86 protein-coding genes (1 of these 86 only partly in view) are annotated in these 92233 nt (G+C 67.2%); 39 read left to right on the top strand and 47 right to left on the bottom strand.

The features are described from left to right. Positions 1 to 211: 211 nt before the first annotated feature. From A2790_RS24120 to A2790_RS24100, 5 genes are all read left to right on the top strand, one after another. Positions 212 to 3265: a sigma factor-like helix-turn-helix DNA-binding protein gene (locus A2790_RS24120; protein WP_293397695.1), complete on the top strand. Its 3054-nt coding sequence runs from the start codon at positions 212 to 214 to the stop codon at positions 3263 to 3265. Continuing rightward, positions 3262 to 5214 carry a DEAD/DEAH box helicase family protein gene (locus A2790_RS24115; RefSeq protein WP_293397693.1) on the top strand — a complete coding sequence of 651 codons (1953 nt, stop codon included), beginning with the start codon at positions 3262 to 3264 and terminating at the stop codon, positions 5212 to 5214. The genes A2790_RS24120 and A2790_RS24115 overlap by 4 nt, the downstream gene beginning before the upstream one ends. Then, positions 5207 to 5398 (top strand): CxC ATPase DNA modification system associated small protein, encoded by a 192-nt coding sequence (locus tag A2790_RS24110; RefSeq protein ID WP_293397691.1) that lies wholly within the window; start codon positions 5207 to 5209, stop codon positions 5396 to 5398. Before A2790_RS24115 ends, A2790_RS24110 begins: the two co-directional genes overlap by 8 nt. A 247-nt stretch (positions 5399 to 5645) precedes the next feature. Beyond that, positions 5646 to 7397 carry a hypothetical protein gene (locus A2790_RS24105; protein ID WP_293397689.1) on the top strand — a complete coding sequence of 584 codons (1752 nt, stop codon included), beginning with the start codon at positions 5646 to 5648 and terminating at the stop codon, positions 7395 to 7397. After that, complete coding sequence (locus A2790_RS24100; RefSeq protein ID WP_293397687.1) at positions 7375 to 7848, top strand: hypothetical protein; 474 nt, start codon at positions 7375 to 7377, stop codon at positions 7846 to 7848. Before A2790_RS24105 ends, A2790_RS24100 begins: the two co-directional genes overlap by 23 nt. 781 nt (positions 7849 to 8629) lie before the next feature. Here A2790_RS24100 and A2790_RS24095 read toward each other — a convergent pair. The 4 genes from A2790_RS24095 to A2790_RS24080 all read right to left on the bottom strand — a co-directional run bounded on the left by A2790_RS24095 (position 8630) and on the right by A2790_RS24080 (position 11268). After that, a complete protein-coding gene (locus A2790_RS24095; protein ID WP_293397685.1) occupies positions 8630 to 8824 on the bottom strand; it encodes a hypothetical protein in 195 nt (64 codons plus the stop codon). A gap of 188 nt (positions 8825 to 9012) precedes the next feature. Continuing rightward, positions 9013 to 9270 carry a hypothetical protein gene (locus tag A2790_RS24090; RefSeq protein WP_293397683.1) on the bottom strand — a complete coding sequence of 86 codons (258 nt, stop codon included), beginning with the start codon at positions 9268 to 9270 and terminating at the stop codon, positions 9013 to 9015. Next, a complete protein-coding gene (locus A2790_RS24085; RefSeq protein ID WP_293397681.1) occupies positions 9267 to 9440 on the bottom strand; it encodes a hypothetical protein in 174 nt (57 codons plus the stop codon). The genes A2790_RS24090 and A2790_RS24085 overlap by 4 nt, the downstream gene beginning before the upstream one ends. Positions 9441 to 9999: 559 nt before the next feature. Then, positions 10000 to 11268, bottom strand: coding sequence for a hypothetical protein (locus tag A2790_RS24080; RefSeq protein ID WP_293397679.1), 1269 nt, complete (start codon positions 11266 to 11268; stop codon positions 10000 to 10002). Between the two features lie 220 nt (positions 11269 to 11488). Between A2790_RS24080 and A2790_RS24075 the strand changes: the two genes are divergently transcribed. Beyond that, positions 11489 to 12430: a hypothetical protein gene (locus tag A2790_RS24075; protein WP_293397677.1), complete on the top strand. Its 942-nt coding sequence runs from the start codon at positions 11489 to 11491 to the stop codon at positions 12428 to 12430. A gap of 123 nt (positions 12431 to 12553) precedes the next feature. On the opposite strand, the gene A2790_RS24070 is transcribed toward A2790_RS24075, so the two are convergent. Then, a complete protein-coding gene (locus A2790_RS24070; RefSeq protein WP_293397675.1) occupies positions 12554 to 12862 on the bottom strand; it encodes a DUF736 domain-containing protein in 309 nt (102 codons plus the stop codon). A 600-nt stretch (positions 12863 to 13462) separates the two neighbouring features. Between A2790_RS24070 and A2790_RS24065 the strand changes: the two genes are divergently transcribed. The 6 genes from A2790_RS24065 to A2790_RS24040 all read left to right on the top strand — a co-directional run bounded on the left by A2790_RS24065 (position 13463) and on the right by A2790_RS24040 (position 18565). Beyond that, positions 13463 to 13777: a DUF736 domain-containing protein gene (locus A2790_RS24065; RefSeq protein WP_293397673.1), complete on the top strand. Its 315-nt coding sequence runs from the start codon at positions 13463 to 13465 to the stop codon at positions 13775 to 13777. Between the two features lie 171 nt (positions 13778 to 13948). After that, complete coding sequence (locus A2790_RS24060; protein WP_293397671.1) at positions 13949 to 14440, top strand: hypothetical protein; 492 nt, start codon at positions 13949 to 13951, stop codon at positions 14438 to 14440. Then, positions 14437 to 17631, top strand: a complete 3195-nt coding sequence (locus A2790_RS24055; protein ID WP_293397669.1) for an error-prone DNA polymerase — start codon at positions 14437 to 14439, stop codon at positions 17629 to 17631. Before A2790_RS24060 ends, A2790_RS24055 begins: the two co-directional genes overlap by 4 nt. A 14-nt stretch (positions 17632 to 17645) precedes the next feature. Beyond that, a complete protein-coding gene (locus tag A2790_RS24050; RefSeq protein WP_293397667.1) occupies positions 17646 to 17843 on the top strand; it encodes a hypothetical protein in 198 nt (65 codons plus the stop codon). 8 nt (positions 17844 to 17851) lie between these two features. Then, entirely contained in the window at positions 17852 to 18157 is a 306-nt protein-coding gene (locus tag A2790_RS24045) for a hypothetical protein (RefSeq protein WP_293397665.1), read from the top strand. A gap of 54 nt (positions 18158 to 18211) precedes the next feature. Continuing rightward, a complete protein-coding gene (locus tag A2790_RS24040) occupies positions 18212 to 18565 on the top strand; it encodes a hypothetical protein (protein WP_293397662.1) in 354 nt (117 codons plus the stop codon). A gap of 19 nt (positions 18566 to 18584) precedes the next feature. On the opposite strand, the gene A2790_RS24035 is transcribed toward A2790_RS24040, so the two are convergent. After that, positions 18585 to 18905, bottom strand: coding sequence for a hypothetical protein (locus tag A2790_RS24035; RefSeq protein ID WP_293397659.1), 321 nt, complete (start codon positions 18903 to 18905; stop codon positions 18585 to 18587). Further along, positions 18895 to 19869, bottom strand: a complete 975-nt coding sequence (gene ligD, locus A2790_RS24030) for a non-homologous end-joining DNA ligase (protein ID WP_293397656.1) — start codon at positions 19867 to 19869, stop codon at positions 18895 to 18897. The genes A2790_RS24035 and ligD overlap by 11 nt, the downstream gene beginning before the upstream one ends. A 59-nt stretch (positions 19870 to 19928) precedes the next feature. Between ligD and A2790_RS24025 the strand changes: the two genes are divergently transcribed. Then, positions 19929 to 20165, top strand: a complete 237-nt coding sequence (locus A2790_RS24025) for a hypothetical protein (protein ID WP_293397653.1) — start codon at positions 19929 to 19931, stop codon at positions 20163 to 20165. 10 nt (positions 20166 to 20175) lie between these two features. On the opposite strand, the gene A2790_RS24020 is transcribed toward A2790_RS24025, so the two are convergent. From A2790_RS24020 to A2790_RS24010, 3 genes are read right to left on the bottom strand one after another with little or no spacing between them, the layout of a single operon-like run. Further along, positions 20176 to 20355, bottom strand: coding sequence for a hypothetical protein (locus A2790_RS24020; RefSeq protein ID WP_293397650.1), 180 nt, complete (start codon positions 20353 to 20355; stop codon positions 20176 to 20178). A 48-nt stretch (positions 20356 to 20403) separates the two neighbouring features. Next, the gene (locus A2790_RS24015; RefSeq protein WP_293397647.1) at positions 20404 to 20613 is read right to left on the bottom strand and encodes a hypothetical protein; all 210 of its coding nucleotides are present in this window, start codon (positions 20611 to 20613) and stop codon (positions 20404 to 20406) included. Between the two features lies 1 nt (position 20614). Next, entirely contained in the window at positions 20615 to 21349 is a 735-nt protein-coding gene (locus A2790_RS24010) for an SOS response-associated peptidase (RefSeq protein ID WP_293397644.1), read from the bottom strand. Between the two features lie 242 nt (positions 21350 to 21591). Here A2790_RS24010 and mobC point away from each other — a divergent pair, with 242 nt between their 5' ends. From mobC to A2790_RS23995, 3 genes are all read left to right on the top strand, one after another. Then, on the top strand, positions 21592 to 22107 hold the full coding sequence (mobC, locus tag A2790_RS24005; RefSeq protein ID WP_293397866.1) for a plasmid mobilization relaxosome protein MobC: 516 nt from the start codon (positions 21592 to 21594) through the stop codon (positions 22105 to 22107). Beyond that, positions 22104 to 23114, top strand: a complete 1011-nt coding sequence (locus A2790_RS24000) for a relaxase/mobilization nuclease domain-containing protein (RefSeq protein WP_293397641.1) — start codon at positions 22104 to 22106, stop codon at positions 23112 to 23114. The genes mobC and A2790_RS24000 overlap by 4 nt, the downstream gene beginning before the upstream one ends. 130 nt (positions 23115 to 23244) lie before the next feature. Further along, positions 23245 to 24579, top strand: coding sequence for an anti-phage deoxyguanosine triphosphatase (locus A2790_RS23995; protein ID WP_293397638.1), 1335 nt, complete (start codon positions 23245 to 23247; stop codon positions 24577 to 24579). A gap of 22 nt (positions 24580 to 24601) precedes the next feature. On the opposite strand, the gene A2790_RS23990 is transcribed toward A2790_RS23995, so the two are convergent. Continuing rightward, entirely contained in the window at positions 24602 to 25321 is a 720-nt protein-coding gene (locus A2790_RS23990; RefSeq protein ID WP_293397635.1) for a DNA polymerase III subunit epsilon, read from the bottom strand. A gap of 144 nt (positions 25322 to 25465) precedes the next feature. Here A2790_RS23990 and dinB point away from each other — a divergent pair, with 144 nt between their 5' ends. Both dinB and A2790_RS23980 read left to right on the top strand, forming a co-directional pair. Next, a complete protein-coding gene (gene dinB / locus A2790_RS23985) occupies positions 25466 to 26557 on the top strand; it encodes a DNA polymerase IV (RefSeq protein WP_293397632.1) in 1092 nt (363 codons plus the stop codon). After that, positions 26554 to 27465 carry a 3'-5' exonuclease gene (locus tag A2790_RS23980; RefSeq protein WP_293397629.1) on the top strand — a complete coding sequence of 304 codons (912 nt, stop codon included), beginning with the start codon at positions 26554 to 26556 and terminating at the stop codon, positions 27463 to 27465. The genes dinB and A2790_RS23980 overlap by 4 nt, the downstream gene beginning before the upstream one ends. An 80-nt stretch (positions 27466 to 27545) precedes the next feature. Here the strand turns inward: A2790_RS23980 and A2790_RS23975 are convergent, their stop codons facing one another. The 15 genes from A2790_RS23975 to A2790_RS23910 all read right to left on the bottom strand — a co-directional run bounded on the left by A2790_RS23975 (position 27546) and on the right by A2790_RS23910 (position 40016). Continuing rightward, positions 27546 to 27755, bottom strand: coding sequence for a hypothetical protein (locus A2790_RS23975; protein ID WP_293397626.1), 210 nt, complete (start codon positions 27753 to 27755; stop codon positions 27546 to 27548). Between the two features lie 141 nt (positions 27756 to 27896). Further along, positions 27897 to 28271: a MarR family transcriptional regulator gene (locus A2790_RS23970; protein WP_293397623.1), complete on the bottom strand. Its 375-nt coding sequence runs from the start codon at positions 28269 to 28271 to the stop codon at positions 27897 to 27899. An 85-nt stretch (positions 28272 to 28356) separates the two neighbouring features. Continuing rightward, positions 28357 to 28941, bottom strand: a complete 585-nt coding sequence (locus A2790_RS23965; protein ID WP_293397620.1) for an LPD7 domain-containing protein — start codon at positions 28939 to 28941, stop codon at positions 28357 to 28359. Further along, positions 28934 to 30787 carry a type IV secretory system conjugative DNA transfer family protein gene (locus A2790_RS23960; RefSeq protein WP_293397617.1) on the bottom strand — a complete coding sequence of 618 codons (1854 nt, stop codon included), beginning with the start codon at positions 30785 to 30787 and terminating at the stop codon, positions 28934 to 28936. The genes A2790_RS23965 and A2790_RS23960 overlap by 8 nt, the downstream gene beginning before the upstream one ends. Beyond that, on the bottom strand, positions 30753 to 31754 hold the full coding sequence (virB11, locus tag A2790_RS23955; RefSeq protein ID WP_293397614.1) for a P-type DNA transfer ATPase VirB11: 1002 nt from the start codon (positions 31752 to 31754) through the stop codon (positions 30753 to 30755). The genes A2790_RS23960 and virB11 overlap by 35 nt, the downstream gene beginning before the upstream one ends. Next, complete coding sequence (gene virB10 / locus A2790_RS23950) at positions 31751 to 32851, bottom strand: type IV secretion system protein VirB10 (protein WP_293397611.1); 1101 nt, start codon at positions 32849 to 32851, stop codon at positions 31751 to 31753. Before virB10 ends, virB11 begins: the two co-directional genes overlap by 4 nt. Beyond that, the gene (locus A2790_RS23945) at positions 32848 to 33705 is read right to left on the bottom strand and encodes a TrbG/VirB9 family P-type conjugative transfer protein (RefSeq protein ID WP_293397607.1); all 858 of its coding nucleotides are present in this window, start codon (positions 33703 to 33705) and stop codon (positions 32848 to 32850) included. The genes virB10 and A2790_RS23945 overlap by 4 nt, the downstream gene beginning before the upstream one ends. Next, a complete protein-coding gene (locus A2790_RS23940) occupies positions 33702 to 34382 on the bottom strand; it encodes a VirB8/TrbF family protein (RefSeq protein WP_293397604.1) in 681 nt (226 codons plus the stop codon). The genes A2790_RS23945 and A2790_RS23940 overlap by 4 nt, the downstream gene beginning before the upstream one ends. A gap of 175 nt (positions 34383 to 34557) precedes the next feature. Then, positions 34558 to 35496 (bottom strand): type IV secretion system protein, encoded by a 939-nt coding sequence (locus A2790_RS23935; RefSeq protein ID WP_293397601.1) that lies wholly within the window; start codon positions 35494 to 35496, stop codon positions 34558 to 34560. Then, entirely contained in the window at positions 35496 to 35702 is a 207-nt protein-coding gene (locus A2790_RS24490; RefSeq protein WP_363081676.1) for an EexN family lipoprotein, read from the bottom strand. Before A2790_RS24490 ends, A2790_RS23935 begins: the two co-directional genes overlap by 1 nt. Positions 35703 to 35710: 8 nt before the next feature. Further along, a complete protein-coding gene (locus A2790_RS23930) occupies positions 35711 to 36412 on the bottom strand; it encodes a type IV secretion system protein (RefSeq protein WP_293397598.1) in 702 nt (233 codons plus the stop codon). After that, positions 36409 to 38793 carry a VirB4 family type IV secretion/conjugal transfer ATPase gene (locus tag A2790_RS23925; RefSeq protein ID WP_293397595.1) on the bottom strand — a complete coding sequence of 795 codons (2385 nt, stop codon included), beginning with the start codon at positions 38791 to 38793 and terminating at the stop codon, positions 36409 to 36411. The genes A2790_RS23930 and A2790_RS23925 overlap by 4 nt, the downstream gene beginning before the upstream one ends. Beyond that, complete coding sequence (locus A2790_RS23920; protein ID WP_293397592.1) at positions 38786 to 39088, bottom strand: type IV secretion system protein VirB3; 303 nt, start codon at positions 39086 to 39088, stop codon at positions 38786 to 38788. The genes A2790_RS23925 and A2790_RS23920 overlap by 8 nt, the downstream gene beginning before the upstream one ends. 26 nt (positions 39089 to 39114) lie before the next feature. Next, complete coding sequence (locus A2790_RS23915; RefSeq protein ID WP_293397589.1) at positions 39115 to 39423, bottom strand: TrbC/VirB2 family protein; 309 nt, start codon at positions 39421 to 39423, stop codon at positions 39115 to 39117. Then, positions 39420 to 40016: a lytic transglycosylase domain-containing protein gene (locus A2790_RS23910; protein ID WP_293397586.1), complete on the bottom strand. Its 597-nt coding sequence runs from the start codon at positions 40014 to 40016 to the stop codon at positions 39420 to 39422. The genes A2790_RS23915 and A2790_RS23910 overlap by 4 nt, the downstream gene beginning before the upstream one ends. 268 nt (positions 40017 to 40284) lie before the next feature. Here A2790_RS23910 and A2790_RS23905 point away from each other — a divergent pair, with 268 nt between their 5' ends. Next, positions 40285 to 40536 carry a helix-turn-helix transcriptional regulator gene (locus A2790_RS23905; protein ID WP_293397583.1) on the top strand — a complete coding sequence of 84 codons (252 nt, stop codon included), beginning with the start codon at positions 40285 to 40287 and terminating at the stop codon, positions 40534 to 40536. On the opposite strand, the gene A2790_RS23900 is transcribed toward A2790_RS23905, so the two are convergent. Continuing rightward, positions 40533 to 41027 (bottom strand): helix-turn-helix transcriptional regulator, encoded by a 495-nt coding sequence (locus A2790_RS23900; protein WP_293397580.1) that lies wholly within the window; start codon positions 41025 to 41027, stop codon positions 40533 to 40535. The two genes, A2790_RS23905 and A2790_RS23900, sit on opposite strands and share 4 nt — an antisense overlap. 156 nt (positions 41028 to 41183) lie before the next feature. Then, positions 41184 to 41387 carry a helix-turn-helix domain-containing protein gene (locus tag A2790_RS23895; RefSeq protein ID WP_293397863.1) on the bottom strand — a complete coding sequence of 68 codons (204 nt, stop codon included), beginning with the start codon at positions 41385 to 41387 and terminating at the stop codon, positions 41184 to 41186. A 170-nt stretch (positions 41388 to 41557) separates the two neighbouring features. On the opposite strand from A2790_RS23895, the gene A2790_RS24485 reads away from it, so the two are divergent. Genes A2790_RS24485 through A2790_RS23880 form a run of 4 tightly spaced genes read left to right on the top strand, consistent with a single transcriptional unit; the run spans position 41558 to position 45326 of the window. Beyond that, entirely contained in the window at positions 41558 to 41860 is a 303-nt protein-coding gene (locus A2790_RS24485; protein WP_363081643.1) for a helix-turn-helix transcriptional regulator, read from the top strand. 39 nt (positions 41861 to 41899) lie between these two features. Further along, positions 41900 to 43492, top strand: a complete 1593-nt coding sequence (locus A2790_RS23890) for a recombinase family protein (protein ID WP_293397577.1) — start codon at positions 41900 to 41902, stop codon at positions 43490 to 43492. Continuing rightward, entirely contained in the window at positions 43492 to 44382 is an 891-nt protein-coding gene (locus A2790_RS23885) for a plasmid partitioning protein RepB C-terminal domain-containing protein (RefSeq protein ID WP_293397574.1), read from the top strand. The genes A2790_RS23890 and A2790_RS23885 overlap by 1 nt, the downstream gene beginning before the upstream one ends. A 53-nt stretch (positions 44383 to 44435) precedes the next feature. After that, positions 44436 to 45326, top strand: coding sequence for a plasmid partitioning protein RepB C-terminal domain-containing protein (locus A2790_RS23880; protein ID WP_293397571.1), 891 nt, complete (start codon positions 44436 to 44438; stop codon positions 45324 to 45326). A gap of 35 nt (positions 45327 to 45361) precedes the next feature. Here the strand turns inward: A2790_RS23880 and A2790_RS23875 are convergent, their stop codons facing one another. Next, on the bottom strand, positions 45362 to 46579 hold the full coding sequence (locus tag A2790_RS23875) for a M12 family metallo-peptidase (protein ID WP_293397568.1): 1218 nt from the start codon (positions 46577 to 46579) through the stop codon (positions 45362 to 45364). A 131-nt stretch (positions 46580 to 46710) separates the two neighbouring features. Here A2790_RS23875 and A2790_RS23870 point away from each other — a divergent pair, with 131 nt between their 5' ends. The 4 genes from A2790_RS23870 to A2790_RS23855 all read left to right on the top strand — a co-directional run bounded on the left by A2790_RS23870 (position 46711) and on the right by A2790_RS23855 (position 60879). Beyond that, positions 46711 to 54531, top strand: a complete 7821-nt coding sequence (locus A2790_RS23870) for a hypothetical protein (protein ID WP_293397565.1) — start codon at positions 46711 to 46713, stop codon at positions 54529 to 54531. Continuing rightward, positions 54528 to 59411: a hypothetical protein gene (locus A2790_RS23865; protein ID WP_293397562.1), complete on the top strand. Its 4884-nt coding sequence runs from the start codon at positions 54528 to 54530 to the stop codon at positions 59409 to 59411. The genes A2790_RS23870 and A2790_RS23865 overlap by 4 nt, the downstream gene beginning before the upstream one ends. Positions 59412 to 59464: 53 nt before the next feature. Next, a complete protein-coding gene (locus A2790_RS23860) occupies positions 59465 to 59929 on the top strand; it encodes a hypothetical protein (protein WP_293397559.1) in 465 nt (154 codons plus the stop codon). 74 nt (positions 59930 to 60003) lie between these two features. Further along, positions 60004 to 60879, top strand: a complete 876-nt coding sequence (locus tag A2790_RS23855; protein WP_293397556.1) for a hypothetical protein — start codon at positions 60004 to 60006, stop codon at positions 60877 to 60879. Between the two features lie 417 nt (positions 60880 to 61296). Here A2790_RS23855 and A2790_RS23850 read toward each other — a convergent pair whose 3' ends face one another. Further along, positions 61297 to 61650, bottom strand: a complete 354-nt coding sequence (locus A2790_RS23850) for a hypothetical protein (protein WP_293397553.1) — start codon at positions 61648 to 61650, stop codon at positions 61297 to 61299. Between the two features lie 388 nt (positions 61651 to 62038). On the opposite strand from A2790_RS23850, the gene A2790_RS23845 reads away from it, so the two are divergent. Next, positions 62039 to 62920 (top strand): hypothetical protein, encoded by an 882-nt coding sequence (locus A2790_RS23845; RefSeq protein ID WP_293397550.1) that lies wholly within the window; start codon positions 62039 to 62041, stop codon positions 62918 to 62920. Between the two features lie 66 nt (positions 62921 to 62986). Next, positions 62987 to 63709: an alanyl-tRNA editing protein gene (locus A2790_RS23840; protein WP_293397547.1), complete on the top strand. Its 723-nt coding sequence runs from the start codon at positions 62987 to 62989 to the stop codon at positions 63707 to 63709. A 58-nt stretch (positions 63710 to 63767) separates the two neighbouring features. Here A2790_RS23840 and A2790_RS23835 read toward each other — a convergent pair whose 3' ends face one another. From A2790_RS23835 to A2790_RS23815, 5 genes are all read right to left on the bottom strand, one after another. Further along, positions 63768 to 65240, bottom strand: coding sequence for an Nramp family divalent metal transporter (locus tag A2790_RS23835; protein WP_293397544.1), 1473 nt, complete (start codon positions 65238 to 65240; stop codon positions 63768 to 63770). Further along, complete coding sequence (locus A2790_RS23830; RefSeq protein WP_293397541.1) at positions 65224 to 66582, bottom strand: radical SAM protein; 1359 nt, start codon at positions 66580 to 66582, stop codon at positions 65224 to 65226. The genes A2790_RS23835 and A2790_RS23830 overlap by 17 nt, the downstream gene beginning before the upstream one ends. Positions 66583 to 66661: 79 nt before the next feature. After that, a complete protein-coding gene (locus A2790_RS23825; RefSeq protein WP_293397538.1) occupies positions 66662 to 68080 on the bottom strand; it encodes a hypothetical protein in 1419 nt (472 codons plus the stop codon). Between the two features lie 28 nt (positions 68081 to 68108). After that, positions 68109 to 69401: a hypothetical protein gene (locus A2790_RS23820; protein ID WP_293397451.1), complete on the bottom strand. Its 1293-nt coding sequence runs from the start codon at positions 69399 to 69401 to the stop codon at positions 68109 to 68111. Between the two features lie 492 nt (positions 69402 to 69893). Further along, positions 69894 to 70592, bottom strand: a complete 699-nt coding sequence (locus A2790_RS23815; RefSeq protein ID WP_293397448.1) for an SDR family NAD(P)-dependent oxidoreductase — start codon at positions 70590 to 70592, stop codon at positions 69894 to 69896. Between the two features lie 34 nt (positions 70593 to 70626). On the opposite strand from A2790_RS23815, the gene A2790_RS23810 reads away from it, so the two are divergent. Continuing rightward, positions 70627 to 71994, top strand: a complete 1368-nt coding sequence (locus A2790_RS23810) for a deoxyribodipyrimidine photo-lyase (protein WP_293397445.1) — start codon at positions 70627 to 70629, stop codon at positions 71992 to 71994. 5 nt (positions 71995 to 71999) lie between these two features. On the opposite strand, the gene A2790_RS23805 is transcribed toward A2790_RS23810, so the two are convergent. Continuing rightward, the gene (locus A2790_RS23805) at positions 72000 to 72488 is read right to left on the bottom strand and encodes an Lrp/AsnC family transcriptional regulator (protein WP_293397442.1); all 489 of its coding nucleotides are present in this window, start codon (positions 72486 to 72488) and stop codon (positions 72000 to 72002) included. 134 nt (positions 72489 to 72622) lie between these two features. On the opposite strand from A2790_RS23805, the gene alr reads away from it, so the two are divergent. Together alr and A2790_RS23795 are read left to right on the top strand one after the other, a co-directional pair. Then, positions 72623 to 73762 (top strand): alanine racemase, encoded by a 1140-nt coding sequence (alr, locus tag A2790_RS23800; RefSeq protein WP_293397439.1) that lies wholly within the window; start codon positions 72623 to 72625, stop codon positions 73760 to 73762. Beyond that, on the top strand, positions 73759 to 75015 hold the full coding sequence (locus A2790_RS23795) for a D-amino acid dehydrogenase (protein WP_293397436.1): 1257 nt from the start codon (positions 73759 to 73761) through the stop codon (positions 75013 to 75015). Before alr ends, A2790_RS23795 begins: the two co-directional genes overlap by 4 nt. Positions 75016 to 75214: 199 nt before the next feature. Here A2790_RS23795 and A2790_RS23790 read toward each other — a convergent pair whose 3' ends face one another. From A2790_RS23790 to A2790_RS23775, 4 genes are all read right to left on the bottom strand, one after another. Next, positions 75215 to 75610, bottom strand: coding sequence for a hypothetical protein (locus tag A2790_RS23790; RefSeq protein WP_293397432.1), 396 nt, complete (start codon positions 75608 to 75610; stop codon positions 75215 to 75217). 90 nt (positions 75611 to 75700) lie between these two features. Beyond that, entirely contained in the window at positions 75701 to 76069 is a 369-nt protein-coding gene (gene folB / locus A2790_RS23785; RefSeq protein ID WP_293397429.1) for a dihydroneopterin aldolase, read from the bottom strand. Then, positions 76066 to 76797 carry an SDR family oxidoreductase gene (locus A2790_RS23780; RefSeq protein ID WP_068876164.1) on the bottom strand — a complete coding sequence of 244 codons (732 nt, stop codon included), beginning with the start codon at positions 76795 to 76797 and terminating at the stop codon, positions 76066 to 76068. The genes folB and A2790_RS23780 overlap by 4 nt, the downstream gene beginning before the upstream one ends. A 13-nt stretch (positions 76798 to 76810) precedes the next feature. Next, on the bottom strand, positions 76811 to 77029 hold the full coding sequence (locus A2790_RS23775) for a hypothetical protein (protein WP_293397426.1): 219 nt from the start codon (positions 77027 to 77029) through the stop codon (positions 76811 to 76813). Positions 77030 to 77102: 73 nt separating this feature from the next. Between A2790_RS23775 and A2790_RS23770 the strand changes: the two genes are divergently transcribed. Continuing rightward, complete coding sequence (locus A2790_RS23770) at positions 77103 to 78545, top strand: aldehyde dehydrogenase family protein (RefSeq protein WP_068876163.1); 1443 nt, start codon at positions 77103 to 77105, stop codon at positions 78543 to 78545. 69 nt (positions 78546 to 78614) lie between these two features. On the opposite strand, the gene A2790_RS23765 is transcribed toward A2790_RS23770, so the two are convergent. The 3 genes from A2790_RS23765 to nhaA (A2790_RS23755) form a co-directional block, all read right to left on the bottom strand. Continuing rightward, positions 78615 to 80858, bottom strand: a complete 2244-nt coding sequence (locus tag A2790_RS23765) for a molybdopterin cofactor-binding domain-containing protein (protein ID WP_293397421.1) — start codon at positions 80856 to 80858, stop codon at positions 78615 to 78617. After that, a complete protein-coding gene (locus A2790_RS23760; protein WP_293397418.1) occupies positions 80855 to 81316 on the bottom strand; it encodes a (2Fe-2S)-binding protein in 462 nt (153 codons plus the stop codon). Before A2790_RS23760 ends, A2790_RS23765 begins: the two co-directional genes overlap by 4 nt. A 67-nt stretch (positions 81317 to 81383) precedes the next feature. Continuing rightward, positions 81384 to 82574, bottom strand: coding sequence for a Na+/H+ antiporter NhaA (gene nhaA / locus A2790_RS23755; protein WP_293397415.1), 1191 nt, complete (start codon positions 82572 to 82574; stop codon positions 81384 to 81386). 96 nt (positions 82575 to 82670) lie between these two features. Between nhaA (A2790_RS23755) and A2790_RS23750 the strand changes: the two genes are divergently transcribed. The 4 genes from A2790_RS23750 to A2790_RS23735 all read left to right on the top strand — a co-directional run bounded on the left by A2790_RS23750 (position 82671) and on the right by A2790_RS23735 (position 86952). Continuing rightward, a complete protein-coding gene (locus tag A2790_RS23750) occupies positions 82671 to 83240 on the top strand; it encodes a carboxymuconolactone decarboxylase family protein (protein WP_293397412.1) in 570 nt (189 codons plus the stop codon). A 1-nt stretch (position 83241) separates the two neighbouring features. After that, positions 83242 to 84042, top strand: a complete 801-nt coding sequence (locus A2790_RS23745) for an SDR family NAD(P)-dependent oxidoreductase (RefSeq protein ID WP_293397410.1) — start codon at positions 83242 to 83244, stop codon at positions 84040 to 84042. Positions 84043 to 84089: 47 nt separating this feature from the next. Further along, positions 84090 to 85337 (top strand): Na+/H+ antiporter NhaA, encoded by a 1248-nt coding sequence (nhaA, locus tag A2790_RS23740; RefSeq protein WP_293397407.1) that lies wholly within the window; start codon positions 84090 to 84092, stop codon positions 85335 to 85337. A 151-nt stretch (positions 85338 to 85488) separates the two neighbouring features. Then, positions 85489 to 86952: a protein adenylyltransferase SelO gene (locus A2790_RS23735; protein ID WP_293397404.1), complete on the top strand. Its 1464-nt coding sequence runs from the start codon at positions 85489 to 85491 to the stop codon at positions 86950 to 86952. Here the strand turns inward: A2790_RS23735 and A2790_RS23730 are convergent. The 3 genes from A2790_RS23730 to A2790_RS23720 are packed head-to-tail and all read right to left on the bottom strand — an operon-like array spanning position 86897 to position 89247. After that, positions 86897 to 87787, bottom strand: coding sequence for a DMT family transporter (locus A2790_RS23730; protein ID WP_293397401.1), 891 nt, complete (start codon positions 87785 to 87787; stop codon positions 86897 to 86899). The two genes, A2790_RS23735 and A2790_RS23730, sit on opposite strands and share 56 nt — an antisense overlap. Beyond that, the gene (gluQRS, locus tag A2790_RS23725) at positions 87780 to 88607 is read right to left on the bottom strand and encodes a tRNA glutamyl-Q(34) synthetase GluQRS (protein ID WP_293397398.1); all 828 of its coding nucleotides are present in this window, start codon (positions 88605 to 88607) and stop codon (positions 87780 to 87782) included. The genes A2790_RS23730 and gluQRS overlap by 8 nt, the downstream gene beginning before the upstream one ends. Positions 88608 to 88617: 10 nt before the next feature. Further along, complete coding sequence (locus A2790_RS23720; RefSeq protein ID WP_293397395.1) at positions 88618 to 89247, bottom strand: TetR/AcrR family transcriptional regulator; 630 nt, start codon at positions 89245 to 89247, stop codon at positions 88618 to 88620. Positions 89248 to 90323: 1076 nt separating this feature from the next. Between A2790_RS23720 and A2790_RS23715 the strand changes: the two genes are divergently transcribed. Then, complete coding sequence (locus tag A2790_RS23715; protein WP_068876152.1) at positions 90324 to 90884, top strand: HNH endonuclease; 561 nt, start codon at positions 90324 to 90326, stop codon at positions 90882 to 90884. A 22-nt stretch (positions 90885 to 90906) separates the two neighbouring features. Here A2790_RS23715 and A2790_RS23710 read toward each other — a convergent pair whose 3' ends face one another. Beyond that, entirely contained in the window at positions 90907 to 91443 is a 537-nt protein-coding gene (locus A2790_RS23710; RefSeq protein ID WP_293397391.1) for a PEPxxWA-CTERM sorting domain-containing protein, read from the bottom strand. A 382-nt stretch (positions 91444 to 91825) separates the two neighbouring features. Between A2790_RS23710 and A2790_RS23705 the strand changes: the two genes are divergently transcribed. Then, on the top strand, positions 91826 to 92233 hold the 5' portion of the coding sequence (locus tag A2790_RS23705; protein ID WP_293397860.1) for an ATP-dependent DNA helicase. Its footprint extends 2397 nt past the window's final position; only the first 408 of its 2805 coding nucleotides appear in the window; its start codon is at positions 91826 to 91828; the stop codon falls past the right edge of the window.

The raw sequence follows: 92233 nt of genomic DNA, 5'->3' as shown, positions 1-92233 counted from the left end.
AGCCGAAGCCGAAGCCGAAGCCGAAGCCGAAGCCGAAGCCGAAGCCGAAGCCGAAGGCACCGAAGCCGAAGCCGACGGCGCAGCTGCGGTCCATCCGGAGGCGTCAGAAGCGGCGAGCGACACTGAAGCTTCGGGCCCGAGGTCACCGCCCTGCCAGCCCATCCCTGCGACGGATGCGGGGGAGGACACGTCGCCGGCGGATGCGGTTCCGGTGGACGAGGGCGAGCCGCTCGATCTGGGATCGGAGCCGGACGATCCGCTGATCTTCGATCTGGTGACCCGCAACGCCACAACCGTGCGGCTCAGCAATGCGATCATCGCCGCGCGTGGCCGCGGCGACCTGCCGCTGAACCGCCTTTCCACCTACCTCGACGCTGGAGACGAAGCGCCCGAGGTTATGCGCAGGCGCGTCCCGAATCTCGGCGCGCGGTCCGTGGCGGAGCTCGACGCGCTGCTGCGCCGGGCGCATCAGCAGTTGGCGGCCGAGCCGCGTTCGACGCGACCTCTCGAGCGGCTGGATCTGCGCGCCGCCCTGGCGAGCTGCGCCGGCGCCCAACCGTGCCGAGAGAGCCTGGCTGAGGCAGGCCTGCCGCTACGGCTGTGGAACGCGCTTGGCCGACTTGATCTGCTCGCTCTTCCGGTCTGCGAACTCCTCCTGCGCTACGTACGGTTGGAGCCGACGTTGCTGCAGCTGCCCAACGTTGGTCGGACCTCCTTTCGAGAGGGCCGGCGCGTTTTGGGCGAGCACCTGCAGCGCCGGCTTGTCGCTCGCGGCATGACCCGCGCGCTCGCGGACGAGGCGGAGGCGGTGGTCCTCGACAACTGGGATCCTGACCCGCGCACATGCGCCCTCTTGGAAGCGTCGCTCGCGCAGCTCCGCCTCCTGCCGGAGGCCACCGAGGCCACCGAGGCCACCGAGGCCAGCGATGACGCATCGTCCAGCCTGAGCGTCGATGAGGTGCGCGAGGCGCTCGCCGCGGGCTTCGCCGCAGTAACGACTGGAACTGCATTGACCGCGCAGCGGCCGCCGGCGCGATTCCTCGGCCAGCTCGAAGCGCTCGGATATCTCGATCGCCCGCTTCAGCGGCTGATGCTCGAGTATCCTGAGGCCTTGGTCGCGATGCAGCGGCGGGGAAACTTTGGAGCAACCTCGTCGCGCCTTGCGACGACGATCATGCGCGAGATCCTGCGTCTCGAGCTTTCCTCTCGCGGTTTCGAGCCGCGAGAGATCGAAGTCGCGCAGCTGGTGCTGCTTGAGAACGCCCCTCCCGCCTCCGATGACTTCCGCGCCCTTTGTCGCCGGGTGGCGCAGATTCGCACGGCTGTGGCGGGCGCCGTCACCGAAGAACCGCGTGCCGAGGTCGCCTCGGAGCCTGCTGAAGCGCTCCTGCCAAGGCTTCTAGCCAGCCTGGCCGACCGTGAGCGCGACGTTCTCGAGCGCCGCTACGGGCTGTACGCGGCGCCGCTGACGCTCGAGGAGGTGGGCGTCATATACGGCCTCACCCGCGAGCGGATCCGGCAGATCGAGAAGAAGGCGCTGGGCCGGCTGCGCCAGGTGGCGCCGAAGCGGCTGAGGGCTTGCTGCCAGGAACACGGCGCCGCGGCTTGGGCCGCTTTGTCGGGCGGGGAGCCCTTTGTCCTGGTCTCCGAGGCCGCGCCCGCTGACCGCCGAGTGTCGCCGTGGATGCTCCTGGCCATGGAAGCCTGCGGGCTGACGGTCCCAGCGTGGCTGGACGTCTTCGCAGACCGCAGAAGCGGTTATTGGCTCCCACGCGGGACGCCGCACGAGGCCCTTGAGGCCGCGGCGGAGCGCTTGGACGCGCGGCTTGCCAGCCAGCCTCGGCCATGCGCCATCGCTCAGCTGGCGGGCGAGGATGACGAAGCTCTCGTCCGCGCCGCGCTTCGGCTGCGGGGCTGGCGGCTGTTCGGCGACTACGTGATGCCGCAAGGCGCAGGACCGCGGCTGCGCCGGGCGGCGAGACTACACAGTCTGCTGGGTCAACTGGGGCTCACCGGCATTCCAGAGCTGATGACCGAGTATCGGGCTCGGGCCGCTGACGACCCTTGCGGCGCGCGCGATGCGGAAATCGTCATGCAGAGCTGCCGGCACCTTTTCATCGAGGCGACCGAGGGATGCTGGGCCGCGATCGGTCTCAGCGGGGAGACCCCCGTGGTCGCCGCGCAGGGCACGGACCGCGACGAGGAGGATGACGAACCCGACGGCGGCCGCGAGGCCGCCGATGCGGAGGAAACGCGGACCGATGGGACGATCGCTTCGGCCCTGGAAAGCGAGTTGCGGGAGGCGGGGCCTCTACGTATCTCTGAACTGCAGGAGCGTGCGCCGGGGTTCTTGCCGCCGGGCCGCAGCATCAACAGCCTTGGTCCGATCCTCCTGACGAACAAGGACCGCTTCGCCCGTCCGCTTCCTGGCTTTTACGCGCTGCCGGATCAGATCCCGCGACCCGCGCAACTCTTGGCGCGCGCCCCAACCTTCATGCTGAACGAGGACCAAGTCCGCTACTACGTCCTCGGCCGCCGGGCTGGCGAACCGCGTGAGAGCTTTCCCTTGTGGTCGGTGGAGGCGGAGTGCGCCTGGGCGCCCTGGGTGCGCAGGCATGCCGAATCCGTCCTGTTGGAGTCTTTTCTGCATGTGGCCGAGCCCGACGCCTGGCCGGCCAGTGTGGCGGACCAGGCCGATTGGAAGGCTCTGAAGGCCGAGCGCGGCCGGTTTGGCCTAGCCTCGCCGCCGATCACCGACGGCGTCGAGCGGCCGGACCTCGACAAGCTGCTGGCCGCGTGCCTGCATGCTCGGCGCCATGGCGGACTGGGCTGGATCAGCGCCAACCGCATTCTTTGGCGCCGGATCACGGAGTTTGCTGCGGCGGGGATGCTCGCGATGATGGTGGCCGTCGAACTGTTGGAACCGGCCGACGACTGGCAGGCGCCGCATCACCCGGGCCCCGCCTTGGAGGATTGGATCGCGCAGCTGGAAGCTACCCTCGCCCGCACCGGGAAGCTCGAGTGGTCGTCACCGGTCGGGGAGGCGCTGCTCTCGGCGGCGCGCGTGTCCGACCTCGGATGGGCTGACCAGGTCTTTGTCACCCGCCTCTTCGGCCGCGTCGCCCCAGTGCGCGAGCCCGCCAAGCCGGAGGACCCGCTGGCGCAGCTCTTGGCGGAGCGTGAACGGGCCCGCCAAACGTCCGAGTTCGAGGCCAGACTGCGCGCCGCGGTGGCCCGGCCCGACGATGAGGACCCCGAGGCGTGACGCCGCCCGTCCCTGACCTCAAGGCGCACTACCGCAGCCGGCGAAGCAGCAGCCTCGCGAACGACTTCTTCGCGCCGTGCCTCAAGGTGGCGACGGCGTACCGCCGTGCGGCGGGATATTTCTCGAGTATGGCCCTGGTCACTTGGGCCGAAGCCCTGCCGCGGCTGGTCGGCGAACGGTCGCTGACGATCCAGTTGATCGCCTGTCCCGAGCTCAGTCGTGCGGACATCGCGGTGCTTCGCGAGACGATCGACGACGGCAAGCGCGCGGCCTATCGCGAGATGCTCGTCGAGCGGATGCTGGAGGAGGTGATCGCCTTCGCCGACGATCCCGGCGACACGGGCCTGCGCGCGAGGATCCTGGCCTGGCTGCTCGCCAACGATCGGCTGGAAATTCGTTTCGCATTCGCCGGTCACGTCGATGAGCCGGGGATCTTCCACGAAAAGATCGGCGTCTTCGACTTTCCCGACGGCTCGAAGGTGGCCTTCACCGGGTCGGCCAATGAAACCTTGGGCGGGCACAAGCGGAACTACGAGTCCATCGACGTCTATCGCAGCTGGGTGGCCGGCGACGCCGACCGGGTGGCCATCAAAGCCGAACAGTTCGACGAGGCCTGGCGCGGCGAGGCGGAGGGTCTGGAAGTGTCTCGACCGTCGCAGGCTCTGATCGCGCGGCTGAAAGCCAAGGCGCCAGAACGGCTACCGAAGCCGAAGCCACTGCCCCGTCCTGACGGAGCTGAAGATCCCCGCTGGCGCCACCAGACCGAGGCCGTGACGAAGTTCCTGGAGGCGCGCGCCGGCGTGCTGGAGATGGCGACGGGCACGGGGAAGACCCGCACCACCTTGAAAATTCTCGAGCGGCTCATCGATGAGGGTCAGATCCAGGGCGCGATCGTGTCCATGGACGGCACGGACCTGCTCGACCAGTGGTCCCAGGAGCTCGACGCCTGGATGCTGAAATCGGACCGGCGGTGGCTGATCTACCGCCACTTCGAGCGCCACCGCGAGCTTGGAAAATTTGCGCTCGATCCCGAACGCGCAATCCTGGTCATCTCCCGCGGCCAACTGAGCAAGGTGCTGGATCGCCTGCCCGCGCCACAACGCAAGTCGATGATCATCGTGCATGACGAGGTTCACGGCCTTGGGGTGCCGAGCCTGGTCGCGACGCTGAAGGGCGAGCATCCGAAATTCGGCTGGCGGCTTGGCCTCAGCGCCACGCCGGACCGCGCGTATGACGACGCTGGCAACGATTTCCTGCGCGAGGAGATCGGTGACACGCTCTTCCGCTTTCCGCTGGAAGAGGCGATCCGGCGCGGGGTGCTGAGCGGGTTCGACTATGTGCCCTTGGAGTATGAGCTGACGGATGGTGACCGCGAGCGGCTCAAGGCCGTCTATTCGCGAGAAGCGCGGCGCAAGGCTGAGGGCTCGCCGATGTCCAAGGAAGAAGTCTGGACAGAGCTCTCGAAGGTCTACAAGACCGCCGAGCAGAAGCCCGACGTCTTCCGCGCCTTTCTGAAGTCCCGCCCGGACATCATGAAGAACACGATTATCTTCGTGGAGACCAAGGAGTACGGCAACGCGCTGCTCGAGACCTTCCACGACTACACCACCCGCTATCGCACCTATTATGCAGAGGATGATCGCGATCACCTGGTGCAGTTTGCGCGCGGGGAGATCGATTGCCTCATCACCTGCCACCGAATTTCCCAGGGCATCGACATCCAGGCGCTCGAAAACGTCGTGCTGTTCGCCTCGGCTCGGGCGAAACTGGAGACGATCCAGCGGATTGGCCGCTGCCTGCGAGCGGACCCGTCCAATCCGGACAAGCGCGCGCGGGTCATCGATTTTGTACGACCGGCGAGCCCGGGGGACCGCTTCCCCAATGCGGACCAGGAGCGCTGTGCGTGGCTGACGGAGTTGTCGAAGGTGAGGCGAGAAGCCGATGCTTGATCCAGCGCTCGTAGAGGCCCTCCAGGCGGTGGTCGCTGAGGAAGGGCAGCCGCCGCAGGTGGCGCAACGGCTGATCGCCTGGCTGAACCAGACCAGCACGAGCGAGCCCACGCGGGACGAGAACACCCACTTCCTCAAGAACGTGCATGATGCCCTGAGCGTGAAGGTGGCCGATGCGAATTGATCTGGCCGGCTGGACCAGTTCGGGCCTGCGCTGTCCCGACGTGGAGATCAACCTGCGCAAGCCGGACGGCGGAGTGCCGAAGGTGGCGCTGATCCAAATGCCCAACGGCACCGGCAAGACCACGACCCTGGATCTCCTGAACGCAACCTTGAGCGGGGCGGCCCAGCACTGGTCGGCCGAGCGGGTGAAAGGTTTCCGCCGGCGGGATGATCCAACCCCGTCGGGGGCATTCAAGGTGACGCTGCTCTTGGACGGCAAGCCGTTCTCGATCGAGTTGGTCTTGGACTACGAGACGGGTCAGACGAGCTACAAGACCACCAATCCTGGTAGCGGCGGGGTGGTGCCGAAGCACCATGTGCCGCCCCAGATCCATCGGTTCCTGACCGAGCAGTTTCTGAGTCTGTTCATATTCGACGGCGAGCTTGCGAGCCGTCTCCTGGATCCGCGCAAGACCGAGGCGGACCGAGCGGTGGACGCCCTCTGCCAGCTCTATCTCTTGGACGCGGTCTCGGATTTCACCGGCGACTACTGGGAGCGGGCAACCAAGAACCAGACTGCCAAGACCTCGACCGGTCTGACCAAGGCCCAGGATACGCTCACCCAACTCCGGAAGCGTGAAAAGACCCTTCAGAGCGGCTTGGCCGACGCCAAGGCGAAGCTTGGCAAGCTCGGCAGCGAGATGGAGGACCTCGAGCAGAAAATCAAAGATCACGTCGGTCGGGTCGCCGCCGTGCGAGAGCAGTTCATCGCCGCCGAAAAGGACCTGATTACCTCCAAGGGGGGCGTCGATACGGCGAGCACGGCCTTGATGGCCGCCATGCGACTGCCGCACGCCCTGCACCCGAAACTCGCCGAGGACCTGGAGGCGCTACGGGACAATCTCGACCGCTTGAAGCTGCCTGAGAACACCTCGGCGCAGTTCTTCGAGGAGCTTGTCCGCGAGAAGCTGTGCATCTGCGGGCGCCCGATGGATCACGAGGCGCAAGACCACATCAAGACCGAAGCGAAGCGGTACCTCGACTCCGAGGACGCCGGGATCATCAATGCGTTGAAGCGCGACATCGAAACGTTGGCGGCCAAGCCGGAAGAGGAAGGCGCCGGGCATGTCCGCGTCACCAACCTCGCCAAATCTCTGGGGAAGGCGGCGCGCGAAGAGGTGGACGCCGCCGGACGCGTGCGGGCGTTGAAGCAGCAGCTGATCGACGGTGGCGACACCGAGCTCGAGGCTTGGGAAGCGCGGCTGGACGCCGCCACCGGGGAATACGTGAACTGTGAGGCTCTCATCGCCGAGATCGAGGGCCCGGGGGAGCCCGATACGCCCGACGACCAGCTGCGCTCGGTGAGCCAGATCCAGAAGCGCATCAAGGAAGTCGCGGGCCGGATCGCCGACATCACGCAAACCGTGCGCCTGAAGGCCCAGACCGAAATCATCCAGTCGATCCTGTCGAAGGCGGCGCATCGCGCCCGTACTCAGATCAAGGCGGAGCTGCTGGCCCAATCCAATGCACGTCTGCAGACCATCCTGGTCAATGACCCGCTGCAGATCGAACGCATCGACGGCGCGTTGCGGCTCCAAGGTCAGGATGAAGCCAGCAAGGGCCAGACGCTGTCGGTGGGCTACACCTTCCTGATGGAGGTGCTCCACCGCGGCAACAACGACTTCCCGCTGATCGTGGACAGCCCGGCCAACCAGATCGACGAGGGCGTGCGGCGCCGGGTGGGCCGCCTGATTCCAGAGCTCTGCAGCCAGTTCGTGGGTTTCACGATCAACACCGAGCGAGCCGGCTTCGTCGAGACGCTGGAGACCGCGGCCGAAGATGTCGCCTTCATCACCCTGTTCCGCAAGACCGAGGGCACCGCCCGATTGATGAAGAACCTGCCGCCTGGCCGTTTCGTTGAGACGAGCAACGCGATGCTGGTGACCGACCGCGACTATTTCTATCGCTTCGACGTCAAGGAAGAAGAGGAGGGCGCCGGTGTCGTTCAGGCTGCGCACTGACGCCGAGAAGTGGTTCGCTGAGCTTGACGGCCGCGAGCCGATCAAGACGAAGTTCGACCTCTACTACTTCTGCGCAATGGCGGGCTTGGCAAGCGGCCGGGCGACGGATGCGGCCAAGCTCGGCCTCGCGACCCGGGAGATGGTCGACTACTTCGTCGAGGACTATCGCCCGGCGCAACGTTTGATGATCGGACTGTTGGTGATTGCGGAGCTACGCCGCAACGGCATCGGGTTCGAAGAGAAGGCCGCAGTGCGCGATGTCTTCAAGCGCCTGGTATCGCCGAATAGCCCGAGCAACCTGACCGAAGAAGGTTTTAGGGCGCTGAACGGCTATGCGAGCGGCGGTTACGAGTTCTTGGCCGAGCAGCGCGAGACCAAGCCGGCCAGTGTTGACGAGTTCCTACGTGACTACCTGCTGCTGATCGACGAGGCGACACAGGTTGCCGCCTAAGCGCCGTTCAGGCCTGCTGCGCCGAGCCAGGGTGCGCGACCCGGTTTACGCGACTGCGGGACGCCGCGCTGGCCGCGGATCGTTAGCCTCTGCGGTTGATAGAACGTCGCGCTACGGCCCCCGCGGTCGTGTCTGGGCGACCGCTTCGGCTCTTCAATGCGCCAGCAGCAATACAAAAGGCGGCCTGCGGAGGTCCGCAGGCCGCCTCGCTATGAGCACCTAGGCGATCACACGTCGCGGTTTAACGCTTGTGCTTGGTTGGGTCGACCAATCGGTAACCCTGGCCCGGTTCACGCGTCGGCGGCAGGGGCTTGCCCCGCGTGGACGTGACCTCTGTTCCGGTGCCTCCCCCACGCGGTCCAACGCGCTCGTATTGGCCCGAACGCGGCGCGGGGGTGCCCGGCTTCAGCGGTGGTTTAGACATAGCTCACTACTCCGGCGGGACTTGAATGACCCCTGGGTACCGGGCTATGCGTCCGTTGCGAGTGCACGACACAGCGCGGCCATCACTGCAGGCCCGCGGCTGCCGTGACGAGGAGGCGGCCCCACTCAGGGCCGCCTTTTTCGTCTACAGCCCCTCACCGCGTCAGTAAATCCGAAAATATCCAACACGCCTCTACCGTCCATTATACATTAGATTGAAGTATAGTCAAGATAATGCAGTACTTGTGCCCGTTATCTACAGTCTGCGTAATTCGCGCAGCGATCCGGTATTGCATGGCTTCCCCGAGACGTCGCTGAAGGTCTTAAGCTGAGGCTGACAGCATCACCGTTCCGGAGGTCAGTGCTTCGGCGAACGCGGGTCCAGATCACGGGTCTCCAGCGCCCGCCGGCCCCGGTAGGCGGCCAGCTTAGACTTCAGCTCAAGTGGATGGCCTTCGAAAAGGCCGAGTAGATGCAATTTTTCCGATTTTCTTCGGCGGGCCGACGGGTTGGATGGCGACAGGCCGCGGTCGCGGCGATCGCTCAGCGTCATGCGTCGACGCCTGCCGCGCCGCAACTGCTCGTCTAGGCGAAACTCCGCCGAGCAAATCCTCGATTCGGCGCACGCGGGCATCGGCAAAGCTGGTTGTCGGCTTTTACCATCGCTGAAAAGGTCTGTTTGTTGCTGGTGGCGGTCGTCAGCGCCCGCTTGCTGTTCGAAGGGTGCAGATCGAGTCTTGATCACACTTTCGCGGGCGCGGGCCGCGGCTCGGGCAGGCAGCGCCCGCAGGCGTTCACGGTGCGCGCTCCAAGGGTCTTTCGCTCCTCGTCGGCGACCTGCCAAGCCTTGGCCAGGCTGAGCCCGGTGTGCAGGCGGGGCAGCTGCCAGTTGTCAAAGCGGGCGGTAATCGTCTTGCCCCATGCGCGGCAGCCGTCACGGTGGAGCGTCACCCGCCGAGACGCCGGCATGGCGTAGACAGTGTAGGCCTTCGGGATCATCGCCAACGGTCGGTCGCGGCCGCGCCGGCATTGTGCGCCGCCGCGGCCTGCCAGACATCGTGGATGGCGCTGTAGATCGATGGGCCGCGGATCGACGGGCTTGGCGTCGCCGGCTTCGGCCGGAAGCGGCTGATCAACGGAAGCGCGGCGCGGTCTCTAAGAATGGACATAGGGCGATTTTTCCGAACCTGGACTGAACGCGATGGACCATAGCCGTTGGACCGTGACGAGCGGCTTAACCGATCGCGGAGCAGCCGTGGTATGAGCAAGGATGCCAATCGTCGCCCTCATCGTGCTCGCGTTTCTGCTCCTCTCTTCCGTGCTGTGGATTGGCGGGCTTGTTTGGGCGGTCGCCGTTCCGGTCGTCATCGGCGGGGGGGTTGTTGTCGGCGCCATCGCCTGGTGCGTCTGGTGGTGCTTGGACCCCAAAGGCGCAGGCGAAGCTTTTCGGGAAGCGGAGCGAGCTCAGGCGCGGCGGAAGCAGCAGGGGATGTCCGGCCCGCCGCCCAGGTCGCGGGGGCGCCGGTGACTGGGCGCGTCGCTGGAGGGTCAGCAAGCCCGCCTCTCACCGACACAAGATCCTATGCGCGGTGCGTACCGCTGTGTGGGCGACCCGGGTGCGTCAATCCTCAAACCTCCCGGGCCGAACTGCTTCGTGGGCGATGACGCTCGGATCAGAACGCCGATGTCATGGCGGCGGGCCGACGCCTGAAGGTGTGTGCAGCCGCGCTACCGGAGCCTCGATCCGCGTCCGGCAAGAGCGCCGGAAACCATCGCCCTGATCTCGGCCGAAGGGGGTGGCGCACGCCCGTAGGCCTCGGCAAAGCCATTCACCGTCTCCGTCAGCAATTCGACGAAGGCATTGACGTCCCACACCCTGCGCGCCTGTGAGACCTGCACGCGATCAATCAGGGCATCGCTACGCTCGTAATTGAACTGACCGTTCCATTCGCTGCCAAGCAGGCCCCCGGCGCCAACTTCGATCCGGACCAAACCGCTTGCACCAAATTCACGCAGAAGGCACATGCCGGCGCCGAGAAAGCTGGTGATGTCCGCGACGCAGGCAGGCAAGAAGAACTTGCCGTCCTCTAGGCGCAACGTGTCGAAGGACCACAGTTCACCCGTCGCTTTGAACCACTGCACGGCCGTCCAAATCGTTGTGCGGGCCCCATCGGGCGGCACGGCGTAGCGTAACGCCCCGTCTCCGTTGAGGCCGCCATCGCCGCTGCTCGTAGGTCCCAGCGGCCTGAGATCACCTGAGCCATGTTCATGGACCTGGAGCGCAGTCGGTGGGGGCCGATCAAAGCGCTCGGGAATGATCCGAGCATAGAGTCGGCGCCCTTCCGTGGGGATGACCGAAGTCTGGCCGCCGCCGCCGTGGAACGGCCCATGAGACAACGACGCGCCGACATTGAACCACACGGCGGGGTCGTTCGCGCGGCTGGGGCGACCGGCGGGTCCGGGATCGCTAGCCTGGGCGGCTAACCAGGCTTTCAACGACGCCCGCAAGGCCTCAGCGAACTCGTCAGCGAGCCCCGACGTCGCGGCTTCAATGGCGTCATCGTCAGCCCCCTTGGACAGGCTGTAAAAGATCACCGCGCGGCGATGACGAATATCGAAGGGGAGCTTTTCGGGTTTGGTGGGGCCGTAGGATTTGTTGGCGACCAGGATGATCGGCTCGTGACCGAGGTGCGCAAAGGCCCAGCCTAACTCGATCAGGACATTGGGGTTGGCCAGTTCACGACCGCTGTCGGACTTGCCGACCGTGGTGATGTCACCGACGAAGGCCCCGGCCTCCTTAATCTTGGCCAGAATGGTCGCGACGATGTCGGCCATCCCGGCCGCGCCTTTCGTGTCGTGATCTAGCTCAGGCCCTTCGCTCGGCTCAAGCTCGAGGTCAGTGCTGAGTTCTGCCAGGGCGCGGGTCAGCGCCGCTTGAATTACATCCCGACAGACTTTCGCGGGGCGGTCGCTCTGCCAGGACCAAAAGACCTTCATGGATGAGCCCTGCCTCAGTTGGGGGCGGAAACGACGGGTTCGTTGGAGCCGAGATTAAGCAAAGACGGTGACGCTGGGTTGCCGTTCGATGCCCCCGCTGGTGATGCCTGAGCCAGCGCGCCAACGATAGCGGCGTGCGATCTGTTTGTCGCCTTTAGGTTGTGCGTCGGCTTGTCACGCGCAATGTCCTGGTTCAACCTTCGCTATGATCCCAAGTCACTTGACTCCTAGTCTCGCGAGCGCCGCCGATACCGCCATCAAACAGGTGCTGCTGACGGGTGCGACGTCGGTGGGACAAAAGAAGCCCACCGGAGAGGTGGGCTTCGTCGCCGCCTTTGTCCTGGATGGTGTCACTGAGATCGCTAAAGCCTGGAAGCCGTTGCTTCGTCCGCATGGTCTTTCGGTGAAGATGAGCGGCGTCTTCTGCCACCAGACGCCGCGGGTCACCTTCTCCTACAAGAGGGGCGCTAAGAAGAGCTGTGAACTCGCCGACCTGCTGGTGGTGGTCGACGACCTGACGTCGGAAGAGCCCACCAGACGGTGGGCCGTGTTAATCCAAGCCAAGATGTCGAAAGTCGGAGGCGGGCAGACGCTGTCAAGCGCCGGCGACCTCGTCCAGCTTGACCTCCTGACCAATTGGCCAAGCTTTACGCTGCCGTTGGGCTTCCAACAGACCCCGCGGGATTTCTCAACCTGCTCCTATGCCGGCGCCGCCGTCGACTGTGGCCGCTACGGCCTGATTCACCCGCAGCCCAGTCCGGATTGGCGCCAGCAGGCACCGGCGTCGTCGATGCCCACTGGGGGCGCCGAGCTGGGGACCTTCCTGGCGCGTATGGCCGAAGGGCGCGTTGGCTATGGCCGCGAAGCCACCGGACGCGGTGACGACTGGTCATTGACCGTCGATGAACTGTTGACGGTCACCGGCGCCTTGGCCTTCAAATATTCGGCGGGCCTCGCCGGGACGCATCCCCGTCTTAACAACAAGGTCGCCCTCGTCATCACGCCAGCGGATGGTGCAAGCCCTCAACCATGGACGTGGGGGAGGTGGGCCGCTGAGCGGCCTCCAAGCGGCGGGCGACCGGACGTTCCACCCGACGGTCCTGGCGGGCAGGGGATCAGTTTCGTCCACATCGGGATTACGCGCTACTCGGGCGAAGCGTGATTGATGACCTTGCGAAGGCCGTCACGATGCTTGGCGCGCCTCCGTGAAAACTACAGTTCCACCTCCTGGCACCTGAGCCAGAGTTCGGTGCGACCCCGGCGTGGCCGGGGCCGCGGGCGGCCGTCACGGGCGGCTGCGTCGTGACCAGCGAAGTTCGAAGCCGGTTTCCGTTTGCGCCAGGAGGGCGTTGATCGGCGTCGGGAAGCTGGGGTCGTCGAGGCGGACGGACAGGCTGTCCGGCTTGTCTGGCCGGGTGACGGTCCAGGCGGCGCCCACCTCTAGGGAGCCCGCGAACACCCGGTAGCTGGGGCCCTTGGCGCCGGTCTGCGCCACGGGGCGGATCTCCACCGTCTTCAGGCTGAGGCTGAGGGTGCGGATGGCGCCGCGAAAGCCGCCGTCCGGGGTCTTCGAGAACGTGCCGATCGTGATCATGGAAGGTCTCCTCTTGCGTCGGGCCGCGCCAGCCGCGGTCCCGATGGGCGGTGCTTGAGGACGGGACCCGAGGGCGGACCGCAGCCTTGGCCCGCAGCGGCGCGGAGGACGGCGGAGCCGTTGCGGTTCGGCCGGTCTCGGCCGGGCTAGAGCCTGGAGGGGCTGCGTCTGGCGTGTCCGGCGCGGTGGGGTTCCGGGCCGTCGCGGTGGGGTGGCTCGGCGACGTGGGCGTCTCGGGCGGTTGGGGTCCCTTCGCGGCCCTCGTCGGAACCTACGGCGTGGGTGAGGATCCTGCTCGCGATGTGGCGGGCGGTCTTCTCTGGTTCGGCGTCGGTTCGCTGGCATCTCCGGTGGGATCAGACCGCCACCCGCGGCCTCTCCTGGCCTGAGAGGGTCAAGGTCCGTTTCACCCCGCAACGGAGGCTTCGGCTTTCTTCCCCTGCGCTGACGCGCATTCCTCGCGAGGCAAGAAAGCCGGCGCTTTCCGCCGTCCTACGCTGACGCTGCGGGCCTTCGGCTGCGGCGCGACCCTGAAGACCTCGACTCCGGCTCGCCATCGAGGCCGCGGCAGGCGCGACCCGAAACCCAAGGAGACTTCCCATGGCGACCATCGGCACCTTCACCAAGAGCGAAGACGGCTCCTATGCGGGCGCGATCAAGACCCTCAACCTGAACGTCAAGCAGGCCCAGCTGCGGCCGGCCCCGAAGGAGAGCGACAACGCGCCGGACTTCCGGATCTTCGCCGGCGGCACCGAGTTCGGGGCGGCATGGAAGCGGACCGCGAGGGACACGGGTCGCGACTACCTCTCGGTCAAGCTCGACGATCCCAGCTTCCCGGCGCCCATCTACGCCAACCTGGTGGATGCGGAGGAAGGCTACAGCCTGGTCTGGTCCCGGGGCCGCACCAACGCCTGAAACCCGAGGCAGCGGCGGCTCCGAAGAGGAGCCGCCGCTTCCGAGAATCTGAAGTTCGGCGAGTCCGAGGCGGTGAGATCGGACTCGCCAAGTCCTTCATGTTCTGCTTTTGTTCGATCCCATGGAGACTTGGGATCGGGTGACGGCGGCCACTTGGCCGGGCGATGGCGCATGGCTCGTCGCGTGGGGGCGCTGATGGTGCAGCGAACCTATCAGGGGCTGGGTTCGCCCGAGGCGGCGGCGCGCGACTTCGAAGCCCTGCGGCCCTACGTGCGCGCCTTGTGGGGGCTGCAGGCGGCCGTGGGCGCGTTCACGCGCGACGGCAGCGCCTTGGACATCGCCGTCGACAGCCTGCAGACCGCCGCCTTCCATTTCACGCGGCGGCCGCGGTTCTATGAGCCGCGCGACCCGCTGCCCGACGCCCGCGACCTGCGCGACCGCGCGGTGGTCGCCGGCGCCTTCGAGGCGCTGCGGCCGTACGCAGCCGCGTTGCGGCATCTGCAGTCGCGATGCCGGCCGTTCGGCCGCGACTGGCTGGCGCTGGATGTCGCCGTGAAGGGGCTGGAAACGACGGCGTTTCACTTCACGGGCGTCGCGCACTTTTACGGCAGCCGCGGCGATAGCGCAGGCCCGGTGCGCCCGCCGGACGGGGCCACGCCATGACCCGCTATGCCGAACTGCAGGCGTGCTCGAACTTTTCGTTCCTGCGCGGCGCCTCTCACCCCGGCGAGCTCGTGATCGGGGCCGCCGCTTTAGGCCTCGAGGCGGTCGGGGTCTGCGACCGCAACACCCTGGCGGGCGTGGTGCGGGCGTGGTCGCAGGCCCGCACCCTGCGCGAGGAGAACGGTCAGGCGATCCGCGCGCTCACGGGGTGTCGGCTGGTGTTCGCTGACGAGACGCCGGAGCTCCTGGTCTACCCCACCGACCGGGAGGCCTATGGCCGGCTCACCCGGCTGCTGACGGTGGGACAGCTGCGCTCGAAGAAGGGCGAGTGTCGCCTCCTCTGGGAGGACTTCCGCGACGCGGCGGCCGGGCAGCTGACGGTGGTCGTGCCGCCGGACCGGTTGGACCACGGCTTTGCGCACCGGCTGCGCCAGGTCCGCGGGCTCGGGCCCGACGTCTGGCTGGCCGGCGCCCGCCGCTACGGGGCGCGCGACCTGCATCGCCTGGCGCAGCTGGAGCATCTCGGGCGCGACGCGGGGACGCCGCTCGTGGCGGTGAATGACGTGCTCTATCACGGCCCGGAGCGACGGCTGCTCCAGGACGTCCTCACCTGCATCCGCGAGGGCCGGACCGTGCACACGGCCGGCCTGCTCCTTCAGGCCAACGCCGAGCGCCACCTGAAAGGGCCCGACGAGATGGCGCGGCTGTTCTCGCGCTTCCCCGGCGCGGTGGAGCGGAGCCTCGAGATCGCCGGGCGCATCGGCTTTGACCTTGGCGAGCTGAAGTATGAGTACCCTGACGAGCCGGTGGCGCCGGGCAAGACAGCGATCCAGCATCTTCGCGACCTGGCCTGGGAGGGCGCGGCGTGGCGGTTCCCCGGGGGTGTTTCGGAGAAGGTGCGCGCGACGATCGAGAAGGAGCTCGACCTCATCGAGCGCCTGAACTTCCCGAACTACTTCCTGACGGTCCACGACATCGTGCGCTGGGCGCGGAGCGAGGGCATCCTCTGTCAGGGCCGCGGGTCGGCCGCCAACTCCTGCGTCTGCTTCTGTCTGGGCGTGACGGCGGTCGATCCCACCAAGCCCGACCAAGACCTGCTGTTCTCCCGCTTCATCTCTGAAAGTCGCGGTGAGCCACCCGACATCGACGTCGACTTCGAGCACGAGCGGCGCGAGGAGGTGATGCAGTACATCTACCGTCGCTATGGCCGCGAGCGCGCGGCCATCGTGGCGACGGTGATCCACTACCGCCCGCGAATGGCGATCCGTGAGGTGGGTAAGGCGCTGGGGCTGACGGAGGACATCACAGCTGCGCTCGCGAACACCGTCTGGGGCAGCTACGGCGATGAGATCCCCGACGGTCATATCCTCCAGGCGGGACTGGACCCGCAGGCGCCGGAGATCGTGCGGGCCACGACCCTGGCGCAGCAGCTCCTGGGATTTCCGCGGCACCTCTCGCAGCACGTGGGGGGCTATGTGCTGACCAAGCGCCGGTTGGACGAGACGGTGCCGATCGGCAACGCCGCCATGCCGGACCGGACCTTCATCGAATGGGACAAGGACGACATCGACGCCCTTGGGCTGATGAAGGTGGACGTCCTGGCGCTGGGCATGCTGACGGCTCTGAAAGAGTGCCTGACGACGTTGGGCCTGGAGGACATCGCCGACATCCCGCAGGAGGAGCCCGGCGTCTACGATATGCTCTGCAAGGCCGACTCCGTGGGCGTCTTCCAGGTCGAGAGTCGAGCCCAGATGTCGATGCTGCCGCGGATGAAGCCGCGGCGCTTCTACGATCTCGTCATCGAGGTCGCGATCGTCCGGCCCGGCCCGATCCAGGGGGACATGGTGCACCCCTATCTGCGGCGGCGCGAGGGGACGGATCCGGTCGAATATCCCTCACCGCATCCCGATCATGGGCCGGCCAATGAACTTGAAGCGATCCTCGGCAAGACCCTGGGTGTGCCGCTCTTTCAGGAGCAGGCGATGCGGATCGCGATCGAGGCGGCAAAGTTCTCCGAGAACGACGCCGACGGCCTGCGCCGGTCGATGGCGACCTTCCGGCACTACGGCAGTGTGGGCGTCTACGGCGCACGGTTCGTCGAGGGACTGACCTCGCGCGGATACCCCGAGGAGTTCGCGCTCCGCTGCTTCCATCAGATCGAGGGATTTGGCTCCTACGGCTTTCCGGAAAGCCACGCGATCAGCTTTGCGCTGCTCGTCTATGCCTCGGCCTGGGTGAAGTGGAAGCATCCGGACGTCTTCCTGATGTCGCTGCTCAACGCCCAGCCGATGGGGTTCTACCAACCCTCGCAGCTCGTCCGGGACGCGCAGGCCCATGGTGTCGAGGTGCGTCCGCCCGATGTGGCGTTCAGCGGCTGGAACACGCGCCTGGAGCCGCCTGACGACCCGCGTACGCCGTATCGGCCGGTGCGGCTGGGGCTCCGGCTCATCAACGGCTTCAAGAAGGCGGAGGCCGAAACTCTGGTCGCCGCACGGGGCGGCGGCCTGGCGATGACCCCGCTGGATCTGGCCCGCGGCGGGGGCGTGTCGCGACGTGGGCTCGAACTGCTGGCGGAAGCCGACGCCTTCCGCAGCCAGGGGCTGGACCGGCGCCAGGCGCTCTGGGCTGTGAAAGGTCTTTCCGGCGAATGGGACGCAGAGGCCAAGGCGCCGCTGCTGCTGCGCCAGCGGCAGCGTGAAGAGCAGGTTGAGCTGCCCTTCATGTCAGACAGCCAGCAGGTCGCGGAGGACTACCGGACCACGAGCTTGTCTCTGAAAGGGCATCCGGTGGTCTTCTTCCGCGAGTCCCTGGCCGGCCGGGGCGTGGCGCCCTGTTCGGCGCTCGCCCAGGCGCGCGACCGACGGCGCATGAGCGTTGCGGGGCTGGTCACCGTCCGGCAGCGGCCGGGCACCGCCAAGGGCGTGGTGTTCATGACCCTGGAGGATGAGACCGGCATCGCCAATGTCGTGGTCTGGAAAGACACCTTCGAGAAACATCGACGGACGGTCATGAGCGCCGCCTTCCTCGTCGTGCACGGCCAGGTCCAGCGCGCAGGCGACGTCATCCACCTGGTGAGCGCCGACTTTGAGGACCTGACCGGCCGGCTTGCGGAGCTGCGGGAGGACCAGCGCGCGATTGCCGCGCGGACGCGCGTGGACGGCCAGCTGATCCGCAGCCGCGACTTCCACTAGGCGCGGCCATGACGATGTTCCAGAACCTGCATCGGTCGATGACGGCGAGCCAGACCCTGAAGGTTCAGTGCGATGTCTGTCGTCATCTTGGCGCGTTCTCGGCGGCGGAGGCGAAGAAGGTGTTCGGTTCAGACGCGACGCCGATGGAGATCCGCCGCCGCGTCACCTGCAAGGTCTGCCGCGCCGCCGGCCGCGCGCGCATTTGGATCTGAGCCGCCCCGTGGCCTCCAGCCTGAAGCCGCCGCCGAAGGCCGCCCTGCAGCGGTTTCATGCGGGTCAGGTCGGAGACGATACCGTGGAGACCTATCTGGCGAAGGGCTGGTCCGTGGGGATTTGCTGCAAGGCCTGTGAGCGTCTGGTCGAATGGACGCCGCCCGAGCTCGCGGCGCGCTTTGAAGGCCGAGAAGGGCTTCGCATTGCGGACCTGGTCCCGCGGCTGACCTGCAAGGGTGAGGACGGCTGCGGGTCCAATGAGGTCACGGTCTTCCCGCACCTCTACGACGGAGACTGGCGCTGGGCGCCGTGACAGGCCCTTGCAAGCCGGCGGCGTGCGGACAAAGCTCCACCGCAGGGGGACCTCATGAAGTTCACATTTGCCGTGGCGCTCGGGGCGCTTCTCGTACTCGCCAGCGGTGGGTCGCCCGCGCAGGCGCAATCGTGCCCGGTCGGCTCCTACCCGTGGACGGATTCCTGGGGCAACAAGATCTGCAAGCGCCACGGCGATGGCGGGACCGCGAGCGTGGAAACGCGGTCGGGCCAAGCCTGCCCGGTCGGGTCTCACCCCTGGGTGGACAATTGGGGCAACAAGGTCTGCCGGGAGCAGGGTTCGGGTTCCAAGCCCACAACCGACTACTACGACATCAGCAAGGGCTGCCCGACGGGGACCCACCCGTGGACCGACGAGTGGGGCAACAAGGTCTGCAAGAAGTTCTAGGCGGCGGAGCCTTCCCCGCTTAGCTGCTGGAGGCGACGGTCTCGGCGTAGCAGGTGTTGCGTACCAGACGGCGGTTCAGATCGGGCGCGCCGTCGTCCCACCACACCGGCCCGCGCTCGCCGAGTGCGACCTTTGCGGCATGAACTTGAGTGCGCGCTTGCCGCAGCGCCGTTGCGTCCTCCGCCAGGGTCGCGGCGCGCACCGCGCGGCGAGCCGCCATCAGATCGCGGGTGAGACGGTCACGCACGTCCGCAGCCAGGTTGGGATTGCTTGCGCGCCAGAGCCGCCCATCGACGATGATGTAGCGCCCGTCCGGCGTCCGCAGCGGGCTAGATGACATCGGTGGGCTGCTCGCGGACCACCTCGTGGGCTGGCTTGTCGTCTCGCAGGCCGCGGAAGCTCGCGTGGCGGATCTTGCCGCTGGCGGTCCATTCCCGAAACTCGGCGCGCGCGACGAGTTCTGGCTGCACCCAGTGCACATGGCTCCGCGGTGGGCTGCCAGCTTTGAAAGGATTGGTCGGGCTGCCCAGAGCTTCCAGACGCTTGCGCAGATCCGGCGCGGCGGAGAAGCCGCGCTCGAGGGTGCCCACGTAAGTGAGGCCCTTTGGGCCATACACGCCTACCAACACGCCTTTGAAGTGTCGTCCCTCCTCCTGCTCGTAGCCGCCGATCACGAACTCCTGGCCTTGGATGCAGAGGGACTTCACCCAGGCGTCAGACCGGCCCGCGGCGTAGCGACTGTCGCGGCGCTTCGAGACGACGCCCTCCAAGCCGATCCGGCAGGCGGAAGTCTTGAGGGCCAGGCCGCCGGTGTCGAAGGTGTCGACCAGCCGAACGCGTTCGGACGTTGCCGGGTCCAGGTAGGTCTGGAGCATGTCTTTGCGATCGCGCAGGGCGAAGGGGCGCAGGTCGTCCTGGTCGCGCCAGAGGATGTCGAAGACAAAGTACACGAGCGGGGCGGTCGCGCCGCGGCCCATCGCTGAGCGCAGGCCGGAGAAGGTCGGCTGGCCGTCCGGGTTCAGAAAGCACACCTCGCCATCAAGGATGCCGTCGCCCAGCGGGGAGAGCTCCGCGGCAATCTCAGGAAGCTTGTCCGTCCAGTCGTGTCCGCGCCGGGTGAAGAGCGTGACGGCGCCGTTGGCGATGCGCGCCTGGAAGCGGTAGCCGTCGAACTTGATCTCGTGGAGCCAGTGGTCGCCGGTCGGCGGCGCGGGCACGACCTTCGGATGCAGCAGCTCCAGGAAGCCTGGCAGCGGCTGCGGGACGTACTGGCGTCGGGACGGGGCGAGCTGCGCGCGGGCCACGGGAACCTCGAACGGGGAAGAGGACTCCCTGAGTCCGACCGCGCGTGAGGAGTTCCGTCATGGCTGCAAACGACAACACCCGCGAGGCGCTGGAGACGGCGCTCGCCAACCTCGTCCACCAGGTGGACATCGGCGACTACCGCGACGCCAAGGGGCATGACCTGCACAACAACCTGGCCTTCCTGCAGGCGCAGGAACTCGTCGACCGCTACGGCCTCACGCACGAGAAGATCTGCTGGGCTCTCGACGAGTGCAACGGCGACCTGCGCCAGGCGGCGGAAAAGCTCGCCGCCTGACAGCTGGGCGTCAGTGTTGGCGGTCGCCGCGATCTCCCTGCCCAGGCTTGGCGGGGGTCTTGGAATGCTGGCGTTGGTCGGCGGCCGAGGACTTGCCAACGTTCACCTGGTCGCTCGTGAAGTGGCCTTGGTCGTCACGCCGAACGTAGCGCTTGTCCGACCCGGTATCGATGGTCTCGCGTTTGGACATGGGAACCTCCTGGGCCGGTGGAATCCGCGGACCCAGCCGAGGTTCCACCTACCGGTCGGGCCCGATCCCGCAGTCGAGATCGGCGACCGCCGGCGTGGCGCCATCCGCCAGCGCCTCGCGCAGGCACGCAGACTCTTGGGCCTTGTCGCGCCAGGCCACGGCCAGGCCGGCGCACATCAGCGCGAGGAGCACACAAGCGAGGGCGAGGAGACGCACGGTCCAGCGCGGCGTCAGCTGAGGTAGGGACGGCGGGCTCATCTCAGGTCGGGATGACCTCGTCCTCCTTCGTGCCGTGGCCTACGATCTGCAGCGTGCCGTCGGGCAGCGGCTGCTGCAGACGCCGAACCTCGGCCCAGGGCGCATCGCTGAGCCACAGGTCACAGGCGGCCGGGTCGGTCAGGATCACGGGCATCGCCTTGTCGTGGTGCTGCGCGACTTCGGCGTTGGCTTCGGTGGTGAGGAACCCGAAGACCTCGCAGTCTTCCCACCCGGTCTTGATCTTCCGCACGCAGCCGTGCGCCGTCCAGACGCCGGCGAAGAATGCCAACGGCCGAGATGGGGCGAGGGCGTACCAGACCTGCTTGAAGGTGCCGCCGACCTGGTCGGGTTCGCTGAAGGACGTGAGCGGAACGAGGCAGCGGTGGGCGGGCTCGAGCCAGGCCTGCCAATGACGGCTCGAGGTGTTCCGGATGTTCGTGACGCCCTTGTCCGGCTCCATCTTCAGGAGCTCGTTGAAGTCAAAGCTGGCGCCCTTGGCGCGCAGCTTGTCGGCTCGCTTCTTCGCTGCCTCGAACTGCAAGTTTTGCGGCGTCGGCATGCCCCATCGCATGTCTCGCATCTCGCGCGCGCCCGCGGCGTCGCGCACGATCACGGGAGCCGCATAGTCGGGGTAGACCCCCGACATCGGGGGTTGGTTGTTGTTGCGGTCGGTCATGGCGCGGGCGATCGCGGCGACTTCGGCGCGTGCGCGCATCATGGCGTAGAGGTTGCACATCGGCCGAGCTTAGCGGCCGGCGTTGCGGCCGCCGAGGCCCTTTGGCAGGCGCTTGTCTTTCGACGTCGCCTTGGCCCGGTTGGGGCGCGCCCCCTTTATCGCTCATGGGGGCGCGGCGGGTCGTTCGCGAAGCCGTAGCCCTACGGCGCGCGCGGACGGAGGGGAGGGGCCAAGGTGTCAGTCGCGGTCTAGGGCAGGATAGCCTTGCCGGCAGCGATGTATGACGAGGCCCCTCCGTGGCGATGTTCAGCCTGCGGCTCGACGACGACCTGGCAAACCGGTTCGACACCGCGGCGCTTGCGTACGGCGGGCGGTCCGCGCGGCTTCGGCAGCTGGTGCGGCAAGAGGCGGGCGCGTTGCCAACCTCATCGCGGCCGTCGCTTGCAGCCGCCGGGAGCACCCGGCTGATGGTCCGAGTGCGCCAGGCCGAGGCGGCGTTCGTGGCCCAAGAGGCGGAGGCGATGGGGTTGCGGCCGGCGACGTGGGTCGCTGCGCTGGTGGCGCATCGCGCTGGCGAGGGCTTGCGCTTCTCCGCCCCAGCTGAGCGGGCGCTGATTGCGGCCCACGGCGAGATCCATCGGATCGGTGTCAACGTGAACCAGATCGCCCGCGCCCTGAACACGGCGGTGCTCGAGGGACGGGTGCTCGACCTGGAGATGGGCGAGCTTGCGAGCCTTCGCCGGGAACTGGCTGGGCATATGGCGGACGTACGGGCCAGCGCGTCCGCACAGCTGGCCTATTGGGCCGGACGGCCATGAGCGAGATGCGCACCGTGCGCGGTTTTGAGGACGTATGGCGTCCGCCAGTGCGTTCACGGCGGGTGCGCCCGGAGACCGTTCTCGCACACGCCGACGGTCGTTCGAACACGCGGGCCCGTCTCCAACGCCTCGTCCGTAAGGCGCCGGAGGTGATGGTCAAGGTGACTGGTCGGGCCCGAGACACCGCCCATCTGCGGGCGCATCTAGATTATGTCACGCGCAACGGACAGCTGGAGGCGGAGGACCGGGACGGTTGGCCGTTGCTGGGCCGGGACGAGGTTCGCAGCCTGGGCGACTGCTGGGCCTGGTCGCATGAGATGGACTCTGGCCGTCGCCGGAACTCGGCCCTGAGCCTGTCGCTGATCCTGTCCATGCCCGCCGGCACGGACGCGATCCGCCTGCGGGACGCGGCCCGGGCCTTCGCCCGGGACGCGTTCGAGGGCGGACACGACTACCTGCTGGTGCTGCACACGGATACGCCCCATCCCCACGTACACGTCACGGTCAAGGCACGGGGAGACGGCGGCCAACGGCTCAACCCGAAGAAGGCTGACCTCGAGGCCTGGCGTCAGGCCTTCGCGCGGGCCTTGCGCGATCGCGGGATTGAGGCGGAAGCGACGCCGCGGCGGGCGCGGGGTGTTACTCGAAAAGCGGAGCGCGGGCCCATCCGTCGGATGCGAGAGCGGTACTTTGCCGGGCATGGCGTTGCGTCGCGAGCGTTCCGAGGCGCGTTGGCAGACGCGGCGCGCGTGGCCGCTTCGGGGCAGCCTGAACCAACAGAGTGGGAGACGCGCACGGCTCGTCGGCAAGCTGTCATCCGGGGACTGTACCGAGCTCAGGCTGAGCTTCTGGCGCGCTCGCCGGATTCGTCAGATCGCGCGCTCGCGGCCGCCTTGCGAACTTTCGTGGACGGGATGCTGCCGCCCGATACGCAACGGCTGGGGCTGGCGCGGGTGTTGCGAAATCGGGACGCGACCAAGACGCGCCGGCCCGAGAGAAATCACTAGCTCCTCGAGGCAGCCGTTGAAACGGCTTCAGCCAAAGGTTCGGTGTCACCGGACCGTCAGATCACTTAAGCTTCGCACTAGCAGGTCAAAGCGCCTGGCTATGGCTCACTAGAACAAGGCAGTGTCAGGGATGGACTGGGGAGATCGCAAGGAACCGTCGCCAAAAGTGGGGCCGCGGAGTCACGGGGACATCGACTATGCCCGCATCGTGCACTCGGCGTCGTTCCGGCGACTTCAGGGGAAGACGCAGGTTTTCAATTTGGGCGACAGCGACTTCTATCGGACGAGGCTGACCCACTCTGTTGAAGTTGCACAGTTGGCAGGGAGCTTGGCGGTGCAGTTCGCCGACCAGCATCGAGACACTCCTGCGGGAGCCCTGCTCCATGACCGAAGCATGATTCAGGCGATCGGATACACCCACGATCTGGGTCACCCGCCTTTCGGACATGGTGGAGAGGTCGCGCTGAACTACTGCATGCGAGATAATGGGGGTTTTGAAGGCAATGGCCAAACGCTGAGGATCTTGACAAAGCTCGAGAAATTCTCTGCCACGGCGGGAGCCAACTTGTCTCGACGCACGTTGCTGGGGGTCCTGAAGTATCCGGTGCCATATAGCGTTGCATTCAACGACGAACTTAGGCCGCAGTTGCGCAACGATGTTACCGCGATTCGGGTCATCGATAGGGACCTATGCAAGCCGCCAAAATGCTATCTTGACACCGAAGGTGATGCTGTCGGGTGGATCCTAGAAATACTAAGTCAAGAAGATAGAGATCGTCTTTGTACAATTGAAATGCAGCCTGGAAAACACAACAAAGCCCGATTTAAGTCTCTCGATTGTAGTATAATGGATCTGGCGGACGACATAAGTTTCGGTGTACACGATATTGAAGATGCGATCGCGCTTGGAGTGCTCGATGAGGGAGATTTTAGGAGATATTTAACAGAAGATTCGGCCTCAGCTTTTACGTCGTACCTGGTCAAGAAGTATCCTAATGAGTATGGGAATAGTGCGTATGAGAAGTGGATTGGAGCGCTATATGGTAACGGCGATCAGCGCAAACATCTAATAAGTCGAATGGTGGCGCATTTGATGTCGTCGGCCTACTTGGAAGATGACGAGCATTTTTCCGAACCTCTGCTCAAGTACCGAGCAACTCTTCCTGACGATGTGGAGATATATCTAAAGTCGCTGAAGGATTGCGTGTACGAACGGGTTGTTTCCGCGCCCGAAGTTCAACATCTTGAATTCAAAGGTCAGAATTTGGTCGTCGCTGTTTTCGAAGCCTTGGCGTCTGAGCCAAACAAATTCCTGCCGGCGGAGGCAAGAGAGCGCATCGGACAAGGTGACGACCCTGTCAGGGCGATCTGCGACCATGTGGCGGGGATGACAGACTCCTATTTACTCAAGATCTATGGCCGATTGTTCAGTCCAGGATTTGGGTCGGTATTCGATAGGCTCTAACGCGGCGCCCGAGAGCACCGAATCACAGAAGGGATTGCTGAACGGGTCCGGTGCCCACGCCTGCTCGACTTTGGCCGCGTTGCCTCAGCTCGATCTCTGCGCTGAACCGGAGGTCCTGGTCGCGAACCGCAGCAAGGCCTTGCAACGCTTTGACGGAGAGATCGCTCCAGGCCTTTCCGCGGTGCTCGCCAGCCGGGACGCGGGGAAGGAGTCCGGGCTCCCGGCTCCAGGCGATGAGCTGCTCCAAGGACGCAGCGTTCAGCAGGTCACGCAGGTGGTGCGCGGTAACGTAGGCGTCGGGCGCCGCGCGATGTGCCGGCAGGCCAAGCTCATGGACGAGACCTTCAGGATGCCGCTGGTAGCGCAGCATCTGGTTCGAGAACCGCAAAAGGTCTGGCCAGACCCTGAGGGCGCACTTCCAGGTGCAGATCCAATCGGCCCCGCCGCTCAGGGACGGGCGACAGTAGCGTTGCTCGAAACCTGCGCGGTGGGCTGCGAGCGCGACGACCCCACCCTCGGGTCGCAGGACCGTTGGCGCAACCGTCTTCCAGAACGGCGCGTCGGCGACGTGGCTGTCCAGAATGTGGTGGATCGCCATGGTCTCCGCCGAGATCGGCCGCCCCGGATTGACGAAGTAGGCGCCGCGGTCGCCGTTCAGACGCCAGTGGCCGTTCTCGCCGCGGACGACGTCCTGCCACCCGATCTCGCAGACGTCGTGGGGGCCGTTGCCGGCGGTCTCCAAGTCTATGACGCGGACGCGGGGCGGGGACATAGATGAAAGCGGTCTCCAGGACGGGCAGGTGGGACATGGGCGCCCCGCGGGCGCAGTGCGAGCTTAGCTGCTCTTAAAATTCACCTTTCGTTCTGCGGCTGATAGGTTGTCGTCGTGAGTGCGTCGGTTCGCAAGATCATCCACGTCGACATGGATGCCTTCTACGCGTCCGTGGAGCAGCGTGACGACCCGTCGTTGCGGGGAAAGCCGGTGGCCGTTGGGCATGGGGCTCGGCGTGGCGTGGTCGCCGCCGCGAGCTACGAGGCGCGCGCCTTTGGTGTGCGCTCCGCGCTGCCGTCCATGACGGCGCTGCGGCAATGCCCGGACCTGGTCTTCGTGCCGCCGCGGTTCGAAGTGTACCGGGCGGTTTCGCAGCAGATCCATGCGATCTTCGGGGAGTTCACAGATCTGATCGAGCCTCTGGCGCTCGACGAAGCCTACCTGGATGTGACGGCGAACAAGGCGGGCCTCGAGACCGCCTGGCTCACGGCCAAGGCGATCCGCGCGCGCATACTCGAGGAGACGGGACTGACCGCATCGGCGGGGGTGTCCTACAATAAGTTCTTGGCCAAGCTCGCGTCCGGCCGGCGAAAGCCCAACGGGCAGTTCGCGATCCAACCGCACGAGGGCGAGGCCTTCGTGGAGGCGCTCCCCGTGGCGAAGTTTCACGGCGTGGGCCCGGCCACGGCCAGCAAGATGCATCAGCTGGGCATACAGACGGGGGCGGACCTCAAGGCCTTGTCGCTTCAGGCCTTGCAGGCCCGGTTCGGGAAGTCAGGAGCTTGGTACTACGGCATCGCCCGCGGGATCGATGAGCGCGCCGTGAACCCCAACCGCGAGCGCAAGTCCTCGGGGTCTGAGACCACCTTCGACGAGGATCTGACGGACCCTGGACGGATCAAGTCCGGGGTGCTGGAGATGGCCGACGACGTCTGGGCCTGGTGCGAAAAGACCGGGCGTCGGGGGCGGACCGTCACCGTGAAGGTCAAGTGGGCGGACTTCCAGAATACCACGCGCAGCCGGACGCTGGCCCACCTCGTGACGAGCCGTGAACAGCTCCATGCCGCGAGCCTTGCCTTGATCGAAACGGTGCTGCCGGCGGCGAAGGGCATCCGGCTCGTGGGCGTGACCCTGTCCGGTTTCGCCGGCGCAGAGGATACTGAGGCTCGGGAATCACTCCTGCTTCCGGAGCCGGACGCGGCTTGAGCCAATTGCAGCCCCCTACCGATCCGGTCGACCTGGAGGCCATGGCCGCGGCCCTCGTCGGAAGCGGCGAGTATCGGGTCCTGCGTCGGCTGACGCCGCATCTCGTGCAGGCGGCAGAGCCGGGGGAGGTCGTCCGGCGCGGGCTCTTCGTCGACGTGGAGACCACCGGGCTCGACCCTGTCCGCGATGAGATCATCGAGCTAACGATGACGCCCTTCACCTATACCGCGGCGGGCCGCGTGCTGGCTGTGGGGGCCTCGTTCCAGGCGCTGCGTGAGCCGTCGCGGCCGATCCCGTCCGAGATCACGGCGCTGACGGGGATCGACGACGCGATGGTGGCAGGCCACACGATCGACCCCGCGGAGGTCGTGAGCTTCGCGGCCCCGGCGGCGCTCGTGGTGGCGCACAATGCCGGCTTCGACCGCAAATTCCTGGAGCGGTACGCCGACGTCTTCACGACGAAGGCTTGGGCCTGCTCCATGAGCCAGGTCGATTGGGCCTCAGAAGGCTACGAAGGCACAAAGCTCGCCTACCTCACGGCCGGCGCAGGGTTCTTCTACGACGGTCACCGCGCGATGCATGACTGTCTGGCGGCTGTCGCGCTCCTGGCCCACACCCATCCGAAGAGCGGACGCACGGGCCTGTCTCTCATGCTGGACCAGGCCCGCCGCCCCACCTGGCGAATCTGGGCGGAGAACTCTCCGTTCGAGCTGAAGGACCGGCTGAAGGCCCGAGGCTACCGCTGGAACAGCGAAGGGATCGGCGGGCCGCGCGCCTGGTACGTCGATGTGGCCGAGGCCGATCGCGATGCGGAGCTCGCGTTCCTGCAAGCTGAGATTTACCGCGGAGAGATCGACCTGCTCACCCGCCGCATCGATGCCTACGACCGCTTCTCGGAACGCTGCTGAGCTTAGGCGCGGTGGCGCTCCTCGCGGGGTCGTCGGGGGAACGTCGGCGACGAGCGTGATCCGCCGCCGACGTTCTGTCGTCACCAGTAGTAGCGATGAGGCCGCTTTTCCGTCGGCCAAACGATTTCGTCGGGATCGCGCCCCGTCTTGATTGCGTGCGCCAGGATCGTGTTACGCCGGCGACGGGGGCGGGAATGGTGAAGCGTATTCCAGCCCGATGGCGTAATCGTGAGCCGCTGCGGCGCGGTGCGCCACACGGTGTGGGGATAGCCCCGCTTGAAGTGGGCCATGTGAGGTAGCTCCGGTTGTTGAGTTACCTCATGGCGGCCTCCTGTCGTGCTGGGTTGAGCGGCTAAGATGTTGGCGGCGCCTCAGCCTGACAAGGGCGTCAGTGCTAGTGCGGGCGAAGCGCCGCCTCCCCACGCTGTGCGTCAGCGGCTTGCGATGGCGCGCCCGAACCGTTCCAGGAGCTCTTGGCCCTGCGCCGTGATGTGAAGCGCCTTCTGCTTAACGTTCTCTGGATGAACGGCCTGCGCGAGCAAGGCCTCGCCGCTGCCGATCTCCAATTCCCATTGTAGAGGACCCAACGCCCCTGCCGACCTGTGAGGGCGCGCGCTCAGGCGTTTGATGTGGCGGCTGACGGTGCTTTGAGGCAGCCGTGTCGCCGCCGCAAGCTCGCCCACCGAGAGGCCGGGCCTTGTGGCGACGGTCAGGAAGCAAAGCAGCTCTTCCGTGCTCATTGAGATCTCCTCGTCGGTTAGGATCCGCACGAATTCCAGGAGCCGGGCGGCAAGATCGTGCTTCATCTCGGATCCAATTTCGAACTGATATCCAAAAATGGATATAAACTCGATCTGCGTCAAGTCCGACGTGAAAGCTTCCAGGGGCGTCTCAGGTGCGCGTGCGTTCCCGGACGCGCGTGTTCGCCGGGCTGAACGACGCGCCGCGTTCGAGCCAATAGGCCAGCCGCTGGCGGGCCGCTGACAGGATGCGGTCTTGGTCCGCCGGTTCCACGACGCGAGCTCGGACCACCTGCTCCACAACCTTCAGCCGCGCCTGCGCGTCGGATGTGAGGGCGGCGCTTTGCGGCGCTCGAGCCGCGCGGCGGTCAGCTTCCTGACGGTCGCGCTCGGTCGGGCGGTAGCCCCGCACGTCCAGGCCTGCCGCGCGCGCCCGCTGCCAGACTTCGCGTCGAAACTCCGAGTGACCACGCACCGTGATCGTCGTCCAGCCGCGGTGCTGGGCAATGGCGACGAGGTCGCGGATCACGTGGGGGTCGTTGCGGCCGGTGGTAAGGCGCCGCCCGTGATCGCGGAAGGCGGCCACCTCGGTGCGCGCGTCGGCATAGAAGCCGAGGCCCGGCCCACCACCACGGTCGGTGACATACCGCCGACGCACGTGCTCAGGGACCTCGCCGGGCGCCGCCTTGGCGCGTTGCTCGGCTTCCGGCGCAATGATGTTGAGGTCTTCAGCCATGCAGGATCTCCTTGGCCGGGGGTTGCGCGGTGGCGTCGATGAAGCGTTCGACCCAAGCTTCCACCGCTGCCGCAGGCGCACCTTCGGGAGGCAGCGGTTCGAGGCCTTCGCTGGCCAGGCCCGGAACGAGGGCTTCGAGCGTTAGGGCGTCAGGTTCCAGGCGCGAGTCGGGCTCCGAAGGTCCTGGAGTGGCGGGTGCAGGCGAGACGCCGGGCGCGGGCAGCAGACGGCGCTGGAAGGCGCGCTCGGCGTAGTAGCGAAGCTTGCGGCCGCGGACGGGTCGCGCGCCGGCCTTCAGGACAATGAGGTCATCGGCCGCGAGCTGGGTGAGCTCCTGGGGAAGGAGCAGCGGGCGACGTTGGTCGGATTCGCTCACGGTGCGATGGCCGCGCGACAGGCCGCTTGGCCGGCTCCGCGAGGGGCTGCGCACCGTGGTGTCGCCGAGCCGTTCGGACAGTTCGCGGGCCAAACGGAGTTCCTTCGGCGCAAAGGCGATCTCGACGGCGCAGTTGGCCAGGATCTCCTCGGTGACGTCGGGGCCGTATTCGGCGCGAAGCTGTGCCGGGCTCTGGAGGACCGGCAGCAGCCGCAGTCCATAGCCGGCGACATAGGCGAAGGCGCGGGCCAGGACTTCGGCATGTCCCAGACGCGGAAATTCGTCGAGCAGAACGAGCACCTGATGGGGGTGCCGCTCAGGGTCCGGCCGTTCGCGGCAGGAGAGGTCCACCAGCTGTTGGAAGAGCAGCGCATAGACGGGGGCTAGCCGGATCAGATTGTCGGGCGAGGCCGCCAGGTAGAGCGACGTGCGACGGCTCCGAAGTGCGGCGAGGTCAAAGTCGCTGGCCGCGGTGGCGGCGTCGACACGCGGATTGAGCCACAGGTTGAGCTTCGCTGTCAGGCTTTGCCTTACCGAGGCGAAGGTGTTCTCAGAGGCGGAGGTGAAGTCGGAGAGCGCGCGGACACAGCCCAGCGACAACGGCCGCCCTTCTTCGCGGCGTCGGGTCACCAACGCGGGGAACCGCGTGCGCGGGTCCCCGGCGGCCAGCTCGGCATAGATGGCGCCGAAGGTGAGGGGACGTTCTGGGCTCTCCGCCAGATAGGCGCCGACGCCCACGAACCCCGTGCGCGCCGATTCCGCCCAGAACGGGTCGGCGTTCGGGGGATGTGGGAAGAGCATTGCCGCGATCCGCTGCAGCTCATCCAGCACCGCGACGGGGTCGTCCCGAACGATGTGCCCGAGCGGGTTGTAGCGCGATGTGCGGCCGGCCGGGTCGAGCGGGTCGAAAAGGTGGACCGACTGACCGTGTGCGGCTCGAAACCCGGCGGTCGCATCCCAGTTCTCGCGCTTCACATCGAGGACGACGACGGAGCCCGGCCAGGTGAGGAGGTTCGGGATGACCACGCCGACGCCCTTGCCCGTGCGGGTCGGCGCATAAAGCATCACGTGCTCCTGCCCCCCGAAGACCAGCAGTCGCCTGCCCTTGCGCCCCAGCACGATGCCGGTCGCAGCCCGCAGGCCGGCGCGGCGGATCTCGGCTTCACTCGCCCAACGCGCCGCGCCGTGCAGAGGTCGGCGGATCTGACTTGCGATTGCGATGCTGAGAACGAGCGCCAGACCGAAGGCGCTCAGGCTGCCGATCCTCAGCCAACGCAGCACCTCGGGGTCGTGGCGGAAGTACCAGAACCAGCCGGGGACGACGGACCAGTCGAGATCGCTGTTCAGGCGCTTGAGGCCCGCCAGCGCGATCGCCGCGGCGAACGCGGCCCAGACGCCCAGGCCTACGGAGGCTGCCGCGGCGAATGCCGCGGCCTTAAGCGGCCACGGCGCGTGGGCGAAGCGGTTCATGCCAGACCTCGACCAGGCGAAAGCGGCCGTCGCGGCGTTCGACATGGACGACCAGGTCGACCAGCGCCATGAGCAGGTGCCGGATGTCGTCGCGATGCAGCTCGCGCCCGGCCTCGCTCTCCTTCACCAGCAGCACCAGCTGCTCGAAGGCGAGCTCCGCGGAATTGGCGTGGATGGTGGTGATCGACCCGGGGTGCCCGGTGTTGACGTTGCGCAGGTAGAAGTAGGCCGAAGCGTCGCGCAGTTCCTGCAGAAGGATCCGGTCGGGCCGCATCCGCAGCGCGCTCTCGAGGAGCTCGCGCGGACCGACACGAGCCAGTCCCTGGCCGTCCTTGGCGTATAGGAGGTGGACGGCGTTGCGATGCGGGACGACGAGTTCGCGGGTGTCCTCAATGGTGATGATCCGCTCGCTTGGCGGGATCAGCGCGACCAGCGCCTTGGCGAAGGTCGTCTTGCCCGACCCTGTCGCGCCGGAGACCAGGATGTTGCGTCGCGCCAAGACAGCCTGACGGAAGAAGCTCTGCCAGTCTGCGCCCACCCGAAGCGGACCCGGCGCACCCGAATGCCCGCCGGATAATGCCGACGACATCGTCGTCCCTTCGAAGAAACTGCGGCTCGCCAGGTCATCGAGGGTCAGCACCTGCCTGAACGGCTTGCGGATCGTCAGCGAGACCTCCTCCACCGCCGGGGGAAGCACGATCTGACATCGCTCCCCTGAGGGCAGCACCGTGGAACAGATCGGCTGCTCTGCGGTGACGTCCTGAGCGGTCGCGGCCGCCGCCGCCACCGCGATGCGCCTCACCGCCTCCGGTGTGAGATCGGGTGCAGCCCTCCAGCACCAGCCCTTGGCGTCCTCAACCGCGAACTCCCCGGGCCGATTGACCACCACCTCGGTGACGTCGGGCGCTTCGAGTGCGGCTCGAAGGGGTGCGATGTAGTGCGTGAGGACGGCGGCATCGTACGTCACGGCCGCGCTCGCAGTCGGTAGACCGTCGAGAAGTCGAGATCCTGCGCGACCTGGATCGCGATTTCGGCGCCCTGAGCCGCGCGCAGGGTCGGCGCAATATCAGCCGCTTGGCGCACCGCCAGGCCCGCCGCGTCGGAGGGCATCCGCACCGTTCGGACGTCGCTGTCGTTGTCGCTGAGCGCTGCTGTGCCCCCGTCGATGACCGACAGCAGGATCGCCGCACCGAACCGGTCCCAGAAGTGCGTGTCGACGGCGCCGCCGAACCCGGCGCGGCCCAGCGCGTCGCTGCCGGGAGACGAGAGCGTGATCGCTACGCCCTTCGGAGTCACAGCACGCGTCCAGAGGACGAAGACGCGGTTCTGACCCTGTCGCATGCCCGTCCGGTATTCACCGAGCACACGGGCGCCCTTCTCGAGGAGCACGACCGCGCCATTGTCTGAGTAGATGTCGCGGTCGATCAGGCAGCTGACGTAGCCCGCCGCCGTTGTGTCGATCGCGGTCTGCAGAACGCAGGGGATCGAAGCCCCTGCGAGGATCAGAAAGTTGCGGTCGCCGACCGGAGCGGCGGTGACCCGTCTGATCGAGGACCCATGCCGGAGTTGGTCGAGCTCGGACGAGGGCGGTGTCAGTGGCGCGACCGAAGGGAAGAGCGGCTCTGCGGCCCCCCCGAGACTTCCGAGTCCGTTGCGCGAATAGGCGATCAGCGGCGACCGGCGCGCAACATCGCGCGGCGATGCGACCCTTGTTGGGGGAGCGCCGACAGTTGTCGCCTCGGGCATCGGCTCGATCGCCGGCACCATCCCCTCAGATGCTCCAGCCAAGCTTGGAGCCTCGGAGCCCGGGTTCGCCAGGGTCGGCGGCGTTGGCTTGGCCGGTTCGAACGCCACCACCTGGCGAGCGGGCGTTTCGCGGGGCTTGCTCTCGCGCCGGGACTGCTCGGCGCTCCACGTCGCGAGCGCCACCGCGCCACACCCGACGAGAAGGCCCGCGAACGCCACGGCCTTGCCGCGTCCGGCCGTCAGCGGTCCTGCGATCGGCGAGATGGTTCGGTCGAGCGGCGGGTCGGATGGGTCTGGAGAGGTTGGCGCTTCGCTCATTTGGAAGGCTCCCCCGCTGTGGTGCGGTCGACGTCGGGCGCTGCGGTCGCCGTCCCGGTGGAGCGGCCGGCGGGCTGGAAGGCGAGGTTGAAGATGCACAGCACCTCGCGGCCTTTGCGAAGCCGCAGCTGAGCCGCGGTTTGGTGAACCACCAGAAACTCGCCGCGCACGTCGAACGGGACGAGGGCTTCCGACCCGTCCGCCGCGACGACGTAGACGGCCGGCACCGGCTGTGCGCCTGGGAAGCGAAGGACCGTGAAGCGTCCGTTGTCGGTCACTTCGGACGGCGCAATCGCGGCGGACCCCTGAAGTGCGTAGGCGAGGTTCCTCGGGCCCGCGAGAACCGCACGCTCGAGCTTCAGCTGTAGCACGCGCTGCTCAAGCACCTGAGCCTCGGCCGAAAGCGCCGCCTGTACCTTGGCGCGCTCCGCCTGCGGATATCGGAATTGCACTACGAAGAAGGTGTCCGGCGCATTGCGCGCGGTCGGACCGGAGCGCGTGGTCAGTTCGAAGGTGTAGTGGCGCGTCTCGCCGTTGGCCGTGCGGGTCGTGACGATGAGGTTCGTTGGGCTTCGCCCAACCGTGGGCTTCGCAAAGAGGATGTTGGTTTCGGCGGCCACCTCCCAAGCGGACGTGTCGCCCAACGCCACGTGGAGGATGCTCTCCTCCGCAGCGAAGCGGATCTGCGTGGCGGTCCGAAAGACGCCCACGATCCGCACCACCTGCTGCGGATCGTAGTCGATAGTCTTGATGCGTGGGTCCGCCGAACCGGGGCGCGGCGTCTCGACCGCCCCGGCCGCTGAGGCGCCGAGGCAGGCGGCGATAAGGATGGAGGTCGCGAGCCGGCACATCATCGGACGACCTCAGGGTCCGCCCGATACGAAGAAACCTGGAACCCGAGCGGGTTTCGGAGGCGGTCCACCTCCCCCATGGGCGCCTTGGTGTAGGCGAACGCGATGGTCGCGATCCAATCCGACTCCTCGACCTGCGCATCCCGGCGCACGCTCCGATGGAAGCGGATGTTGGCGACGCCGGGTGCGACAAAGCTGATGGCGCGGACCGAGACGTCGACGTCCGCCCCGCGGCCGTAGGTGATCTGCGGGCTCGCCGGGTTCGTCGGACGGTAGGCGAGCGCCCAGCGCTGCTGCTCCTCCGGCGTGGACATGATCGAGACCTGCCGGAAGTTGGCTTCGGCGGCCTGCGGCAGCCATCCCTCTCGAGCCCGGACGTAGGTCGCGAGGAACGACTTAGTGACCGCCTCCTCGTAGCTTTGGGGACCCGTGGTCGACAGGCCGCGAAGCACTTCGATAGCTCCCGTCGTGCGGTCCACTCTCACCACGTAGGGTTCGACGGTCTTCAGGGGCGTGAGCACAATCACCGCGGCCACGGCGGCCCCCGCGAGACCCGCCGCGACGGCTGCGACGGTCCAGGCCAAGCGGCGTGACCGGTAAGCGGCGGCGAGCCGGTCCTGGTCCCAGGTTCGCGCCTCGGCGAAGTAGGCTTTGAGTTCCGAGGAGGCAACGCCGCTCATGGGCGTGCTCCGAGGCAGGATCCCGGGACGGCGGCCGGCTGCGCCGCCTCCGGCGCGAGCACGGAGCCATAGGGGTTGGCTGGCCGCTTCGGGCCCGAGCAACCAGGCGCATCATCGCGTCTCAAGGCCGTGCAGCTGGTGAGCCCCAGGGCCAGGCAAGTGATCAGGAGCCGCATCATGCGCGAGCTCCGACCGGGCGGATGCTCCCGCCCGTGCGGGGGACTTGCGGGCGGCCGCCAGCGCCGGTCGCTCCACGGAATGGTCGGCCTCCGCCGAGGCCCATACTGACGGCATTGCCGAAGTCGGCCAGGCCAAGGCTCGCTCCGCCGGCGATGCCGGCAGCGATGGCTGGCGTTTGGAGGAAGAAGATCGCGCCCAGCAGGCACAGCGCAATGAAGATCAGGGAGCCGACGACCGGGTCTTGGCCGTCGATGCGGCCCCATTGGTCGCCGACCAAAGAGAGCACCAGCTGGAAGATCGCCAGCATGAGGGCGAAGAGGACGAGATAGTTCACCGTCTGGCTGAGCCAGCCGAAGAAGTAGCGTCGAGTGGCCTCGAAAAGGGCGCAGGCGACGAAGATCGGGCCGAGCGCGATCAGCAGGGCTAAGGCCACCTTGCTTAGAATAACGATCCCGAAGCCCAGCGCCGCCGCCATCGCCCCGAAGACAAACACCGCGCCACCCACCAGTAGAGGCAGCCAGTTGAGCGCGCTGGCATCCTTCGCGGTCTTCTGGCCGAGGTACGCGGCCCGACCGAAGAACTGGTCAAAGGCTGACCCGGCTTCGCCTGCCGTCGTTCCGGCGATTGCGCGCGCCAGCGTGTCCGGCAGTACGTGGAATAGGGGCTGCGTGATCCAGTCGCCGTATGCGGCGGTGGTCACCAATATCGCGATGAGCGCTAGCTTCACCGACCGGATGGCGAAATCCATCATCGGCTCGGCAATGGCGCCTCGCAAAATCGCGAAGCCGTACAGCAGGACGTAAAGGACCAACGCGGCTCGTAGCGGGCCCCCGACCTCGCTCAGTACACGGCTCGCGCTTTCGCCGAGAAACTGGTCCAGTCGTCCATCGATGAAGGTGTAGGCTGGTGCAAAGACCCGGAAATCGCCGTCCATCAGTCAAAGCTCTTCTTGAAGAGCTCTTGCCGGGCTGAAGCCTGGCTGGCGGCGAGTCCTGCTTGAGCGTGGTCGCATTCGGCTCCGCGATGTCCTCCTGACCTACAGGCCTCGACCACTCGCTCCGCTTCTTTGGTGTGGGCTTCAAAGTAGGAGACGGAGCGCGGTTGCGGGTGGCATCCCGCGAGGGCTAAGGCGCTGAGCACAAGCGACCTCACGGGAACGCTCGACGGAACAATGCAAGGCGCTCCTCGGCTTGGGCGGCCGCCCGCTCCCGGTCGCGCTGCGCTTGCAAGCGGGCCTCGGCGTCTTGCGCCATCTGCAGACCCTGCAGCCGCATCTGATCGTTCGTGCTGAGCGCCTGCTCGGCTGAGATGCGGGCCTGCAGGTCCATAACCGCGCGGGCGTTGGGGGCGGCGTCCAGGGCGTTGAGCAGGTCGGTGAGGCCGCGAAGCCTCTGAGCGCCGGCGTCGGCCGTTGCTCGTCCGAGGGCCAGATCGCGGGCGACGCGATCTCCCTGGCGCTCGAGCTCCTGGCCCGCTGTGTCGTCGGCCGGGGCCGTATAGAGGCGGGCCTCTGCGCGGATCGCGGCGGCCTTGCGGCCGATGTCGCCGAGCGCGGCGAGATCGCCTTGCGCGGCGGCGACGTACTTGTCGACGTCGGGGACGTAGGCGCGCAGCTCGGGCGCCTTCAGAAGTCCCGCGAGCGAACCGGCGCCGGAGGCGGTGTTGAAGCCGTCATAGAGGCGCTTGGCCTCGCTGACCTGAGCCTGCAGCTCGCGCAGCTGGTCGAGCGCGGTCGTGGCTTGGCGGATGAGGCTGGCGTAGCTTGTGGGGTCGTGGACGACGAGTTGCGCCTGCGCCGGATGCCCGAACGCGAGGGCGCCGATGATGGCGAGGGGAAGAAGCCGTCTCATGGCAAGTGCCTCCGGGCGGAGTGGAAGAGGGGCATCCAGCGGGCGGGGTCGTCGCCGTGCTCAGCACGCAGGCGCTCAAGAAGGTCGACGGTCTCCGCGCGTCCCGAGAGGATGGCGAGTTCGTCGTCCAGGCCGCTGAGGTCGAGGGCGGCCACGACCGAGTCCAAGCCCTGCTTGATGAGGAAGCGATGCTGCGCCGGCGCGAGCTCTTCTCGGATGAGCGTGAACTCTCGCGTGCTCAGCCCGAAGCCGTCGATGTAGTCGCGCGCATTCGCGTGCGGGTTCGGCAGAAAGATCTTCGTCGCGCACTGCTCGACGATCGTATGCGCGATCGGCGAGCGCAGTACGTCCGCTGGCGATTGCGTGCCCAGCACGAGGAATGCGTTCTGCTTTCGGAAGGTCTTCAGGCCGTCCTGAGCAAGGCCTCGAAAGGCTTCGTCCCCGAGCGCCTTCCAAAACTCGTCGACGTCGATGACCAGGCGGCGGCCGTCCACCAGCCGCTGCAGCCGATGAAAGAGATACATCAGCACCGGGGTGCGCACCTCCGGCGCGTCCAGGACATGGGTCATGTCAAAGCCCACGAAGTCCGCCCCGAGCGGCGTTTCGTCGATGTCGCCATCGAGGGCCCAACCCAGGGGCTGGCCCGTGCGCCAGCGGTCGAGCCGTGCCCCAATCCCGCCGGCGTCGCGCTGCCCGAGCAGTGCGCGCAGCGCCGAGAACGAGCGGTTCGCGGCCGGCAGCGGCAGGAGCGCGGAGACGGCTGCGTCGACCGCCGCATCTTCCTGCGGGGTAAGGGCGCGCTCGCCATGGCGGACCATCTGGCGCACGAGCGCGCCCAGGAACGTGCGGTCCGCGGGGGTGTCGTTCAGCGTCTTCAGGGGCGCAAAGCCGGTGGGCTGGCCCGGGACGAGGGTCAGATACGTGCCGCCGCAAGCGCGGACGAAGACTTCGGCGCCGCGGTCCTTGTCGATGAACACCTGCTGCGCCCCGAGCTTCTCGAGCTGCGCCAGCATGAAGTTCTGCACGACGGTCTTGCCGGATCCCGAGGGGCCGCAAATGAGGGTGTGTCCAAGGTCGCCGACGTGAAAGCTGAAGGCGTAGTTCGACCCGGCCGAGGTGGCGAGCGTTGTCACCGCCGGTCCCCAATGGTTTCCGCGCGCGCGGCCCGTGGGGTGGGTGTGGAAGGGCGCGAAGCCTGCGAAGTTGCGGCTGGTAATCGCCGCAGGGCGTAGGCGCAGGCGGAAGTTGCCCGGGAATTGCGCCCAGAACGCCGCCTCGAGCCCGAGGTCCTCCCGGGCGGCCACCAGGCCGGCGTCGGCAAGTAGGGCGCGGGCCGAAGCCAGATGGTCTGCGAGTGCGCGCGGCGTGTCGCCGTAGACGAGGACCGAAGCTTGGTGCTCGCCCATCACGAAGCGATTAGACATCAGCTCGTCCAGACCCGTGTCGAGGTCTTCGATCTGCGAGGCGGCGCGGTCGCGCGCGGACAGCATCTGGTTCTGCTTGCGGGTCATCACCGTCTGCGCCGCCGCCTTCGAGAGGAAGCTGAAGGATTGAGACGCGAGAAGCGGGAACGGGGCGGACAGCAGGCTGTCCCAGACACCTGGCCGGGTCGCAGCCGGGTACTCCTTGACCCCCAGCATCGCGCCGTAGCGGGCGCTTGCGACGTCGCGGATCTCCAACGCTTCGCGACCGAAGATGACGCGGGCCGTGTACAGCGCCTCGCCGAGGTGGCCTCGAACGAGCGGCGCCCTCGAGCGCTCTCCTGTCAGGATTAGCCGCAGCATCTCGGCCGGCCGCGAGAACCACAGCCCGTCACGTTCGTAGAGCGTGAGCGGCTGGGCGCCATAGCGGGCAAGATGCTGCACGAGCGCGCCGCCCGCGTCTTCGAGCTCGCGGACAGCGTCGTCCGTTTCGAGGTCGACGCGGCTAGCGTGGATCAGGCGCGACACCCATGCCTGGGTGCGGTCCGCCGCGTCCCGCGCCGGGTGCAGGACGAGCGTGAGATAAAGCTCGTTGGTGAAGGCGCGCGAACGCCCAAGCCGCACGCGATACGCAGCATCGAGGTCTCGGGCGAAGCCCGACCGGAAAGCGCCGTCCGATGGAGGGTCGGCCGGGCGGCGCACGAGGTGATGCCAGAGCGCCAATCGGTCCGAGGCGAGGTTGCGCCAGGCGCCGTTCAACTTGGTTTGGCGGTCGTTGATGTCGCTGGTGTCGGCCGTCTCGAAGCTCGCGCCATCGACCCGAAAGGCCATCATCAGGGCGCCGGTGTCGAGGGCGACCACCCATTCGTTGACGTGGCGCGCGTAGGGCAGGTTGCGACGGACACCGGCCTCGCGATCGCGGGCGCTGCGGGGCGTCGCCTGCAGGCGCAGGTCAGCCATAGCGCAAGCTCCGGCGCGCACGGCGGGTCGGAAGCGGGCTGGCGGCGCTACCGCCCCAGAGCCCGCCGTTTCGGGCCCGGCCCTTCGTCTCGATGAAGAGGTAGAGCACACGGAAGGCGTTGGGATCGGCCCTGCAGACCGCGCGGAACACCACATGCAACACCGGCGCGATGAGCAGGTAGAGCAGCGACCCGCCGCCCAGGAAGGCGGTGGTTGAGACGATGAGGTTGAGCCCCATCGCCTCCATCGGCACGCCCAGGATGAGCGCGGGCCGCGTGCACGCGAGGAAGAGCACATCCTCCTTGAGGCGTTCGGTTTCCACTAGCCGCCGCCCCCGCCGGTGATGAGGTCGACGATCGTCGAGGCGCCGAAGATGACGATGATGCCCACGACGACCGTACCGGCGCGGCGCAGGTCGATCTGTCCGAACATCCAGACGATCCCGGTGATGATCACCGCGAGCACCGCAAGGCCGCGGACCACGCCGCTGTTGAGCAAATCGATGATGTTTTGGATGAAGCCGCCCAGGTCGCCCCCGACGGTCTGGGCGAAGGCGGGGCTGGCGAGGCACGCGCAGGCCGCGGCAACAGCGAACGTGCGCGAAGCGCGCCGAAGACGGGTCCGGATCACGGGCGGTCTCCCGTAGAGAAGCTGAGGACGAAGGGGTGGTCCGCGGCGTCCGGGGACCCGGCGAACACGGACCAGGCCGCGCGCACGCGGACGGGCTTCAGTGTCGGTTGGCGAATGGCGAGGAGGGGGTCAGCAAAGCCTGCGGCGCCCACCACCTTTGCGACGTAGCCGTTGGCGAAGCCTCTCTCCGGGTGGCCGGTATTGTAGACCGACAGCGCCACCCGCAGCCGCGCCTGAGGTGAAGGCGAGGGCGCCGCCCGATAGCCGGCCGCGAGGATGCGGGCCGAGGCGCGCAGGTTCGTGCAGGGGTCGAAGGCGTCGGCGAGGCTAAGGCCCAGCGCCGGCAAGTTGCGCGAATTGATCTGGGATAGCCCCAGGTCGACGTTGCGGCCTGCGCGGATCAGACTCTGCGCCGCTCGCACGGCCTCTTGCGCGTCCCGCGGACGCGGCGTTTCTCGGGCCGGGCCGTTGACGCCAATGGCCAGCGGGTCGAGCCCACTTTCGACCCGCGCCACGGCCAGCAGCGTGGCCGGCGCAACGCCGGGCGCGCAGGTGGCGGCGAGCGAGAGGACGGTGGCGGCGTCGAGCGGCATGGCTTGACCTTTCCAGCCGAAGCTCGCGAGTCGCCGTTGCTCTTACGAGCCGTAGGTCTACGGGGGCGGCCGCCGCAGACTTACGGTGGAGCGCCCGGTGGGTGCAGAATTCGCAGGAAGTGTGCAGGGATTGCGCAGCTTTTCTTCGGGTCCGCCGTAGACATCGCGGACAACTGAGCTTTGCGCCTTTCCCGGCGGAACGGATGACAATTTCATTGGATTGAAAGGCGCAGCGCAGCCGCGCGAACTCGGCATGGAGAGTGCTGGAATGGCGACCGCTCAATCTTCTTGCGATCCCACCCCTGTGCAGGCCGTCGGCCGCCAGGCGCTGCCGCTGACGTCCCGCCAGATCGACTGCCTGCGATGGGTGCAGGAAGGCAAGACGGCCTGGGAGATCGGCCAGATCCTCGGGATCTCGGGCCGCACCGTCGAGAGCTATCTCGCGATCGCGTTCGAGCGGCTGGAGGTCAACACGCGCGTGCAGGCGGTGCTCAAGGCCCGCGCGCTCGGCCTCCTCTAGTCTGCTTCGGGCTCACCCCCGCCGTCCTCGTCGGGATTGTCGCGCAGCCGCTGCCAGCGCGCGATGACCTCCTGCTGTTCGGCGGCGTGCTCGGCCAACTGATCGAAGAATGCGCTGAAGGCCTTCATAAGGAAAAGCGGGTCGAGGCCCACGATCGCGTCCTGCGCCTTACGGTCGAAGTCGCGGAGGGCGAGCATGAGGATGCTCATGAGTTTGTTGTTGGCGCAGCGCTGGGCGAACTCGGGTGAGCCCACGTCGAGCGCCGTCAGAGTGGCGTAGGGGTCAGCGTCCAGCAGCGTCGCCACGCGCAGGAGACGTTCAACGTTGAGTCGCCCCTTGCCGTTCTCGAAATTTTCGTAGGCACGGATCGACAAGTGTAGTCGCTCTGCCATCTGCGGCGGGCGCACGTTACGGAGGCGTCTTAGGCCTTTGAGTGTGGCTCCGATGTGAGCTCGCCAATTGGGCGAGCGATGCGATCCGCCTACAACCATTGCATCAGGCCCGCGAAAGCTACTCGTTTACGTGGAGTATCGACGCGATCGTGGATCGACAAGGCGGCGCTGTCGGTCGCGTGTCACAGTTCGCACCTCGCGAAAGCATCCTCCGCCGCCACCGCAAGAAAACTGCGCGCGCGTGGCACCACAGGCCTAAGAACCGCTCGGCGAGGGCTCCGACTCACTGAGCTCACAAGCTTGCTGAGACGGTCTGCTCCGACGCTGAGCCTCCCAGTCTTCCAAATCTGCGCGCGCGTACAGCACTGCCTTGCCGATCCGCGTGAAGGCCGGCCCCTGACCCTTTGAGCGCCAGTTGCGAAGCGTCCCCGCGGTAAGGGCATTTCGATAACGCGCCACCACCTCGTCCTCGGTCAGGAAGTGCTCACCCGAAATCTCGTTCACGTGTCAGATCTCCAGCACACTCTTCTTGTTAGAGGGCAGGCCAGCGGCTGAACCCTCGCGCGTGCGGCCTCACGTTCGTTCTGGGTCGCGGCGCTGGGTCGTGAAGCGCTTCACGTTGCCGGATCGTGGTCGAGTTCTGGTCATCCACGATCACGCTCGGGCATATTGGAGGCGTGATTGCGCCGCGCGTTTCCCGTCCGACCTCTGAGGCGCTCAGTTCGCCTCCGAACAGGCTGCGGGAGTTGCGCGAAGCGCGTGGTCTCACGCTCGCCGACTTGGCGGCGCGATTGGGGACAACCAATCAGCAAGTCAGCCACTTGGAACTTGGGAAGCGCCAGCTCACGGTGGAGTGGCTTCGCAGATTGGGGGCGGCGTTAGAGTGCCATCCTTGGTCGATCGTGGAGGCGGAGCCCCCAAAAGCCGGCTAGTTGCGCGCGCCACGGCTTGCAGGCTTTCAAACAATCTGTTTGAAGAAACGCCCCCGAAGCAGGGAGCGTGTCGTGGCTTTCGCCGTAGAGATCGACAACCCGGACCAAGCGGGCTTCCGCCGCGCGGCGCAGTACGTCCGCATGTCCACCGACCATCAGCGCTATTCGACGGAAAACCAAGCAGACGCGATCGCCGCCTATGCCGAGCGGCACCGCTTGCGGATCGTGCGCACCTTTGCCGACGAGGGGCGCAGCGGGCTCAACATCGAAGGCCGCGACGGGCTGCGACTACTCATCGAGGAGATTGAGGCTGGCCGCGCCGATTTTGAGGTGCTCCTCGTCTACGACGTCTCTCGCTGGGGCCGGTTCCAGGACGCCGACGAGAGCGCCTACTACGAGTACCTCTGCCGAAAAGGCGGCGTGAGGGTGGTCTACTGCGCCGAGCAGTTCGAGAACGACGGGACGCCCGTCTCGACCATCGTCAAGAGCGTGAAGCGCGCGATGGCGGGCGAATACAGCCGCGAGCTCTCTTCGAAAGTCTTCGCCGGGCAATGCCGCCTGATCGAGCTCGGGTTCCGGCAGGGCGGCCCGGCCGGCTTCGGTCTGCGGCGCATGCTGCTCGACGACAAGGGTCAGTCGAAAGGGCTGCTGAAAGTCGGCGAGCACAAGAGCCTGCAGACGGACCGGGTCATTTTGACCCCGGGCCCAGAGGAAGAGCAGGCCGTTGTCCGTCGGATCTATCGCCTGTTCGTGACGACGGGGATGACCGAGGCGGCGATTGCGCAGCAGTTGAACGCTGAGGGCCTCCTGACGGACCGCGAACGGGCCTGGACGCGGGCGACGGTCCACCAGGTGCTGACCAACGAAAAGTACATCGGCCACAACGTCTTCAATCGTGTCTCTTTCAAGCTGAAGCAGCAGCGGGTGCAAAATCCGCCGGACCGATGGGTGCGCGCCGAGGGCGTCTTCGAGGCGATCGTTCCAGCAGCGACCTTCTTTGAAGCCCGCGAGATCATCCTGGCGCGGGCCAAGCGGCTCACAGACGACGAAATGCTCACCCGGCTGCGGTTGCTGCTGGAGGAGCGGGGCGCGGTCTCTGGTCTCGTCATCGACGAACGGCCCGGGATGCCGTCCTCGAGCGCCTATCGGAGCCGCTTCGGCAGCCTCCTGCGGGCCTATCAACTCGTCGGTTACAATCCCGACCGCGACTACCGCTTCCTCGAGATCAATCGCAGGCTCCGCGCCCTCCATCCCCACGTCGTCGAGGCGGTGCGGGGCGGTGTGGAACGGACCGGGGGCTTCGTGTCCGAGCGGGCCGATGGACTGCTAACCGTCAACGGCGAGCTCAGCCTGTCTGTGGCTATTGCGCGCTGCCGTCAGACCCCCGGCGGAGGCCTGCGTTGGCAGTTCGGCTTCGACCTGGGCCTGTCGCCCGACGTAACGGTGGCGATCCGCATGGCGCCAGGTGATGCCGAGGCGCAGGACTACTTCCTCTTTCCCTCTCTGGACCTGGCAGGCGCTCGCCTGCGCCTGGCTGAGGAGAACGGTCTCAGCATCGACGCCTACAGGTTTGACGACCTCGAGGAGCTGTTCTCGCTCTCCGAGCGGATCCCCTTTGCGGAGGCGGCGTGATGGATGAGCGCGACCTGGTCATCGAGGCGATCGACATCGAGAAAATCGTGATCCTGAACCCGCGCGGCCGAGGCCGTCGCGTGCACCGCGAGATCATCGAGAACATCGACGCCGTCGGCCTGAAACGGCCCATCACCGTCAGTCGCCGGCAGGCAGAGGACGGATCAGTCCACTACGATCTGATTTGCGGCCAGGGCCGGCTGGAGGCGTTCCAGGCGCTTGGCGAGAAGATGATCCCAGCGATCGTCGTCGAGCTCGACGAGGAGGAGTGCCTGGTCCGCAGCCTCGTCGAGAACGTGGCGCGGCCCCAGCACCGCAGTGTCGATCTCATGCGCGAGGTCGGCGCGCTTCGAAAGCGCGGCTACAGCGACGCGGAGGTCGCGCAGAAGATCGGTGTGACCCCCTCCTGGGTGAACATGATCGTGGGGCTGCTGGAGAAGGGCGAGGAACGGCTGATCACAGCCGTGGAGAACGGTCTGATCCCGCTCAGCTTGGCGATGACCATTGCCAAAAGCGATGACGCCGGCGTCCAGCATGCGCTTGCCGAGGCCTACGCCGACGGCAAGATCAAGGGCAAGAACATCGAGACCGTGCGCCGGCTATTGGAGCGACGTGCCCGGCGCGGAGGCCTTGGCCAGTCACGCTTCGGACGCACCGGACCGCGTCAGCGCCCGACAGGCGAGCAGCTGGTGCAGATGTTCCGCAAGGAGGCCGACAGGCAGCGGCTGATCGCCAAGAAGGCGGACTACGTGCAGAGCCGGCTCCTCTTCATCGTCCAGGCCTTGAAGGAGCTGCGCGGCGACCAAGGGTTCGCCGACCTTCTGCGCCAGGAGAACCTCGACACCATGCCTCGTGCGCTGGATGCTCGGCTGGCGGGCCGCACCACATGACCGCGGAGGGGGGCGCTCCGCGGGTCGCGTGGGGGTTCGAGGCCACGAGCGTCGTGGTCCGCCTCGATGCGCTGCTGCCGCTGAAGTCGTTGCGCGAGGACGTGAAGCTCAGCGCAAAGTACCGGCAGATCGCCACGTCCATTCGGGCCGTGGGTTTGGTCGAGCCGCCCGTCGTCACACCTGACAAGACAACTCCCGGCATCTACTTCCTGGTGGACGGGCACCTGCGCGTCGAAGCCTTGCGAGAGCTCGGGCAGGAGACGGTGGAGTGCCTGGTCTCCACAGACGATGAGGCCTTCACCTACAACAAGCGGGTCAACCGCCTGTCGCCACCGCAGGAACACCGAATGATTGTCCGGGCGATTGAGCGTGGCGTCTCGGAGACCCGCCTCGCTGAGGCGCTCGGCATCAACGTCGCCGCCGTGCAGCGCCGTGCGAGGCTGATGGACGGTATCAGCCCCGAGGTGGCTGAGCTTCTAAAGGACTCGCAGTGCTCGTTCGCGGTCTTCGACGTCCTACGAAAGATGGGCCCCATGCGGCAGCTCGAGGCTGCGGAGCTGATGCTTGGCCATAACAACTTCAGGAAGGCCTTCGCGCTGGCGCTCCTGGCCGCCACCCCGGATGGGCACCTGGCCGCGACGAAAGGGAAGCGGCGGACCGCGCCGGAAACGAGCGCGGTGACGCGCGAGCAGGTGGCGCGCCTTGAGCGGGAGCTTGCTGGCCTGCAGATCCAGATCAAGGCTGTGGAGGAGACCTACGGCCTCGACAACCTCCACCTCACGGTGGCGAAGGCCTACGTGACCCGCTTGCTCGGCAACGCCCAGGTCGTGCGTTGGCTGGCACAGCACAAGCCAGAGTATTTGAGTGAGTTCCAAGCCATCGCCGAACTCACGAGCTTGCCAGTCGAAGGCCACTCAGCTGGCAGGGACGGTCAAGCCGGCTGACGTGGCGCCGAGGTCACTTTCCTTGCGGGACGCGTCTACCGGTAGCCCGCGACCTTTGGGGCTTTGGCTCGGACTGTCTCGATGTTCGATGCCGCGTCCGTCGCCGAGCACTTCGCACCCATGGCGACGTTCGTGTCCTTGTAGTCCGGGTCCGAGAGGTAACTCATGCGATCGCAGACCTCCGTCCCCTTGCATTTGTAGGCCATGACTGTTCGCCGTTTGATGGCGGGCGCCTTAAAGCCGTAGTTGCAGGCCTTCGGATCCTGGTTCTTGTCGTCCCCGCGTGCATGATCGGCCCCGAGGTTATGTCCGACCTCATGCGATAGGGAGTGGTTTTCGCGGGCGCACGCCAAGTCAATCACGGAGAAGGCGTCGGCGGCCGAACCCTGATTGTAGAAGCTGCCTTCGCCGCATGCATTGTCGAGCTTTGTGGCGATCAGCGCGACGAGATCGGCCTTCTCGGTATCCCGCGCCGTCTTGGCGTCACCGTTTGAAATCAGCCTCTGAAGTGCCACGGAAGAGTTGGCTGAGGTTGCCCCGGTGTACTTCGCCGACGCGACGATTTTTCCTTTAACGGGAACGGGGTTGGCGCCGCTCGCATAGGTCCAATCCAACTCCTGCTGCATTTCCTTGACGAAGTCGGCGATGTTGTTGGCGCCTAGTTTGTCAATCACACCCTGCTCATAGAGGAGCAGTAGGCTGATTTCTGGCGTTGCTTCATCTAGCGCGCCGATCGGCGATGGATCGTCTAGCGCGCCCGGTCGGCGGTTCGATGGCGCCTCATCCGGAAAACGAGAGGAGTCGCTCTCGGTGACGGTGTAGTTTCCCAACCCGTCTCCCTCGATGCGCCGGACCTTGCCCCTCATGAAAATGGACGCTCGTAGGCGGTCGCCGCTCAAAAACCGGGCCTCTCCGACCTCGCGTCCTTCTGGATCCTTTACGGTTGCGAAGAACGACGTCGCCGTGGCGGCTTGAGGCTTTGGCTCAATCCGCAACTTGCCCGTCGGCAAAGCGAGCACGAAGGCCTGGCGCGAGCCGATGGCGCGGTTCAGCGCTGCGGTGTCCGCCGTCATTCGCACCGCCCCTTGGGCTTTTAAGTAGCCCGATGTCGGAGCGAACTTCTCCGCGTTCTGGAAGACAATTTCTGGCGCTGGTGGCGCCGCGATCTTTGCATCGGCCGCCGTTGATCGCGCGTCAGAACAGCCGCTGAACAGGACCTCGGCGCACACCGCCGCGACAAGGCCTCGGATCATTTCAGCGCCCCCCAGGGTCCCGAATGCGTCGGCTACTCGACATGCTTGCGTTACGCTATTCTTAAATACCCTTTTCGGTTGCAAGCGTCACGTGCTCATGTAGCGTCGTTATCGCGGGGTGGGGGCAAGCCGTGACGGACAGGGGCGACACGTCCTCTCGAGGGCGCAAGGGTGTTACGCGGCGCCGTTTCGTCGCCGCCTCCTCAGCGAGCTTGGCGGCAAGCGCTGCTCAGGCTCAGACCGCGCCCTCGTTCAACAAGGTCGGCGACACCTTGCAGGTCGTCTGGGGCGGCGACACCTGGACGATTGATCCTGCCGTCGTCGGCAAGACCAAGGTCGATCTTCGGACTCCCAGCAATAGCGACCGGGCCTGGGAAATCACACTGTCTGGACCGGTACTCGGGACGGACCTCGATCTGGCTCTGCGGGCACGCATCGAAGAGCCCGTCGACAACACATGGCGCATCAAGCTCTCGGTGTTGGGAGCGCGCCAAGTCACGCTGCCACTCACTGATTGGTGCGCCGGGAGCCGAGCGACGCTTGATGCCCCGGAACGACGGATCAAGGTGGCAGACGACGGACTGATCGCCCTGCCGGCAAGCCGAGCGGTCGTCACCAAGGACCTAACTCTATTCTCCGGGACTTCCTCGGCAGGCTTGGAACTCACGCCTTCGGGCAATGCGCCGGCCAAACTCTCAGTCCCGGGATACGCCTGGACTGCCAAATCGGTCACGGTGCAGCCCAGAGCGGCGATGCCAGCGGATCGTGCGACGATCCCGGGAGCAGCGCTGGGCGCTTGCACGGACATTCACGCAGTTGGGGGCGTGGGCGAGTCGCGGGCCTCACCACTCGGCAAGGTCGGACGCGACGATCAGGCCTTCGCGTCGATGCAGCAGACGTCGGCGGTACGGTTGGCGACTTGGAAGGCGCCAAGCGGTCGGCGTGGCGTACTTGTGGCCGACGGCGTCGGCCGTCTGCAATTCCGTGCCGTCGCTAACGGCGAGCCTGGCGGGGAACTTCGACTCGAAAAGCTGAAGCTGTCTGGCGACGCGGACGAGCTTCTCAAGCGCATTACGCTCGAGGCCGTCCTCGCGGACGTGCGGCAGCGCTTAGAGAGCAAGACCTTCTCGGCAACCTTCTGGCGTGAGAACGCCACGCCCGTGACGCGCACCTGGGGTGCAGGCCCGGTCGGCGAGATGACATTCCCGATCCGGCTGGTCGCGGTCCATGCTCCTGTCAAGGGCGCGTCCAGCTGTGATCTCGAGTTCCGCGAGACGCCGGCCAAGCTCTACTTTGGAGACTTGATCGATCCTGCCTTGCCCGGTAGCGGCGATGTCATCAGCGAAACCATCTCGGTCCTGCATGGTGGCGTGAAGGCCCGGGTTCGCGCCTTCATGGGCCGCTTCGCGAAGCCGGCGGCCGATGACACCAGTCTCGAACGCGGCGGCGAGAAGCTCGCAAGGATGCGGCTGCGCAGAACAATCGACTCGTTTGATCTGTCGTTCTCGTACCCGGGCTACCGCTTCGAGCTGAACGAAGGCGGTTCGCCGATTATGCGGCGGCTCTCGCTGAGTTCACTTCCAGACGCAGACCTTCAGCCCTACCGCATCGTCCACTTCGACGCCCAACACCTGAGCGAAGAGGTGTTCTATTACAACGAGGGTGGCGGCCAGCCCGGCCCCAACGACGCCCGCCAGATCAGCAAGTCGGCCAAAGACGCCCTGGGTCGAGAAACCTGGTTGGCGCGCACACAGGCGTCGGGCCCGTCACGTCTGGTTTTTGAGTTCTCGGGGCAGGGACAGAGCAAGCCGCCAACTTCGGAGCCCATCAGCGTCGAAGAGGTGACGGACTGGACGGACATGGCCTTGCGTGTCCACCAGCGCGCCATCGAGGCCGACCTGGAAGCCGATGCCGAGCTCGAAGCCGGCGGCTTCACGCGCAGCATGAGCCGAGACGCCGCCAAGCAGCACTTCGCAGGTCTGCTGCGTTCGCCCGACGCGGGCGAGACGTCGCTCGAACTTGTGACCGGCCTCCTCTTTTCGCCGGACCGGCATGGGCGCTTCCTCACGCCGGCGCATATGCCCCGCCCGCAACTCGTGAATCCCAACTGGGGCGCGGTTTTGGACCCGAGCACCCGCACCGCGGTTCGAGTTCTGTCGTCGGTGGATTTCGATCCGAAGATCCTGACGATTGGCGGGGCGCGGGATTACGAAAAGGAGAACTCAGCCTGGATCAACGAGCGTTTCCATCTGCCGATCAACCGCAGGCAGCGGCGCGAGATCTTCATGGAGAGCTCTGCGATCGGACTACCCGGCCTGCGCGCTGTCGATCCGAACGGAATGGACAAGCAAGGGGGCATGGTGCGTCGCCCCAAGTCCAATTGGTACCTTAGCGACAAAACGGACGTCGTTCCGGGCACCGCAAATACCAAGTTTTTCAAAGAAGGCGTGATCTCGCCCCGGCCGTTCGCCACGGCCGACATCATGTTGACCTCTCGCGGCGCGACCACGAACCTGATTTGGGCCGGCGAGCCTCCGGCCACCCAAATCGCCGGGATCGTCCCATTCATCGATCCTGCGGCCTTCAACGTCGAGAAGGCCGTGATGCGGACCGTGGGCGGCCGCGATGCGTACGTGATGATCCAGGAAAAGGGCTTCCTTTTCCCAATCGGCTTCCGCGTCAGCCTGATCAGCCTGACACAGCGCATGCGCCGGCCGTCGCGCGACAATGCCGAGAAAAAGGACCCGGTCTTTTACCTCTCGAAGCGGCACTTCATCATTCCGAAGATTCCCAAGAAGGCGTTCCCGGCCTCGCAGCAGCCGTTCAAGGGGCGAGACTATCCCGCCAAGGCGGTCGAGCTACTCACGCAGCGGACGCCTGACCTCGTGAAAGACGTCGAGCTCGACGTCGGTGCTCGCGGGGTTTTCTGGCCTCGCACCGCGCCGGGAACGCAACCCCATCCAGCCCCCTCAGGACACAAGTACGGCAACGAGGTTCGCTTCGAGTACCGGGTCGACGGCGATAAGACGCGGGTGACCGCGCCGCTCATCTTCGTCTCGAACGAGGCCGCTCATACGCCAGCAGCCATGAAGAAGCTGACGGCGTATTACAACGCGCTGCCCGTCCCGGCTTCGCACCGCGACCCGGAGACCCAGTTCACGCGCTTGCGCCTGGAGAGCCATTCCGATCGCGACGCCTTGTTCGCGCCGAGCAAGAAGGCGGGCGACACCCAGTTCAAAGCCCGTCAGGTGCGATTGGGCGCGCGCGGGCGCCTCATCAATGAGTCTCGTGGCGGGCCCCAGGAGAATTTTGACGTCACGATCTTCATGGAGGGGCTCGATGAGCCGCCCTTCCATCCAACCATGGTCGACGCCAAGGTCACCATCCAGCCTTTGGATCGTCTATTGGGCCGCGCGCAGGGCCCGGTCACCGTGGCCTACGACGAAGACTACGTCCGACACGGGTTCGACAGCAGCAAGAACCCTTCGGAGATCTTCCTTCGGGTCGTGGGGCCGGTCATCGGCCTCGACGTCGGCGCACAGGGCAAGGCGACGGGCGGGGTCGCCAAGCCCTCCGCGAAGCTGGCGGCGCTGTCGCGCAGCGTTGGCTTCGTCGGTGGCCGCGAACTTCCGTCGCCCTCCGGGCAGAGCGCCGTTACGGATCTCATCGCGGACGCTGACATCGATGCACCAGCCACAGTTGGCGGGTCGTCGGTTGGCTCGCCGGCGCCGAAAGCCTTCGACTATCGCTCAGCAAAGGCGGGGATGCGCAATCCCGCCGAGTACTTCCACAATGCGACCCTGCTCGGCATCGTACCGCTCGACCTGATCCTGAAGGTCGCGTCCATCACGACCTCGGCCAAGACCAAAGAGCTTGCAGACTATGGCGGCAAAGCGGTCGACGACGCGCTGCGCGCGGCTGGCCAGATTGCTGCGGCGTTGAAGGAGTTTCAGCGCCAGGCACAAGCGTCTCTGGACAAGGCGATCCAGCAGGTGCTGGACCCAGAGGGAAAGCCGACCGCGTTCACCCTCGAGGCGCTCTACCCGGACCTGATGGATCAATACGCGCGCACCATTCGCGCATCCGAAGCCTGCGCTGCGGCGGCTGCCTCGAACGTGGAGCGGGAGCGGAAGCTTGCGGCCGCCACGGGAATGTACGACGCCGGCCAAGGCCTCCTGCGAGAAGTCGAGGAAGTCCTTCGTCACCCGGTGCCGGTGGTTCTCACCCAGGCCATCGCCGACGCCCAGCAGCTCGTTCAGAACATTCGCCGGTTGGCCGCCAACCCCAGAGCGCTCCTGGCGGACAAACTTCAGGAATGGATCGAAACCGGACCGATCGGCGAGTTCTTGGACCAGGCCATCGACGCCGATCTGTTCCAACCCCTCTTCGGCCCGCTAGTCATCACCGAACCCGCGGCGCCGAACGCGTTGCCGGGCGCCCCCGGCGGCGGCGCCAATACGGCCTCCCTACCGCAGCCGAGACCCGGCGCCGACCCAGCCGCCTCGCGCGCAGCTCAGAAGAAGCTGGTTCGCCAGCTGCTCAAGAACCCTCACGACGCGCTGCCGCAACTCCAGCAATCGCTCTTCTTCGAGCGTTTCGGTCGGCCGCTGGCGGAAGCACTCGACGCGGCGGCCCGCCTACGCGGCGTTGCGGAGACGCGCCTTGAATGGAGTCGTGACGAGCTCGCCGGGCAGATCGTCAACGCCCTTCGCCAGCTGCCAGGCGTGGGCGAAGCAGTTCACCCGGCCGTTGCCGAGTTCGCGGCGCAGGTTGTGGCGCTGATCGACGCGCGACTGACCCGGGCGGCGCGCGATGGTCGGCTCGACCTTCAGCAAGAGCTCGTTGGTCTTCGTCAGGATGTCGCAGCGACGGGTGGGCCCCTAGAGACGCTCCGAAATCGCTTGGCTGCCGACCTGCTGGTGCTGGTTGAGCAAACAGCTTCGTCTAGCGTGGATGCTGCGCGTGATCTCGAAGCAAAGCTGCAAATCGCCAAACCTGCAGACCGGGCGCGTCTGAAGGCACAGCTCGACGCAGCGCGCCTTGCCATCGCGGCGCAAGCCCTTCGCGGCGTCAATCTGCCGGCGCAGCTTTATGAGCTGCAGAGCGCTCTCGGCGGCGCAAAGGCAGAGGTTGAGCGCACTCGCCTCGCGCTGCAGATCCAACAACTCGACGCACTACTGGTACAGGCCCAACGGTTCGAAGGGGCTTTGAGGGCGCTATCGACTCTGAGGCCGCAGGTCGTCGCCGACGCGGCGCAAGCGATGGTCAAGGCCAGGCTCGAGAAGGCGCTGGAAGACATCAAGTCGCGTATTGCCGAGCAGGTCGACGCCAGTATTGGAGCCGCGCTCCGAGAACTCGTGACGGCAGCCGAAAAAGCCTTCTCGGCGGTGCAAGCGGGCGGCCTAATGGCCTTGGCGGCGCGAGCGGGCAGTGCGCTTGGCGCTACGTGGTGCGCGGCCGCCACGGACAAGCTCCCGCAGATCGCAGAACTGGCGAGGAGCGTGGCCTTCGACACCCTCGGCTCAGCGGGGGAACTCGAAAAGCCTCTGGCCGACGCGGCCTCGATCCTTGACCGCATCGATCTGCCCGCGAGCGTCCGGTCGGGCAATGCCGATCGATACCGCGTTCAGCTGCAGGCGACGAAGACCGCGCTGCAGCGCGTCGCGGCCGAGCTTGAGGCGCTTCAAAGGCTCAGGTTCAGTCTGTCGCCGGGGCGCGCCCCAGGTCAGCTCGGCGACAAGCTCTCAAGTGTCTGCACGGCGCCTGGCGCGTTCGCATCCGCCGTGGGCGACGCCATTCAGAAGCGCCGAGAGCTGGCGGATCGGCTAGCCCGACTGGTTCGAGATACGGTAGCGCTCTATGAAGCCCTGCGGCTCATTCCGGAAGCTGCGCGTCCGAACGTCAGCGAACTCTCCACCGCCGAGAAGGCGAGGATCGCTGGGGAAATTCTCGCCGCGCTGGGCTTCCAACGCTCCTTGCTTGAGCTTGCAAGCTCACTGCGGGCCATTCGCGACCCCACCATCTGGAACGCCAGGATCCGGCGCGCCATTACTTCGCTGGAAACTGCAATTGGTGCTGCGACAGCGAAGGCGGACCTCAAGGCCGTCGCGGATGCGGTCGCCACGCGCTATGCCGAAGCTCTGCGGCTAGCCAACGCCGCCGTAGGCGACCTCGCCCAAGACGGCCAGCGCCAGGCGCTGCTTCGCCTTGCGACCGAACTGGAGGGCATGAAAGCCGAGGTGGAGCGCGACGTAATCGCGGCCATCCTTCAGACGGTGCTGTTGCCCGGTCAGCTGCCGGACAAACTGGAAGCCGGTGTTCGAGACCTGCTTAGGCAGGCGGTCACGCCAACACTCGAGCTGCACGAGTCTGCTCTCAAGGGCGTGTCGGCGCTCTCGGCCCTGCTCAAGAAGCCATCTAGCTCAGAAGAGTCCCTCTCGGCGGCGAGCGTGTTGGAAGCGCTAGGCGCGCCGACAATCGACGCCCTGAAGAAGGCGGAGGACGCGATCACGAAGGATCGCGACCTGCTCTCGGACATTGCCAAAGCGCTCAACACAACGGGTGGCACGGTGCCGTGGGCCCCGTTGAACGCCCTCCGAAATCAATGGCGCACGGAGGGACTGGGGCTTGTTCGCGCAGCCGAGCTGTTGGCAGAGCTCGTCTCGGCTTTGGGACGCGGCCAGATCAGCGCGCTCATCTCGTTCGACGGCGTCGAGCGACTCCTTCGCGACAAACTCCTCGAGCTGCTGCCCGTGCGCGTCCGCGTTCAGTATGACTTCGACACGGAGCTTTCGCCGTTCCCGTCTAGCGATCCCGTGTTCGCGATGGATCCGAGTGTGCCGGCAGAGCCGCTTGGATCAGACCCGGCGCCGCCCGAAAACGATCTCGTCCTGAAAAGTCGGGTCGAGATCAATCTACTCACCGGCAAGCGCAGCGTTACGGCATCGGGTCGGTTGAAGCCCTTCAAGGTGCACCTGCTGGGAGGCGCTTTCGACCTCTTGTCGATCCAGTTCAAGGGTGCGCGCTTCGACCTCGACGCCCAGGGGCGCACCGAGCTGAAGGCTGATATCCACGGCGTTCAGTACGGCGCCCTGCTGTCCTTCATCGAGCCGCTCCAGAAGCTGATGAGCCCCGAGGAGGGCAACGGCTTCTATCTGGCGCCGTCCTACGCACCGATCGGGATCGAAGCAGGCTATCGTTACGCAAGCCCGCTTATCATGGTGGGCTCGCTACAGCTCATCAACTTGGCCATCTCAGCGGCCGTCTTACTGCCGTTCTCCGAAGGCCAGGCGCTCTTCAAGTTTGCCTTCGCGAGCCGCGAGAAGCCGTTCCTCATTGCTCAGCCACCCTACGGAGGCGGTGGGTTCGTCGGACTGACGGCCGATGCGCGCGGCATTGTGGCGTTCGAGATTCAGTTCGAATTCGGCGCCGTCACCGCGATCAAGTTCGGTCCATTGAATGCGTCCGGTCGCGTAACGGCAGGCATCTATCTGCTGTCCCAGGCCAACGGCGGACGTCGCATTGAAGGCTTCGTTCACGCGGTCGGCGAGGGCCACGTCGCGTGCTTCGGCGTCTGCGTGAACATCGAGGTTCGCGTCGTTCAGACCGAGAGCGACATGTACGGGACCTCCACGGTCAGCTTCAGCTTCAAGGTCGGGTTCGCGGAGTTCCGGTACTCGGCGACGGCGCAGTACAAGGTGAAGGGCGGGTCCGGCGGGGGTGCGAGGCGCGACCAAAGTGCGAGCGCCGGTCTCGCCGCGCATGATGTGACGCGGTACGCCCTCGATGCGGTTGCGCAGGCGCCAGACGCGTCGCTCACTGAACGGCTGGATCGCTCCGCCGCGCCCTTCATCCGTCGCGACGTGCGCGACAAGCACCGCGCGTGGCGTGACTACCGCAAGCATCTCGCGCTCAAGGCCTACAAGGATAGCCGCAAGAAGGTGGACGCATGAGCGACCGACGCGTCAACGTCCACTGCACCGCCGTCCCGGACGGCGCAGTCACCGTGAACCGCAAGGTTACCTTACGCCTTTCGGCAGTCCTGTGGCCGGAGCCCGTCACCACCAGCGGCCAAGTCGGCCTTACCACCTGGCCAAGCGACATCGCGAGCGATGAGGCTCGGTTCAAGTTGAGTTTCTTCGACGCCCAAGGGCAGCTGACCAAGACCCTGCCACTGCGGCCTGACGCCGTGACGCGTGGGGCTCGACGGGAGGCCGCCGCCCTTTGGAGGGATGTCGTCACAGATCTCGGCGCCGACCCCGAAGGGTTTGACGTCCTCTATGATGTTTTGGACGTCGCGAAAGCCGTTGACGCCAACGCCGTGGTCGTCGACGCCGGAACTCTCGACCAACTCAGTGTGGGGCCGTCCTCCGCTCCGACACGACCCAAGTTCGACATCACCGAGTACGCGCACGGCGTCCTGACAGATACTTTGACCCGCCTTCACGTCCGCGAAGCGGCCGCCGACACCCTGACGGCTTTGGCCTCGCAAGCTACCGGTTTGAAGAAGACGATCCTGGACACGATCAAGGCCGGACAAACTGTTCAATTTGGTCGCGAGGCGGCCGACCGCCTGAAGGACCCGTTGCACCGCGCCTGGCGGCTGGATCTTTGGCGCAACACCTACAGCGGCGAACTCTTTGGGATGCGACCGCTCGGCGACGCCGCCTCAAGTTATGGATCGGTGCTGAAGCTTCAGCAGGATGCGGCCGAAGGGGGCCGCGCGTCCGAGCGGAAGTTCTTGGCCGAACGCGCGGGCCTCGCGGAAAAGTTCGCCGCGGAGCAAGAAAGTCGGCTCGTGGATCTCACCCCGCAGGGCCAAGCGCGGCGCGATCAATCGCGTTCAGCGCGCGCGGACAACCACTTCCTACGCCGCCGCACCACAACCCTGCTGGACGAGAAGCCGGCGGACTCCGCCGACGCGCTCGCCGCGCTTCTGATGTTGGATACGTCACCAGAGGCGGTGCACCCCGAACGCGACCTCCTTCAGACGAACCTGGCGGCGTTGGACCAAGCGTTGCGGCCTCGCTTCGACGAGAGCGTTCAACCGCCGAGCGTCGAGGACCCGAAGGAAATCGCGCGCGATCTCATGCGGCGCAAGGTGGCCGGCCTTGAAGGGCACCCGACCCTGCGCAAGCTCATGAACCTGATCGTCGACTTCGAAGCTGAGGTTGGCCTAGACGATCTTGGGACCATCTTCACGCCAGGCGACGCTGGACGCTTCCGCGGCTACGTCACATTGGCGTTTGACCCAACGGGGTCCGGGAACAACACGTCCACCAGCCGCCAGACGGCGATTGTGCTGCAGCCCGGGATCGGGCGTGCGCCGACAGTCTTTGAACCGGGGGGTGAGGCCGAGTTCCTAGGCGGGCCAGGTCCGCGTAGTGATGCGGGCAGTCCCACTGTCAAGGACGGCGTCGTGCAGCTCCGAGACACGACGCGCCGATATCGCCTTGAAACAGCCGACCCGGTCAGCGCGGCTCTGAAGATGCAATCGGCCGCGAACGCCACCCACGAGCTCGACCGCAAAGGCGCAAACCCAGATGGACTGTCGAGCTCAACATCAACACCGGAGGTGGCGACGCGTGGCCTCATGCTGCTTGACCAGCAGGCCGGGCGCGAATTGACGGGGAAACTGACCCAGGCTCAGGTCACGAATAACGGTCCGCTGTACGCAGAAGACCTCATTGCGGGCTACAGGGTCGACATTCTCTACGAGCGTGAACCAGAGCCCTACTCCATTACCGGGCGCACGATCGTTTATCCGGCGCTTTCACTGCCGGCTTGGTCCGAGGCGGAGACCAAGCGTCTCGCCATGCGGGACGAGGGCTACTTCATGCCGACGGCGCGCCAAGAGCTGGCCGACGATGGCGGCACGCCCCCTAAGCCGGTTACAAAGTACACCGCCAGCGAAGTGCTCTTCACGTGGGCCGGCGACAACCTCGGCGTCCCCGGGCTGCAGTACGATGATGACGGCAATCCACGCACGGATGTTCCGGCCGGCGTGGGCGATGTTCCCGTCTCGACGGTGTACCGGCACGGCTTCGACACGGCAGTGCTGCGCGTGGGCATGGGATTGCGCGTTGGTCTCAGGGTGCGCAAGCCAAACGGAAGCAGCGTCAGCTTGGCCGCCGCTCAGGTTCTCTATCCGGCCCTGGCGTTGGGGCAAGGAACGGACGAAGCCACGGACAAGCCGTTTGTCTACCGTCCTACGGAGAAGTCGCGCGCACCGGATGTTCTCGTCCCTGAACGTGGCAGCCTCGCCTCGCGAAGCGAAGCTGAGTCTCCGGGCGAAGCCGAAAGCGTGGTGGTCGTACGTGACGGCAAGGTGCTTCCGCGCGAAGACGAGATGCGGGTGCTGATGCCGCAGCGGGCGACCTTCGAAAAGGCCGAACAGTTCGGCCTGTTCGACGAGAACGAGGAGCTCATTCCGTTCGGCGCGTTCCGCCGTGTCTGGCTCGACGAGGATACGGGACAGTATCCGGTCTATCCGGAGGGCGGCGGCGGGCCCGTGAAGGCGCGCCTCTTTCGGACAAATTCAAAGTTGCCGGAGACGCGGGAGAACCCGTTCTATCCGGACCCAGCCGCGCGGCGCCTGGGTGTCGCTGTCACACGCGATGGGCGTACACTCGATACCTTCGCCGGGAAGGCGCCTGACCTGGCCTTTTGGAAGCAAGACCCCTTCGAAGCGACCCCTATTTACCTTGAGGTTGCTCGGGGCAAATCCGACGGTGGCACCTTCAGCGCAGGGACTGCAGGGTCGGCGCAGGAGGTCCGGGGGCCGTTGCTCAAGGTGACCCTTGGACCTGCCGAAGAGGTGGACCTACACCTGTGGACCTACGCTACGCACGCAGAAGCGGTCCGCACGAACCGGTTTGCCTACGAGGCCAGCGAGCATATCCAAGCCCAGGCGGGCAAGCTGATCGGCGACTTGGGAAAGGTCTGGGACGCGCAGATCCACAAAACCCCCATCCCAGCGCTGCAGGACGTGCTGACCCTGCGTCTGGTACACGCCTTGGACAAGCCGCGTTCGGCGCCTTTGCTCAAGAGTCCCCTCGTGGGGGTGCCGACGACGGGCGCTCCGGCTGGGCCTGGAAGCTGGGCTGAACTCAGAGCGCTGGTCACAGCGCCCAACCCAGCTCTCGAGAAGCAGCCCCGTGGCGCCGTCGTCTATTTCGGCGGTCAGTTCGCCATCGATCGTGCTGCGACAGCGGCGGTTCGCGTGGAGCTGCGCTGGCTTGAGATGGACCCTGCGCTTTCGCTTCGGAAGCTGCCTGCCGGACAGAGCCCCTCTCAGCCGGCCAAGGCTTGGAAAGACACGTGGCCGACCGAGTACGCGGACGGCGCGAACTGGGCGTTCGCGCCTGTTCCACATACTCACGCATTTGACCTGACGGACCTGCCGCGGATGGACGAGGAACGCGACGCCGACCGTCGTAACCTTCTCGACTTGGTGGTTGGCGAGACCGGCGCGCTCCGCAATCTCTCCCATACCTTTCCGTCCATGCACGCGCGCCGGGTGGTCGTACGTGCGGTCGCGACCAGTCGTTTCCTCCGTTATCTGCCACCGCCCCCTCGCACCGACCCGAATGATGAGACCCCGCCGGAGGGGCCCTACGAACGTGAGAGCGCAAGTTCCACAGACGTCTTCCGCCAGCTCTTCCACCCCGGCCTCGCCGGGACCGGTCAGCGGCGTCTGCAGCCTCTGGTGACTCAATTCTGGATTCCAGCGGCCATCGCCCCGCCGCCGCTAACGCGAACCCAGCCGCTGCATGCCACCCAGGTTGTCGAGAAGAGGAACGGCGACGTCCTTACCGCGACCTGGACGGCGCCAATCCGGATTCCGCTCAAGGACTGGCCAATTTCCGAGGGTCTCTTGGTTGGGGTGGTGTGCACTCCGAGCGACCAGTTTGACCTGCGCGAGCCGGAGTACGATCCGAACAATCCTCTCAGATACAAGGTCGTCACTCCGGCTCTCAGTCAGCGGGAGCAACAGGTTCGCGACCGCCTGCTGAGGCTTGAGAATTCTCTAGAGAAGTTCCAGGCTCTACCTAAGTGGCTGCAAGATGTGTCCACGCAGTGGGCCGCTGACCCGGCCACCCAATCCCAGACCGACGCGCATATCACTGCCGACCGCTTCTCAGGCTATGTCGCGACAGCGGGGAACCTTGCGCTTCCGAAGGGCGCGGCCAGCGGCGACGATCCCGGCGCGCCGGATGAACCCGCGGCCCCAGAAATGGTCTCGGTGGTGGCTTATGAGCCCCTCTTCGACCCTGCCACGGGCGATTGGTACTGTGATGTGCACCTCAGTCCGGGCGAAGCTGCGGCGCCCATCGTGCGGCTTGGGATCGCCCGCTACCAGCCCCATGCGCTGGCCGGTCGCGAGCTGTCGCCCGCCATTGGTCTCGACGTTATCGCTGTAGCGGCGCCGCGAACAGTAACGCTCTCCCGCGCGGCGAACACCGTGATGGCCAAGGTTACGGGCGCCAGCTTCAGCGACCGCGCGCCCTATACGGATGGCGCGCTCGATCAACCGGGGAAAGATCGGCTGCTGGCGGCGATCACGCCTGTGATGCGCTTCACCCTGCAGCGGATCACGCCTGAGGGCCCAGTTCAGGTGGGAGAGCCGGTAGAACGACCCGTGCAAGGCGGAACCTGGGAGACCTCGTTCGATGTCGCCAGCTGGCCGAGCACAACGAAGTTCGCCGTTCTTGTCGAAGAGTTCGTTCTCGAGGGTGTCTCTATGGCGAAGGCCCGCGGCCTGGCCGAGACGACCCTCGTCGAGCGCAAGCTGCATTTCACCTACCAGGGCGCCGTCAGCGGGCCTCCCTGAGGGCGCAGGAGCGCAACCTTCCAGATCGTCAATGCAATCCCAGAGGACTTGCCATGGATCGTGCAACCCAGCTGATGCTCGCCGGAGTGGCCCTGGTCACGGCCGGATGTAACCAGTCTCAGCCCCCGCCTGCGGCGGCCACAACTGAAGCGAAGTCCGCTCCCTCGACCGCACCGGTGGCGCCATCGGGCAAGCTCGATGTAGCTGCCGTGACGCAATGTGTAGCCAGCGCTGAGTACATCGGACCCCAAATGGGTAACGACCGAAATCGCGTTCGCATCGCCTCATCCATGGGGGGCGGCGGCTTCAAGTACCCGGCGGTGGCCGGCGACGTCGAGAGCTATGGAGTGGATGCAGCTGGAACGCAGTCCCAGATCAAGCCGGCACGGACGATGCTCAACACATCCGGCACGCAAATTACAGCTGAGCTCCAACACATGGCGGCGTTCGACAAGACCAACGTGCATGTCCGCTGCGCAGACGGAAACTGGAGCAACTGGGTCGTCGCCAAGAAGTAGTGATGCATTGTCACCCGCGCGTTGGCTGTGACGACCTCTATTTTTCCTTCGATGAGATTCACGGGAGGATCGGCATGCGGAACTTCATGGTTGGTGCGATCGCATTCTTGAGCGCTGGCTCAGCCCTTGCGTTCGGAACTATCAATCCTGGTCCACAAAGCGCCGAGCACGAAAAGATCACGCGTCGCGCGCTAGTCTGCGCAGCGACGCCGTCCAACTATTCCTGCCTCGAAGCCCAGACACTCGATCAACTCGCGGGCAAGACTGGCACCTTTGGGGCCATCGGTTACCCTGACTCCAGCACCGTCATCTTCAAGACTCGTGCCCACTGCGACGATGGCGACGATCCCGCTCAGCTCGTCGCCTGCCGAGACTGGATGCAGACCCATATGGACCGAGCTGTCAGTCGCGCAGCTGGGCTACTCAATGCTCAAGGCGAAATCCGGCCCGATCAGGTCACCGTGTCGCCTGGTTGCGTGTGGACTGGAGACCTGAGCGGGCGCGCAAAATGCAACGTCCTCCAATCGCTCGGGATCGTTATGCACGCCTCCCAAGACTTCTACTCACATTCAAACTGGACCGATAGCACCGCTGATACGGCGCCGGCCGGGCTCGGTAAGACAGTACCGGCCCCAGCCATCAGTCTCCGGGGTACGACGCCTTTTCCGGCGGATGTCATCAGCGGGTGCTTCGGCGTGAGCTGCGGGTCACGAGTGAAGCATTCTGCGCTGAACAAGGACACCGGCCCGATTGGCGCCACGGTTGGGCCAGGCACCACGCCCCGCGGCAATCATGGCGACAACTTCGCGAACGCTGTCCGCGTCGCCACGGCAGACACGATGGACAAATGGAGCCTGCTTCGAGAAAGGCTAATTGCGACTTACGGCGCGGAGAAGGGCACGCGGATGATCTGCGCGATTGCACGCGACGACCCGGCTGCCAGCTGCTGAGCAACGCCCTCGCAGCCAACGTCTCGCCTCCCGCGCATGGACGGTGAGAGGCTGTCGGCGACGCTAGCGTACGCGACGGTTTGAGACGCGTTGCAGTAGCGAGTGGGACACCACCTAAGGACTGTCACTATGCGGCCTTGGTGATTGATCCTGTCGGCCCAGCAGACTTCCATTGGTGCCGCTTGGACGCGAACGGGCGCTGGTCGCACAAGCGCGGAACATCACCGGTCACGGACCGTGACGACGCGGGGCAACCGAGCCAGCCCCGAGACCGCTGCGCGCGGTGAGTACACCGATTTTTGCGGGTACTTCGAGGTAAAGGTAAAGCTTGCCGGCGGGGGCGTGTGAGCAGCTGCATGCTTTGAATCTCGCGCGAAGCTTTCGGTTGCGTCGGGGTCAGCTAAACAAGGGCCCTTCCTAGGTCGCTACAACGATGAGGAAGTCGCTCAGAAGATTGGTGTCACCCCGTCCTGGGTGAACATGATCGTGGGACTGCTTGAGAAGGGCGAGGAGCGGCTGATCACAGACGCGGAGAATCGTCTGATCCCGGCTCAGCCTGGCGACGACCATCGTCAGAAGCGTCGACGCGGGCGTCCAGCATGCGCTGGCCGAGGCGTACGCCCAGGGCAAGATCAAGGCAAGATCATCGAGAACGTTCGTCGTCTCCTCGAGCGGCGGGCGCGCCGCGGAGGCCTTGACCAGGTCCCGGTTCGGACGAACCGGGCCGCGCCAGCGCGCGACGGGTGAGCAGCTGGTGCAGATGTTTCGCAAGGAGGCGGATCCGCAGCGACTAATCGCCAAGAAGCCTGGTCTCGACGACCCCCACCCGGCTGCTCGGCAACGCCCAGATCGTCCGGTGCTGGCGCAGCACAAGCCCGAGTACCTGAGCGAGCTTCACGCGATCTCCGAGCTCGCGACCCTGCCTGTCGATGCGGCCGGTTCGAGTACGTCTTGAGCCCTGGCGTCACCCCCCTAGCCGGTCCCACACGAACCTAAATATCGCGGGCGAGGCTTTGCGCTAAAAGCCTTGATGCAGCCCCGGATGGGGGTCGGCCGCAAACTGTGCGGCGCCCCAGGACACCCCGGCTCCTCCGCATGATGCGTCGCGCCGAACTCTTTTCGAGGCCTGTAGGCGCGCGCCTTTCAAGAGGACTCTTGCATGACCTTTCAGGTCCACGAAGCCTTTGTAGGCAACATCTGTGACCCCCGCGGGTACGACCCGTATCTGCTGGACGGCCGGTCCGAGGACCTCCGCCTCACCCAGTCGAACCAGCCAACGACCGCCTTCTTCGACGTCTGGGATGGCCGCACCCGCGCCAGCCTGGCGCCGCGGTCGTTCGAGCCCGACTACTGCAATGAAGTGCGCGCGGCGTTTGCACTCTCGGACGCCCGCATCTCGCGCGTCGACGGCGTGCCCGGCGACGAAATCGGCGCCACGCAGTACGGCAAGTCGCCCGAAGACTACATGCGCCAGGCGTCGGAGGCCGCCGGGCCGCTCCAAAAGATCCTGGGCGGCCGCGACGGCGCGTTCTTTGGTTTGATGCGCGACCTCGGTCGCGGGTTCCGCGACCGCGGCATGACCTTCCGCCCGCTGGTCTATGACGGTGAGACGGCCCCGATGGCGCGCCTCATCAACTGGAGTGCGGACCGGTCCAACCAGCGCTGGCTGCTGAGCCCTCATGACGACCTCGCCCAGACCAAGGGCTACCCCGACTGGGAAATCTCCAAGGTCGAACAGGTCGTGGCCGTGAACGTTTACTTCAGCTCGCGGCCGGGCTCGGGTCAGCTGGTCGTCAGCGGCTGGCAGCCCACGGACGAGGAACGCCGCGATCGCGGCGTCGAGCGCAGCGGCTATCCCTACGACGAGCAGGAAATCCTGCACCGGCCGCATATCGTCCTCCCCGTCGCCACCGGCGACGTGGCGGTGATCGACGGCAGCTACGCCCACGGCGTGCTGATCGGCGATGGCCAGATCGCCGACCGCCTGATCGGCAATTTCTTCGTGGGCCGCTGCGGCGACACCGCCCTCTGCTGGGCCTGAAGCCCGGGCGGGACGGCCCAAGGCCGTCCCGCCCTCTTTTTCGTCACCCTCAACCGGAGACTGACCATGGATGCCTTTGACGAGCTTTCCTGCCCGGCGCTGCCGGCGACCAAGCGCCTCTTCCATGACGACCCCTACCTACGCGTCGCCGAGGCGGAAGTGCTCTGGGCGCACGGCCCCTTTGTCGTTCTCGACCAGACCCTGTTCTACGCGGAGTCCGGCGGCCAAGAGCCCGACCACGGGTTCATCAACGGCCTGGCGGTCGAAGACGCTCAGTATCGCGGCGGCCGCCTTCTCGAGAAGCCGCCGATCTCGGTCGGCGCCTTCATCGTCCATCGCCTCGCGGCGCCCACGCCCTTCCGGGCGGGCGAGACGGTCAGCATGCAAATCGACTGGGCGCGTCGCTACGCGAACATGCGCAACCACACCGCCTGCCACTTCATGTACGCCGGCCTGCAGACGCTCTGGGGCGGCGAGGTCGGCGAGCTGCCCTCACGCGGCTGCCACATTCACCCGGAAGGCTCGCGCATGGACTTCGGCGCGGACCTAACGCCCGAGGCCGTCGAGGCGGCAGAGGGCTGGGCGAACGCCAAGATCCGGGAGGGCGGATCCATCGAGATGCGCCGCAACGGCGTGCACGCGGAGATCTTCGAGTGGATCTACCCCGATATGGCGCCCATCGAGTGTGGGGGCACCCACTGCCGCAACGCTGGCGAACTCGGGACCATGACGCTGAAGCGCAAGCGTAAGGGCATCGGAATCACGCGGGTGACGGCGACGCTGATGTAGGTGAAATTTTGAAGAGGACGAGGGAGGCGGCCGAAAGGCCGCCTCCCTTTTTTGTCGTCTAAGCCGCTGCCTTAGCCAGTGCGTCCTGGATAACCGCGATGGACAGCGCCCCGTAGAGGGCGACGCCGACTGTCAGGAATAGGGTCCGAGGCCAGGACATCCGGAAGGGATTGTCCCCCCCCAGCGCGGGCTCAATCCGGTCCATCGCCCTGCGCATGCGGATATTCAGGACCAACGTCAGCGCCGCGTAGACGAACATGACGATCCCCGACAAGGCGCCGGCGATGGTCAATAGGGCCGGCGGGTCGGCGACGTTGAAGCCCAGCAGGATCACCAGGCCGACCGCGATCAGGCCCCAGAGCACGAGGAAATAGAGACCGCTCTCGGTGCGCCACCGGCCAGGCTCGGGCTCAAGCCGTTCTTTCGGCTGTGCGAGCAGGCTCGCGGCGAGACGCGCAGCGTGGTCCAGCACCCCGAGCGCGCTCGTCAGGAAGATCGCCGCCACCGCGATGACGAAGCCCACCTGCAACCAGGCGCCGAATTGTGCGCCGAGCTGCTGGGCCTGTGCCCGGACCGCGTCGAGTCCCACGCCCAGCCCCTTCTCACCCACCATGGCGTAGGCGATGAGCATCGGGGCGGTGAGGCCGAAGGCCCCGCCCAGGAGGAACGTCACCTGCTGTTCGCGACGCGCCAGCGCCCACCAACGGCGCCATAGAGCAGCCTGGCCTGGCTCGGCGGTCAGGCGAAACAGGGCCGTTCCGGTGGCCTGTGTTGCGCCGGTCAGGGGGTTCACGATCTTGGAGGCGTGCGCGGCAAGACCAAAGCCCTTGTCGCGCGCCCAGTTTGACGTGGCGAGGTTGATCGTCCCGCCGGCGCCGCAGAACACTAGGGCCGCCAGCAAGGTGGGAAGGGCCAGGTCGGGAGGGAACGGCAGAGGCGACCGCGCAAGCCCGCCGGCCGCCACTGCCAGCGTGTCAGGCCGGACCACCAAAGCCGTGACCAGGGCGAGGACCACCAACACATAGCCAATCATCCAGGCCTGGGCAGTCTCCAAGGCGCGATAGACGAGGCGGGTGCTGCTGAGCAGGAGCCCAATGATCACAAGGGAGGCCGCCGCAATCCAGCGAACCTCACCCCCAAACAGCCATTGCAGAGCTTGGGCGCCGCCCGTCGCCCATCCCGGCCATACCCATGGGAGGATGGTGGCCGCGAGGAAGACCCAGCGGAAGCCGCGCCATAGTCGTACATAGCCCGCAACCACGGGCTCGCCGGTGGCCAGCGTATAGCGGACGAACTCGGTATTGAGGACGTATTGGCACGTCAGGGCTGTCAGGATCAGCCAGACGAACTGAAAGCCATAATTGGCGACAATCCCTGGCCAGAAGAGGATTTCTCCTGACCCAACCGCGGTGGCGATAAGAATTACGCCCGGACCCACGAGTCTCCGGAAAGGCGGCGGCTCGGGGAGGCGTTCGGGGCGCGCATCGCGACGGAGTTCGGCTTCAAGTCCACGTTCAAGCGACTTGTGCATCGCGCACCTCACGGTCTGAGAGGGCAAGCAGTTCGCGCCACGGACCAGGCTGGTTCGCGGGCCAATAGTCTCCGGCGTCGGCCAGCGCCTTGCGAATGTCCGGGGCGTAGAAGAGGGAGGCGACCTCTTCTTCGAGGGCTCGGCCGTAGCGCGTGAGCCGCCAATCGCCATCGTCCAGCGTGACGATGCCGCCGTCCGCGAGCACGGCCAGGAGAGTCCTGATCCGATGACTTTCGGGGTCGACGCCCGCCACGCACGCCTGCGGCAGGCGCGTGCGGATGGCGACGAGCCGGTGTGCAGCGATACGATCGGCGTCAGTCAGCACATGCCGGGTCTCGATCGGGTCGTCGCCCCGTTCGATGCGCGCCACGTAGGCCCTTGCCGCAGAGCGGGCGCTGGTCTCGTGGATGTTGCGAAAAGCGTGGCCCCATCCGTGTGAGTAGGCCGAGACCCCGAACCCCAGCAGTGTGCTGTCCAAACCATTGCGAACGGCCTTGAACCGGTCGCTGTGACAGGCCTCGCGCAGGAACCTGCCGCCGCCATGTGCGGCGTAGCCCAGTCGGTCCATCGCATCGAACAGTTGGAGCCGTCGCGCTATGCTTTGGCTGCCGGTAGCAACGCCCGGCAGGCCGCGCACTCGGCGCAGCTTGTCCCACGACGACCCTCGGTCGAAGCGAAGAATGTACCAAGTCACCTGGGAGGGCCGAAGGTCGGCGATCCAGGACAGATCGGTTCGCAGGTCGTCGGCCGTCTGCCCCGGGAGGTCCTGCATCAGGTCGATGTTCACCTCCAGGCCGGCGTCATCGAGCTTCGCAAAGACGTCGTGCAGGAGCTCCGGCCCATGTCCGCGGTGGCGTTCGAGTAACGCGCGCGAGAAGGATTGCACCCCAAGGCTGACGCGCGTGACGCCAAGCGCCTTGAGGATCTGCAGCTTCTCTCGCCCATCCGGCGCCGCCAGCGTTAGGGGGCTGGCCTCCACGCAGAATGGCGCGGAGGCAGAGCGGCGAAGGCCGGACACAGTCGAAAGGAACTGCGCGAGCGCCTGTGGGGGTAGCACCGTTGGCGTGCCGCCGCCCACATAGAGGCTGCGGACCTGCGACGCCTCCATGAGCGCACGCCGAGAGGCGATCTCGGCCGTGAGCGCGTGCATGTAGGATTTGGTCTCGTCGCCCTCATCAGAGATGCCGGCGTGTGTTTTGGCGTAGTGGCAGAAGCCGCAGATGTGCTCGCAGAAGGCGATGTGAAAATAGAGGTGAAGGTCCTCCACGGGGGTCAATTGTTGGGCGAAGGCGGCGGCGTCCATCGCTGGACGCAGCGCATCGAGAGGGATCGACGTCACCACGGTGTGGCTGCCGCCGAGCCCCGCGCGGACGCGTGGAATGAGGCTATGGCTCCTGTCCTCGCGTCGGCGAGAACAGGTGTTAGGCACGGTTCAGCGCTCCTTCACTGAGTTCGTCCTGCTGGATCAGGTCTAGCCAGCCCTCTTTCCATTCCAGGTTCGCGGCGCCCACAAGGAGGGCGAACGCCTCCTCATGACAGGCCACGACGGCGTGGTGCAGGTGGCTCGGACGCAGCATGAGCACCGAAGGCCGCCCGTTCCCAGCCGCGCTGAGATGCACGTGCTCGTAGTCGACCTTGTCGCGCTTCAGTTCGGCCAACTGGACGCCACGCGGCTCCTGGGACTCCAGCCGCTCCATGGGACACATGTAGGTGTCGATCGCGCCGTTGAGCGCAATGATCGCCTCAACACCGTTGTGCGTGGCCATGCCGATCCGATAGTCGCCCCGGAGCGGCGGAAACTGGATGATGCGAAACAGCGTGCGCGGCCGGCGTGGGGTCTTGCCCTCGCGGAGCTTTCGCCACCCCGCAAGCTCCATCAGTTTCATATTGCCGTAGTGGATGGCGCTGTGGTGAGGATAGTTGTCGAGCTCGTTCGTCGACAACGGCAAGAGTTGATTAGCCCAACGATCCAACCCCGGAGAGGTTGAAACATTGAAATGGGCTGGTCTCCAGCCGTGGTTATAGTTCATCTTATCATGGGTTTCTTTCTCACAACTGCGCGCGGTTGCGAAGCGGATACCATCTGCAGGAGACCTGGAGACTGGCAAATGGGGAACGCCTTCTTCGCCGATCGCGAACAGCATGCCGTGGGCTTCGCCGCCGTCCGCCACCTTGAGATAGGTTTGCGGCAACCAGGGCTGGCGGCTAGCGTTGCCAATCCAGGCGATGGCCACACTGTCTTTCGCCGACACACGGGTCGGGCTGTGCCCTTCAGACCAAAGGTCGACCTCGCCCGACGTAACGATGAGGAAAGCCTCGTTCAGCGGCGTTTCGGGCGCGAGTTCCTTGGCTTCAGGTCCAAAGGCCCGCCAATGAAAACCCCTGAAGGTCGGTCGGTGAAGGCCCTCTCGGGCACCGTCTCGTTCTGCCCAGTTGTCGATGGGCGAGATCCAGACGCGTTCCTGCATGACCTGCTGGACCGTCGGGAAAGGCCGCAGCATCGCCTTGCGGTTTTTGCTGGTCCACGAAGGTTCCTTAACCGCCTTAGTCGCCGGCGCCGCCATCGCGGTGTCGGGCGTTGCGCTGCCCTCGGCGGTCAAGAGGTCGCGCTTGCGCTGCGCGCGCCCGGAAGCCGTCGTATGACGGAGGCGGTCCATCCGCAGCTCCACACGTGCGACGGCGTTGCCGGCCCGACGCCCATGATCAGTGTTGATGAGTGTTCTGGCAGCGCCCTCGATGTCGTCGTCCCCGCTGTTCAAAACATCCATGGCAATGAATAGTTCGAGGAGTGAATATTCGCCGCCTGTGAGGGGCGTGATGTGTTTTTTAAACTTCGGCATTGCTTTTTCTCCGGTTCCGACGGTGCCGTCACGCGCCTTCGAGCGCTTTGCGGATCGACGTCGTCTCGAAAAGATGAAAGACGAGGGTGGTCCACGCCTTGGTGGGGTCGCGCCGGAGACCGGTTTTGGCCCGTTTGGGCTTTGCGTCATCGCGGCGCTTGTAGCTGGCTTCGAGCTCTTCGAGTTCCTCGCAGAGACGAAGAAGGTCCGCCTTGAAGGCGGGATCGGTGATGGCGGCCTGCACGATCACAGGCGTTACGTATCGCGTCGCCCATTGGGAGACGTTCTTCTGGCCAGCGGCCGCTTTGACTACTAGACGGTCGCAGACGCCATCCTCGCCCTCTGGGAAGAACAGCGGGTCGAGGGATACGAGTTTACCGACGACGGCCAGAGCTTGGACCTTGGTGTCGTCTACGCTGGCTGGTGTGAGGTGGAGCAGTCGGCGTAGGACCCGGCCTTGTCGGGATCGGGCTTGCCGACGCCGGCCCGCACAGTCTTCATCGAGCGACACCGGCTGGTCCGGAACGTCGTCGCCATCACGCGCAGCGACCCGGCCGCCATCCTCCTGCGGGATCAGCTCCAGATTGCCATCGATTTCGCGGCCGCGGACGTCGGGGGTTCCGGCCTGGTCGGTGTGAAGCTGCGGGTCCAGAATCTCGTCGAGGCTGGCGCTGAGGATATGGGAATTGCGCGGGTCGGGCCCGCGCGGGGCCTCGACGGGGCCAGCGCGAGCCTGGCTAGCCGTTCCCGGGGACGCACCGTTGGGCGGTCCCTTGTCACGATTTTCCTGCTTGCCCTGCTGGCCCTTGCGCGGCCGCTTCAGGCCGAGGTCGCGGTCCAGAATGTCGCGCGCGCCGAAATAGACTTGCTGGACCACGAAGCCGATGAGGCTGGCGTTTTCGCCCTTCCGGTCCGCGCGCCGAGGATCGAAAGCGTCCAGGAATTTCTCGTTCAAGGTCAGCCGGTCCACCGCCGCTTCCGCGGCGGCCAGGAAGCGATCGGCCTCCTCGACGAAGTTGTATTGGGTGAACAGCTTGCGCGTGACGATGCGCGCGACGTGATACTCAAGGTCCGAGAGGCCCGTCTTGGAGTCGCGGGCGCGGGCGTTCAACAGAACGCTGCGCAAGATGCCTGGCAGGTCCGACAGGTCGACATTTCGCAGGCCGCAGGCCGCCTCATCGAACGCGGCCAGGATGGCGGCCAACGTTTTGGGCGAGAGTCCTCGACAGGTGCTCGACATGAGCTCGCGTTTCAAGCAGGCCGCGCCCAGGCAGGGCTTCTCGCAAACCATCGGCGCCTCATGGCGGTCGGTCACTGGCATCTTGGCCTCGCTGCTTTTTCCACCCGGGTCGAGGGGACCTAGAGTGCTGTTAGCGCGGGCGTTCGCCGCCAATATCGGCTTCCCGATTTCACACGCGGAGCGCGCGTTGACCGAGATTGCAATTGGTTAAAGTAAGCTTGGCCTTATGGTCAACGGGTTAGCGTAATTCTGTTCGCCGGTGCGCACTCCAGCCTCAAAGACGGAGCAGCGCCATCGGAGATGCCAACCGCCAGAGCGCCGCCCGTGCTTAGAGGCCATTCCTCCTCGCGCCCCGTGCGCCAAGGTCAGGTAGCACTGCGCCCCGCTGACTTCCACAAAGCCTTGCACACGCGCTTGCGGTGCCGAAATATTTGTTGTAGATCAGTATCTTACCTAGACGTGTCTCGCTCAAAATCCGGTTCCGAAAGGAGTGTCGGTTCGACCCCGACCGCCCGCACCAACCCATTCCAGAGGCGGTGACGTCTCCCGAAGGCATCTTTTGTCGGAAGGCGCTCAGAACGGAATGGCTTGGCCGTCCCAGGCGAAGAACCCGCCGGTGTCGGCGGGGCCAAGTCCGTCGATCACGGCGAGGAGCCGCTCGGCGGCGAACCGGGGCGTGAAGAGCCTGTCGGCGGAAACGGCCCTCTGGAAGGGCGCCGAGAGCGCTGTGTCCACGGTGCCCGGATGCAGCGCCACGCAGATGGCCTCCGCGCGGCGGGCGGCCAGTTCCACGGCCGCCGTCCGGACGATCTGGTTGGCCGCCGCCTTCGCGGCGCGATAGCCGTACCAGCCCCCGAGCCGATTGTCGGCGATCGAGCCGACCCGCGCCGTCAGCACCGCCAGGACAGACTTGCCCGTCCGGGGGATCTTCGGCGCGAAGTGCTTGAGCACCAGGGCGGGGCCGATCGTGTTGACCTGGAAGGTGCGCAGCAGAGCCGCGGCGTCGAGGTCGGCGAGGCGCTTCTCCGGCGAGAGGCCGGGCTCGTGCAGCAGTCCGGTGGCGACGATGACCAGTCGCGGCTCCGCCACGGTCGCCGCGGCGGCGGCGATGGTCGCCTCGTCGGCGAGGTCGAGCGGGACTTCCGTTCGTCGCGAGAAGCCATGCACCCGGCTAACGCGGGGATCCTGCGCGAGACGCTCGGCCAGGGCCGCCCCGATCCCGCCGGTCGAGCCGACCACCACCGCCTCGAACGGCGGCGCGAAAGCTGTCATGTGCTCTCCCATCGGCCCGGACAGGACATCACCCTTGATCTCATCGGCTCGTCTCAAGATCCTTGTCGACGCCCCGGCGCGCACGGACGGGCGCTACGTCCTTTACTGGATGCAGCAATCGCAGCGCGCGGAATTCAACCCCGCGCTGGAATTCGCCGTGGAGCAGGCCAACGAGCGCGACCTGCCCGTGCTGGTCTGCTTCGGCCTCACCGCCTTTCCGGAGGCGAACGCGCGACATTACGACTTCATGCTTCGGGGCCTGGCCGAGGTGCGGGACCGGCTGGCGGCGCGGGGCATCGCCTTCGTGATCCGCAAGACGCCGCCGCACGACCTGGCGCGGCAGCTCTCCGCCGACGCCGCCCTGGTGGTCTGCGACCGGGGCTATCTGAAGATCCAGCGCACCTGGCGCGCCAAGCTGGCTGAGGGCCTCGGTCGCCGGCTGGTCCAGGTGGAGGGGGATGTTGTGGTCCCCGTGGAGCGGGCGTCCGACAAGCACGAGTACGCGGCTCGGACGATCCGACCGCGCATCCATCGTGCCTGGGACGACCACCTGGACAAGCTGAAACCCCGCGAGGTCCGGCGGCGCGCGGACCACCTGAACGTCGCGGGCGATGTGAACCTGGACGACGTGGGGGCGGTGCTGGCGGGCCTGCGGATCGACGCCGCCGTCGGGCCGGTGAAGCGTTTCGCGCCGGGCGAGGGCGCGGCGCGGGCGCGGCTGGACGCCTTTCTCACCCGCGAGCTTCCCCGATACGCGGACGAGCGCGGGAAGCCGGAAGCGGGCGTCGCCTCGCACATGAGCCCCTATCTGCACTTCGGCCAGATTTCGCCGGTGGAAATCGCCCTGGCCGTCCGGCGCACCCCGGCGTCCGACAGCCGCGCGAGCTATCTCGAAGAGCTCGTCGTCCGGCGCGAGCTGGCCATGAACCACGCCTTCTACGAACCCGGGTACGACACCTACGAGATCCTGCCGGAGTGGGCGCGCAAGACGCTGGCGGCGCACGCCGGCGACCCGCGCCCGCATCTCTATACCCGCGCGCAGTTCGAGGCGGCCGAAACGCACGATCCCTACTGGAACGGCGCCATGCGGGAGATGCTGGCGACCGGCTATATGCACAACCACCTGCGCATGTACTGGGGAAAGAAGATCCTGCATTGGTCGGCGAGCCCGGAGGAGGCGTTCGAGACCGTCCTGGCGCTGAACAACCGCTGGTTCCTGGACGGCCGGGACCCCAACTCCTTCACCAATGTCGGCTGGCTGTTCGGCCTGCACGACCGGCCCTGGGGTCCCCAGCCGGTGTTCGGCACGGTGCGCTCCATGGGCGCCAACACCTTCAAGAAGTTCGACGCCGACGCCTACCTTCGGCAGGTGAGCTGGCTGGAGGCCGCGGAGCGCGGCTGACGCCATCAGCGCGGCGCCGGCCGCGGACCTCGAGGGGCGGCGCGCCGGTCCGGCTGGCGCAGGACGTCGCGGATCGCGATGCTGGAGTGGATGCGGGCGACGCCGGGCAGGCGCGAGAGCACGCCGTTGTGGATCTGCTCGTAGGCCGCCGTGGTCGGCGCCCGGGCGCGCAGGATGTAGTCCACGTCCCCGGTCATCAGGTAGCATTCGTCGATCTCGGGATGCTCGCGCACCGCGGCCTCGAAGCGGCGAAGGTAGTCCTCGGTCTGCTTCTCGAGCGTGATGCGCACCAGGGCGACGACGCCCTCGTCCTGCGGGTCGGCGACGATGGCGGTGTAGCCGCGGATGACGCCGCTCTGCTCCAGGGCGCGCAGGCGGCGCAGGCAGGCGGAGGGCGAGAGGCCGATCTCGGCGGCGAGGTCGGCGTTGGACCGGCGCCCGTCGATCCGCAGGAGCGCCAGGAGTCGGCGGTCGAAATCGTCGAGATCGGTCAATATGTGCGCTCCGCTCGCAGGATGTTGCGCAGAATGGCGCAATTCCGCGAATGATCGGCAAGTTTAGCGGAAAATTCGACAGCGCAGCTTCTAGTTTTCGGAATGGCGGCAACGGCGCGGACCTGGAGGCGGTGATGGACGAGGGCGATCGGGCCGCGAGCCTGGCCGGCGGCCGGCTGACCATCGACCTGGACGCCGTGGTGGCGAACCTGCGCCACGTGGAAGCCGCGACGGCGCCGGCCCGGGTGGCGGCGGTGGTCAAGGCCGACGCCTATGGCCTGGGCGCCGGGCCGGTGGCGGCGGCGCTGGCCGGAGCGGGCTGCCGCGACTTCTTCGTTGCCGACCTGGCCGAGGCGCTGGACCTGCGGCCCCACGTGGGCGGGCAGGCCTCCATCCATGTGCTGCACGGCCTGTGGCCCGGGACCGAGGCGCTGGCCCTGGAGGCCGGGGTCACGCCGGTGCTGAATTCCCTAGCCCAGGTGCGGGCCTGGGCGGAGCTGGCGCGGACCGAGGGGCGGCGCCTGCCGGCCGTGCTGCAGCTGGACAGCGGCATGTCGCGGCTGGGTCTCAGCGATGACGATGTGGCGGCGCTGGCGGCCGAGCCGCAGGGTCTTGAGGCCCTCGACGTAAATTACGTGATGAGCCACCTGGCGAGCGCAGATCAGCCGGGCGAGGACGTCAACGCCGCGCAGCGGGCCAGCTTCGAGCGGCTCGCGGCCCTGTTGCCGGCGCGGCCGCGCACCCTGGCCAATTCGGCGGCGGCGCTCGGCGACCCGCTGACGCACGGCGACCTGGTGCGGGCGGGGCTGGCGCTCTACGGCGTGGCGCCCGGCCCCGGCCCCGCGGCGGGCTTGCGGCCGGTGGTGTCGCTGTCGGCGCGGGTGATCCAGGTGCGGACGCTGCCGGCGGGGACCGGGGTCGGATATGGCCTCACCTACACCACGCGCGGGACCGAGCGGATCGCCACGGTGGGCGTCGGCTACGCCGACGGCTGGCCGCGGGCGCTGAGCAACCGCGGGGCGGCGTGGTTCGGCGGCGTGCGGTTGCCGATCGTGGGTCAGGTTTCCATGGACAGCATGATGGTGGACGTTTCGGCCCTGGCGCCGGACGCCCTTGGCGCGGGCGAGGCGGTGGAGCTGATCGGGCCGCACCAGTCGGTGGCGGACGTGGCGGCGCTGGCCGGGACGATCCCGTACGAGATCCTCACGCGGCTGGGCCGTCGCTATGCGCGGCGGTACGTGGGCGGGGCTTCGGCGCAGGGAATGCGGGCATGAGGGTTCTGATCCTCGGCGCGGGCGTGGTCGGGGTGACCAGCGCCTGGTACGCCGCGCAGGCGGGCCACGACGTGACGGTGGTCGACCGCCAGCCGGGCGCGGGGCTGGAGACCAGCTTCGCCAACGCGGGTGAGATCTCGCCGGGCTACGCCTCGCCCTGGGCCGGGCCGGGCATCCCGCAGAAGGCGGTGCGGTGGCTGTTCATGCGGCACGCGCCGCTGATCCTCAGGCCGCAGGCGGACCTGGAGACGGTGAGCTGGCTGCTCGCGCTGCTGCGCAACTGCACGTCGGACCGCTACGCGCTCAACAAGTCGCGCATGGTGCGGCTGGCCGAGTACAGCCGCGACGAGCTGGCGGCGCTGCGCGAGGCGGTGGGGATCGCGTACGATGCGCGCATGCAGGGCACCCTGCAGCTGTTCCGCAAGGCCGCCCAGCTGGACGGGATCGCCAAGGATGTGGAGGTGCTGCGCCAGTACGGCGTGCCGTTCGAGGTGCTGGACCGGGCGGGATGCGAGCGGGCCGAGCCGGGGTTGCGCCAGAGCGCCTCGCCCATTGCCGGCGGCCTGCGCCTGCCCAACGACGAGACGGGCGACTGCTTCAAGTTCACCCAGGCCCTGGCGAAGCTGTGCGCGGCGCAGAGCGTGCGGTTCCTGCACGAGACCGAGGTCCAGCGGCTGCGGGCCGACGCGGGCGGGGTGCAGGCGGTGGTGACGGACAAGGGCGAGCTCACGGCCGACGCCTATGTGGTGGCGATGGGAAGCTGGTCGGCGCGGATCGTCCGGCCCCTGGGCCTGCGGCTGCCGGTCTATCCGGTGAAGGGCTATTCGATCACCGCGCCGATCGTGGCGGCGGACCGCGCGCCGGAATCCACCCTGCTGGACGAGACCTACAAGATCGCGATCACCCGGCTGGGCGAGCGGATCCGGGTGGGCGGCATGGCCGAGATCTCGGGGTACCAAGCGAGGCTGGAGCCGCGGCGGCGGCGGACGCTGGAGTATTCGCTCGAGAGCCTGTTCCCCGGCGCCGGCGACGTGGGCCAGGCGACGTTCTGGGCGGGGCTGCGGCCGATGACGCCGGACGGGACGCCCGTGATCGGGGCGACGCCGGTCCCGGGCCTGTTCCTGAACACCGGCCACGGGACCCTGGGTTGGACCATGGCCTGCGGCTCGGGCCGGGTGCTGGCCGACCTGTTGTCGGGCCGGCCGGCGCAGATCGAGACGGCCGACCTCGCGATCGGCCGCTACCGCCGCTAGAGGCTGGTTGGGACTGGGCGATTCTTGGCGTCTCCTCACCCGGAGGGGGAGGGGGACCGCCCGGAGGGCGGTGGAGGGGGAACGCCCCGTCCGCCGAGCCTGTGGCGAGACCCCCTCCACCATGCTGCGCATGGTCCCCCTCCCCCTACGGGTGAGGAGAAGGAGCTAGGGGGCCGTCTCGCCAGGTTGCCCGCGGCCGCTAGGCGATCACCGCGTAGGGGCGGGGGTAGGCTTCGCCGCGGCTGAGGAACACGAGGCCCACCACGCAGCGGACGCCGTACCAGATGGCCGCGCCGCCCATGATCAGCCAGGCCACGCCCATGATCGGGAAGCCGATCAGGATCACGGCGAGCAGGGCGCCCACGCCGAACAGCACGCCGCCGGCGATCATCAGGCCGAGGCCGATCCAGAAGGTGCGGATCAGGAAGGTGTAGTGGCTTTCCATCGTCGGCCCCGCGGCCGCGCGCTGGGAATAGGCGATGATCAGGCCAATGATGGCCGTGATCCCGGTGACGAAGGCCAGCAGGTAGAGCGCGTAGCAGACCGCCGGCATCGTCTTGTCTTCGTTCGCCGCGTAGCCCACGTCGTCGGTCATCGTCTCTATTCGTCTCCGGCCCGGAAGCGGGCCCCCAAGAGATGGACCCGGAACGGCGTCACGAAAAGACGTGGCGTTGTTACAAATTGCTCACCCGCGGCCGACGGTGATGTCCACGCCGGCGGCGACGGCGTCGGGCGCCAGGGCCAGGGGCTTTTCCACCCGGACGCGGGCGCGGGTGACGCGGGGGTCGGCGAGGCAGCGGTCCGCCAACCGGTGGGCGAAGGTCTCCACCAGGTGGATATGGCCGCCGGCCGCCACCTCCTGCGCCGCCTGCAGGATGGCCTCGTAGTTGAAGGTGTCGGCCAGGCGGTCCGAGGCGTCGGTGGGCACGTCCAGCTCCACGTCGACGATCAGGGGCTGCACGCGGCCGATCTCGTGGCGGTAGACGCCGATCTCGGCCTGGACCTTCACGCCGGTGACGAAGACTTTCGAGCTGATGAGAGTGGTCTCCGTCATGCGAGGTGCTGGCCCGAGTCGGCGGCGATCATCTGACCGGTGACCGAGCGGGCGTCGATCAGGTAGCGCAGGGCCGCGCCGATCTCGGCGGGCGGGACGGGCTGGCGAAGCAGGGTGGCCTCGGCCTCGGCCCGGAAGGCCGCTTCGTCCTGGTGGATCGAGGGCAGGGTGGGCCCCGGGCCGATGCCGTTGACGCGGATCCGTGGGGCCAGGTCCTGGGCGAGCATCCGGGTGGCGTCCCACAGGGCGGCCTTGGACAGGGTGTAGGAGAAGAACTCGGGGCCCGGGCGCAGCACGCGCTGGTCGAGGATGTTGACGATCAGGCCCTCACGGTCGGCCGGCAGGCGGCGGGCGAAGACCTGGGCCAGGACCAGGGGCGCGCGCAGGTTGGTCTCCATGTGGAGGTCCCACGAGGCGCGGTTCATGTCGGAGAAGGCGTCCTGTTCGAAGACGGACGCGGAGTTCACCAGCAGGGTGACAGGGCCCAGCTCGGCCTCGGCCTCGCCGACCAGGGCGACGGTGGCGCTTTCCTTGCGCAGATCGCAGGAGAGGATGGTGGCCTTGCGGCCGTGGCTGCGCACCTCGCCGGCGGCGGCCTCGGCGTCGTCGTCGCCCTCACCGCGGACGTGGATGGCGACGTCGTAGCCGGCCTGCGCAGCCGTGGCCGCCAGCACGCGGCCGATCCGCCGCGCGCCGCCCGTCACCAGTGCTGCGCCGCGGCCGGCCATCGGGCGGCTCCTATCAGTCGAAGCGGCCGAACTCGAACCGGTTCAGCGCGGCCATCACCGCGAGGAAGACGAGGATCATGTAGATGCCGCTCATGGGGCCTCCAAAACGCTGTGGCCCGGCTTTAGCGAGGCGCACTTCGGCGGGCAAGCCGCGTCGCACGCCTGTTGCGGTTTCCGGGCAAGTTCCCCAGGTGTCATGTGCGTCGGGGCTTTCCACCTGAACGCCGATCACTAAAATGATTGTTTGAAGGCGGGGGCCCTGTGGTCCTAAGCCGCTAACGACAAAGGTCGCCAGGAGGACGTCTATGCGCGAGTACCTCAAGTTCTACATCGATGGGGCGTGGGTCGATCCCGCCGAGGGCCTCAAGACGCTGGACGTCGAGAACCCGGCGACCGAAGAGGTCGTGGGCAAGATCGCCCTGGGCTCGGCGGCCGACGTGGACAAGGCCTGCAAGGCCGCCCGCAAGGCCTTCGAGACCTGGTCGCAGACCAGCCGCGAAGAGCGCATCGAGGTGCTGGGCCGGATCATGGCCGAGTACCAGAAGCGCTTCGGCGACCTGGCCACCGCGGTGACCGAGGAAATGGGCGCCCCGGCCAGCCTGGCCCAGCGCGCCCAGGTGCCGATCGGCATGGGCCACCTGAACACCGCCATCGAGGTGCTGAAGACCTTCAAGTTCGAGGAAGACCGCGGCCCGACGATGATCGTCAAGGAGCCGATCGGCGTCTGCGGGTTCATCACCCCGTGGAACTGGCCGCTGAACCAGATCGTCTGCAAGGTGGCCCCGGCCATCGCCACGGGCTGCACCATGGTGCTGAAGCCGTCGGAAGTGGCGCCGTTCTCGGGCCAGATCTTCGCCGAGATCATGCATGCGGCCGGCGTGCCGGCCGGCGTGTTCAACATGGTGCAGGGCGACGGGCCCACCGTGGGCGCGGCGATCTCGAGCCATCCGGAAGTGGACATGGTCTCGTTCACCGGCTCCACCCGCGCCGGCATCGAAGTGGCCAAGGCGGCGGCCCCGACCGTCAAGCGCGTGGCCCAGGAGCTGGGCGGCAAGAGCCCGAACATCGTCCTGGACGACGACGCCTTCGCCAAGGGCGTCGGCCGCGGCGTGGCCACCATGATGACCAACTCGGGCCAGTCCTGTAACGCCCCCACCCGGATGCTCGTCCCGTCGAAGCGCATGGACGAGGCGATCGCCGTGGCCCGCGAGACGGCGGCCGGCATCACCGTCGGCGACCCGAACGGCAACAGCCAGCTGGGCCCGGTGGTCAACAAGACCCAGTTCGACAAGATCCAGAAGCTGATCCAGGCCGGCATCGACGAGGGCGCGACCCTGGTCATCGGCGGCACGGGCCGGCCCGAGGGACTGGACAAGGGCTACTATGTGAAGCCCACCGTCTTCGCCAACGTCACCAACGAGATGACCATCGCCAAGGAAGAGATCTTCGGCCCCGTGCTGTCGATCCTGGGCTACGAGACGGTCGACCAGGCCATCCAGATCGGGAACGACACCGAGTACGGCTTGGCCGCCTACGTCCAGGCGGGCGACCTGGAGAAGGCCCGCAAGGTGGCGTCCAAGCTGCGCGCCGGCCAGGTGTCGATCAACGGCGGCGGCGGCGACCTGATGGCGCCGTTCGGCGGCTACAAGATGAGCGGCAACGGGCGTGAGTGGGGCGACTTCGCCTTCCACGAGTTCCTGGAGACCAAGGCCGTGCTGGGCTACGCGCCGAAGCAGGCCGCGGAGTAGTTGCGACGGTCCCTCCCCGGTGGGGGAGGGACCGCTGTCGTTCATTTGTCGCGCCTGGGGCGCGTCGGGCTAGGTCTTTATCGCGGCCTTTACCGCCTCGGGGCGGATGGGCAGGTCGCGGACGCGAGCGCCGGCGGCGCGGAAGATGGCGTTGCCGATGGCGGGACCGACGACGGTGGTCGCAGGCTCGCCCAGGCCCACGGGCGCCTCGGTGCTGGCGATGAACTCCACCTCCACGTCGGGCACATCGGCCATCCGCAGCGGCGTGTAGCCGTCGAGGTTGGTGTCGCGCGGCTGGCCGTTCTCGAACGCCGAGCCTTCGAACAGCGCCAAACTGAGGCCCCAGAGGGCCGCGCCTTCCATCTGGGCCAGGGCGCCGTCGGGATCGACGATGGTCCCGGCGTCGGCCACCAGGGTCAGCTTCTCCACCTTCACCGCGCCTGAGGGGGGATCCACGGCCACGCGGGCGGCGCACGCCACCCAGGTGGGCATGCCGCGCTCCTGGCCGAAGGTGGTGGCGAGGCCGAGGCCTGTGTTCTTCGGTAGCAGCTTGCCCCAGCCGGCCTTCTCGGCGACCCGCCGCAGGACGGCGGCCTGGCGCCTGGCGCCACCGACGGCGTTGGGGGCGGACCCCGCGTTGCGGCCCGTGGCGTCGAGCATCCGCAGCCGGAAGGCCAGAGGATCGACCCCGGCCTTCAGCGCCGCCTCGTCCATGAAGCTTTCGACGGCCCAGTTGGTCCAGCCTGGGCCCACCGAGCGCAGCCAGCCCGGCCGCATGGTCCGGCCCGCGAGGTCGTTGGAGATCGCCCGCACCCGCTGGGCGCCGACATTGTACCAGTGATCGGCGCCGCTGATGGCGAAGGGGTCGTAGGGACGGCCGTTGGCGCCCTTGGGCATGAAGAACGGCGCCATGGCCTCGGTGGGCCAGCCTGCGCAGGCATGGTGCTCCATGGCCGTCACGCGGCCGCCCTCGCCGAACGCCATGCGCAGCGTCTGGACCGAGGGCGAGCGCGGACTGTCGAAGCGGGTGTCGTCGGCGCGGGTGAGGACCATCTTCACCGGCTTGCCGCCGAGGGCCTTGGAGGCCAGGGCCGCCCCGACCGCGTAGTCGCCGTTGAGGCGCCGTCCGAAGCCGCCGCCCAGCATGTAGGTGCGCAGGACGATGGTCTCTTCCTTGCGGCCCAGGGCCTTGGCAAGCCACGGCAGCACCAGCGACTGCCACTGGTTGCCGGTGTGGATCTCGAACATCCCGTCCTTCTCGAAGGCCAGGGCGTTCACCGGCTCCATCTGGAAGTGCAGGGCGGTGGCGGTGGTGTAGCTCTGCTCCAGGGTCGAGGCCGCGGCGGCGAAGGCCGCATCGACGCCAGGGTTCTCCACGACCTGGGACCCGGTCGCCTTGTCGGCGATCAGGGCGCGGGCGCGGGCCTGGAGGTCGGCCTCGGAGACCTTGTCGGTGTCGCCGGCCTTCCAGGCGACCTTCAGCGCCTCGACCGCGCGGTCGGCGGCCACGAAGCTGTCGGCATAGACCATCACCCAGCCGGGGACCGTGCCGGACGGATCGTCCAGGGCGATGGCGCGGATGTAGCCGGGGACCTTCTTGGCCTCGGTCTCGTCGATCGAGACCACCGTCGAGCCGTAGCGCGTGGGCGGCAGCTTGGGCCGCGCGTAGACCATCCCCGGAACCCTGGCGTCGAGGCCGTAGCGGGCCTGTCCATTGGTCTTGGCCGGGATGTCGCGGGCCTGGCCCGGCTTGCCGATGAGGCGGCGCTCGGACGCCGGCTTGAGCGGCAGCTTGGCGAGCTCGTCGGCAGTGAAGGTGCGGCTGAGGTCGCCCTTGGCGACGATCTCGCCGTAGGAGACGGACTTGCCGTCGGCGGTCACCGCGCCGTTCCGCGCCACGCAGTCGGCGGGTTTCACGCCCAACAGCTGGGCCCCGGCGCCGATCAGGGCGATGCGGCCCGCCGCGCCGGCCTGGCTGTAGAGCGGATAGCTCTGCCACACCGACCAGCTGCCGCCGGTGACCATCAGGCCCCACTTAGGGGCGGAGTCCACGTGGTCGATGCGGACCTTGGACCAGTCGGCCTCCAGTTCGTCGGCGACGATGCGGGCGATGGCGGTCCCCACATGCTGGCCCATCTCCGCGCGGATGATGTGGACGGTGACCACGCCGTCGTGGTCGATGCCGTACCAGATGGTGGGGGCGAAACCGTCGGCCGCCTGGGCGGCCCGCTGGCCGAGGGCGAAGAGCGCGCCGGTCGCCGAGACGGTGACCAGGAAGCCGCGGCGCGAGGCGTCGGGAAGGATCGCATTCATGCGGCGACTCCCTTGGCGGCGGCGGCCTTGATGGCCTTCTTGATGCGGATGTAGGCCATGCAGCGGCACAGGTTGCCGTTCATCCCGGCCTCGATCTCGGCGTCGGTGGGCCGCGGGGTCGCCTTCAGCAGGGCGGCGGCCTGCATGATCTGGCCGGACTGGCAGTAGCCGCACTGGGGCGCCTGGGCGTCGATCCAGGCCTGCTGGAGCGGATGCTGGCCCTTGGGATCCAGGCCTTCGATGGTGGTGACGGCCCGGCCGGCGACGGCGCCGACCGGGGTGATGCAGGACCGGACCGCCTCGCCGTCCACATGCACGGTGCAGGCGCCGCACTGGCCGATGCCGCAGCCGAACTTCGTGCCGGTGAGGCCCGCCTCGTCGCGGATGGCCCAGAGCAGGGGCGCATCATCCGGCGTCTGGACCGAGACCTCGCGGCCATTCAATCGGAAGCTGGTCATGCCCGCCCTCCTCGCGCGTATGGCAGGGCTTAGCGGACGCCAACTGCGGCGTCGCCGCAAGCGCGATCTAGTCCCGGGGCTCCTGCTCGCGGCGGCGGGCGCTGACGGACAAGACCAGGATGCCCAGGAGGGCCGAGGCGAGCGAGCCCAGCACCACGCCGGCCCGCACCTGGGCCTGGTGGACCGCATCGCCCCCGGCGAAGGCCAGGCCGCCGACGAAGAGGCTCATGGTGAAGCCCACGCCGCAGAGGGCCGATACGCCGTAGAGTTCGATCCACTTGGCGCCGGTGGGGCGGCGCGCCCACTTCAGGCCGATGGCGAGGGCGGCGGCGCCGAAGACGCCGATCTGCTTCCCGAAGAAGAGCGCCGCGGCGACGCCCAGGCCCACGGCGCCCAGGACCTGCGCGCCGGCCTCGCCCGTCAGCCGGAACCCGGCCGCCACGAAGGCGAAGGCCGGCAGGATCAGGAAGGCGACGTAGGGGTGCAGCGCCTCGAGGGTTTCGGTGAGCACGGGGCGTCCGCCCGGCCGCTTGGGCTCCAGCGGCAGGCAGAAGGCCGCCGCGATTCCGGCGAGTGAGGTGTTCACCCCAGACTTCAGCGTGAAGCCCCAAAGGAGCAGGCCGCCGACCGCCCAGAAGGAGTAGGGCGCGGCCCGCCAGCGGGACATGGCCGCCAGCACCGCCAGCGTCACCGCCGCGCCCGCCAGCATGGGGAACTGCAGGCCGGTGGTGAACAGGAGGGCGATCAGGACCACGACGACCAGGTGGCCGGCGATGGCGAGGGTGAGCAGGAAGGTGCGCAGGGTCGGCGGCAGCCGCGGGCCCGCTGCCGCCAGGGCCGCGAGCGCCAGGGCCATGTCCGTGCCGGCCGCGACGGGCCACCCCTGCAGAGGGCTGCCGGACAGGCCGGCGACAGCGAGGTAGATCAGGGCCGGGACGAGGACGCCGCCGGCCGCCGCCAGGACCGGCAGGGCCAGCCGCCGCGGGTTGGAGAGCTCGCCGCGCAGGATCTCGTGCTTGATCTCCAGTCCCACGACGAAAAAGAACACCGGCATGAGGGCGGTCGTCACCCAGCCGGCCACGCTCATCTCCTCGGCGAAGGGGCCGAAGCGGACGGGGACGGGGTATTGGGTCAGGGCCTGGTAGGCGCCGGCCCAGGGCGAGTTGGCCCAGATGACGGCGGCCAGGGCGGCCGCCGCGAGCAGGGCGCCGGAGCCGGTCTCGGTCTTCAGGAACTCCAGCGTGGACCGGGTCGACATGCCGCCTGGGTAACAAGCCGCCCCGCGCCGCTCTAGCGAAATCGGGCGACGGCTTTAAGGTGCCGGCCAAACAAACCGGATGTTCGAGGAAACGCCATGAGACTCGCCAAGCCCCGCGTAGAGCCGCTGCGCGACGACCAGCTCACCCCCGAGCAGGCCGAAGCGCTGGAGCCGGTGCGCAACGGGACCCTGGGCGTGCTGAACATCTTCCGGACCCTGGCGCATGCGCCCAAGGCGCTGAAGCGGTTCAACGACTGGGGCGGCTATGTGCTCTCGCGGCGCAACGACCTGCCGGCGCGCGAGCGGGAGATCGTGATCCTGCGCGTGGGATACCTCTGCAAGTCGGGCTACGAGTTCACCCAGCACACGCGGATCGGCCTGCAATCGGGCCTGACCGAGGCCGAGATCGAGGCCATCAAGCGCGGGGCGGAGGCGGGCTGGAGCGCGGCCGACGCGGCGCTGATCCGGGCGGTCGACGAGCTGCATCGGGACCACTTCATCGGCGACGCGACCTGGGCGGAGCTCGGCAGGCACTTCACGCAGAAGCAGTGCATGGACGTGGTGTTCACCACCGGCCAGTACACCCAGGTCTCGATGATCCTGAACACCTTCGGGGTGCAACTGGACGAGGGCCAGACCCTCGATCCCGAACTGAAGGGCTACTGAGGTGGCGGGCCGCCTGGAGGGCAAGGCCGCCGTGGTCGTGGGCGCGGGCCAGTCGCCCGGCGAGACGCTGGGCAACGGCCGGGCCATGGCGCTGCTGTTCGCCCAGGAGGGGGCCCGCGTGCTGTGCGTCGACCGCGTGGCCGAGCGGGCCCAGGAAACCGCGGCCATGATCGACGAGGCGGGTGGCGAGGCCTACGCCCTGCAGGCCGACGTGACTCGCGCGGCAGAGGCGGCGGCCATCGTGGCGGAGGCCCTGGCGCGGCTGGGGCGGCTGGACATCCTGGTCAACAACGTCGGCATCGGCGGCGGCGACCGGCCGGTCCACAAGATCGAGGAGGCGGCCTTCGACCGCATCCTGTCGGTGAACCTCAAGGGCATGTGGCTGGTGACCAAGGCGGCGCTCGGCGCGATGCGGGCCCAGGGCGGCGGGGCCATCGTCAACATCTCGTCCCTGGCCGCGCGGGCCGGCGGGATCCAGGTGGCGTACGAGGTCTCCAAGGCGGCGGTGAACCGGCTGACCACTTCCACCGCGCAGAGCCAGGCCCGCTACGGCATCCGCTGCAACGCCGTGCAGCCGGGCCTGATCGACACGCCCATGGCGGTGGCCGGGATCGCCGGCGCGAGCGGGCGCAGCCAGGCAGAGGTGCGCGCCGAGCGCGACGCGCGGGTGCCGCTGGGCGGCAGGATGGGCACCGCCTGGGATACCGCACACGCCGCCCTGTTCCTGGCGTCGGACGAAGCGAAGTTCATCACCGGAGCCATCCTGCCGGTCGACGGCGGCATGGGCGTTCGGATCGGCTAACCCGATTGTTATTGGCCTCGCCGGCCTAGCTCCCTATCAAGGGGGCCATGTCTGCACAGCGAGCCGTCAAGAAGCGCGTTTCCGCGCTCCAGGACTTCCTGCGCCAGGAGGCGGCCGGCGGCTATGTCCTGATGGCGGCCGCCGCCCTCGCGCTGATCGTGGCCAACTCTCCGCTGGCGCCCGCCTACTTCGGCGCGCTCGACACGAAGCTCGGCTTCGAACTGGGGCCGATCGCGCTGCACGAGACGGTCCTGCACTGGATCAACGACGGCCTGATGGCCCTGTTCTTCCTGCTGGTCGGGCTGGAGATCAAACGCGAGGTACTGGACGGGGAGCTGTCGCGCCCGTCGCGGGTCGTGTTGCCGGGCCTGGCGGCGGTGGGCGGCGTGGCAGTCCCGGCGCTGATTTATGTGGCGTTCAACACGGGCGATCCCGAGGCGATGCGCGGCTGGGCGATCCCGGCGGCCACCGACATCGCCTTTGCCCTGGGCGTCCTGGCCCTGGCCGGCGACCGGGTGCCGGCCTCGCTGAAGATCTTCCTGACCGCCCTGGCGGTGCTGGACGACCTCGCGGCGATCGTGATCATCGCGATCTTCTACACCGCCGAGCTGCACATGGCGGCCCTGGCCGGCGCAGGCGGCGCCCTGGCGCTCCTGATCCTGTTCAACCGGCTACGGGTGCGGGCGCTCTGGCCCTATCTGGCGGTGGGCCTGGGCCTGTGGTGGTTCGTGCTGGAGTCGGGCGTGCATGCGACCCTGGCCGGCGTCGCCTTGGCCATGACCATCCCCCTGAAGCGGACGCCCGCCGCGCCGGATTCCCATGCCACCTCGCCGCTGCACCGGCTGGAGCACCTGCTGCACAAGCCGGTCGCTTTCCTGGTGATCCCGATCTTCGGTTTCGCCAACGCCGGCCTGGCGCTGGGGGAACTCACGCTGCGGCACTTCACCGACAGCATCCCGCTGGGGATTGGCCTGGGGCTCTTCCTCGGCAAGCAGCTGGGCGTGTTCCTGACCTCGATGCTGATCATCCGGCTGGGTTGGGCCGACATGCCCCGCAACGCTTCGGTGGGGCAGCTCTACGGCGTCTCGGTGGTCTGCGGCATCGGCTTCACCATGAGCCTGTTCGTCGGCAACCTGGCCTTCACCTCGCCTGAACTGCTGGCCGAAACCAAGGCCGGCGTCTTCACCGGCTCGCTCGCCTCGGCGCTGCTGGGCCTGTTCCTGCTGAGGATCTTCGGCCCCGACACCAAGGGCGAGCCGTCGCCCGGTCGCCGGGCGGAGGGGAACGGGGCCTGAGGGCTCGGCGTTAGGCCCGTCTCGAAACCGAGCGGAGCTGCCTGATGAACAGCATCATCTATCTCGTCGGCCTGGTGGTGGTCGTCCTGGCCGTGCTGGGCTTCCTCGGAATCCGCTAGCGCACGGGAGGGCAGCACGGCTAGCTGCCCGGATGCCCGTATCTCCCGTCTATCGCCCCGACCCGCAGTTCCCGGCCCTAGGCCGCGAGTTCGCCGATCCCGTGGCGGCGGCGGATTTCCCCGCGGCGATCCTGCGCTACCGCAATGACCAGGCGGCGGCGACCGTGGGGCTCAATACCCTGAGCGACGATGAGTGGGTGGCCCATTTCGGACGCTTCCGCCCGCTGCCGGGCAACATCGACCCGCCGATCGCCCAACGCTACCACGGCCACCAGTTCCGCGTTTACAACCCCGACCTCGGCGACGGCCGCGGCTTCCTGTTCGCGCAGCTGCGCGAGGCGGGGACGGACCGGCTGCTCGACCTCGGAACCAAGGGCTCGGGCCAGACGCCGTGGTCGCGGCAGGGCGACGGGCGCCTCACGCTGAAGGGCGGCGTGCGGGAGGTGCTGGCGACAGCCATGCTGGAGGCGCTGGGCGTTCCCACGTCGCGGTCGTTCTCCTTGGTCGAGACCGGCGAGGCGCTGCAACGGGGCGACGAGCCCAGCCCCACCCGTTCTGCGGTCTTGGTGCGGCTGTCGCACAGCCACGTGCGCTTCGGCACCTTCCAGCGGCATGCGTACTTCGAGGCCAAGGACCGGGTCGGGGCCCTCGTGGACCACGTGGTGGGCCTCTACTACCCGGAGCTCGAGGGCGCGAACGACCGGCCGGCGGCCCTGCTGGAGGCGGTGTGCGGCCGGGCAGCGCGGCTGACGGCGCGCTGGATGGCCGCGGGCTTCGTCCACGGCGTGATGAACACCGACAACATGAACGTCACCGGCGAGAGCTTCGACTATGGGCCCTACCGGTTCCTGCCCAAGTCGGACCCGAACTTCACGGCGGCCTACTTCGACCACAGTGGCCTCTACAGCTTCGGCCGCCAGCCGGAGGCGGTGTTCTGGAACCTGCAGCAACTCGCCGGCTGCCTCAGCCTGGTGACCGGCAGCGACGCCCTGGTGGACGCGCTGAATGGGTTCGGCCCGGCCTACCGGCGCGAGTTGATGGCGGCGATGCTGGCGCGCCTGGGCGTGGCGCCGCAGGGCGACGAGGCGGATGCGGCGCTGGTCCAGGCGGCGTTCGGCGCCATGGCCGAAGGCGGCGAGCAGTTGCGGTGGGAGCCCTTCTTCTTCGACTGGTTCGGTGGCCGCGAGGACCGGGCGCTGAAGGGGCCGCGGGCCGATCTCTACGCGGGGTCGGACTTCGCCGAGTTCCGCCAGCGGCTCGGCGCCTATGCGGCGGACCGGCCGGAGCGGCTGGACCATCCCTATTTCGCCGGGCCGGAGCCGGAGGAACTGCTGATCGACGAGATCGAGGCGATCTGGGCCGATATCGACCGGCGCGACGACTGGAGCGCCCTCCACGCCAAGCTCGCCCGGATCGAGACGGCGCGGGTCGCGTGGGACCTCAGCCCGGCCGCCTCCGCGACGCCCACTGCGCCAGGACAACGCCCCCCAGGGTGATCGCGGCGCCCAGCCCCTGGAGCGGGCCTATGGCCTCGGCGAACAGGATCCAGCCGAGGATCGCCGCCACGACGGGCTGGACCAGGACCACCACCGAGGCGGTGGAGGTTGGCAGGCGGCCCATGGCCCAGGCGATGGCGCCCTGGCCGGAGACGTGCATCAGCCCCAGGCCGCAGACGGCAGCCCAGCCGGCGGCGGTGGCCGGCGCCAGGCGCTCGCCCAGCAGCAGGGCGGCGACGAGCAGGAGGGGGGCGCCGGCCACGCCCGCCCAGAACATCATCCGGCTGGCGGCCTCGGTCCGGCGCCCCTCGGCCATGGAGAGGAAGTAGAGCGCGTACCAGAACGCCGTCGCCACGGAGAGGGCATCGCCCAGCGTCTGGTTGCGCAGGACGCCGCCGCCCTTGGCATAGGCCATCAGGGACGCCCCACCGACCGCCGCCGCCACCGCGACCAGGAACAGGGCCCGGGGCGTCTGGCGCAGGAAGATCCAGGCGAAGGCCGTGACCACCACCGGCGTCAGATTGGTCAGCACCGTGGCGTTGGCGACCGAGGTGTACTGGATGCCGTAGTGCCAGAAGCCCAGATCCAGGGCGAAGAACAGGCCGGCCCACAGCGCCATCGGCGGCGGGCGGCCGATCGCCCCGGCGGCCCGCCGGGTCATCAGCGCCAGCAGCGGCATGGCGAACATCAGCCGCCAGAAGCCTGTCGCCGCGGGGCCGGCGTCGGACATCCGCACCAGGATCGCCGCGAGGCCGATGATGGAGGCGCCGGCGAGGAGGGCGGCCAGCGCCAGCCACCGCGGCTCGGACGGCTGTTCGGCGGCGGCCTCAGTCAAACCCCAGCTCCCTTCGCAGCGTGGCGGGGCTCATACCCCGGTCGCGCAGGGACCGCAGCGTCTCGGCCCGGTCGCGCTTGGCGAAGCGCTTGCCGTCGGGGCCGGTCAGCAGGGCGTGGTGTCGGTAGAGCGGCGTCGGCAGGCCCAGCAAGGCCTGCAGCAGGCGCTGGACGTGGGTAGCCTCGAACAGGTCCCGGCCGCGGATCACGTGGGTGATCCCCTGCAGGGCGTCGTCGACGGTGACCGCCAGGTGGTAGGCCACGCCCACGTCCTTGCGCGCCAGGACCACGTCGCCACCCAGTTCAGGCCGGGCCTGGATCACGCCCTCGCCCTCCTCGGTGAAGGCCAGGTCGCCGAAGCCGCCGAGCTTCCGGGCCGCCGCGTCCAGCGACAGGCGCCAGGCGAACGGTTCACCGGCGGTCAGGCGGCGCATCTCTTCGGCCAGGGGCAAGGGGCGGCCGCGGAACACCTCCATCGCCCCGTGTGGCGCCGAGGCCATGGCTTCGGCCACCTCCCTACGCGTGCGGAAGCAGCGGTAGAGCAGGCCGTCGACCTCCAGCCGGGCGAGGGCGGCCTGGTAGTCGTCAAGGTGCTCGGACTGGCGCCGGACCGGCGTCTCCCAGGTCAGGCCCAGCCAGGCCAGGTCCTCGTAGATGCCCGTCTCGAACTGCGGCCGGCAGCGGGTGGCGTCGATGTCCTCGATGCGCAGGATGAAGCGCCCGCCGGCCGCGCGCGCGGCCTCGAAGGCGGTCAGGGCCGAGAAGGCGTGGCCGCGATGCAGATCGCCGGTGGGGGAGGGCGCGAAGCGGGTGATGAACACCCGCCAGGCTTTAGCAGGCGCCGTGCTTGGCCGTGAACAGGCCCATGTGGCTCAGGACCGCGTCGAGGAAGGCGCGCTCGCCGCCAAGCTCTTCCTTCAGGTGCTCGAACTGCTTGAAGCCGGCCATCTCGGCCAGGCCATGGGCGCCGCACCAGGCCGCGATGGTGGCCAGCTCCAGGTGGGTCTCGGCCCCGGGGTCGGCGCCGTGCTCGACCATGGTGTCGCGGACCATGCAGTAGGCGCTGTCGTTGTCGCCCTGGACGTCCAAGGGCAGGGCCTCCTTCTCGCGGACCATGTCGTACATCACGCGATAAAGGGCCGGGTTCTCCCGGGCGAAACAGACGTATGCGATGCCCAGACCCGTGAGCTGGTGAGGACCCGTATCTCGCGCCTTCGCCTCCGCCATCTGAGCGTTGAGCGTTTCCCAGCCCTCGTGGGCGACGGCGTCCAGCAGCTCGGACTTGTCCTTGAAGTGGTGATAGGGGGCCGCCGGACTGACGCCGGCCTCGCGGGCGACGGCACGGAGCGAAAGCGCGCTGGGCCCCTCGGCCTCCAGCAATCTGCGGGCGGCGTCCACGAGGGCGCGGCGCAGGTCGCCATGGTGATAGGGGCGGGGTTCGGCGGTCTTCGCTTGGCTCATGCACCTTACCATAATTTCATATCTAAGCGCTGTACAGATATCTTGACGCCGATCAGATGCGGTCCTATCTGAGCGCTGTTCAAATAGAAAAGTCCCTCACTCCCCTGAGGGTTTCAAACTGAAAGGTGTGTGTCATGTCTCTCGCAAAGTTCGAACGCTTCTTCGACCGTGCGACCCCGGCGTTCCTCCTGTTCCTCGGCCTCACCGCGGCCGTCGCGACGGCGGGCCTGGGCGCCTGAGCCTCCCCGCTCAGAAACGTCGAAGCTGACGGAGGGGCCCCATCGAGGGCCCCTTTTTCGTGGGCATCCGACCGCAAGGCGCATCCGAACGCCGTGCACAAACGCATAACGGTCCGGTGAAATCGCTGATCTAGGCACTGTTCAGATCGTGCTAATTCATCGTCGTCCAAACGGACGGCCCCGCTCCCCCGGGGCTCCCTGGAACTGAAAAACTCAAGGTGTGTGTCATGACTCTCTCGCGCTTCGAACGCGGTTTCCACCGGATCGCCCCGGTCTTCCTGCTGGCCCTCGGCCTCTTCGCGGGCCTCTCGACGGCGGGCCTCGGGATCTGACGTCCCCGCCACGGCAGGACCGAGGAGAGGCCCGCGAGGGCCCCTTTTCGTTTGTCACGCCTGCCGACCAGCTATGCGAAATCGCATTCCTGATCGGCAAAATAAACGATCTAGGCAGCGTTTAGATCGTGCTATCTAATCACCGTCCAGATCGGACCGGGCCCGGGTAGCCGGGCCTGAAGCACAAAGAGAATGGAGATCTGAAATGTCGATCCTGATGAACCGGATGCTCGATGTGGTCGTGTCCTTCGCGGTGGTGGGCCTTACCCTGACCGTCGCCGGCGCAACCGCTGTCCTGGGCGCCTGATCCATGCAAGGCGCCTGAAGCCTCGCCCGCGGAACACCCGGGCGAGGCAGACCGCCGCGCCACGCTTCCCGTCGTAGAGTTGTCTCCGAATCGGGCCTATATTTTTCCCCTGCAACGTCGATTTCCGCAGTTGGGGGTGTGTCTTCAGTCCCACGTCGACCGTCATAGACGCCATCAGGCATCCCCGGAGGCCCTGCCATGCAGGTGCTTAAGGCCGCGCCTTCCGGATGGCCGTGTCTCGTCCTGAACGCAGACTTCCGGCCACTCTCCTACTATCCCCTGTCGCTCTGGCCGTGGCAGGAAGTGATCAAGGCGGTCTTCCTCGACCGCGTGGACGTGGTCTCCACCTACGACCAGGAAGTCCACTCCCCCTCCTTCGCGATGAAGCTGCCCAGCGTGGTCTCGCTCAAGAGCTACGTGGCCCAGGACCGGCCCCCGGCCTTCACCCGCTTCAACCTGTTCCTGCGCGACAGCTTCACCTGCCAATACTGCACCCGGGGCGAGGACCTGACCTTCGACCACGTGATCCCGCGCTCGCGCGGCGGGCGCACCACGTGGGAGAACATCGTCACCGCCTGCGCGCGCTGCAATTTGATGAAGGGCGGGCGCACGCCGCACGAGGCGCACATGCATCCGCGCCTGAAGCCCCGCCGCCCCTCGGCCTTCGAGCTGCAGGAGCGCGGCCGGCGCTTCCCGCCGCACCACCTGCACGAAAGCTGGCTGGACTACCTCTACTGGGACATCGAGCTGGAGGCCTAGCGGCCCCGCGTCGGGCTGGCGGTCAGACCGCGGCGGCGCGGCGCTGGCGCAGGCCCGCGCCCGCGAGGCCGAATCCCAGGATCAGCAGGGCCCAGGTCCCGGGCTCCGGCGTGCCGGAGGTCACGTCCGACTCGCGGAAGGCATAGTTCGTGTACCGGGAGCCGACGGCCCAGTCGTTCACATAGGCCGAGACGGGCCCGAAGACGCCGCCGCCATGGGCGCTGGAGGGACCGTAATAGAGCCCGAGGTGCTTGGCGCTGTAGTCCTGGGCGAAGATCCCGACCCCGATGCCGAGCACCGAGTACCAGGCCTGGCCGTCGATCTCGCTCGCGTTGTCGCCGGCCGTGGAGATGACGTAGTCCGCGGCTGTCCCGCCATAGAGCAGGGCGGCGGCTTCCTGGGCGGTGTAGGCGAGGGGGCCATGTTCTTCGGCATCGAGCCACGCGGGGCCGTCGTCGACCTCCCAGCTGCCGACGAACACCAGGGCCGCATCGGCCGAGGTCGCCGACAAGGCGATGCCCGCCGCCGCCAGCATCCCTGCCGCATACCTGACGATCATGACCCATCCCCCGCCCGCTCTACTGGAAGCGGAGATGTCCGCCAAACGCGGTTACCGAAGCGTTAAGCGCCTGCGCTGCTGGGTGTCCCCGCCTAGTGACCTGGCCTCCTACGCCCGTTTCAGACTCAGGAATAATGCAGCCTCCGTCACTCCGGTCGGCCCTCATGGGCCGTCGGTCTCCGCCGACCAGGCACAGCTCCGACGCGGGGAGCGCACTTCCACTTAGTCTTCGGCGCGTCGGGGGCGCTGAGAGCGCCGCCAGTTCAGCCGCTCGCTCCTCCGTCAATAAGGCCCGAGAGAAGCGTTGCGTTGGGGGCTGTTCTTCATCCACCACCCGCAGTTCCCCTTCCGTTCATCCCCCGCCCGGCCTAACCTCCGCACGGTGTCCGCCCTCCCGACTCAGCTGCAGCTCGCCCCGGCCCTCGTCGTCCTCCCCGGGCCTCGCTGCGCCGTCTGCACGCCCGCCGGGGACGCCCAACCCCTAAGACCCCCCGACGCCCGCGACCTCTTCGAATCCGCCCCGGTGCTCCTCGCCCACGCGGCCATGACCGCCCGGCGCCTGGGCCTGCACGCCCCGCCGCGCAGCCCGCGCATCTTCGACGCCCTCGAGCTCTTCGCCTTCGTCCGCCCGGCCCAGTTCACCGCCCCCTCCGCGGCGGGCCTCGCCCAGGCCCTGGGCCTGCCGGAGCCCAAGGGGCCGGAGCAACAGGCGGCCAGCCTGCAACAGGCGGTCCACGCCCTGCTCGCCGACCTCGCCGCCGCGCCCCAGCCCTCCCGCGAGGAGGCGCTG

The sequence above is a fragment of the Phenylobacterium sp. RIFCSPHIGHO2_01_FULL_69_31 genome, from assembly GCF_001824475.1.
In the GTDB taxonomy this organism is placed as follows: Bacteria; Pseudomonadota; Alphaproteobacteria; order Caulobacterales; family Caulobacteraceae; genus Phenylobacterium.
This window is presented reverse-complemented; position numbering and strand designations above follow the sequence as displayed.

What these genes read in the sequence shown, in the direction of transcription:
- A2790_RS23795 (WP_293397436.1), top strand. Translation starts at nt 73,759, where the DNA reads ATGAGGGTTCTGATCCTCGGCGCGGGCGTGGTCGGGGTGACCAGCGCC.
- A2790_RS24055 (WP_293397669.1), top strand. Translation starts at nt 14,437, where the DNA reads ATGACCCGCTATGCCGAACTGCAGGCGTGCTCGAACTTTTCGTTCCTG.
- A2790_RS24085 (WP_293397681.1), bottom strand. Translation starts at nt 9,440, where the DNA reads ATGTCCATTCTTAGAGACCGCGCCGCGCTTCCGTTGATCAGCCGCTTC.
- alr (WP_293397439.1), top strand. Translation starts at nt 72,623, where the DNA reads ATGGACGAGGGCGATCGGGCCGCGAGCCTGGCCGGCGGCCGGCTGACC.
- A2790_RS24035 (WP_293397659.1), bottom strand. Translation starts at nt 18,905, where the DNA reads ATGTCATCTAGCCCGCTGCGGACGCCGGACGGGCGCTACATCATCGTC.
- A2790_RS24080 (WP_293397679.1), bottom strand. Translation starts at nt 11,268, where the DNA reads ATGAAGGTCTTTTGGTCCTGGCAGAGCGACCGCCCCGCGAAAGTCTGT.
- A2790_RS23710 (WP_293397391.1), bottom strand. Translation starts at nt 91,443, where the DNA reads ATGATCGTCAGGTATGCGGCAGGGATGCTGGCGGCGGCGGGCATCGCC.
- A2790_RS23825 (WP_293397538.1), bottom strand. Translation starts at nt 68,080, where the DNA reads ATGCCGAAGTTTAAAAAACACATCACGCCCCTCACAGGCGGCGAATAT.
- A2790_RS23875 (WP_293397568.1), bottom strand. Translation starts at nt 46,579, where the DNA reads ATGATCCGAGGCCTTGTCGCGGCGGTGTGCGCCGAGGTCCTGTTCAGC.
- A2790_RS24010 (WP_293397644.1), bottom strand. Translation starts at nt 21,349, where the DNA reads ATGTGCAACCTCTACGCCATGATGCGCGCACGCGCCGAAGTCGCCGCG.
- A2790_RS24050 (WP_293397667.1), top strand. Translation starts at nt 17,646, where the DNA reads ATGTTCCAGAACCTGCATCGGTCGATGACGGCGAGCCAGACCCTGAAG.
- A2790_RS24090 (WP_293397683.1), bottom strand. Translation starts at nt 9,270, where the DNA reads ATGATCCCGAAGGCCTACACTGTCTACGCCATGCCGGCGTCTCGGCGG.
- A2790_RS23995 (WP_293397638.1), top strand. Translation starts at nt 23,245, where the DNA reads ATGGACTGGGGAGATCGCAAGGAACCGTCGCCAAAAGTGGGGCCGCGG.
- A2790_RS23860 (WP_293397559.1), top strand. Translation starts at nt 59,465, where the DNA reads ATGGATCGTGCAACCCAGCTGATGCTCGCCGGAGTGGCCCTGGTCACG.
- A2790_RS23720 (WP_293397395.1), bottom strand. Translation starts at nt 89,247, where the DNA reads ATGAGCCAAGCGAAGACCGCCGAACCCCGCCCCTATCACCATGGCGAC.
- A2790_RS23715 (WP_068876152.1), top strand. Translation starts at nt 90,324, where the DNA reads ATGCAGGTGCTTAAGGCCGCGCCTTCCGGATGGCCGTGTCTCGTCCTG.
- A2790_RS23940 (WP_293397604.1), bottom strand. Translation starts at nt 34,382, where the DNA reads ATGAGCGGCGTTGCCTCCTCGGAACTCAAAGCCTACTTCGCCGAGGCG.
- A2790_RS23930 (WP_293397598.1), bottom strand. Translation starts at nt 36,412, where the DNA reads ATGAGACGGCTTCTTCCCCTCGCCATCATCGGCGCCCTCGCGTTCGGG.
- A2790_RS23925 (WP_293397595.1), bottom strand. Translation starts at nt 38,793, where the DNA reads ATGGCTGACCTGCGCCTGCAGGCGACGCCCCGCAGCGCCCGCGATCGC.
- A2790_RS24000 (WP_293397641.1), top strand. Translation starts at nt 22,104, where the DNA reads ATGAGCGAGATGCGCACCGTGCGCGGTTTTGAGGACGTATGGCGTCCG.
- A2790_RS24020 (WP_293397650.1), bottom strand. Translation starts at nt 20,355, where the DNA reads ATGTCCAAACGCGAGACCATCGATACCGGGTCGGACAAGCGCTACGTT.
- A2790_RS23750 (WP_293397412.1), top strand. Translation starts at nt 82,671, where the DNA reads ATGAGACTCGCCAAGCCCCGCGTAGAGCCGCTGCGCGACGACCAGCTC.
- nhaA (WP_293397407.1), top strand. Translation starts at nt 84,090, where the DNA reads ATGTCTGCACAGCGAGCCGTCAAGAAGCGCGTTTCCGCGCTCCAGGAC.
- A2790_RS23855 (WP_293397556.1), top strand. Translation starts at nt 60,004, where the DNA reads ATGCGGAACTTCATGGTTGGTGCGATCGCATTCTTGAGCGCTGGCTCA.
- A2790_RS23770 (WP_068876163.1), top strand. Translation starts at nt 77,103, where the DNA reads ATGCGCGAGTACCTCAAGTTCTACATCGATGGGGCGTGGGTCGATCCC.
- A2790_RS23935 (WP_293397601.1), bottom strand. Translation starts at nt 35,496, where the DNA reads ATGGACGGCGATTTCCGGGTCTTTGCACCAGCCTACACCTTCATCGAT.
- A2790_RS23765 (WP_293397421.1), bottom strand. Translation starts at nt 80,858, where the DNA reads ATGAATGCGATCCTTCCCGACGCCTCGCGCCGCGGCTTCCTGGTCACC.
- A2790_RS24040 (WP_293397662.1), top strand. Translation starts at nt 18,212, where the DNA reads ATGAAGTTCACATTTGCCGTGGCGCTCGGGGCGCTTCTCGTACTCGCC.
- A2790_RS24070 (WP_293397675.1), bottom strand. Translation starts at nt 12,862, where the DNA reads ATGATCACGATCGGCACGTTCTCGAAGACCCCGGACGGCGGCTTTCGC.
- A2790_RS24065 (WP_293397673.1), top strand. Translation starts at nt 13,463, where the DNA reads ATGGCGACCATCGGCACCTTCACCAAGAGCGAAGACGGCTCCTATGCG.
- A2790_RS23780 (WP_068876164.1), bottom strand. Translation starts at nt 76,797, where the DNA reads ATGGCCGGCCGCGGCGCAGCACTGGTGACGGGCGGCGCGCGGCGGATC.
- A2790_RS23790 (WP_293397432.1), bottom strand. Translation starts at nt 75,610, where the DNA reads ATGACCGACGACGTGGGCTACGCGGCGAACGAAGACAAGACGATGCCG.
- A2790_RS23835 (WP_293397544.1), bottom strand. Translation starts at nt 65,240, where the DNA reads ATGCACAAGTCGCTTGAACGTGGACTTGAAGCCGAACTCCGTCGCGAT.
- A2790_RS24015 (WP_293397647.1), bottom strand. Translation starts at nt 20,613, where the DNA reads ATGAGCCCGCCGTCCCTACCTCAGCTGACGCCGCGCTGGACCGTGCGT.
- A2790_RS24025 (WP_293397653.1), top strand. Translation starts at nt 19,929, where the DNA reads ATGGCTGCAAACGACAACACCCGCGAGGCGCTGGAGACGGCGCTCGCC.
- A2790_RS23900 (WP_293397580.1), bottom strand. Translation starts at nt 41,027, where the DNA reads ATGGTTGTAGGCGGATCGCATCGCTCGCCCAATTGGCGAGCTCACATC.
- A2790_RS23735 (WP_293397404.1), top strand. Translation starts at nt 85,489, where the DNA reads ATGCCCGTATCTCCCGTCTATCGCCCCGACCCGCAGTTCCCGGCCCTA.
- A2790_RS23970 (WP_293397623.1), bottom strand. Translation starts at nt 28,271, where the DNA reads ATGAAGCACGATCTTGCCGCCCGGCTCCTGGAATTCGTGCGGATCCTA.
- A2790_RS23845 (WP_293397550.1), top strand. Translation starts at nt 62,039, where the DNA reads ATGACCTTTCAGGTCCACGAAGCCTTTGTAGGCAACATCTGTGACCCC.
- A2790_RS23965 (WP_293397620.1), bottom strand. Translation starts at nt 28,941, where the DNA reads ATGGCTGAAGACCTCAACATCATTGCGCCGGAAGCCGAGCAACGCGCC.
- A2790_RS23760 (WP_293397418.1), bottom strand. Translation starts at nt 81,316, where the DNA reads ATGACCAGCTTCCGATTGAATGGCCGCGAGGTCTCGGTCCAGACGCCG.
- A2790_RS23910 (WP_293397586.1), bottom strand. Translation starts at nt 40,016, where the DNA reads ATGCCGCTCGACGCCGCCACCGTCCTCTCGCTCGCCGCCACCTGCGCG.
- A2790_RS23840 (WP_293397547.1), top strand. Translation starts at nt 62,987, where the DNA reads ATGGATGCCTTTGACGAGCTTTCCTGCCCGGCGCTGCCGGCGACCAAG.
- A2790_RS23960 (WP_293397617.1), bottom strand. Translation starts at nt 30,787, where the DNA reads ATGAACCGCTTCGCCCACGCGCCGTGGCCGCTTAAGGCCGCGGCATTC.
- nhaA (WP_293397415.1), bottom strand. Translation starts at nt 82,574, where the DNA reads ATGTCGACCCGGTCCACGCTGGAGTTCCTGAAGACCGAGACCGGCTCC.
- A2790_RS23820 (WP_293397451.1), bottom strand. Translation starts at nt 69,401, where the DNA reads ATGCCAGTGACCGACCGCCATGAGGCGCCGATGGTTTGCGAGAAGCCC.
- A2790_RS24060 (WP_293397671.1), top strand. Translation starts at nt 13,949, where the DNA reads ATGGCTCGTCGCGTGGGGGCGCTGATGGTGCAGCGAACCTATCAGGGG.
- A2790_RS23905 (WP_293397583.1), top strand. Translation starts at nt 40,285, where the DNA reads ATGGCGACCGCTCAATCTTCTTGCGATCCCACCCCTGTGCAGGCCGTC.
- mobC (WP_293397866.1), top strand. Translation starts at nt 21,592, where the DNA reads ATGTTCAGCCTGCGGCTCGACGACGACCTGGCAAACCGGTTCGACACC.
- A2790_RS23945 (WP_293397607.1), bottom strand. Translation starts at nt 33,705, where the DNA reads ATGATGTGCCGGCTCGCGACCTCCATCCTTATCGCCGCCTGCCTCGGC.
- folB (WP_293397429.1), bottom strand. Translation starts at nt 76,069, where the DNA reads ATGACGGAGACCACTCTCATCAGCTCGAAAGTCTTCGTCACCGGCGTG.
- A2790_RS23885 (WP_293397574.1), top strand. Translation starts at nt 43,492, where the DNA reads ATGGATGAGCGCGACCTGGTCATCGAGGCGATCGACATCGAGAAAATC.
- A2790_RS23865 (WP_293397562.1), top strand. Translation starts at nt 54,528, where the DNA reads ATGAGCGACCGACGCGTCAACGTCCACTGCACCGCCGTCCCGGACGGC.
- virB10 (WP_293397611.1), bottom strand. Translation starts at nt 32,851, where the DNA reads ATGAGCGAAGCGCCAACCTCTCCAGACCCATCCGACCCGCCGCTCGAC.
- A2790_RS24095 (WP_293397685.1), bottom strand. Translation starts at nt 8,824, where the DNA reads ATGACGCTGAGCGATCGCCGCGACCGCGGCCTGTCGCCATCCAACCCG.
- A2790_RS23815 (WP_293397448.1), bottom strand. Translation starts at nt 70,592, where the DNA reads ATGACAGCTTTCGCGCCGCCGTTCGAGGCGGTGGTGGTCGGCTCGACC.
- A2790_RS24110 (WP_293397691.1), top strand. Translation starts at nt 5,207, where the DNA reads ATGCTTGATCCAGCGCTCGTAGAGGCCCTCCAGGCGGTGGTCGCTGAG.
- A2790_RS23975 (WP_293397626.1), bottom strand. Translation starts at nt 27,755, where the DNA reads ATGGCCCACTTCAAGCGGGGCTATCCCCACACCGTGTGGCGCACCGCG.